This is a genomic window from Rhodococcus sp. NyZ502 (assembly GCF_041464245.1).
In the GTDB taxonomy this organism is placed as follows: Bacteria; Actinomycetota; Actinomycetes; order Mycobacteriales; family Mycobacteriaceae; genus Rhodococcus_F; species Rhodococcus_F qingshengii.
In genome coordinates, this window is sequence record NZ_CP167155.1 from 1,675,187 (window position 1) to 1,787,220 (window position 112,034).

The window sequence follows — 112,034 nt, forward strand, 5'->3', positions numbered from 1 at the left end:
TGGAAAGGGAGGACGCAATGCCAGCGAAGTCGACGAACTCCGATGACGGAGATCGTGAATCATCCGGTGCCGCAGCCGGAGCAAGCGACTTGGCAGCTCGCGTCGTCAGCTCTGCGGCACACGACATCGGGGGGTTCATTCGTGCACAGCGGGAAGCCGCCCAAGTTTCGATGCGCCAACTCGCTCAACTCGCCGGCGTCAGCAATCCGTATCTGAGTCAGATCGAACGCGGATTGCGCAAACCGTCGGCGGACGTACTGGCGCAAATCGCCAAGGGCCTTCGAGTCTCATCAGAAGTGCTGTACGTCCAAGCGGGATATCTCGAGCAACGCCCGCACAGTCCCATCAGGGACGCGGTGTTGGCCGAGACGGCCATCAACGAACGGCAGAAGCAAGTACTGCTCGAAATCTACGACTCGTTCTGTCGCGAGAACGAGTCGTCAAGACCAGCCGCAGCGCCCGATTTCGCTGAATCGGCCGCAATTCCAGACACCGAGACTTCACTAGGAGAACAAGATGACTGACAAGAACGCCATCGACAGCGTCAAGACCTCGCTCTACGCCGCCGTCGGCGCAGGCGACCTGGTTGTCCAGGCCGTGGCCGATGTAGTTGCTCAGGTTCGTGAGCGCGCCGAGAACACCCAGGGCGATGTCAACGGCCGTGTCGACGGTGCTCGCGAGAAGCTCGCTTCCGTCCAGGGTGACGTTGCCGAGAGCGTCGATGCGCTGCGCGAGCGTCTCGCCGGCCTGCCGTCCGAGCTGCCCGAAGAGCTTGCCGAGCTGCGCGAGAAGTTCTCACCCGAGGAACTCCGCAAGGTCGCCGAGGCATACCTCAAGGTTGCCGGAGATCTGTACAACTCCCTCGCAGAACGTGGCGAAGACGCAGTCGAGCGCATCCGCAAGCAGCCCGCAGTCGAAGAAGGCATCGCTGCTGCAGAGTCGGCACTCGGCGACGCCGTCGAGCTGACCGAAGACGCACTCGGAACCGTTGCTCGTCAGACGCGCGCCGTGGGCGAGCAGGCTGCCAAGCTGGCCGGCCGCGCTGCCGGACGCATCTCCGACACCGCAGAAGAGGTCGGCGAGAAGATCTCTGACGCCGGTGAGAAGATCGCCGACGCAGGCGACGAGGCTGCACTGAAGGTCCTCGACCTCGGTGACCAGGCTGACGAGGCTTCCAAGGAAGCTGCCGCTCGCGTGACCGCTGCTGCTTCCGACGTCCAGGAGCGCGCGACCACCGCCGCGAAGAAGGCCGCTCCGGCCAAGGCTGCACCCGCCAAGGCTGCTCCGGCCAAGGCCACCGCACCGGCTCCGGCCAAGAAGGCTGCTCCGGCCAAGAAGGCCTGATTTGCCCAGCTCCACCTGACGAAGGCTCCCGCGCTCAGCCGAGTGTGGGAGCCTTCGTGTTCGTCGGGAACCGGATGAGAACTTAGGATGTAGTTGTGACTCAAGTCGATGGGCTAGTCGGTCTGATCTTTCTCGCACTCAAAGTGCTCGCATTGGTGGGTGCTGTCTACGCGATCGTTCATGCCGTCAGGCAGCGTCCTGACGCTTTCACCGCGGTCAACAAATTGACCAAGCCGATCTGGCTGGGAATTCTGATCGTCGCGGCGTTGATCCTCTTGGCGACGTCCCCTGTCGGGCTCCTGGGCATCATCGCGGTCGTTGCAGTGTGCGTGTATCTCGTCGACGTTCGCCCGCGGGTGGACGACATTCAGCACGGCGGTTCTCGCTGGTAGTTTGCCGCACTCCCGCTCATTCCGAGCCGTGGTTCCCGGCTCATGGTGTGCTGCCCCACTCTTCTCTCCAACGCTGACAACGGGCGTTGTTCGAGTGATAGTGTCGGTTAACGGCAGTCACACATAGATTGCATCCGTCTGTCGTCAGCAGCAGTCAGGGGTAAATGCATGTCCAGTCGTTCGCGCACCACAGAGCTTCGAGTACTGGCAGGCGCCGTCGGAGTGGGAGCACTCGTCGCGGCCGTCGCTGGGATCCGTCATCGGCGATCCACGCGAGGGTTGACTCTGTCGAGCGACGTCGAGCCCAATGCACTCCTGAAGACTCCGACGCTCAAAGCTGACATCAGCGAACTGACCACCGACGACGGTGCGATCATCAATGTCCGGGCTTACGGTCCCGTCGACGGCGATCCGATCGTTCTCAGTCACGGCTGGACGTGCTCCACCGAATTCTGGTACCCGCAGGTCAATGCGCTTGCCGGCGAATATCGCGTCATCACCTACGATCAGCGCGGTCATGGCCGCAGCACCGTCGGCAATCTTCCGCTCGGCCCGGACGTCCTTGCCGACGATCTCTCTGCAGTGCTGGCGGCCACGGTTCGCGAGGACAAGAAGGCCGTCATCGTCGGTCACAGCATGGGCGGGATGAGTATCATCGCCTGGGCGGGTCGTCACCCCGACGAGGTCAAGAAGTACGCGTCGGCGGTCATGCTCGCGAGCACCGCGAGCGAAAGGTTGATCGCCGAGACCACGGTCATCCCACTGCCTAATCGATTCCCTCGCGTGCCGGTCCCCGTGGGCCGCGCCATCCTCAGTTCGCCCGTTCCGTTCGTCTCCTCGGGCGCCATGACGAAGGCGATCCAGTACGTCTCGATGTCACCGAACGCGACCAAGGCCGAGATTCAGTTCTGCGAGAACATCGTTCGTGAGTGCAAGCCCCGCATCCGTGGAGGTTGGGGAGCAGCGCTGAGCACCCTCGACATTCACGAGGGACTCGACAATCTCGAAGTGCCGACCACCGTGCTCGTCGGTTCGCTCGATCGGCTCACTCCGCCGGTCCATGCGCGCAAGCTTGCGCAAGTCCTCGACGACGCCGGCAACCTCGAACGGTTGATCGTGTTGCCGGGCGTCGGTCACATGTCGTCGATCGAGAACATCGACGAGTTCGACAAGGAAATCGTGCGACTGCGCAATCTCTAGCGCAACGCAGCTCTAGCTGAAGACGACCGTCTTGCGCCCGTGGACCAGCACACGATCCTCGAGGTGCCAGCGCAGTCCGCGGGAGAGCACGAGCTTTTCGATGTCTCGACCCTGGCGGACCATGTCGGCGACATCGTCGGCGTGGTCCACACGGATCACGTCCTGCTCGATGATCGGACCGGCATCGAGTTCGGCGGTCACGTAGTGGCAGGTGGCGCCGATCAACTTCACGCCGCGGGCGAACGCCTGGTGATAGGGGCGGGCACCGATGAACGACGGCAAGAAGCTGTGGTGGATGTTGATCGCGCGCCCGGCCCAGTGCTCGCACAGTGATTCGGGCAGCACCTGCATGAATCGGGCAAGAACCACGGCGTCGGGATTGTGAGCGTCGACCAGGGCGCGGACCTTCTCGAAGGACGGTCCCCGTTCTGCCGGGTCCTTGGCGAACGGAACATGGTGGAAGTCGATCCCGTGGCGCTCGGTGACACTGCGCAGATCTTCGTGGTTTCCGATGACGGCGCTGATTTCTGCGGGGAGTTCCCCGCCCGCGGCGCGGCCAAGGAGGTCATGCAAGCAGTGACCTTCCTTGCTCACGAGCAACACGATCTTCTTGGGTGCGCCGGAGTCGTGAAGAGTCCACTCGGTTTCCGGACCGATCTCGGCCGCAACAGCTTTGAACCGTTCACGAAGCTCGTCGATGCTCATGCTCACCGACGATGCACGGACCGCCTGACGCGTGAAGAACCATCCGGTGTCGGCATCGGCGTGGTATGCAGCCTCCACGATCCATCCACCGACGTCGGTGAGAAAGGTCGAGATGCGTGCGACGATGCCCGTGGTGTCGGGGCAGCCGAGGGACAGAACATAGCGACGATCATCGATCGATGGTGCAGCGGTCATGCGGCCTAGTCTCTCAGGTGCGGCTGCAGCGACGGTCGCGTGGTGGTGTGCCAAGCTTTCCAACATGTCTGAAGCTGCACTCACTCGTTCCCAGGTTGCCGCGATGGTGGACCACACTCTCCTCAAACCCGAAGCCACCGCGGCCGATGTGACCGCCCTGATCGACGAAGCACGCAGCCTCGGTGTGCTGGCTGTCTGTGTCTCGCCGTCGATGTTGCCGATTCGCGCCGAGGGACTTGTGACGGCGGCCGTCGTCGGATTCCCGTCGGGGAAGCATCATTCGCTGGTCAAGGGTGCTGAAGCGCGACTGGCCGTCGATCAAGGCGCAGCCGAGATCGACATGGTCATCGACGTAGGAGCGGCGGTCGCCGGCGACTACAGCGCGGTGTTGGCCGATATCCTCACCGTCCGCGAGGCGATGGGGGAGAGTGCGATCCTCAAAGTGATACTCGAAACCGCAGCGCTGTCCGACGAGGCCATCGTCGAATGTTGCCGCGCAGCTGTGCGTGCCGGGGCGAACTTCGTCAAGACCTCCACCGGCTTCCACCCCGCGGGTGGAGCGACGGTCGAGGCCGTCGCACTGATGGCGCAGACGGTTGGCCCGGGCGTGGGAGTCAAGGCCAGTGGCGGAATACGTACGACGCAGGCAGCGCTCGACATGATCGCGGCCGGCGCCACCCGCCTCGGACTATCCGGAAGTCGAGCAGTATTGGACGGTCTGGCCGACTAGGTCAGCAGGCCGCAGCTGTCCGGAACCGCCGAGGTGTTCTGGTTGTTCGCGTCGGCGACGGGCATGGCGTAAGCGCCGCCCTCCAACGAGATCTGGATAGCGTCGTCGGTGACGGTCAGCTTCGTGGGCTTCATGTCCAGCGGGTAGGTCTGCAGGCTGTCGGTGAGTGTCTGGACGATGCCGTCGACCAGATCGGTCGGCAGACCCAATCCGAGAATCTCGGCGCCGACGGTCTGGACGTCGACCACACCGTTGGTGACGGTGGGCTTGACCGTGAGCTTCGCGAGCCCGACCGGACCGACGTCGAACGCGAGTGTTCCGGCGCTCGAGTCGGCGGTGACGCCGGAGACGAGCCCGCCGAAGGTCTGCTCCTGCAAGGTGGCGAGAATGCCTGCGGTAGACCAGGTGACGTCGGCGCTGGAGCTGCCGATGGTGCCGCTGTTGCCCGCCGAGGGCTGCAAGTTGATGTCGTTCACCTTCGCGTGAACCTGCATTCCCGTTGCGGGGCCGAACGAAGAGTCGTCACTGTCGATGCTGATGTACGGCACCTTCTTGTCGACTGCCTGCAGGAGTACGGGCTTCCAGCTCAACCCGACGTCGACCTGGGATCCCAGTTCGCTCTGGAACTGATCGGCCATGCAAGTCTTCACCTGGTTGCGTACGTACAGTTCTCCACCGACGAGCGCCGCGACGAGTACGGCGATCACCACGAGAAGGATGATGAGCACTCGGTTGCGCGGACGAGGGTTGTTCGCTGCGACAGTCATTCGCCAGATTCTTCCCGACGAGTCTGAACGAACTCTGTGAATACGCACTTCCTCATTCCTGTGATGCGCGACACACTCGCCCGTAGTCTGTTCGAAACGGCGTTTTCGACGGTCACCGGAGGTGGTCATGGCTTCGGACTACGAATCACTCGAGCTGCTGGCGCTGCGACAGTGCGGATTTGTCACGGCTCTCCAGGCATCCGAACTGGGTTTCGGTCTGGCGTTGATGGAAGAAATGACGGAATCCGGAACATGGACATGTGAGTGTCGCGGACTTTTTCGCCTCGAACGCGTCAGACATACCGCCTTGGACGAGTTCGCGAAGTGGTGCACGTGGTTCGCCGGTAGCGCCACCGTCTCGCACTACAGTGCCGCAGATCTGCATGGCCTCGGGCACCTGCAACCTCGCTTCATTCACCTCTCCGTTGCGCACCCTCTCGCGGCGCCGACCCGCCAGGTAGCACTGCACCGACTGCCGCTCGCGGACGACGAGTGTGAACAGATCGGGCCCATCCGCATCACCACGCCTTTGCGTACCGTGCACGACCTCGCTTCCGGTGGAATTTCTCAAGTCCTGCTCAACGAAGTAGTCGCCGATGCGGTCGCGATAGGTCGACTGGACGCGCACGAGCTGTATCTCTCGTGTGAGAACGCAAGCGTCGACGTTGCTGTTCGGGTCGAGTTGGCTCTGGCCGCAAGCCTGTAGCCGAGAGAGATCTTCGAGGCTCCTGCGACCTTCTGGCATCACGCCCGAAATCGAATATGACGCCGATATCAGAGATTTGTAAATCGCTATTTTCGGGCGACTGTTTTGTCTTTAGCGCAGGTAAGAACGCATCCAGATGTGCGGTTCGGGACGTTCAGCCCACTGTTACTGCAGTTCGGCGATGTCGCCGATGAACTAAATCTGCGAAAAGCGTAGTTACTTTACAGTCAATGGGATAACGTCACGGCATCGAAAGCAGACGGACGCTTGTCCTGGACGCCTGTCTGCCCCGTTGTCGAGAGGGATCTGGATGTCCGTGAGTGGTGTTCGTCGTGTTGTCGGTGGGTTGAGTGTTTTTGCTGTTTCTGCGGGCTTCGCGGTGGTTGCGGGCGTCGGGGTTGCTGGTGCGGCTCCGGTGACGGCGGAGTTCAATTCCGACGGGTACAAGGTGACTCGGACGATCAGTAACGGGACGCCGTCGGAAGGTGATGTGATCACCTCTACGACAGTGTTCAAGCGGACCGACTTTGTGGTCAATTACCTCTACGCGGTTCGGGATTTTCATCCGTCGTGCATGACGTATGTCGAGGGCTCGGCGAAGGTGAACGGGAAGGCCTATTCCCCGGAAACGCCGGTGAGCGCTGATTCTGTGCGTGTGAGCGCGAGCATCACGGATTGGCCGTTGTATCAGAACAATACGAAGTCGTTCGAGTTTCAGTATCGGGTCGGCGCAGGATGTGAGCGCGGGACCGATCTGGCAAGCACAGTGCATTTCGACGGTTCGGCTTGGGTGAATGACACGACAAATGGTCGTGGTCCTTCGGTCAAGGTTCAGAAGAACGTGTCGACGACGGCACTTGCGCCCGTCGGTAGCGCTCAGGTGGGGCAACCGGTGACGTTGAGTGCGACGGTGACCGGTGGTGCCGACGGTGATTCGGTGGAGTTCTTCGACGCCGGTTCCAAGATCGGTGCGGGCGCGCTCGCCAATGGTGTTGCAACACTTGACTGGACACCGACCACCCGTGGAGACCACTCGATCACAGCGAAGTTCGCCGACACGGCGCGTGCCGTCGGTTCCGCTTCGGCAGCGCTGATCGTGAACGTTTCGCAGGCCGATGCTCAGTCCAGTACGACGCTGGCGCCGATCTCGGGCGCGCAGGTCGGCAAGTCGACCAATCTCAAAGCGACTGTGTCCGCGTCGGGCACCGGTGGAACGGTCACGTTCAAGGTCGGCGGAACGGTGCTCGCTTCGGTGCCGGTGGCAGGCAACGGTGAAGCGACCTATGCCTGGGTTCCGACGGTCGCCGGTGCACAGACGGTGGAAGCCGTATTCGCCGGTCGATCCGGTGTCACCGGGTCGAGTACCACCGCGAATGTGACAGTCGCCGAACAGCCCGCCGGAACAACAAGCTCCACAACAGATCTCAGCGTAGTAGCGGGCCAGGTCGGCGTTGCCCAGACGATCTCCGCTCAAATCAGCCCCGCCAATGCGGGTGGCACAGTCACCTTCAAGGACGGCGAGACCGTCATCGGCACGGCTACGGTCGATTCATCCGGAAAGGCCAGCCTTTCGTGGAAGCCCGCAACTCAAGGGCAGCGAGTTGTCGCGGCGGAGTACTCGGGCGCCGGCACGGTGACGGCATCGTCCGATCAGGTCTCCGTCCAGATCGCCGCACCCGTCGACGGTGAAGAACCAGGCAACGGCACCGGTTCGCTCGGCAGCCTCGGCAACATCTTCGGCTCCTAGCCGCCGACACCTGGTGATGCCCCGCCCGCGTTCGGCGGTGGGGCATCACCCATTTCGCTCACTTCTCGAGAAGGAAAAGCTATGTCTGTAGGTTCTGCACGCCGTGCAGTTGCAGGTTTGAGTGTGTTTGCTGTTGCTGCGGGTTTCGCGGTGGTTGCGGGTGTCGGGGTTGCTGGTGCGGCTCCGGTGACGGCGGAGTTCAATTCCGACGGGTACAAGGTGACTCGGACGATCAGTAACGGGACGCCGTCCGAGGGTGATGTGATCACGTCGAAGACGGTGTTCAAGCGAACTGCCGCGGTTCACAATCTGTATGCGGTGCGCGATTTTCATCCGGCGTGTATGACGTATGTCGATGGTTCGGCGACGGTGAACGGTAGTGCGTTCCGTGTCAACGAGGTGGCTACTGATTCTGTTCGTTTGAGTGCGGGTGCTACGGAATGGCCGATGTGGGGTGGTGACGTCAAGACGTTCGAATTCCAGTATCGCGTCGGTGCGGATTGTGCTCGTGGTACTGATTTGTCGACGACGGTGCATTTCGACGGCACGGTGTTCGTTGACGACACGACAAATGGTCGTGGTCCGTCGATCAACGTTCAGAAGAACGTCTCGACGACGACGCTGTCACCGACCAGTGGCGTGAAGTTGGGACAACTTGTTCCGCTGAGCGCGACGGTGACCGGTGGTGCCGACGGTGATTCGGTGGAGTTCTTCGACGGTGCCACCAAGATCGGTGCGGGCGCGCTCGCCAATGGTGTTGCAACGCTTGCCTGGACACCGGCTGACGTCCGAACCCACAGCGTGACGGCCAAGTATCTCGGTAATGCAAAGGTGGCGACCTCCACGTCGTCGGCTGTCGACGTCGTAGTGTCCGAAGCGGACAAGAGCACTGCAACCGCGATCACCGGTCCCGCAAGTGCAGTTGCAGGTGAGTCCGTGACCGTCGAGGCTACGGTGTCGCCCACTCCGGCGGGTGGCACGGTGCAGTTCAAGGACGGTGCAACCGACCTCGGCGGCGCCGTTCCCGTCGATGCCAACGGCAAGGCTTCGCTGACGAATTCCTATGCAGTCGGAGCGCATTCGATCGTGGCGGTGTACTCCGGTTCCGGTGTCTACCAGACTTCGACGTCGGCGCCACATGCGTTGACAGTCGCTCCGGTGGTGGTCGAGGAGAACACAACGACCACCCTCGTCGGCCCGTCGACCGCTTCGACCGGAGAGACATTGTCGTTCACTGCCTCGGTCTCGACCGGTGTTGCAGGTGGCACCGTGCAGTTCAAGGAAAGTGGCAGGGATCTGGGCTCCCCGATTCCCGTGGACGCAACCGGAAAAGCGACAACCACGCCGATCTTCAACGTGGCGGGTGAGTACAGCATCACCGCAGTGTTCTCGGGTTCGGGTAACTACCTGGGCTCGACATCGAACGCCCAGACCGTGAACGTCAAGGCGCCGGCTCCCACCGACCAGCAGACCCAGACGGTCTTGACCGTTCCGGCGGATGCAAAAACCGGTACGGCAGTTGGTCTGTCCGTAACCGTTACGCCGACGCCGGTGGGCGGCACAGTGCAGTTCAAGGACGGCTCGGGCAATCTCGGCTCGCCGGTGCCGGTCGTCGAGGGCAAGGCGTCGATCATGCACGAGTTCGCGAGCGTCGGTACGCACGACATCACGGCCGTCTACTCGGGTGCAACAGGATTCCTCACCTCTACCTCGGCCGCTCAGTCGGTTTCGGTCACGGCTCCGGCCGCGGAGGATCAGGAAACGTCCATCACCGTGAGCGCTCCGGCGTCAGCGGTCAAGGGCGCGAAGGTTGATCTCGTTGCGGCAGTGGTACCTACGCTCAGCGCAGGAACGGTCCAGTTCATGGACGGAACCACCCCGATCGGTGGACCGGTTGCCGTGGTGAACGGTAAGGCCACGCTCTCGCACACCTTCACCGAACTCGGAGATCGCCGAATCACCGCGGTGTTCAGTGGAACTGACGGCTATCTCGGTTCCGAGACCCAGGCCGCAGTCACTGTCAGGGTAACGGCAGCGTCCGACGGCGGGGATCCCGGCAACGGCGGCAGTTCGACCGGTTCACTGGGAAGCCTGGAAAACATCTTCGGGTCCTAGCCCGACGCCTGCACACAGACGCCTCGCCGCGGAGAACACCTCCGCGGCGGGGCGTTTCCCGTCTGTGAGTTCAGGGATTCGGCGCTACGACGTGCCAGGGCACGGTCAGGATGCAGTCACGAAGACGTCGCCGCGCGGGCTGCACGGGAATTCCTTGCGCCCGAAGAATTTCCAATGCGGCAGCCCAACGATGGCGAGGTCCGAACGAGGCGTGCGGCGCGGCGGTGGCCCAGGCTCGATCGGCCGCGCTGAGCAACGCGTGGATCGGCTCACCGGGAACGTTGCGGTGGATGAGAGCCTTCGGGAGACGTTCCGCGATGTCGGAAGGGCGCTCGATGTCGAAGGGATCCCAGGCCAGTGTCAGGGTCAATGGACGATCAGCGTCGAGAAGCACCCAGGCGCAACGTCTCCCGAGTTCGTCGCAGGTTCCGTCGAGTAGCAGCCCGCCCGGTGCGAGACCGGACTGAATGTGTGCCCACGCAGAGTCCACAGCCTCCTCCGGATACTGCCGGAGCACGTTGAAGGCGCGTACGAAGACGGGTGTGAGACCGGCAAGTTCGAATCCACCACGGGCGAAGCTGACACCGTCACGACTCTCGACCACGCGGGCGGGGTCGATCTCGAGCCCGATGACGCGTCGATCCCGCCGGACAGCGGTGAGGCGGCTTGCCATCTCGAAGGTGGTGTCCGGCCTCGCCCCGTACCCGAGGTCGACGATCAACGGATCGGTCGCGTTGTTCAGGGCGTGCGCGATAGTGCGGTTGTGCACGATCCACCGGTCACTACGTCGCAGTCTGTTGATTCCCGTCGTGCCACGGGTGATGACCCCCTCGATCTTCGGGGGTGGAGCTTTCTTCACGCCGGGTTCAGCGTGCGGCGAGCCAGGTCGCGGTGACCTGGGCTTCGGTGCGGAACAGATCTACGAGGTTGATGAGCATCAGTTGCTCCAACTTCGCGCCGATGAACGGTATGAAGACCTTGGCCTCGGACGTGGTTCGCAGCGTGGACCCGGTATCGGTCGCGAACAACTCCATGGTGCCGGACAAACTCCCCGGCCCGGCCGGGATGGACGCTTCGTACGTTCCGGTCACGGTGTCACCGAAGGCGCCGTACGACTCCTTACGAGTGATGACAAGATCCTTCTTCATCACTGTCTGAGCGATGTCGGGCAAATCCGTGCGCGGAAGAATGTGGTTGAGCACGAGATCGATTCCGGAATCGGTGACCTCGAAATGTTCCACATGGTTCTCGGAATGCTTGCGCATCTCCTCGACACGGGCCTCCCAGTACGAGCGGTCCGCCAGCGCCGCATAGACCTGCTCGGGGGAGTGCTGATAGCGGGCGGAGTAGTCGATGCGGCGAGCCATGATCGAAAAGAATACCGGTTACACGCTGTGACAAGCCAAATCGGCTGTATCCACAACTGCCGCCGCCCGCAGGGTTTTACTTCGCGATCCACTCCCGGGTGAAGTCCTGTTCGGCCTGGATGAGCCGGACAACCTCGTCGACAATCGCACTTTCGATCTTTCCGCCGAGGAACGGGATCTTGACCTCGACCTCACCGTCGATCTCGAGAGTGGCGGAGTTCTCGTCACCTGTCAGCACCTGCGTGCCCTCGACACGGGCGGGAACGCCGTCGACGTGGGCGGAAAAGGTGCCGGTGGCCTTGCCGTCCTTGAAAGGCGCCATCGTTTCACTGCGCTTGATGACGATGTCGCCGTTGACGACTTTCGACACCATGCTGGGGAGATGCTCTGCGGCAATGATCTGCGACATCGTGACCGCGACGGTCTCGTCGCGAACGGTCAGCTCTTCGATCGTTGCGCCGGGACCACCGACAGCGACGATTCGGTCGCGCCAGTACTGCTCGGAGGTCACCGCCTCATGGACCTTCTCGGCGGGGACTGTGTACTTCGACGAATGCTCGATGCGACGGCTCACGATTGTGGAGGCTACCGTTTATCGATGTGTGGGACGTAACCATTGGCAGACGCGTCGTGGAATCAGGCGCTTTCGTGTCCGAGAACGTTGACTTGTCGGGATTGACGACGCTCCGAATCGGGGGACCGGCGCGGCTGCTCGCCGAATGTCCGACGACGCAGTCGTTGATCGACGTCGTGACGCTGCTCGATCGCGAGCAGATCCCGACGCTGATTCTCGCCGGCGGATCCAATCTCGTGATCTCCGACTCGGGATTCGACGGAGTTGTCGTTCGTGTGGCCAACACCACCGTGAGCCTCGACACGGACCGCGTCGTCGCCGAAGCGGGCGCGGTGTGGGACGAAGTAGTCGGTCAATCGGTCGCCGCGGAACTGGGTGGCCTCGAGTGCCTGTCCGGGATTCCGGGCTCGACCGGTGCGACGCCGGTGCAGAACGTCGGCGCGTACGGCGTCGAGGTGGGCTCGCGACTCCGGCGAGTTCAACTGCTCGACCGACGCAATGGCGAAGTGTCGTGGGTCGAACCGTCGAAACTCGAATTGGGTTACCGGTCGAGCGTCCTCAAGCATTCGGACGCAGCACTGGTTCTCGCCGTCGAATTCGACGCGTCGACCGACGGATTGAGCGCCCCGCTCGCGTACCGCGAACTGTTCACCGCACTGGGGGCAGAAGAAGGCGAGCGGTTACCTGCGTCGCAGGTCCGCGAGGCAGTTCTGGGACTTCGGACGGGTAAGGCGATGGTGCTCGATCCGTACGACCACGACACCTGGAGCGCGGGTTCCTTCTTCACCAACCCCGTGGTGCCCGACGACAAGCTGCCTGCCGTGCTCGCAGCCATCGCCGAACAGCTCGGCGACGTCACCGTGCCGCAGTTCCCCGGCAGTGGTGGAACCAAGCTCTCGGCCGGATGGTTGATCGAACGGGCCGGATTCTCGAAGGGTTATCCCGGTGAAGATGCACCGGCCAGGCTGTCGACGAAACACACCTTGGCGTTGACCAACAGAGGGTCGGCAACGAGCGCGGATGTGGTCTCGCTCGCGCGGACAGTGCGCGACGGCGTCGAAGCCGCGTTCGGTGTCCACCTGGAACCGGAACCGGTAACTGTGGGCTGCACCATCTGATTCCTGACGGAGCCCGCAGGTAGCCTGTTGAAGTGCATGAGCTGGGTGGTAGGAGAAGTCGTTCGCGTCTTGTTGCGTTGGTAGCTGTATTGCTCGCTGTGATGGTGGCCGTCGTCGGCTGCACGATCGGTGGCAAGGACGGACAGGGCGGCGCGGCGGCCGCCGAGCCAGCACCGGTGGCGACCGTGGTGTCGACGCCGGCGCCCGGCACCAAAGATGTCAGCCCGGTCGCCCCCGTCTCGGTAGCCGTGACCCAGGGAACGCTGTCCGACGTCAGCCTCAGCAATGCGGCCGGTAAAGCCGTTGCAGGACAATTGTCGCCTGACAAGACATCGTTCACCGTCAGTGAGGCACTCGGCTACGGCACCACGTATTCGTGGTCGGGCTCGGCAACCGGGACCGACGGTAAATCCGTGCCAGTCCAAGGGAGCTTTACGACGGTTGCCCCGGAGTCGACCACCGGCGCCACCCTCAACATCGCCGACGGCCAAGAAGTTGGTATCGCGGCACCGATCACGTTGCAGTTCGACAACTCCGTCGTCGACAAGGCGGCCGTCGAGAAGGCGCTTGTCGTGACCACCGTGCCGCCCACCGCCGGATCGTGGGCTTGGCTGGCCGACGACAACGGCGGATCGCGGGCCCATTGGCGTCCGGCCGATTACTGGGTGCCGGGCACGACTGTCCATCTGGACGCCAAGCTATACGGCTTGAACTACGGCGGTGGCGCCTTCGGCGACCAGGATCTCACGCTCGACTTCACGATCGGTCGTAGCCAGATCGTGAAGGCGAATGCGCCCAGCCACCGCATGCAGGTGGTGCGCGACGGTCAGACGATCATGGACATTCCCGTCAGCTACGGCGAGGGAAACGAACCTCGCAACGTCACGCGCAGCGGCATTCACATGGTGACGGAGAAGTACGAAGACTTCATGATGTCCAATCCGCCGTTCTACGAGAACGTGCGTGAGCGTTGGGCCGTGCGCATCTCCAACAACGGCGAATTCATCCACGCCAATCCTGAGACCACCGGGGTGCAGGGCTCGTCGAACGTCACGAACGGTTGCATCAACCTGTCGACATCCGACGCGCAGGAATACTTCGGAACGGCCCTCTACGGTGACCCCGTCGAGGTGACCGGCACGTCGATCGACCTGTCTCCTGCGGACGGCGACATCTACGACTGGGCAATCGATCTGCCGACCTGGAAGTCGATGTCGGCACTGCCGTAACTCTGTACTGCGGTAAATCCGTGGATGAGGGAACCGTCCGGGCTCTGCTTGCGTCTGTACAGGTATGTGCTGTCGGCTCGGGGGAGTCCGACGGGGGTTTTCGACTTCAGGGGGACAGCGGTGGGCATTCCATTTCTGGAAGACGTGCTGGGAAGAATCTCCGATGCGACGCAGGCCGTGCCTCCCGGCGTGGCGGCATTGCCAGTTGTCGGCACTCCCATCGCGAGCGCAATCGCTACATCTGCTCTGGTGCAATCCATAACCGACGACCGCGGCGCGTTCGACGACGAGATGGCTGCTGCGACCGTTGACGCCGATGTGGAGCGCGCACGAGCCTGGGGTGAGCGCGATGCCCTCACCGCTCAGACGTCGTCGCTCGAGTACAGCGAACACGCAATCGTGGACGACGATCCGTTCGATGCGATGTCGCACTCCGAAATCTTCGACCACGTCAACGAGATGAATCCGGCAACCCTGAGTGCGATCGGTGAGGCTTGGAAGGCCATTGCAGGCCGGGTAGAAGCCGGCATCGGGAAGTTCCAGAACGACGTGAACGGTGCGATCACCGAAGGCTGGCAGGGGCGCGGCGGCTCGGCTGCGCTGGAAGCAGTGCTGGCCTACTCGGCTGATGCGGGTGAGCTGAAGGTGCGGGTCGATCTGATCTCGAACAAGATCGAGGAGGCGAAGATCGCACTCGACGAGGCCAAACGCTCGATTCCGGCCCCCGACGGCGCCTCGACGGTCGAGAGGTTTCTCAGCATGGTTCCCGGGGCTACATGGAAGCAGGCCCAATACGAAGCGGAAGAAGCCGAACGTCAAGCGCGCCAGGTGATGAAGGACGTGTATCTGCCGTCCATGAAGCGTGCGGACGATCAGGTGCCGATCCTCCCGGCCGCATTCAATCCGGTCACCGGCGGTGGAGGGGCTGGAAGTGGCGGCGCATTCGGTGGTGGTGGTGCCGGCGGCGGGAACACTTCGGGTTCGGAGAACGGGCTCGGCACGCCGTCTACATCGGGTGGCGGAGTCGGTGGAGGAGCGGACGGTGGACACCTCGGCGGTGCAAACCCGGCCGGAGACGGTTCCGGTCAGAACCCATCCGGCACCAATTCCGGAAATGGTGACAACCGTGGCGGCGTTGATGCCCAAGGGAATTCGGGTGCCGATGCTGCCCGGTTCGCAAACGATTCCGCCCCGGCCGGGACTGCCGCGGCACATGCCGGCCCACTGCCGGCCGGTGCAGCGCCAGGTGGCCTGGCAGGTGCAACTCCGAATGGTGCTCAGCTCGGTTCCGGAGTGCCTTCAGGCCTCATGGGTAGCGGTTCGGGTGGTGGTTCCGCAGGTGGAATCGGTACCGGCGGCTTCGGGCCAGGTGGAACCGGAGGTGGCGCTCTCGGCCCTGGCGGCGTGGGCGGCCTCGCCAATGGCGGGCGTGGGGGCGTCAACGGAACTGGCGGTACCTCGGCGACGGGCGCGCAGAGCGGTCGGGGCGCGATGGGTGGCGTCGGCGGCATGGCACCGGGACGAGGGCAAGGGCAAGACGAAGACAACGTTCACGACACCCCCGGCTACCTCGTCACCGTCGAGAACGGCAATGCCCTGGTCGGCGACCTACCCATGGTCTCCCCGGCGGTGCTGGGCGAATGACCACCATGCAGTGGCAGTTCACCGGCCTCGAATTCCAGATTCTCTGGGAAGCGGTCGGACGTGACCGACTCCCGTACCCGCTGCGGTTTCGTCCGACGGCCGAAACCATGAACGAGCTGACAGAAGAGCGACGTCGAGCGGGAGCACACCTGGCTTGGTTGCTCGACGATCGGCTGCATCACGTTCTCGGTGCTCTTGCGAATCCTGATGCTCGCGTTGAGGTTTCCGGTTTTCACGGGCAGAACATGAGTACGGTGACGCGATTGCACGGCGTTGTTGCCGGCGACCTGGGGGTGCTCCTGACTCAACTGCCCGGCAGGACTGTCGACTGTGGCTCCGACGTGGTTTTCACTGTGGTACGCCCATCGGCAATTCCACGGATGCTCGTCGATCACCTGCCGACCTGCCCCGCTGGATCGGAGCGTGGTGTGAGCATCGAAAGGCCGAAAACTTCCGGTAGAGCGAGCTTCCTGAGCAGTGCCGCCGGTGCGCGCGGGAGCGAGGAAGTGAGCAGATTCTTCGGCCGAGAGCGGACCTCGATCGGTGAAGTCACCACATACCCGGGAGGAGCGCTGGACAGCAGACCGACAGACGACGGCATAACGTTCCACTGGTACGACTATGCCGGAGATGGTCGGTACATCGTCACCGCTGATGAAATCGTAAGTGCCCGTAGCGCTTCCACGGAAATGACGGAGGCCGAGATTGCACGCAATCTCGGCCTCGTCCTGCACCGGGTGATTCGCACTGGTTAGTCAGAACGATTCGAACTAGCTGGTGGTGCGGTGGAACCGACCGGGGCTTGCCTGATCCCTCGGCTTGACGATGATCTGATCGAGGTTCACATGTGACGGCCGCGACGCGACAAAACCGATGATCTCGGCGATGTCCTGCGCCACCAACGGTGTGATTCCCTCGTACACCTTGTCGGCCTTGTCCTGATCGCCCTCGAACCGGACGAGTGAGAACTCCGTCTCGACGGCTCCCGGCGCGATTTCGGTCAGTCGAACGGGCTTGCCCAACAGTTCACCACGCAATGTCCGATGAAGGACGGCTTGAGCGTGCTTGGCGGTGGTGTAGCCCGAGCCGTTGTCGTATGCCTCCAGCGCGGCCACCGAGGTGATGGTCACGACCAGACCGTCACCCGAATCGATCAGCTTGGGCAGCAGTGCCTTCGTCGCACGCAACGTGCCCAGAACATTGGTCTCCCACATCCACCGCCAGTCGTCCAGATCGGCGTCCAGGACTGTTGCCAGACCCTTTGCACCACCCGCGTTGTTGACCAACACGTCGACACGTGGGACCACGGCCGCGAACGCGTCGACGGAATCCTCGTCGGTGACGTCGAGTTCGAGAGCGGTACCACCGATTTCCTCGGCGATCTTCTCGAGACGATCGACGCGGCGAGCACCGATCACGACGTGGAATCCCTGAGCTGCCAGGGTGCGGGCGGTGGCCTCACCGATTCCGGAGCTGGCTCCGGTGACTACGGCGATGCGGGCATCGGAAGAAATGGTCATGATGCAATCGTAGGGCTAGTCGGCGGCATACTCTGCTTCCCGTTCGATGGATTCGATGTGACGACGCGGTACTTGTATCCGACCGGGTGTGTAGGTGACGGCGCGCAGCGCGCCGCTGTACCGGAAGGGACCATGGCGTCGTCGTACCTCCCACGACACAGGTCCCCTGGCGTCGACACCGACCGAGATACCGGTCCACGGCGCCATTCCCACCAGTTGTACTTGCCCGAGCAGCTGGCCCGCGTGAATGCCGTCGACGCTGACGTGGAGATCCCAACGCAACCGCGGTACCACCGTCACCGACAGGTCGATGCGTTCGGTGCCGAGCGCCAGCGGTCCGGCGTCGACAACGGAGTAGGAACCGAACGCGTTGTACCCGAGATGCAGGTGCCCGTCCTCGACGTAGAGAAGGTACCCACCCTGCGGATCGCCATGGGCGACAAGGACACCGGCGTCACCTTCGCGGTAACCGTCGAGTTCGACCGTGATGTCGAAGTCGCGGAACCCGATCAGCTTGGATGAGCGGTAGCGCTCCAGCGGGGGCGTTCCGGCAAGTAGTCGCACCGGGCGTGAGAGTGCTCCTTCCTCCGGACGGCGAACCGCGCCGACGGTATTGCCGAGTAGAGGAAACACGGTGTTCGCCCACGCCGAGTGGTCCCAGGCCTCGGCGAGTTCGCGAACCTTGTCGGGAAACCGTGATGCCAGGTCGTCGAGCTCGGTCGGGTCGGTGCGGACGTCGAACAACTGCCAGTGCGGTTTGTCGATGTCCGCCGGGGTGAGAGCCAGCAGTTTCCAGCCGTCCTTGTAGTAGCCACGGTTGCCGGTCATCTCGGTGTACTGCTCGGTGTGAGTGCTCGGAGCGGCAGACGAACGCAGAACGGACGCGGAAGACACCCCGTCGAACTCTTTCACCGGGAGCCCGTTTCGCACACTGGGTGCGTCGATTCCGGCCAGTTCGAGCAGCGTAGGGGTCAGGTCGGTGACGTACGCGAACTGGTCGCGAATCCCGTTGTCGTCTGCTCCGGGTTTCAATCCAGCGGGCCAGGACAGGAGAAAAGGAACACGGATCCCGCCGGCAAAGGATTGCCCTTTGTAGAACCGGAACGGGGTGTTGGACGTCTGTCCCCATCCACGTGGATAGTGGACGCCCAATTCAGGTCCGCCGATGAGGGATTCGTCGTGGGGGACATCGCCCACCCAGTCCGGATCCTGAATATGCGCGAACTGTGCGAAGTAGCTTCGGGTCCCGTCCGAACCGCCCTCGGCGGTGCCGCCGTTGTCGGAGGTGAAGACGATGATCGTGTTGTCGAGCTCGCCGAGTTCGTCCAGGGTGTCGACGATGCGTCCGACGCTCTGATCGATCGAGTCGACCATCGCCGCGTACACCTCCATGTAGCGGGCGAACCTGGACTGCACTTCCGGCGTGAGTGATTCCCATTCGGGGACGTCGAAGCCGGGTTCGGAGTTTCGCGGTGCTTGTTGCGTACCTTCCGGAAAGAGGCCTTGCACGAGCTGAGAGGCGAACCGCGACTCGCGGATTCGATCCCACCCTTCGTCGTAGCGGCCGCGGTACTTTTCCTGGTCGGCAGGCTTGGCCTGCAACGGTCCGTGCATGGCGACGTGTGCGAAGTAGAGGAAGAACGGCTTGTCCTGATCGTGGGCGCGGAGGTCCTTGATGTACCCGACCGCTTTGTCGGTCAGATCGTCGGTGAGGTAGTACCCCTCGGGGTACTCGTCCACGTCGACCACAGAATTGTCGGAGATCAGTTGATTGGGATAGTAGAAGGAGTTGAGGCCTTCGAGTGAGCCGTAGTAGCGATCGAAACCGCGCTGCGTCGGCCAGGAGTCACGACTTCGTCCCGGGGCCAGGTTGGCGTCGCGTACGAGGTGCCACTTGCCGACGGCATAGGTCGCATAGCCCGCGCCGCGGAGGATTTCGGGGAGTGTCTGGACGTCGTCGGCCAATTCCAGACGCAGTCCGGGGTAGCCCGGATCGGCGTTGGCGACAAAACCGTACCCGGCGCGGTGCGGATTCAGGCCGGTGAGAAGAGCTGCGCGCGACGGCGAGCAGAGGGGCGTCGTGTGGTAGTTGGTCATCCGAATGCCCTGCGCGGCAAGGCGGTCGAGGGTGGGAGTCTCGATCTCGGAGCCGAACGGCCCGATGTCGCTGTACCCCATGTCGTCGATCAGAACCACGACGATGTTGGGTGATCCGGGAATCGGGGTCGTGGAGGTGGGCCACGACGGGGTCGAATCGGCTGCGGTGCGGCCGATTCGACCCTCGAAGCCTTCGTATCCGCGGGCGTGCGGAGGAGGGGCGGAATCCGGTGAAGTCATGGGAGAGTCGAGGCGCCTTCGATGATCGAGTATTCGGAAGCGTCGCCGGCGATGCTGCGGCTTCGTTCCCCGTGGATGTTGACCGGGATGTCGCCGGCAAGGGTGATGCGCTCCAGACGCCGGTACTGATCGTCGTAGTCGGCGATCGCGTAGTGCTGGGTGGCGCGGTTGTCCCAGATCGCGACGTCACCCGCTTCCCAGTTCCACCGCGTCGTGTACTCGAGCTTGATGGCGTGATCCTGCAAGAGCTTGAATACACCGTTCGACTGTTCGGTGCTCAACCCGACGAAGTTCTTGACAAAATGTCCGAGGACGAGCGTGCGTTCTCCGGTTTCGGGGTGGACCCGCACCACCGGGTGTTCCGTCTCGAAGTACGTGGACTGGAACTCCTCGCGGTAGGCGGCCGTGCGATCTTCGGTGAGCCGCTCGGCGCTGGTTGCCGCATAGTCGTAGACGTTCGTGTGGCGAGCCCAGAGGTTCTCCGCGAGCGCCTTGAGCGGATCCGGCAGTCCGTTGTAGGCGGCTACCCCCGACGCCCACGTCGTGGAACCGCCGTATTCGGGTAGCTGCACCGCGCGCAGGATCGAAGCCTTGGGGATGCGGTCGACGAAGGTGACGTCGGTGTGCCAGCTGTTGGCCTTGCCCAGGTCCGAGTCGATGGGCAGAACTTTTGCGCCGTGCGACTTCACGGTGGGGTGGGCAGTGGTCGGGGTACCCAGCAGCTGGGCGAACTCGTACTGCGAATCGTTGTCGAGGTGGTCTTGCCCGCGAAAGAAGATCACCTTGTGTTCGAGAAGTGCTTGCCGGATGAGGGAAATCGTCGCCGGGTCGAGATGCCCGCCGAGAGTGATTCCGTCGATTCGGGCGCCGATATGCGCGCCGAGGGTGGTGACAGTGCCGCGAGCGGCGTCAACGGCCGCTCCGTTCGTTGATGCCGAATTCGTGAGGGTCGGCTTGGCGAAAGCTGTAGACATGGTGCACCTTTCGTGGGGAGTGTGCCCACCCAAACACGCGAGATTTCGCCCCGACAGGGTTGCGTTCAGTGTGATCGTTACCGCACCTGATTTGTGAATCTCGGTGAAGCTGCTACTTTTGGAGCCATGTCGACCGACCAGCCTGCCGCTTTGCGGGTCACCTATGTGACCGCTGCGCTTGGTTCGCGTCTGCCTCTGGCGCGAGAGCTGTGTTGTCGCCGCCGTTCTTTCTGCAGCTAATTTCTGCGCCTTTTCTGTCTATTTCTTCGTGTGACCAGTGGAAACGCTGATTTCTCGGTCGACAGAGATATGCGCCTTCTCCTCCTTCTGCAAGGGACAGCCATGTCGACACCCACAATCTCCGCCATTCCGAACATCCGATCGCGAACCGCGCTCTCGGGAACCCGGACCCGTACCCAGATAGTTGCGCCCGAACTACGCATCGCCGACGGTCCGTCCGCGACTGTGTTGCGCATTGCTCGATCCCGTGGGCCGCTCTCACGTGACACTGCGGCAAAGGCATCAGGGCTGAGCATCGCCACCGTGAACCGGCAGGTCACGAGCCTGCTGGACCTCGGGATCCTGCGCGAACGCGCGGACCTGACGGCCTCCGGAGCAATCGGGCGTCCGCGAGTTCCGTTCGAGGTCAACCACGAGCCTTATCTGACAGTCGGCATCCACATCGGTGCCGTCGTCACCAGCATCATCGCCAGCGACATTCGTGGAAAGGTGCTCGGCGCCGTCGAGATTCCGACGCCTGCCACCAATTCTGCTGTCGCGCTTGCCACCATTGCGCGCTCGGCCAAATCCTTTGCCTCGCGGTGGCACAAGCGTCGTCCGCTCGCCGTCGGCGTGGCCATCGGCGGTCGCGTCGATTCAGCGACCGGAGTCGTCGATCACCCGCGTCTGGGATGGAAGGGCGCCAAGGTCGGGTCCATCATCGGAGCCGGCTTGGATCTCCCTGTATCGGTAGCCGCCCACGTCGAGGCGATGGCCGCGTCGGAACTACTGCTCAGCACCGACCGTGCCGAAGCCCCGACGCCGGGCACTACCGGCCTGTACTTCTACGCTCGTGAAACTGCCGGCATCGCAATCACTTTCGAAGGGCGAGTGCACACGCCGTCCAGCGGACCCGGTTCGATCGCGCACCTCCCCACCGGTTCGTCCGCACGGTGCACCTGCGGAGCCGTGGGTTGCCTTGAAGCGACGATCAGTGACCGCGCCGTAGTCGCGCAGGCTTTGTCTTCGGGCGCCGTGATCCAGGGCAGCGAGCGTGTCACGATCGCGGACGTCTACCGGGCCGCGTCGTCGGGTTCCATTCCGGCACACGAGCTTCTGGTTGATCGAGCACGCGTCCTCGGCCGGACAGTGGCGATGCTGCGTGACCTGTTCAACCCGGATCGTGTGATTCTGGGTGGTCAGGCATTCACCGACTATCCGGCCGGGGTGCCCCATGTCGCCGAGGCTTTCTCGACGGCATCCTCCTTGGAGCGTAAGGACATTCGAATTACCGGTTTCGGCAATCGGGTTCAGGAATACGCTTCCACGGTCGTGTCACTGAGCTCACTGTTTGCTGATCCCGCTGCGGCTATGCGCCGCGCGTCGGCCGTCTGACTGCGAAGAGGGCAGTCAGAGTTCCGGTCGATCCAAGACTCGCAACCATGATCCGTCGGGCTGGCGGCGCGCGACCTGCGTGCGCCCGCCGGTTCCGTCGGAAGGTTTGGTCGAGGTCATGGCCAGGTCGCCGCTGATCACCGTCGGTAGAGATTCCTCGACGGTGAATCTCGGTGCTGCGGCGAGCATCTGAGAGATCACCTCGCGGATGGCTTGGCGGCCCACGGTGAGGGATCCGGGCGGGAAGGCCATCACCGCATCCTCCTCGTAGAGTGCGGCGACGGCGTCTGCGTCACCAGCGTTGGCGAACTGCACAAAAAGCTTCGCGATGTCTTCCGGGGTTCCGGCCTTCTGAACGTCATCTGTTGTTGTCATGCTTCCATCGTTCTACCGCACCGGCGATAAGTCCAAGATCTAGTTTGTCTCGCAGCTAGAATCAACAGTTATGGAACTTCGGCAGCTCGAATACTTTGTCACGGTAGTGGAGGAAGCCAACTTCACTCGCGCCGCCGAGCGGCTTCACGTAGCCCAACCGGGTGTGAGTGCGCAGGTCAAACGGCTGGAACGTGAGTTGGGGCAGGAATTGCTCGATCGTAGTGGTCGAACCGTTTGTCTGACCGACGCCGGGCGAGCTGTCCTCCCGCACGCCTACGCTGCACTCGCTTCCGTTCAGAGCACCCGCGACGCTGTCGATGCCTTGAACGGACTGGTTCGGGGTTCCGTTTCGGTCGGGATGGTTACCGCCTGCGCTTCCGCCGACCTCACAGATCTGCTCAGTCGGTTGCACAACAAACACCCCGGACTGGACATTTCGCTGGCCGAGGACGATTCGCGCAGTTTGCTTGCCGGAGTGTTGGACGGAACCTTCGACATAGCCGTCATCGGGGTGGCGGGCAAGCTGCCGGAAGGGCTCGAATCGAGGGTGATCACCGACGAACGACTGGTGGCCGGAGTGGCGGCGGATCATCCGCTGGCCGAGGTGTCGTCTCTGCCGTTTGCCGAACTCGCGACGCAATCGGTCATCTGTCTGCCGGAGGGAACCGGCATCAGAACGTGTCTGGACTTCGCGTGCGCCGCAGCCGGCACCAAGCCGACGGTTGCGCTCGAGGCAAGCAACCTCGGCATCATCGTTTCATTGGCAGCGCAGGGGCTGGGAATGGCCGTGCTTCCGGAGTCGACAGTGGGGGAGTTGCATCGGATCGATCTCGAACCGGAAGCACGATCTCGGCTGGAATTGGTCTGGCGTTCGTCGGGCGGCAAGAATCCGGCGGCCTCTGCTCTCATCGATCTTGCGAGAGCTGTTCCCGCCGAGTGAGTTCGGCCTGCGCCCGATCCAATCCGCCGTGCTCGAGAGCGGCCAACCGTGACCTGTCCTTCCAGACGATGGTGCCGCGCCGGCGGACGATGACCGACATGGTTCCACCGAGATGCTCGAGCGCTCCTGGCACGTTTCGACGCTCGGCAGGTATCGGAACAGGAAGGATGTGTGCGTCGGCGATGGGCGCGGTCCCGTCGATGTCGACGCTCCACTTCCGGCTGTAGCCGCGAAGAGTCCAGCGATCGTCGGACACCGTCGTCTCCACCTGTGACGTCAGAGGATTACCCAGCCGCAATACCGTTCCGTCCGGTAGCGCGGCAACGACGGCGGTGACTTCGGTGCGCAGAGGTCCGGCGCTGACCTGTCCGCCGGCAAACGCCACGCAGGCTCGAGGATCGGTGAACCCCTGTGCCTGTCCCCACCACCAGGATTCCGGGAATCCTCCCTTTCCCCAGTTCTTCTCGCCGTACACCTGCGCTCCGGTGAGATCCCAGCTCTGCCCGTCGATGACGGCGCTTCCCTCGACCCGGCCGCCGAGCAGCCACGGATGCCAGTACTGATTGAGTGCGGGAATTGATTGGAAGTAACTCGATCCCCCGAAGCGGCGGTGCGGCCAGAATCGCTGACTACTGATCCGCACGTCGAGATGACTGTCGCCGAAATCGACCTGGAGTCGATCGGCATTGCCGCGGAAAGCGTTGTCGGCGTAGGCCCCCAGGATACGGGGATCGGCCGATCCGCTCGGGTGCTCAGCAGTACGGAGGAATCCGCCTGGATGTGCCGCGAGACCGAGCGTCGACCAGTTGCCGCCGTCGGACTTGTTGATTCCGGCGAGCGCAATCACCACCCGCCCGCTCTCTGGCATCGTGAATCGCCAGAAGTAACCCTCCATCGCAACGTCATGGGAGGCAAGCAGATTGCCGTACGGCAGGGTGCCACCCGAGGCGCGGTACGCGGGACGCTTCACGGTCCCAATACTGCCTGTGATGCGGTGACCTGAGCGACGAGGCGGCCCTCGTCGTCACGAATCTCGGTCACGACCGCGATGGTGCTGCGTCCCGCGTGCAATGGACGGGCAGTTGCGGTGACCGTGCCTTTACGAACCCCGCGGGTGAACACGGTCGACGAACTGGTGGTGGACGTACTTGCGCCGGGCGGCAGATTGAGGAATGCACAGACGGCGCCGACGCTGTCTGCCAGCGTCATCAAGGCGCCGCCGTGCATTCCGTTGCCGGCGGTGGTGCGGTGGCTGTCCCAATCCAGATGGCCGACAACCTGTTCGGGTGCCGCGCTGTCCAACTGAATTCCGGTGTGAACTGCAAAAGGCATGCTCGCGACAAGTTGTTCGAGGTCCATGCCTACCGATGTTAACGAGCCGCCGAAACCTCCGTCGGGACTTCGGTTTATCGAGGGCGGTGACTCACAGGGGCAGGGCGGTTTCCGACAGCCCTTCCGGCGCGTTGCGACGACGGAACCACTCGGTGCCGAATGCCGCGGCGAGCTGCTCCGTCGGCATTTCGAGGAACGGGCCGAAATCGCCGACCTGCGTTGCGTGCGCGTACATGGCCGCGCGCTTGGACGAGATCACCGAACTGACATCGACCGCGGTGGTGAGTTGGTCAGCCGGAAGCCCGAACGATTCGATGTCCGGCGGCTGCGCCTCCTCGGTCCACTCGGGGTTGGCCTGCATCAGCATCTTCATGTGATCGCGGTTGGTGGACGCCTCGTAGACGAACGGCGTGCCCGCGAGTTCTGCAGCACGAACGCCGACGTGGTGGACCTGGATGTGATCCGGGTGGCCGTATCCGCCGTTGGGGTCGTAGATGGTCAGGACATCGGCGTTCTCTTCACGAAGAACCTCGGCCAGACGCTCGGCGGCCTTCTCGACGTCGACGTTGCAGAACGCTTCCGGATTCTCGTTCTCGGGCGTACCCACCATCCCCGAATCCGGGTAGTGCAGGGACACGACGCGACTGGCACCCAACGCGTCGGTGGACGCCTCGAGCTCACGGCTGCGGCGCTGAGCCAACGTCTCGTATTCGTCCAACAGTCCGTCGGGGAATTCACCGAGAGCACCGTCGGTAGCGGTGACGACTACGACGCGGTGACCTGCGTCGGCGGCCATTCTCATCACGCCGCCCGTAGTGAAAACTTCGTCATCGGGATGGGCGTGGAAACACACCAGGACACTCATTCGCGCAATCGTAAGGCAAGTTACCGACAGGTCAACCCGAGCGCACAGTGAAAACGATTTGTCGAGTCGGCCTCGGCTCTGTGAACCTTGTTCAGTGCACGAGAAGCTGACATGAGCGAATCCACCAACAAAGGCCTGCTGAGCGCCTACCGCGAGATCTTTGCCGCCCCCGGATCGGTCGCCTTCTCGGCCGCCGGATTTGTCGCAAGGCTGCCGATCGCCATGATCGGTATCGGAATCGTGACGATGATCTCGCAACTTCGTGGTGACTACGCGCTCGCCGGCGCGCTCGCCGCGGTTTTTGCGCTCTCGTCGGCGATCATCGCGCCCGCGGTCTCGCGTGCGGTCGACCGCTTCGGACAGCGAGCGGTCCTGCCGATTGCCGCAGCCGTGAGCGTCACCGCGATCGGGGCGCTCCTGCTCGCAGTCCGGATGGAAGCTCCCGACTGGCTGCTGTTCGTTCTGGTCGTCCCCGGCGGCGCCACTCCGACGATCGGCGCGATGATTCGCGCCAGGTGGGTGGCGATCTATGTCGGAAAACCTCAGCTGCGCACCGCCTTCGCCTTCGAATCGGTGGTGGACGAGCTCTGCTTCGTGGCGGGCCCGGTCATATCGGTAGGTCTGAGCATCGGGCTCTTCCCCGAGGCTGGACCACTGGCAGGGTTGATCCTGCTGGTCACCGGAACCCTGCTGCTGGTCATACAGCGCGGAACCGAACCGAAGGTGCATCCGCGTCGACCCGGCCGCGGACGATCGGTTCTCGGTAACCACGTGATGTGGATCGTCATCGTCATCATGGTGATGCTCGGAACGATCTTCGGCGTCATCGACGTCGGCGCCATCGCGTTCACCAAGGAACAGAATTCGCCGGGGTCGGCGACGCTGGTCCTCGCGCTGTTCGCCGGCGGTTCGGGAATCGCGGGACTGATCTTCGGGTCGATGCACCCGGCGCGATCGCTGCGCGGGCAGTTGATGATCGCGTCCTCGGCGGTCGCCGTTCTCAGCGTCCCGCTTCTGTTGGTCGGAAACGTGGCCGCACTTGCGGGTGCCTACGTGCTGGCGGGCGCGACCATCGCACCGACGCTCATCATCGCGACAGCCCTGGTCGAACAGATCGTCCCGCCGGAAAAGCTCACCGAGGGAATGACCCTGACGGTTACCGGCCTCGGCGTCGGCGTGGCGCTCGGGTCTGCACTGGCCGGACAGCTGATCGATCGCTACGGCGTCCCGTCGGCCTACATGCTCGCCGTCGGCGCCGCAGTCGCAGCCTCTATCGTGACGGCATGTCTATTCGTGAAGCCGTCAGCGTCGACGGCACGTCCATCGTCTATCGAGTAACCGGAAATTCGGCGGGGACCCCGCTGGTGTTGCTGCACGGCTGGGCTCAGTCCTCGCAGTGCTGGGGCGAGCAGGTCCTCGCGGACCTGGCCGCGGACTATCGGCTGATCGCCGTCGATCTGCGCGGCCACGGTTACTCCGATGCGCCCGAATCCGGATACGACGACTCCGCGAACTGGGCCGGCGACGTCGCGGCTGTTCTTGCGGCCGAAGGCGTCACCGAGAACGCGATCCTGCTCGGCTGGTCGTACGGCGGTCTGGTGATCTGCGATTACCTGGCAGCGCACGGAACCGGCGCGGTGGCGGGTGCGGTTCTGGTCGGGGCGATCACCAGCATCGGGCGCGGCGAAAAAGGTGGCAAGGTCGGCTCGGCGATGCGTAGCGCGGTTCCCGGCGCGATGTCCGAAGATCCCCGCGAGGCGATCCGTGCACTCGGCGCTTTCGGCAATGCTCTCACCGGCCCACCCGAAGGCAAGGGTGCAGCGTCGCAGGCCTTGTTCGGGTACAGCCTCTCGACGCGTCCGCGGGTGCGCGCAGCACTGTTCAACCGTGCTGTCGGTCACGACGAGTTGCTTCGCAACCTGGATATCCCCGTTCTCGTTCTGCACGGAACCGAGGACTCCGTCGTCGACGTGAGTGCAGGTAAGCACGCCGAGGAACTGATTCCCAAGTCCCAGGCGTCGTACTGGGAAGGCTGCAATCACGGCCCGTTCGTGGAGGATCCGACACGATTCGTGTCCGAAGTGCGAATGTTCATCTCGAGCCTCGGTTAGAGTTCGCGCCCGGTGAGGGGGCAGTATGGAGTCGTGACGCCCATGCACATTTCGCGCCCTCGCCGGGTGGCCGTTCTCTCGGTCCACACCTCGCCATTGGCGCAACCCGGCACCGGTGACGCGGGTGGGATGAACGTCTACGTTCTGCAATCCGCCATTCAGCTCGCCAAACGTGGCGTCGAGGTGGAGATATTCACCCGCGCGACGTCCTCGGCCGACGCACCCGTGGTGGACGCCGCTCCCGGAGTGCGGGTTCGGAACATTGCTGCTGGTCCCTTCGAAGGGCTGGACAAGGCGGATCTGCCGACTCAACTGTGTGCCTTCGTCGCAGGAGTTCTGCGGGAGGAAGCGCGCCACGAGCCCGGGTACTACAGCCTGATTCACTCGCACTACTGGTTGTCCGGTCAGGTCGGCTGGCTGGCCCGCGACCGCTGGGGCGTGCCCCTCGTACACACCGCCCACACCCTCGCGGCGGTGAAGAATCTTTCGCTTGCCGAGGGAGACACCCCGGAGCCGGCAGCACGTCAGATCGGCGAGCAGCAAGTAGTCGCCGAGTCCGATCGCCTGGTCGCCAACACCACCGACGAAGCCAAGGCGCTGCACGAGTTGTACGGCGCAGATCCCACGCGTATCGACGTCGTGGCTCCCGGCGCCGATCTCACCCGCTACCGACCGGGCGATCGCGATTCCGCCCGCGCGTCGTTGGGGTTGGACCCGGGCGAGGTCGTCGTGACTTTCGTCGGCCGGATCCAACCTCTGAAAGCGCCGGACGTTCTGCTGCGTGCTGCCGCCGAAGTGATCAGCCGTCGCCCCGAGTTGCCGTTGCGCATCCTCGTCGTCGGCGGGCCGTCCGGAACTGGCCTCGCGCGGCCGGACGTGCTGATCGAACTGGCACGCTCACTCGGCATCACAGCGCAGGTGACGTTCTTGCCGCCGCAGGCTCCTGAGCGTCTCGCCGATGTCTACCGTGCCTCGGATCTGGTTGCGGTGCCGAGCTATTCGGAGTCCTTCGGATTGGTCGCCATCGAAGCTCAAGCCTGCGGAACTCCCGTGATCGCCGCCGACGTCGGCGGACTGGGAGTAGCCGTACGCAACGGGGAGACAGGCCTGCTGGTTCAAGGACACCGCACCGAAGACTGGGCCGGCGCCCTCGAATCTTTGGTGACAGCACCGACGCGCTTGGCCGAACTCGCCGCGCAGGCACCGCGTCACGCCGAAAATTTCTCGTGGGAACACACCGCGGACGGTTTGCTCGAGAGCTATCGCAAAGCCGCAGTCAACTACAACAACGGAACCGGTCCCAGCGACTTCTCGCCCCGCCGTGCACGGGGTCTGTGGCGTCTGCGCCGGACCGGGGGAGTGCGTACATGAGCAGCATTTCGGACACCATCGAGCAGGCCCTCACCGAGCGTGAACTCGACTTCACCAGAAAAGACGACGCGCATTTCATCGTCGAACTTCCCGGTGAACACAAACTCAAGACGTCGACTCTGCTCACCGTTGGCAATCACGGTGTGCGGGTCGAGGCCTTCGTGTGCCGCAAGGTGGACGAGAACTTCGAAGGCGTCTACAAGTTCCTGCTCAAGCGCAACCGCCGTCTGTACGGGGTGGCGTACACACTCGACAAGGTCGGGGACATCTACCTGGTCGGCAAGATCGCGGAGCATGCCGTGACCGGCGATGAACTCGACCGAGTGCTCGGTCAGGTTCTCGAAGCCGCCGACGGCGATTTCAACGTCATCCTCGAACTCGGCTTCTCCTCGTCCATCAAGCGTGAGTGGGCGTGGCGGGTGTCGCGAGGCGAGTCGCTGGCGAATCTCGAACCGTTCAAGCACCTCATCGAGGAGGAGCCCGCGCAGAGCTGATCGAGCGGGGTGAGACACATCGCGGATGTGTCACGTAAAGTGACCTTTACTTGTGACTGTCGTCACGGAATAATACTGTTCCCGTGAGTCACAGTAAGTTGGTCACACCACCCCGCCGCGCAACTTTTCGAGGAGCACAGTGAGCTTCAAGAGTCCGTTCCCCGACGTTGAAATCCCCAACCTCAGCGTCTACGACTTCCTGTTCGGAAACACCGACCCCGCAGACCTCGACAAGACGGCATTCGTCGAGGGCAGTTCGGGCGCAGTCACCACATACGCTTCGCTGATCGCACAGATCAACGGCGTTGCAGGCGCTCTCGCAGCGCGCGGACTCGCCGTCGGCGACGTGGTCGGGCTGCATTCGCCCAACGTCCCGGCCTTCGGTTCCGTCTTCCACGGCATCCTTCGTGCCGGTGGCGTCGCGACCACGATCAACGCGCTCTACACCGCCGAGGACATCGCCAAGCAACTCACCGATTCCAAGGCAAAGTTCCTCTTCACCGTCTCGCCGCTCCTGCCGCAGGCAAAGGCCGCTGCTGACCTGGTCGGTATCCCGGCTGAGAACGTCTTCGTGCTCGACGGGGCCGAAGGCCATCTGTCGCTGCGTGATCTGCTCGGCGAGGGTGCAGCGGCGCCGGAGGTCTCCTTCGATCCGGCCACCCAGCTCGCGGTGCTGCCGTACTCGTCTGGCACCACCGGCCGACCCAAGGGGGTCATGCTCACTCATCGCAACCTCGTGGCCAACGTCTGCCAGATCATTCCGCGGATGGGCATCGAGACCGACGACAAGATTCTCGCGGTCCTGCCGTTCTTCCACATCTACGGCATGACGGTCCTGCTCAACGCTGCGCTCTATCGCCGCGCGAGCCTCATCACGATGCCGAAGTTCGATCTCGTCGAGTTCCTGCGGATCGTCGCCGAGCAGAAGTCGACGTACATCTTCGTCGCACCGCCCGTTGCCGTCGCGCTGGCCAAGCACCCGCTCGTCGATCAGTACGACCTCTCGAGCGTGCACACCATCTTCTCCGGTGCGGCCCCGCTCGACGCGGCGCTCGGCAAGGCCGTCGCCGACCGGTTGAACTGCCACGTCCGCCAGGGCTACGGCATGTCCGAGATGAGCCCGGTCTCGCACGCGATCCCGTTCGATCGTGACGACATCGCGCTCGACACCTGCGGTCCGACCATCGCCAACATGGAATGCAAGCTCGTCGACCCCGGAACGGGCGAAGAGGTCGCGTACCCGGCTCTCGGCTCGGACGGCGTCAGCGAGCCCGGCGAACTGTGGTGCAAGGGCCCGAACATCATGCTCGGCTACCTCGGCAACGACCAGGCCACCAAGGACACCCTCGACGACGACGGTTACCTGCACACCGGTGACATCGCGACCGTCGACGGCGACGGCGTCGTCAAGATCGTCGACCGCCTCAAGGAACTGATCAAGTACAAGGGCTACCAGGTTCCCCCGGCGGAACTCGAGGCCTTGCTGCTGACCCACCCGCAGATCGCCGACGCCGCAGTGATCGGCGTGCTCGACGCCGAGGGCGAAGAGGTTCCGAAGGCATTCGTGGTGCTCCAGGACGGCGCCGAGTTGACCGAAGCCGACGTGATCTCGTTCGTCGCCGAGCGCGTCTCGCCGCACAAGAAGGTTCGCCAGGTTTCGTTCATCAGCACCGTGCCGAAATCCGCGGCCGGAAAGATCCTCCGCAAGGATCTGCGAACTGCGGAAGTAGCCCCGAGCTGATTTCCGGACAGGGTTGATCAAGAAGGGTTCCGGTACTCGTGCCAGGATGAACGCCATGAGTATCGGAACCCTGGTCCTGCTCCGCCACGGCGAGAGCGAATGGAATGCACTCAATCTGTTCACCGGCTGGGTGGACGTACACCTGACAGACAAGGGCATGGCCGAGGGCAAGCGCGCCGGCGAACTGCTCGCCGAGCACAACTTGTTGCCCGACGTTCTCTACACGTCTCTGCTGCGCCGCGCGATCAGCACAGCCAACCTCGCGCTCGACGCCGCCGATCGCCACTGGATCCCGGTAGTGCGCGACTGGCGTCTCAACGAGCGCCACTACGGCGCTCTGCAGGGCAAGAACAAGGCGCAGACCAAGGAAGAGTACGGAAACGAGCAGTTCATGCTCTGGCGTCGTAGCTACGACACCCCGCCGCCCGCCATCGAAGCCGGCAGCGAGTACAGCCAGGACACCGATCCCCGGTACGCGAACCTCGACGAGGTTCCCTTGACCGAGTGCCTGCTCGACGTCGTCAAGCGTCTGATCCCGTACTGGGAGGACACCATCTCCCAGGAGCTGCTCGCCGGTCGGAACGTGCTGGTCACCGCGCACGGCAACTCGCTGCGTGCGTTGGTCAAGCACCTCGACGGCATCTCGGACGAGGACATCGCGGGCCTGAACATCCCGACCGGAATCCCGCTGCGTTACGACCTCGACGAGAACCTGAAGCCGCTCAATCCCGGCGGCACCTACCTGGATCCGGAGGCCGCAGCTGCCGGCGCCGCCGCGGTGGCGAATCAGGGCGGAAAGTAGCAACCCGATGATGTGCGTCGAGGCCCCCCGAACAGTGATTTCGGGGGGCCTCGGCCAACAGCAGATGAACGACGAACCAACGCCGTCCACCTGGCGGATTACACGGGTGGGAACGTCCGAACCCGCCGTAACCGACTCTTCGCGCGAACGTACGATTGCGCCGTGAGTGTCGTGATTGCAGTGCTGCTGGTCGTGGTCGCCGGCTTGGTCGGCTACCTCGTCGGCGGGGTGCTGGTACCCAGGCTGTCGTCGCGCCAGAGTCAGCGCTCGGACGAACAGACCGGGCTCACGATGTCCCAGGTTCTCGACCTCATCGTGTTGGCTTCGGAAAGCGGTATCGCCGTCGTCGACGGTTTTCACGACGTCGTGCTCTTCAATCCTCGCGCCGAGGAACTCGGTCTCGTCAAGAATCGTCTGGTCGACGAGCGAGCTTGGCGGGCTGCTCAGGAAGTTCTGCGGACGGGTCAACCCGTCGAGGTCGATCTGACGGCGCAGACCGCTCAGCGGGGCCGCGACAAGATCGCGGTACGTGGCACGGCCCGGTTGCTCAGCAAGGACGATCGCAACTTCGTGGTCCTGTTCGCCGACGACGATTCCGAGCAGGTCCGCATGGAGGCGACCCGACGCGATTTCGTCGCGAACGTCAGCCACGAACTCAAGACGCCGGTCGGTGCGATGAGCCTGCTCGCGGAGGCACTGCTCGAGTCCGCTGACGACCCGGAATCGGTGCGCCACTTCGGCGAACGGGTGCTCGGTGAGTCGATCCGTCTGGGCAAGATGGTCACCGAGTTGATCGCACTCTCGCGTCTGCAAGGTGCCGAGAAGCTGCCGGATCTCGACGTGGTCGACGTCGACACCGTGGTGTCCGAAGCACTGTCGAGGTCGAATCTGTCGGCCGAGGCCGCCGGGATCACGGTCACCACCGACCATCCGAGTGGGCTGGAAGTGCTCGGGGATCAGACTCTCCTCGTCACGGCATTGTCCAACCTCATCGAGAACGCTATTGCGTACTCGCCCAAGGGTTCTCCGGTGTCCGTCAGTCGTTCGGTACGCGGCGACAATGTCGCGATCGCAGTCACCGACCGAGGAGAAGGCATCGCGAAAGCGGACCAGGAGCGAGTGTTCGAGAGATTCTTCCGCGTGGACAAGGCGCGGTCACGGCAGACCGGTGGAACCGGTCTGGGGCTGGCGATCGTCAAACACGTCGCGGCCAATCACAACGGCTCCATCGAACTGTGGAGCAAACCGGGTACAGGGTCTACCTTCACGTTGCAGATACCGGCACACGTGGAGTCGGACGACGACATCGACTCTGACGACGCGGGAACCGCCGGTTCCACGCGGATCGGCAGACGAGAACAAGGCAGTAGAGAAAACGGCATGGAGGCCAAACGATGACGAGTGTGCTGATCGTGGAGGACGAGGAGTCCTTGGCGGACCCGCTGGCGTTCCTGCTCCGCAAGGAAGGCTTCGAGACCACCATCGTCAACGACGGACCGTCGGCGTTGGCGGAATTCGATCGCTCCGGAGCGGACATCGTCCTGCTCGACCTCATGCTGCCCGGCATGAGTGGCACGGACGTCTGCAAGGCGCTGCGGTCGCGCTCCGGCGTCCCCGTCATCATGGTGACGGCGCGTGACAGTGAGATCGACAAGGTCGTCGGACTGGAACTCGGTGCGGACGACTATGTGACCAAACCGTATTCGGCGCGTGAGCTGATCGCTCGCATCCGTGCGGTGCTGCGCCGCGGGGTGGAGAACGAGGCGGACCTCGCCTCCGACAACGGGGTGCTCGAGGCCGGACCGGTACGGATGGACGTCGAGCGCCACGTCGTGCAGGTCGCGGGTAACCCGGTGACGTTGCCGCTCAAGGAGTTCGATCTCCTCGAGTACCTGCTCCGCAACTCCGGTCGGGTGCTGACCCGCGGACAGTTGATCGACCGCGTCTGGGGCGCCGACTACGTCGGTGACACCAAAACCCTTGACGTACACGTGAAGCGGTTGCGTTCGAAGATCGAATCGGATCCGGCCAAGCCGGAACATCTGGTCACGGTCCGTGGATTGGGTTACAAGCTCGAAGCGTGATCGAACCTCGTCGAGAAGAAATGTCGAGAAGAATTCAGCCGCTCACACGATCGTGTGAGCGGCTGAATTCTTTTTGTTCAGGCGGAGTCAGCCCTGAGCTTTGTTCTGAGCGATCGTGGTCGCCGGATGGACTGCGATGAGGCCGAGGCCCGCGCGACGCCTGCAGAGGCGAGCCAGCTCGTCGTACGCGCGCTTTCCGAGAAGTTCCGTCAACTCGGGCCCGTAGGACTGCCAGACCTGCCGCTCCCCGACATGAGCGTCGGGGGAGCCGGAGCAGTACCAGGCGAGGTCGTCGCCGCCCTCACCCCAGCCGCGGCGGTCGTACTCGGTGATCGTGGTCTTGAGGATCTGGACGCCGTCCGGCCGGTCGACCCAGTCCTGGGTGCGGCGGATCGGTAGCTGCCAGCACACGTCCGGTTTCACCTCGAGCGGCTCGATGCCCTTCTTGAGCGCCATGGAATGCAGAGCGCAGCCCTCGCCTCCGGCAAAACCCGGCCGGTTGAGGAAGATGCACGCTCCTTTGTAGCGGCGGGTGCGCAGCGCGGGCTCGTCCTCGAGGTCGTCTTCTTCGACGTAGCCCTTCTTGCCGAGACCCTTTTCCATGAACTGCCAGTCTTCGGCTGTGAGCATTTTCACTGACGCATCGAGCTTGTCCTGATCTTCCTGATCGGAGAGGAAAGCGCCGTGCGAGCAGCAACCGTCGTCCGGGCGGTCTCCGATGATGCCCTGACACGCCGGCGTGCCGAACACGCAGGTCCAATGCGAGAGCAACCACGTCATATCAGCGGAAATGAGGTGTTCGGAGTTATCCGGATCGACAAATTCGACCCATTCGCGCGGGAAATCGAGATCGACCTCGGGGCTCGGAGTCATCTTGTGGGACCGGTCTGGGTTACCTGCTGTCACAAGGGCCGACCGTAGACCCAGTAACGTGGCGATGTGCGACTAGGGGTACTCGACGTCGGAAGCAATACCGTCCATCTATTGGTTGTGGACGCCCATCGGGGCGGCCACCCAACACCCATGAGCTCGACCAAGTCCACGTTGAGGCTGGCAGAAAACACTGACGACCGCGGCGATATCACCACGTCAGGAGCCGATCGGTTGGTGTCGACGGTTTCCGAATTCGCCGGTATCGCCAAGACGTCCGGGTGCGAGGAAATGATGGCTTTTGCCACTTCCGCGGTCCGTGACGCCAACAATTCCGAAGCCGTACTCGCCCGCGTCCGCGCCGAGACCGGAGTCAACCTCGAGGTTCTGTCCGGGGTCGACGAAGCCCGCTTGACCTTTCTGGCCGTGCGCCGCTGGTACGGCTGGAGCGCCGGACGCATCCTGAACCTGGACATCGGCGGCGGCTCGCTCGAACTCACAGCAGGTGGTGACGAGGATCCGGACGTCGCCTTCTCACTGCAACTCGGTGCCGGACGGTTGACGCGCGACTGGCTACAGGCCGATCCGCCGGGCAAGCGCCGGGTCGCTGTATTGCGCGACTGGCTGGACGCGGAGTTGGTCGGACCAGCCAAGGAACTGCGCGCCGCCGGCGACTGGGACCGCACGGTCGGGACTTCGAAGACCTTCCGATCGTTGGCTCGGCTCACCGGCGCGGCCCCTTCTGCCGCAGGCCCCCGGGCAAAACGGACCCTGACTTCCAGCGGACTCAGGCAACTCATAGCCTTCATATCCAGGATGACGGCGGCGGACCGTGCAGAATTGGAAGGAGTGAGCTCGGATCGGTCACAGCAGATTGTGGCCGGCGCGCTCATCGCAGAGGCAACCATGCGGGCGCTCGGAGTGGACGAACTGGAAATTTGTCCCTGGGCACTGCGTGAGGGTCTGATTCTGCGAAAGCTCGACACAGAAATGGGCGGTGAATTGGTGGTGAGTGCTTGATGACCGAGGACAGTCAGCAGATTTCCGTAGCGGAACTGCTCAAGCGGAACGGTCAGAGCGTCGAATCCCGAGGTGGACGACGCCGGCGCGGCGTAGCCGGTGGCATCTCCGTCGCCGAACTGACGGGTGAGATCCCGATCGTTCGCCAGTCGGGATCGCGCGCGGCCGCCGAGCCCGAGTCCGACGAACCAGCAGCCCGGCCCGAAGCCGCTGCGCCGGAAAACTCTGCACCTTCAGCGCCGGCCGAGGCCGTCGCGGAAACCGCCAAGTCAGTCGAACCGGCACCGAAGGTTCCCGCCGATCGCACCGCAGCCTTCGCCGTCTCGTTCGACGACGACGATGACGATGACGAGCCGCAGGCACCCAAGGGTGAGTCGAAGCCGGTTGCTGCGCCGCCGGTCACCACTCCGAAGCCGACTTCCACACCTCCGCCGGGACAGACCTCGAAGTCCTCGCCCGGGCAGTGGGTGAGCCGGGCACCGCTCAACTCCTCGTCACCGACGCAGGTAACGCAGGAACCAGCCCTGCTGTCGGGTCAGACCCTGGCGGGCGACCTGATGCGTCAGGAGCGCGCCGCAACGCAGTCGCCGTCGTTGCGTCCGCCGATCCTGCCGCCGCGTGTCCCCACTCCCGTCGCCAAGGCACCTGCACAGACCGCTCCCGCTCCGGCCGCGCCGGAAGAGAGCACCGAACTGATCGACAAGATCGCAGACGCGGATGTCGGCGAGGCCGAATCCACCGCTGTTGTCGATCTGGTCAAGGCACCGGCAGTCGATGACGGTGCAAAAAAGACCAGTGCCGCCGCGGAGTCCGATGTCGAAGCCGAATCGGCAGCGGAAGAGACAGGCGAGCGTAACTCGATCCGTGAATGGGCAGTGCTTGCCGGTCAGGTGGTTGTTGCACTGATCGTCGGCGGCGCGATGTTCAAGGGCTTCGAGAAGCTGTGGGACATGCTGCCGTGGGTGGCGTTGGTGCTCGCGCTGATCGTGATCGTCGGCCTGGTTGCTGTCGTGCGGGTTCTGCGGAAGACGGACGACATCACGAGTTTCGTGATCGCGGTGGTCGTCGGCATGATCGTGACGCTCGGTCCACTGGCGTTCTTGTTGACCTCGGGTTGATCGGACGATGATCGGGGGATCGCAGCGCATGGTTCGTCGGCCGATAGCCGTCGGCCTGTCGACGGCTTCGGTATATCCGGAGAACACGGAAGCAGCATTTCGCTACGCCGCTGATCTCGGATACGACGGTGTCGAACTGATGGTGTGGGCCGAATCCGTGAGTCAGGACATCGGTGCTGTTGCCGCCCTCGTTCGCAAGTACGCCATTCCGGTGCAGGCGGTGCATGCGCCGTGTCTGCTGATTTCGCAGCGCGTGTGGGGTTCCGATCCGGTCGAGAAGCTCGAGCGTTCGGTGCGCACCGCCGAAACCTTGGGAGCGACGACGGTGGTCGTCCACCCGCCGTTCCGGTGGCAGCGCAAGTACGCCGAAGGCTTCGCGGAACAGGTTGTCGAACTCGAATCGAAGAGCAGCGTCGTGGTGGCGGTGGAGAACATGTTCCCCATGCGCGCCGACAGCTTCTTCGGCGGCAAGGACAAGTCCGCGGAGCGTCTGCGTAAACGTGGCGGTCCAGGGGCAGCGTTGTCCGCGTTCAGTCCGTCGTACGACCCGACCGATTCCGATCATGCTCACTACACACTCGACCTGTCGCACACCGCGACGGCGGGCATGGATGCCCTGGAGTTGGCCTCCCGTATGGGCAAGGGGCTCGAGCACCTGCACCTGGCCGACGGTCGCGGGGCGTCGATGGACGAGCACCTGATTCCGGGGCATGGCTCACAGCCGTGCGCGGAGTTGTGTCAGCAATTGGCTGCGAGCGAATTCAGCGGCCAGGCAGTCATCGAGATCAACACGCAGAACGCGCGCACCCGGCGGGAGCGGTCGTCGATGCTGGCGCAGGCGCTCGCGTTTGCACGCGAGCACCTGGCACGCTCAGCGGTGGCCGGCAAGTAGCGCAGCTTCGAACTGCGCGCGCACCTTCTCGACGTGTGCGTCGAGGTCTTTGGTCTCCCAGCCTTCGGTCGAGATGGGATCGAGCACCGAGACATAGACCGGGCCTGGATGGGCGACAAGCGAATTGCGCCACATCCGTTCACCCGCGTTGTGAATCACCACGGGCACGATCGGCACACCGGCTTGGATCGCCAAGTGGAATCCACCCTTCTTGAAAGGGCCCAGACGTGGCGTCGGAGAACGGGTGCCCTCCGGAGCTATGACTATCGAGACACCATTCTTCAGCTTGTCGACTGCCGGTTGCAGTGCAGCCTTCGCCTTCGTGGTGTCGGTGCGGTCGATGTAGGCGACGTCGAGCAGTGCACCGACGGGCATGAACCGCGGATCGCTTGCCGCTTCCTTCTTCGCGACGCCGGTCACGTCACGCTTGATCACGGTGCCCAGGACCAACATGTCCAGGGAACTCTGATGGTTGAACATGAACACCGCCGGGCGGTGATCCCACACGTTGTGCTCGCCGTCGATCTCGACGTCGATGCCCAGCAGTGAGAGCGAGATGTCGGGGCCGTACGTGCCGACCAGGTTCGCACCCAGTTGACGGTTCCCGGTGACAATGCCTGCCGACGCACCGAGGGCGGCGGTGGCAGCAAGCGCGCCCATGGCAGTCGCCGTTCGGATCGTGGAGATCGGTGTTGCGCCTCGTTGCGGTTTACGCAGGCTGACCGAAGGCCAGTGATTGCGCAACGCGATCTTGGCCAGACCACGATCGGGATTCAACGCGACAGGTCGCCCGACGGCCTCGAGCATGAAGACGTCTTCGACACCGTTGGAGTATGCAAACGCGTTCTTCAGATCGGCGCCCATCTTCTCGGCATAGCCTGCAAGGGCATTGGCCTTGGCCGGCCCCCACAGTGCGGGCGAAGACAGTTCGCCGGTGAGCATGCCGTCCACGACTTCGGGCTCGGTGCACAGCACGTCTTCGATGTCGAGATCTTCGGCGACGTACTTGGCCTGGAACGGAGTCGCCGACGTAGCCATCACGATCGTGTGGCCGGCTCGCCGGTGTGCCGCCAGTAGCCCGCGGGCTTCCGGGTAGATCATCGCGGCGATTTCCTGCTTGAACAGCCGTCGGCCCCAGTCGTTCAGTTCCTCGACGGTACGGCCGCCCAAGGCTCGAACGCCGATGTCCATCAGTGCTCCGACGTCAGCGCCGCGGAATTGGGTGTCGATCGCGGCACCGGTGGTGCGCAAGAGTTCGCCGACGCTGATATCCAAGCGTCGCAGGCGGTCTCGGTACACAACGCTGGCCGAGTACCCGCTGATCAAGGTGCCGTCGAGGTCGAAGGCGGCGATCGTTCCGGGCCCGGGCGGGGCGGCTTCGATGGCGGAGTGCAGACGCTCGAGTCCGGTCACAGTCCTACTTCCTCGTTCGCGGCGGGCGCTCGGTTTGCTTCTGGAATGGTCACTACCGCAGCGGCGTCCGGTACCGGCATCGCCACCTGATCGAGTCGTGCATGCGCGAGTGCGCGAAGGTGACGCAGGCGCTCGACCTGAACCTTGATCTCGGCAGCGAATGCCAGGCGCCGGGCCCGGACTCCGTCGTCGTCGACTTCGATCAAGTTACGGTTGCGCGCCAAATTCAGTGCGGTGGCGAACAACTCACCGGAGACGGATTCGTTGCTGGCGATCTGCTGCCGCAGTCGACGCTGATGTGCGACGTCGATGCAGTTGCTGATGAACGACTTTTCGTCGAACGATGTCGAAATCGGCGCGAGCACAAGCTGATCGGCGACAACCTGGTACGCCTCGAGGAACGGTTGGAGCACGCGGTGCGCGAGGTACGGGCGAACCGTCTCGATCATGTGCTCGGTTCGTTTGTCGTCGGCCATGACGGTTTCCCACTCGGGGTCGATCAGCGTCAGCTCGGTCCGCATCTCCTGCTCGAACGTGTCCCGGTCACTGAAGAAGAACTCGAATTTCAACAAATCTCGGATGCGCTTGGCCTCTGCCCACCCGTCCCCGATGGGGTCCTCGAACCGCTCTTCGACGGCTGCCTGAAGTACGAGTTCGGTGATGGCACGCACGACAAGAAAGTGAATCGTGTTGTTGCGGTAGAAGGCAGCGACGAGATGCTGGTCCTTGCCGAGGTAGAAGACCTGCTCGCCGCCCCGATCGAAGCGCTCGAGCACCCCGGAATCGACGTGTGTCTGCAATGCCTTCTCGATGACACGCGGATCGGACAGTTCGACGTCGCCGGCGATCGGAAGATTTCGCGCGGTGATGTAGCCGAACAGCGGCGTGAGAATCGCGGTGAGTTCACGAACTGTCAACGCCCGGTCTTCGATTCCGAGGAACGCCAACATCGCCAGTGAAGACACGGTCACCGGGGTGACCTCGTTGATGCGGTGACACACCTCGATGCCGGCCTTCTGAATGGCGAGGCGCTGATCGGTTTCCTGGCTGAGTGCGTCCGCGAGTGAGAGCGGCCGGCCGATGGTCACGTGCGCGACACCGTTGCGCTTTCCCTGGGCGCGTACGTAACCCACCATCCAGCGCAGGCCTTCCGGTGTCTTCTCGGCGCCGAGCGCCTCGGCAGCCATGGCCCCGACCTCGTAGAGTTGGTCGTAGCTCAGCGCAACCGGGACGAGGTACACGTCGGACGCTCCGCTGACCTGAAATGCCTTGGTCAGGTAGGTCAGGAGACCGAAGCGCGGCGGGCGTAGTTTCCCGGTACGTCCGCGTCCACCTTCGATGTACCACTCCAGATTGAAGCGCTTGGTCAGCAGATAGCGCATGTACTCGTGCATCGACCACTTGTAGACCTCGTCGTTGCCGATGCTTCGACGAATGAAGACGGTGCCGCTGCGCTTGAGGATCGAGCCCATGGGCCAGAAACTGATGTTGAGGCCGCCCATGACGTGATTGAGCGGCAAGCCGTTCGCGATCAACGCCGGACGCAGGACGAGGGGATCGAGGTACGAACGGTGACTGGGGAGGAAGACCAGTGAGTGTTCCTTGTTCAGCTCACGGAGTTCCTCGAAGCGGCTCGTGTCCACGTCCAGCTTGTAGGCGCGAGCGAAGTAGCGGCCCAGGCGATCCCACACCGCGATGGCTTGGCGACTCTGGGTGGCAACCATTTCTTCGAGAGCTTCACGTGCGCGGCGATCGACTTCGGCGACAGCGATGTTCAACCGGTCGGCCAAAGCCATGACCTCGGTGGCGAATCGGCGGGTGTCGGTGATCTCGTCGACGACGAACCGTGACACCTTGTACTGGCCACCCAGTAGGCCCAATTCGGCGCGTTCGAGTGCCAGAGCGGCCTGCCGTCGGATGAACTCCGGTAGCGAACCGCCACCGCTCTTTTCGAGGCGACGCTCGAGATCGCTCAGTGGTGCGGGTTCACCTTCGATGACCTGGCACCGTGAGGGGTCGGTGCGCAGGGTTCTGCGTTGTGCACCGCGTCCGGGGTGGAGAGGATCGCGTGGTGCCAGCGCATCACGTAGTCGCACCGCGACGTTGTGCTTGGTATGGGTGTCCGGAATCCACACCACGCGAAGCGGTGCGAGCATCGGGTCGTCGGTCCGTGCCGCCAGTTCTGCCAGGGTCTTGTCGGTGATGTTGACGGTGACCGGCCGAGTTTCGGATGAGCTTGCCTTGTCGGCAAGCCACTTTCGCAGCACGCCGGCTTCGGCCTCTGTCATGGTTTCGGTGAGGTACACGCGCGGGTTGGTCGTGTTCTCGCTCATGACTCACGCACCTTCCGTTGTGACTCCGAGAGCGACGATCTCGTCCAGGCTCTCCTGCAAGCACTGCATCAGCAGCGCGGGTTTTGTGATCGCAGCGGTGTCGAGATTGATTCCGATACAGCACACCCCGACGTGGGAGACCAGTGTCGCCATTGCCGCGCAACCGGGCGCCGGGCCGAACGGGAACATCCGCTCGATCTTCGCTCCGGCGAGATAGACCGGTACCGGTACGCCGGCGACGTTGCTGGCCTGCAGGTCCAGACCCGTCGACTGTGACAGATACCAGTTCGCGAGTAGATAATTCGGCAGGCGGGCGAGGATCGGGGCGGCGACGTCGATAGCGTCCAACGCCGGTTCCTCACGCAGACTCAGAACGATCTCTCGCACCTGCCTGATGCGTTTGGCCGGATCGGTTTCGGAGACCGGGCCGTTGAAGCGAACGGCTGCAAACCTGTTGCCGCCGTTGGCGTCTGCGCCCGTACGCATGCTGATCGGCATACCCATCGGAATGCTGTCGACGGACTGTCCGAAGGCTTCGTGGTAGCGACGGAAGCCGCCGAGCAAGGCAGCGACGTACGCATCGTTGAGTGAGCCACCGGCAGCTTTCGCCCCGGCCTTGAGCTCGGGGACACCCACCTCGAGAGTTCCGAACCATCGTCCGAGACCACGATCGTGGAGCAGAGGGGAACCGGAACGAGCTGGGGGAGTGACGATCTTGCGGAGTGAATTGGCGTAACCGAGGACCTCGGAAGCAGTCGTGATCGGACTCGAGATCGCCGTGGTCGCAACATTGGTGGCACCACGGACCAGCTTGGCGATACGCGAGGGCGCACGCCGGATCTCGCTGACGACCTCCTCGCCGAAGGCGCCCACCGACGACAGATGCTCAGGAGCAGGCGGTGTGCGGTCGGGCTTGTTCGGAGTGGGGTCCGGGCGTCTGCTGTGCAGGAGCGTCATCATCTGGATGCCGCCCATGCCGTCGGTGATGGAGTGGTGAGTCTTGACCACGAACACGGCGCGACCGTCGTCGAGACCTTCGATGAGCAGCGCGCTCCACGGCGGTCGAGCCTTGTCGAAAGGTTCCGTCGCAAGGTGACGACACATGCGCAGTGCGTGATCGAAGTCCGCCGGTGCAGGTAAGCGGACGCGTCGTAGGTGGTAGCCGATGTCGAACTCGGGATCGACGGACCACACCGGGTTGCCCAGCTGCATTGCCGGTTCCACTGCTCGCATACGAATACGCGGAACCACGTGCGATGCCCACTCCACTGCGTCGAGAAGTCGATCCCAGTCCGGGGCACGATCGAGAACCTCCACCGCAACGATCGGTGAGCGCAGTTGCGGCTGCGCCTCTTCCATCCGCCACATTCCAGTCTCGAAGTCGGACATCGTGCGGTTCGCCCCCCAGGCGACCGCGGAAAGGTCGACGTCGACCGCGCTAGGAGGAACAAATGGATTGCTGTTGGCCATACGTCAAGAACTCCCTCGGTCTGCGGATCCACCCCGCGCATCTCTGCTTCTAAGTGTGGACCCGCGACCGTGGGCGCGTCCCGGTTTCGGTGTCAGCCGACAGGTGTGACGTTCGTCAGTTAAGGGCTAATCGGACATGCCTCGAAATTCGACCAGCGTTCACGAAGTGACGCCGACGGCTTTCAGGGCTATCTCGCGGTAGAGAACACTGACTTCGCGCGGAGTCTGCGGTCCGTCGAGTCGATACCAGAGGACGACGGACTGACACATTCCCAGTAGTGCACGGCCCGTTCCGGTGATGTCCGGGACCGTGAACTCACCGCTCTCGACGCCTGCCGTCAGTACGTCGACGAGTAGGTTCTCGAGCTTCTTTCGCTTGGCGGCGTAGCTCTTTCGTTCCGCGTCCTCGAGGTACCGCAGTTCGGAATCGAGGAAGGCTATGTCGGAGCGACTGGTCATGTGCAGAACACACGCCTCGACGAGATTGCCGAACTGTGCCGTCGGCGACGGTCCGGCAGCGTCGACCGCAGCGCTCGCGCGTGCGGTGACGTTCTCGATGCCCGGTTCCATCAGCGCGACGAGGATGCCCTGTTTGTTGCCGTGGTGGTAATACAGCGTCGGCACGGTGACACCGGCACGTTTTGCGATGTCACGAACCGACGCTCCGTGGTAACCGAGTTCGTGGAACACCTCGAGTGCGGCGGTGAGCAGGGGAGTCAGCGTCAGTGGTTCCACGATGCGCCACTGTTCGTCGGGCTGAGCCTCCGACTGCAAATCCGTCATTCCGCCTGTTCGCTCCGTTCGGAAATTTCTGGTGATGTGCGCAAAGAAGGTTCAACCCTAGCGCAAGGCGTGTCCTCCTTACCGATGCTCGACCATCATTGGATAGCATCACTATCCAGTAATGGGTCGAGCGAGTTGGACGGAGGAGCGGTGAAGGTTTCCGAACTGGCCGCACGGTCCGGCGTTGCACTGGCCACTATCAAGTACTACCTCCGTGAAGGTCTGCTGATGCCTGGTGAGCCGACCAGCGCAACGGGAGCGAGGTACGGCGAACAGCACGTCCGGCGACTCGCGTTGATCAGGGCCCTGGCCGGGGCGGGACTCGCGATTCCACGGATTCGCGCGGTGCTCGAACTGGTGGACAGTGACGCGCGATCCGAATTCGAGACTTTCGGCCGCGCAATCGCGCAACTACCCCCGTACGTGGAACCTGAACCGGATCCAGAGTTCCCCAGAGCTCGCAAGGTTCTGGAGTTTCTCGGTCAGGTCTTCGAGCCGAGGTACGTGGCGGTCGCGCACCTCGAGCGGGCACTGATCGGCCTCGAGGATGCAGGACTGAGTCTCTCGGACGAGCGCCTGCGCGCCTACGGCGACCACATCCGAGGGATTGCCGAAGTGGAAATCGAGCTGATGCCTACCAGTTCGACCGAGGACGGCATTCGCTATGCGGTCCTCGGAACCGCCATGTACGAACCCGTCCTGACAGCTTTGCGACGCCTGGCGCACCAAGATTTGGCCGCACGACATTTCCCGCAACACCGAGAAAGCACCGAACAGGAAAATCGATGAGCACCAGTCCCTTTCAAGATCTCAATCGCCTCACCTCGCTCGGCGACGGGCGATACACCGCAACGATCGATTCGATCTGGACCATCGGGCCGAAAGTGCACGGCGGCTCCATGATGGCTGTGTGCGCCGCTGCAGCGCGTCAATGTCTGCGAGACGGCGCAGGTGAGAACGACTCGCTTCTGAAGATGCAGCCACTCGCGGTGAGCGCCAACTATCTGTCGGCCCCAGATCCGGGTGAAGTCGAACTGGAGGTGATCGTCCGAAAGCAGGGACGCCAGGTCGCGTTATTAGACGTCGAGTTGAGCCAGGCGGGCCGCAGCGCTGTTCGCGCGGCGGTCACGCTCGGATTCCCCGATGACGGCGACCCCACCTTCGTCACGGCCTCGTCGATCGACGACATGTCACCGGAACCGCCGGAGAGTGCGGTGGCAGTCATCGGCGATCACCCGATGGCGCAGGTCGTGCATGTCGGTCAGGGTTGCGACATGCGAATCGACACCACCTCGGCGCACTTCCTGACCGGCAGCCAAGGCGAGGCCGAGGTCAGGATGTGGGTCCGTCCTCGACCCGAGGACGAAAACGACCTCGACACCGCTGTGCTGTTCGCGATCATGGCGGGTGACATCAGCGCGCCGGTGACGATGAACCGCGGCCTGTTCGGGTGGGCGCCGACCGTGCAGTTGACGACGTACCTGCGCCGACTGCCGACGCCGGGATGGCTTCGCGTGCGGGCGAGCTCGGATGTTCTGGGCAGCACGTGGTTCGAAGAGGATCATGCTGTTCTCGATTCGACGGGCGCAGTCGTCGTCCAGAGTCGTCAATTGGCGATGATGCCCCGCTAGGGTCGATCGCTGCGGTCGTGGCAGGCTGTTCGCCATGACAAGAATTGCGATTATCGGTGGCGGCAAGATCGGCGAGGCGCTGATCTCCGGGCTGTTGCAGGCCGGCCACGCCATCAAGGATCTGGTCGTCGCCGAGCAATATCAGCCTCGCGCAGACGAATTGATCGCCGAATACTCCATCCGCGTCAGCACGGTCGCCGATGCCGCCGAGGGTGCGGACGTCATCGTCATCGCGGTGAAGCCGAACGACGTCGAGTCAGCGCTCACGGCGTTGACGAAGGTCGATCTGGACGGCGACCTCGAACAATTGATCGTTTCCCTTGCGGCGGGAATCCCCACGGGATTCTTCGAAACGCGTCTGCCCGCAGGGTTCCCGGTCATCCGCGTCATGCCGAACACTCCCATGTTGGTCGGGGAGGGCGTGAGCGTGCTCTCGCCCGGACGGCACGTCAAGGCCGAGCATCTCGAGCTCGTACGCGGCATCCTCGGCAGCGTCGGCAAGGTGGTCACGGTTCCCGAATCGCAGATCGACGCGGTCACTGCTGTCTCCGGTTCCGGCCCGGCCTACTTCTTTCTGGTCGCCGAAGCGATGATCGACGCGGGAGTCGGTCTCGGCCTGACGCGCCCGGTCGCTACCGAATTGGTGGTGCAGACGATGGTCGGTTCCGCAGCGATGCTCGATCGCACCGGCGACAGCGCGACGGATCTTCGCGCCGCGGTGACGTCACCGGGCGGAACGACGGCTGCGGCACTGCGTCAGCTCGAAGCGGGCGGCCTGCGGACGGCGTTCTTCGATGCCTTGGATGCCGCCAAGTCGCGCTCGGCCGCGATGGGTGCAGCTGCGGATTAGTCGTCCGTTTAGCCACACCCGTCGCTTTAACCCCACCAGTACAGCTAAGCTCGACTTAGTACGTACGTGTCTGTTCCGCCGGAGGGGAAGCCGGCGGCGCGAGTCGTGCTGGAGGTATGTGGATTAATGGTGTCTGCAAACAAGCCGTCCATGGGTTCGTCCCACGACGGAAAGCCGGCAGTGGCCGGCACGCAATTCCTCACTGTTGCTGAGGTAGCAACTTTGATGAGGGTGTCGAAAATGACTGTGTACCGGTTGGTACACAGTGGCGAATTGCCTGCTGTACGAGTGGGCCGTTCGTTCCGTGTACATGCGAAGGCAGTACACGATTACCTCGAAACCTCGTACTTCGATGCCGGCTGACCAGCCGGTTCGAAGAGGATGACCTCGGCGTGAGCCGAGTCGCGGGCACAGTGGTTGCTGTGCCGGAGGCTCGGTTTATGCCGAGTGACTCCACACCGGTACGATGAGTCACTGTCGTACCAGCAAGCTGGTGTCGTAAGGCGCTGAGCTAGTTAAAACGAGGGCCAGGCGCCAATTGCTTGGCGCAGGCGTACGTGACCGGCGTGCGCAGGAACGCTAGAGAAGAACGTGAGGGACACCCGCTATGGGTTCAGTGATCAAGAAGCGTCGCAAGCGCATGTCGAAGAAGAAGCACCGCAAGCTGCTTCGTCGTACCCGAGTACAGCGCAGGAAACTCGGTAAATAAGCAGTACCGGTTGATGCCCGCCACCCCTTCCGGGGTGGCGGGCATCAGCATATTCGGGGGGAAGCGATGTGTGCCACGTCTCATTGGCTGGGCGGTTTGTCTTGAATGGCCGAAATTTGGGTAGTCAGCGCGGGACCCCCTCTGCCCGTAAAGTGGGGGAAAATCGCGGGAGGGACGCTTCGGCAGAGCGCGTTTCTACTGGATATGGGGGTACTTGGTGGTTGAAGGTGACAACACTTCAGGGGGCACGACGCCTCGCGTCGTACTGGTGACCGGGGCGAGCAGATTTCTCGGCGGCTACCTGGTGACCAGGCTTGCGCAGAATCCGTCGATCGAGCGTGTCATCGCCGTCGACGCCGTCAGTCCGAGCAAGGACATGATGCGCAGAATGGGCCGCGCGGAATTCGTGCGAGCAGACATCCGCAATCCGCTGATCGGCAAAGTGATCCGAAACGCCGAGGTCGACACCGTCGTGCACGCGTCGACGCTTCAGAAAGCCCCCAAAGCCGGCAGCCGCGCCGCGATGAAGGACATGAACGTCATCGGCGCCATGCAACTGTTCGCGGTCTGCCAGAAAGCGCCGACGGTTCGCAAGGTGATCCTGCGCTCGGCTTCGGTCGTCTACGGGTGCAGTGCCAAGGATCCCGCTCAGTTCACCGAAGAAATGAGTGCGCGCCGCCGGCCGCCGGGCGGATATGCCCGCGACAGCCTCGAGATCGAGGGATACCTCCGCGGAATGGGGCGTCGGCGCCCGGACATCTCGGTCGGGATTCTGCGGTTGGCGCCGTTGATCGGACCTCAGCTGACTGCAACCGTCGGGCACTACGTCACCGCCCCACTCGTGCCCACCATCGTCGGGCGCAACGCGCGCCTGCAATTGCTCCACGTCGAGGATGCCCTCGCGGCGCTGGAGAAGGCGACCATCGGACACGCTTCGGGTACGTACAACATCGCCGGCGACGGAGTGGTCATGATGTCGCAGGCGATCCGCCGGGCAGGCAGGGTGGAAGTTCCCATGCCGCTCGCTCTGTTCCGCAGCGTCGGGAGCGCGTTGGTGGGGTCGTCCATGAGGCTGTACACCGACGAGCAACTCGAGTACTTCCGGTTCGGCTGCGGACTCGACACCACTCGCATGCGCAGCGAGCTGGGGTTCGAGCCGCGATGGACCACCATGCAAGCACTCGACGATTTCATGCGTGCGATGCAGACGCGCCGGATCATCAAGTCCGAGTGGATCGATCGGGCGGAGAATGCGTTGACCACCATCCTCGGCGGTGACACCGCCGCGGCGGCAACAAGTGCAGACGTGATGCACATGCCGCTGTCGGGACGAAGTGCGGTGAAGGGGTGACTGACGTGGCGAAGGTAATTCCCCTGCGGCCCAGCGCAACTCACACCGGAAAGTCGGCAACTTCCCGTTCGCGTGAGTCCGTCACCGGTGCGGAGCGTGACATCCGTGAACAAAGTGAGCGCCGGCATCCGTCCGGAGTGTCCTCGGCGGCCGACCACGGCGGTGAGAGCACGTTCGTCGATTCGGCCAGGTCGGCGATCGTCGACCAGATCGCCTCGGCAGCAGAATTCCTCCGACGTCGGGTGTCCGGCGACTACGAGGTCGACGAGTTCGGGTTCGACCCGCATTTCGCGGACAACGTCGTCATGCCGATGTTGCGCCCGTTGTTCGAGAAGTGGTTTCGCGTCGAGGTCAGTGGGATCGAGAACATTCCCCTCACCGGGGGAGCGCTTGTGGTCGCCAACCACGCCGGTGTGATCCCGATCGACGGACTGATGACGTCGGTTGCCGTGCACGATCACCATCCAGCGCATCGTCCACTGCGAATGTTGGCTGCGGACATGGCATTCGAGATGCCGGTGGTGGGTGGACTGGCGCGCAAAGCCGGCCATACGTTGGCCTGCAACCCCGACGCCGAGCGTCTGCTCAACGACGGTGAAGTCGCGGCCGTGTTCCCGGAAGGATTCAAGGGCATCGGGAAACCGTTCAGTGAGCGGTACAAGTTGCAGCGGTTCGGGCGCGGTGGCTTCGTGTCGGCCGCAATGCGAACCGGTGTTCCGATCATTCCGTGCTCGATCGTGGGTTCGGAGGAGATCTATCCCAAAATCGGTGATCTCACCACACTCGCACGCGTTCTCGGTCTTCCGTATTTCCCGGTGACACCGCTGTTTCCACACTTCGGGCCGCTCGGCCTGGTTCCGTTGCCGTCGAAGTGGTACATCGAGTTCGGAAAGCCCATCGTCACCGACACCTTCGAGAGCGGTGCCGCCGACGATCCGATGGTCCTGTTCGAGGTCACGGACCACGTCCGGGAAACCATTCAGCAGACGCTGTATCGACTGTTGGCCAAGCGTCGCAACGTCTTTCTCGGCTGAGTTCGGTCCGGATCGCTGCTCGATCCGGACCGAACCCGCTCAGACGTTCTGTTCTTTGCGCCTGGCGAGAATTGCCGCGAGCGCCCCGCCGACCGCTCCGAGCACCAGCGCCGTCGGTACGCCGATCTTGGCGGCCTTTCGCCCGGTGCGGAAATCGCGAACTTCCCACCCGCGGTTCTTCGCGAGTTCACGAAGATCTGCGTCGGGATTGATCGCCACCGGTGTCCCCACCAACGAGAGCATCGGAACGTCGTTGTGGCTGTCGGAGTAGGCGGAACAGCGCTTGAGATTGAGTCCTTCACGCACCGCCAACGTCCGTACGGCGTGCGCCTTGCCCATGCCGTGCAGGATGTCGCCGACGAGTCGGCCGGTGAAGACGCCGTCCTCACTCTCGGCGACAGTGCCCAAGGCGCCGGTCAATCCCAGTTTCTCGGCGATGACCTGAGCCAGTTCGACCGGAGTTGCCGTCACCAACCACACCTGTTGTCCGGCGTCGAGGTGCATCTGGGCCAACGCCCTCGTGCCTGGCCAGATCTTGTCGGCGATGACCTCGTCGTAGATCTCCTCGCCGAGGCGGGCGAGTTCGGCGGTGGATCGACCGGCCACGAAGGACAGTGCTTTCTCGCGGCCTTCGGCGACGTCGTCGCTACTTTCTCGGCCGGTGACTCGGAACTTGATCTGCTTCCACGCGAAATCCACCAGATCCGAGGTCTTGAGATACTTTCGTGCAGCGAGACCACGGGCGAAGTGGATGATCGACGCACCCTGCACCATGGTGTTGTCGACGTCGAAGAATGCGGCGGCCGTGAGGTCGCGCGGAACGGCCGGGGGCTCTTCGCCGGTTTCCGGTTCTGTGGGGTTGGCAGCTTCGTGCAATGCCAGAGCTGCGTCAGCGCTCGCCTCGCCGGCGAGATTGGCTCGAACTTCCGACTCACTCGGGCCCAGCGGATTCTTCACATGGCGACGTCCGGGGAGAATGACCCCGGCAAGCCCTGATCCGAATCCGGAGCCGTTCGGTAGTGATCGCGCAGGCACCCGCACCTCCCGTGTTGCATTCTCGAGCAGAGAACTCTTCGAGTCAGCCTATCCTCCGCGATGAGGCCCGATGGGTTGGATGGTGACCTTCCCTGTGGTGTGTGACGTTCCTCTCCGCCGATTTGGCACCGAGTGGGGCTCCGGAGGCACACTCGACCGATCAAGTAGATGGCGTCCCCGTAGAAGAAAGGTATGCGTCGATGACTGCAGCTACGCATGAAGTGACCCTGTTGACACGCGCAGGATGCGCGTCCTGCGTCGGCGCGGCGGAGGTCCTGCGACGGGTCTGTTCCGAGTTCGAGCTGGAATTGACGTGCATCGACGTGGACGAAGCTGCCGCGACAGATCCAGAGCTGAGAGCGGAGTACGGAGACAGATTGCCCGTCATTCTTCTCGACGGACGCGAGCACGGTTACTGGGAAGTCGACGAGGAGCGCCTTCGTGACGATTTACGCAAGTAAGGCAACCCTCAAAGTTATCCGCGGAGCCGCTTTGCAGGTGAACGGCACATCGAACCCGTCTCGAGCAACTTTGTGCATGGGTTCACAAGCGGTTACCGTGGTGTGAACATTCCCCCGGAGCATCGTGGAGGTCGACAGTCGTGTCGACCGGACGAGGAGCCAGCGACGTGACCGAACCGCACCAGACGCATGAGCCTGTGGCTCAGCGCGTCACCGGCGCTGCGGGCTCTTCCGTCACCGACGCTTCCAGCGCCTCGGTTACCGACCCGATCGCTCAGGATCGCGTCATCCCCCAGGCTACGGTGACGCGCTTGGCCGCATACCTGCGGGTCCTCGGAGTGATGTCCGACCGGGGTACCTCCATCGTCTCGAGCGAGGAACTCGCGCAGGCGTCCGGTGTCGGATCAGCGAAATTGCGTAAGGATCTGTCGTTCCTCGGACCCAACGGTGTCCGCGGCGTCGGGTACGACGTCAACAGGCTCCGCATCCGCATCGAGCGTGCACTCGGACTCGATCGTGGGCACAAGGTCGTTCTCGTCGGAGTCGGAAACCTCGGCAAGGCGCTGGTCGGCTACGGCGGATTCAGCCGCCGCGGTTTCGAGATGGTCGGACTCTTCGACAGTGATGCAGATCGAATCGGAAGCAGAGTCGGGGATCTCGTCGTGCGCAGCACCGAGGAACTGACCGTCGCCTGCCGTGAACTGAATGCGACCATCGGCGTCATCTCCACACCGGACGAGGCAGCTCAGGGCGTGTGCGACCAGTTCGTCAGCGCCGGGCTGCGCTGCATCATGAGTTTTTCGCCGATCGCCCTCGACGTTCCCGATCACGTGGAACTGCGACGTGTAGATCTAGCCGTCGAGATGCAGGTTCTCTCCTTCAACAGTGCGCGCAATGCCGATCAGGCATCCAGCGCGCCGCGAGTACGAGTGGCTCACGCCGCATCCGCTTCGTCAGTCCCATCCACCAGTTCACCCGCTCCGGTCGGAGCAGGTTCGACAAGAAACGGATCAGTGATCGCGCCGTGAGTGTTCTGCTTGTCGGGGTCTCGCATCGAACCGCGCCCGTCCCGGTGCTCGAGCGAGTAGCTGTCACCGACACCGATCGTCCGAAGCTGATCGACAAGCTTCTGGCGTCTTCGCACATCTCCGAAGCGATGATCGTCTCCACCTGTAACCGGGTGGAGGTCTACGCGGTGGTGGACGCGTTCCACGGTGCACTCACCGAGGTCGGTGAAATCCTGGCCGACCATTCGGGTCTCGACCTGACAGCGCTGCACGCTCACGCGTACGTCCGCTACAGCGAAGCAGCCGTCGAGCACCTCTTCGCGGTGGCCAGCGGCCTCGATTCCATGGTGATCGGCGAACAGCAGATCCTCGGCCAGATCCGTTCGGCCTACGCATCTTCGGATGCGCAGCAGGCCGCCGGACGCGTCGTCCACGAACTGGCTCAGCAGGCACTGCGCGTCGGCAAGCGAGTGCATTCCGAAACCGGAATCGACTCCGCCGGAGCATCAGTCGTGTCGGTGGCTCTCGATCGTGCAGCGGGCATCATCGGTGAGGGCGGCCTGGTCGGCCGCACTGCCGTGGTTGTCGGTGCAGGCTCGATGGGCGGTCTGTCGGTTGCGCATCTCACCCGCGCCGGAATCGCACGCATCGTCGTCGTCAACCGGACACAGGAACGCGCCGAGCACCTGGCAGAGACGGCACGCTCCAACGGCGTCGACGCCGACGGTGTTGCCTTCGATCAGCTTTCGGCCGCGATGGCGCAGGCAGATGTCATGGTGACCTGTACCGGCGCGGTCGGGGCAGTGGTCACCCTGGCGGATGTGCACCGCGCACTCGCCGAGCCCGATCGCGACAACACCAAGCACCTCGTCATCTGCGACCTCGGGCTGCCGCGCGACATCGATCCCGCCGTCGCCGGCCTGCCGGGTGTGACCGTTCTCGACATGGAGACGCTGCAGCGTGATCCAGCGGCGGGCGCAGCCGCTTCCGACGCAGATGCCGCACGCACCATCGTCGCCGGTGAGCTTGCGACCTACCTTGCCGGACAGCGCCTCGCCGAGGTCACTCCGACCGTGACGGCTTTGCGTCAGCGCGCCGCCGACGTCGTCGAAGCCGAACTGATGCGGCTCGATTCGCGTCTGCCCGGCCTGGATGATCCGCAGCGCGACGAGGTTGCGCGCACCGTGCGCCGCGTCGTGGACAAGCTTCTCCACGCCCCGACCGTGCGCGTCAAGCAACTGGCGTCGGCCCCCGGCGGCGACTCCTACGCGGCAGCGCTGCGCGAACTCTTCGAACTCAGCCCCGGATCTCCCGCGGCCGTGGCCACACCCACCGATCTGGTGGACGGCGACCGCACTGGAAGGGACCTGCAGGCATGAGCGTCACCACCCCTCGATCGGGGAGCCCGCTGCGGATCGGCACTCGCGGAAGTCTTCTCGCGACCACGCAAGCCGGTACCGTGCGCGATGCCCTCGTTGCGGCCGGACATCCCGCCGAGTTGGTCATCATCAAGACCAAGGGCGACCAGTCCACCGATCCCGTCCAGAAGATCGGCGTCGGAGTGTTCACGGCAGAGCTTCGAGAAGCCTTGCTGGACAACCGCGTCGACGTTGCGGTGCATTCCTACAAGGACTTACCGACCGCGCAGGACCCGCGTTTCGTCATCGCGGCGATTCCGCCACGCGAAGATCCGCGTGACGCGCTCGTCGCCCGTGACGGTCTGGTCCTCGGGGAGCTTCCGGCCGGTTCCAAGGTGGGAACCTCCGCGCCGCGCCGTGTTTCGCAGCTGAAGGCACTCGGTCTCGGCCTCGACATCGTGCCGTTGCGGGGCAACCTGCAGCGCCGTCTCGGCAAGGTCGAATCCGGTGAACTCGACGCCGTGATCCTCGCTCGCGCCGGCCTGTCCCGTATCGGGCTGCTCGATCTCATCACCGAGAATATCGAGCCCGTGCAGATGCTCCCCGCTCCGGCGCAGGGTGCCCTGGCCGTCGAATGCCTTTCTGCCAATGCGGAATTGGCGGCGATCCTCGCCGAGCACGACGACGCGGGTACCCGGGCGGCAGTTACTGCCGAGCGCGCCCTGCTCGCCGAGTTGGAAGCCGGCTGCACCGCTCCGGTGGGAGCGATCGCGGAGATCGTCGAATCCCTCGACGACGACGGCAGAATCTTCGACGAACTGTCGGTACGCGGCTGCGCAGCCGCCATCGACGGTTCGGACGTCATCCGTACCGGCGCAGTGGGTGCGCCGGACAAGGCCGAGGAACTCGGCCGAGCGGTAGCGCGCGAGTTACTCGAACTCGGCGCCCGCGAGTTGATGAACGTGACTACAGGCGAGGCAGCCGATGTTTGACGCCCCACTTTGCACTTGCACCAAGTTCCCATTTCGATACAGCGCACTGGAGAATCACCGATGACCCGAGTCCGAAAGAACACTCCCGGACGGATCCTGTTCGTGGGATCGGGACCGGGCGACCCCGCCCTGCTCACCGTTCGCGCACGTGACGTCCTCACCGGCGCCGCAATGGCATTCACCGATCCGGATGTAGACAAGGGCGTCGTCGCACTCGTCGGCATCGACATGGGCCGCGACGAGGAGACCGGCGAGCTGATCGCGGACGTGCGTCCGGCACTCGGCGAGCCTGCCGAGGTTGCAAAGACATTGGTGCACGAGGCCAAGAACGGCCACGACGTCGTGCGTCTGGTCTCCGGCGACCCGCTGACCACGGATTCCGTGATCGCAGAGGTCACCGCAGTCGCCCGTACGCAGGTTCAGTTCGAGGTTCTCCCGGGTCTGCCTTCGGGTTCGGCTGTGCCGAGCTACGCCGGCATGGCGCTCGGCTCGGGTCACACCGAGGCCGACGTTCGCGGTGAAGTCGACTGGGCTGCTCTGGCCGCTGCACCGGGACCGCTTGTCCTGCACGCGACGTCCGGACATCTCGCCGAGACCGCCAGCGCGCTGGTCGAGAACGGCTTGGCCCCGCAGACGCCTGCTGCGATCACCGTCCGCGGTACCACTCGTCAGCAGCGAACCGTCGAGGCAACTCTCGCGACGCTCAACGAAGCCGGATCCGAACTGGTGGGCTCGCTCATCGTCACCGTCGGCAAGGTTGTCGCGCAGCGCAACAAGATGTCGTGGTGGGAATCGCGCGCTCTGTACGGCTGGACCGTCCTCGTGCCGCGCACCAAGGATCAGGCCGGCGAGATGAGCGACCGTCTGGTCACTCACGGAGCGATCCCGATCGAGGTTCCGACCATCGCCGTCGAGCCGCCTCGCAGCCCGGCTCAGATGGAGCGTTCGGTCAAGGGACTCGTCGACGGTCGCTACCAGTGGGTCGTCTTCACTTCCACGAATGCTGTTCGCGCAGTGTGGGAGAAGTTCGAAGAGTTCGGCCTCGACGCTCGCGCCTTCTCCGGTGTGAAGATCGCCTGCATCGGTGAAGCAACCGCAGCCAAGGTGCGCTCGTTCGGCATCAACCCCGAGCTGATCCCGACCGGTGAGCAGTCCAGCGAAGGCCTGTTGGCCGAATTCGCCCCGTACGACGACGTTTTCGATCCGGTCAACCGGGTTCTGTTGCCGCGGGCGGACATTGCGACCGAAACCCTCGCAGAGGGCCTGCGCGAACGCGGTTGGGAGATCGACGACGTCACCGCCTACCGCACCGTCCGGGCAGCGCCGCCGCCGGCCGAGACCCGCGAGATGATCAAGACCGGTGGATTCGACGCCGTCTGCTTCACCTCGTCCTCGACCGTGCGCAACCTCGTCGGCATCGCCGGCAAGCCGCACGCCCGCACGTTGGTCGCGTGCATCGGCCCGAAGACGGCCGAAACCGCTATCGAGTTCGGTCTGCGCGTCGACGTGCAGCCCGAGACCTCGCAGGTGGGACCGCTGGTGGAGGCTCTCGCCGAGCATGCTGCTCGTCTGCGCGCCGAAGGTGCTTTGCCGCCCCCGCGCAAGAAGTCTCGAAGGCGCTAGCGCACCCGTGAGTGGTTGTGGTGTCTGTGGACTCCACAACCACTCACGGGTTCCGACGAAGGAGGGCTACTTCTCGTGTTTCCCACTCATCGCCCTCGCCGGCTCCGGCGCACTCCTGCGCTCCGGCGACTCGTGGCAGAGACCTCGCTCGAACCCCGGCACCTCGTTTTGCCGATGTTCGTCGCCGACGGCATCGACGCACCGCGTGAGATCAGTTCCATGCCAGGCGTTTTCCAGCACACTCTCGATTCGCTGCGGTCCGCAGCGGTGGAAGCGGTGGAAGCCGGCGTCGGTGGCCTGATGCTGTTCGGTGTCCCGAAGGCGGAGGACAAGGATCCCCAGGGGTCCGGTGCCTCCGATCCCGACGGAATCCTCAACGTCGGATTGCGCGCTCTGGCAGACGAACTCGGCGATTCGACGGTCATCATGGCCGATACCTGCCTCGACGAGTTCACCGATCACGGCCATTGCGGCGTGTTGACTGCCGGCGGCGCTGTCGACAACGACGCGACCTTGATCCGATACGTCGAAATGGCTCTCGCACAAGCTGAATCGGGTGCGCACCTGCTCGGTCCCAGCGGCATGATGGACGGTCAGGTGGCTGCGATCCGCGGTGCACTCGATGCTTCGGGGTATGTCGATGTCGGTCAGCTCGCCTATGCCGCGAAATATGCGTCAGCGTTCTACGGGCCGTTCCGTGAAGCCGTCGGATCCTCACTGCAAGGCGACCGTCGTACGTATCAGCAGGACGGCGCCAATCGCCGCGAGTCGATGCGCGAGGTAGACCTCGACGTCGCCGAGGGCGCCGACATGGTGATGGTCAAGCCTGCAATGTCCTACCTGGACATTCTGCGTGAGACCGCCGACCGGTCCCCGGTTCCGGTCGCTGCGTACCAGATCTCGGGGGAGTACTCGATGATCACCGCGGCCGCGCAGAACGGGTGGATCGATCGGGACGCGGCGATTCTCGAATCGCTCATCAGCATTCGCCGCGCCGGTGCCGACGTGGTCCTCACCTACTGGGCGTCGGAAGTTGCCGGATGGCTGTGACGGAGTCACGCATGGTGGCTGCGCCGGTATCGACCGATACGCTGGTGTCATGACCGAGCAGTGGCCGCCGTCGCGCCAGGAACCGCCCCGCCGGGAACCTCCCTACGAGAACCAGCCGTTCGAGAATCAGCCGTACCGCGAACTCGGACCGATGCCGACGGGTCAGATCCCGGGATACGGCCCCGGTTACAACGGATACCCGGGACCTGCGCCGAAACCCGAGCCGCCGACGGACGTCGTGACTGCGATTCAGTTGTGGTGGGCTGTGACGGCGCTGGGGTTGGTCCAGGGCGGCGCGATGATCTGGATGCTGCTCGGGCAGAAGTCGATGTTCGTCGACGAGATGCTCAGAAATCAGGCAGCTGTCGACGCCGGTCTGACGCGTTCCGACGTGGAGGGCATGTTCCCACTGGTCATCGTATTCTCTGCGGTTTTGGTCGTGATCGTCACCGCCGTGTTCCTTCTGTTCGTGCGCGCGATGAGTCGCGGCAAGAACTGGGCTCGAATGTTGCTGACGTTCTGTGGCGTCTTCATGCTGGTCTCCGCGATCCCGGTGATCTTCGGGCTCGGCGGAGACGGCGGCGCGGCCACTCTGCTGTTCGGCGGAGCGGAAATCCTGCAGGCAGTTGCTGCTGTCGGGGCGATCGTGATGATGCACCGAAAAGAGTCCAATCCGTACTTTCTTCGTTTCCCCCCGGCGGGGAACCGGTAGGTAGCTCGGGGTACTGTGAAACGGGTCACTGAAGTAGTAGGGGAGAGGTCGGACGCGATGAGTTCTCAGGAAGCCCTGCGTACGGAAAGCGCCCACGACGCGCCACTGCGCCAACGTGGTTCACGCACCGAAGTGATCTTGTTCGCGATCCTCGGAGCCTCTGTTCTGGTGACACTCCTGATGCTCATGATTCCGGGCATCGTCAGCGGATAGCGCACACTTGAACCCGTGAGTATCTCTACGAAGGTCAGGCGCCCGACGGCTGTCGAGGCAGCATTCTGGCTGTGGATCGCCAGCGCGTTCCTGCTCATACTCTTCGGCCTGATCAATGTCACCAGCGCTTCGTATTCGTTGCGTGAGCAGTTCACCGATCAAGGCGTTTCGGCCGGAAACATCGACATCTACGTCACCTTCGTGCGGGTGTCAGGGCTGGTTCTGCTGTTGACCGGCCTCGCGATCGGCGGCCTCGCCGGTCCCACTCGCGCCGGAAGGGCGTTGTGCCGACGGATCCTGGTGATCGTGTCCGGAGTGTTCGCGGTGCTGCAGATCGCGCTGGTCGTCGCCGGGATCAGTACCGTGCTCGCGCTGGTTGTTCCCGTCATGCTGATCTGTGCCTGCGTCGCGATCTACCGCGACACCACCCGAAGTTGGTTTGCCCGTGGCTGATCGCGCGCCGGAAATCGGCCCGGACGTTCTGTACTACGAACCGGGTTCTCGGTGGTGGGCCATCGCGTTCGGTCCGATCTTCTGCCTGATCGCCTTGGTCATCGAACTGTTCACCGGCCCGGTGGTGCATTGGTTCGGTCTGGCGATGTTCGCCGTGATCCTCACCGGATTGGTCTACGTGCAGGTGATCGCAGCACGGCGGCACGCGAGCGTACTTCTGACCGCGACCACGTTGCGTCAGGGAACCGAAGAGGTGCCGATCACCGAGATCGCCGAGGTGTTCCCGGAGTCCGACGACGCTGCCTACGAGGACGAAATGGAACCGTGGGAAACGGCACGCGCGCTCGGTGAGCTGTCCGGAGTGCCCAGGCGTCGGCACGGTATCGGCTTACGTTTGACCACCGGGGGATTGGTGCGGGCGTGGGCAAAGGACGATCAGGCACTGCGCGAGGCGTTGAGTCAGGTCGTTGTGGTTGGTGTCGAACCGGACGGGTCTGCCGATGACTGAGCCACAGCCATCCCCGCGTGTCGACGTGAAGACGTGGATCGGTGTACTCGGTATCGTCGCCGCAACGATTCTGGCGGTCGTGTGCTGGCGAGCGGGTACGACGACGTCCGACTTCGGACCGATACTGGAGGGCGCTCCACCGTTCGAGAGCACGCACTACGACGGTCTCTGGATCTCGGGCGCCGGGTTGTCGATTCTGGTTGCGGGGCTGATGGCCATCGATGTCGTGCGCCGCGTCCGGGTGGGCTTCGTCGCATCGCAGTAGCCCTCATACGGGTAGGGGGTATAGTTGCGGTATGAGTAGTTACAGCCCCGAGCAGGACGATCTGCTCAAGCGCCTTCGTCGTATCGAAGGTCAGGTAGCCGGAATTTCACGCATGGTCGCAGACGACCGGTACTGCATCGACGTGCTCACCCAGGTATCCGCCGCGACGAGCGCGTTGCAGTCCGTGTCCCTGAAGCTTCTCGACGCCCACCTTGCGGGTTGCGTCGTCGAAGCTGCCAAGCAGGGTGGTCCGGAAGCGGACGTCAAGATCAAGGAAGCTCAGGCGGCCATCGCTCGCCTCGTTCGTTCGTAAGGTGTCGGTCCGTCACTCCGTGATGGACCGCGCGAGCGCCCGGGCGGAGAAGCTCACGAAGTACTCGGGTGTGACTTCTTTGGCGATGTTGATGACGATGGTGTCCGACAGGCCTTTGAGTCCGGAGAGCACGAGATGGATCAACGCGGGGTCGTCGATCAACCGGCTCCCTTCGGCTGCAGCAGATTCGGTGAGCGCTCGAATCAATGCCGAGTTGTAGACCGCTACGGATGCGTGAAGTTCCCGCATGCTTTCTCGGTCGGACCCGGCCATGCCTTCGATGTCGCGCCAAGTCGTGGTGAGTCGACCCACCCGTGCCCAGTGCCGAGCAAACTCGGAAATCATGGACTCGAGTAAGGCGCTCAGTCCCTGCTCGCGGGGGAGCGAGTTCACGAAGTCCGCCATTTCCAGCTGACTTTCGCTGAGGAGGGCGGCGAAGATGTCCTGCTTGTCGACGAAGTACTGGTAGATCAGGCCAGTGCTGGTGCCGGCTCGTTTGGCGACAGCGCGGATCGTGAGCGCGGAGTAGCCTCCTTCGTCCAGAAGCGAGATCGCCGCGTCGAGAGTTCGGCGTCGACGCACTTCGGCGTCGCCGTAGATCGACTTGCTGCTGGTACTGCTCATTTGATCACCGTAGTCGCGGTGGTCGGCATCCTCAATTCACATCGAACACTGTTCGTTGTCGAGCGCCGTCCAGAATTCGATGTGACCCAGATCATAGAATGAACATTGTTCGAAATAGAATGAACATCGTTCATTCTGGTGTTACGGTATGGCGCAGACCACATCGAGGCCAGTGCAAAGTGCTGGACACTCTGCGGTCGGCCTGACCTTTCTTCCCGTATCGATCGGGAGGTCTACACAGTTGTGGAGTACCTATGACACGCACTAACGATGAACGCGCGGCGATCGACATCGCCGCTGCGGCTGGAGAACTTCTGCTCGACCATCGGAAATCCCTCGGCGAAAACGACGGTGATGTCGCGACTTTCAAGAACGCGGCCGATCGGCTCAGTCACGAATTCATCGTCGCCGAACTTGCCCGACGCTTTCCTGCGGATGCAGTGCTGTCGGAGGAAGGGGCTGACGACCTCGCGAGGCTGGCTGCGGATCGGGTGTGGATCGTCGACCCTCTCGACGGCACCCGTGAGTACGGCGAGGCCGGACGACCGGACTGGGCCGTTCATGTTGCACTGACCGAAAACGGTGTCCTCACAACCGGTGCGGTCGCAATGCCTGCCCTTGGCGTCACCTATTCGAGCAGCGATGATCGAACCGAACGGGATGCCGCGACGCCGGTTCGAGTCGTCGTATCGCGGACGCGTCGTCCGGAACCGGTCATGCGCATGGCCGACTCGATGGGCGCGGAGTTGATCGAAATGGGATCCGCCGGAGCCAAAGCAATGGCGGTCGTCTCGGGTGAGGCAGACATCTATGCACATGCGGGCGGACAGTACGAGTGGGATTCGGCGGCGCCCGTTGCTGTCGCACGTGCTGCGGGACTGCATGTTTCGCGTATCGATGGCAGCGAACTGCGCTACAACCAGGAAAACCCGTGGTTGCCGGATCTGCTGATCTGCCGACCAGAACTCGCCCCGAAAGCACTGGAGGAACTGGGCCGATGACCGCGACACTGACGCACCTCGAACGACTCGAAGCCGAGAGCATTCACATCATGCGTGAAGCTGTTGCCCAGAGCGAGAACCCGGTGATGTTGTACTCGGTGGGCAAGGACTCCGCCGTGATGCTGCATCTGGCGCGCAAGGCCTTCTATCCGTCGAAGCTGCCGTTTCCGCTTCTGCACGTCGATACCACGTGGAAGTTCCGTGAAATGTACAAACTTCGTGACAGTACCGCTGCTGCAGGCGATCTCGATCTGATCGTCCACACCAACCCGGACTGCGTGAGGCAGGGGATCAACCCGTTCACTCACGGCAGCGCTGTCCATACCGACATGTGGAAGACCGAAGGCCTCAAACAAGCCCTCGATCACTACAAGTTCGACGCTGCATTCGGCGGCGCCCGCCGTGACGAAGAAAAATCCCGCGCCAAGGAACGCATCTTCTCGATCCGATCAGCTGCGCACCGTTGGGATCCCAAGCAGCAGCGACCGGAACTGTGGCGGATGTACAACGTCCGCAAAGCGCCGGGCGAGAGCCTGCGCGTCTTCCCTCTCTCGAACTGGACCGAGCTGGATGTGTGGGAATACATACGCCAGGAAGAGATTTCGATCGTTCCGCTGTATTTTGCCGACAAGCGGCCCGTCGTAGAGCGGGACGGTGCGCTGATCATGGTCGACGACGACCGGATGCCGTTACTGCCGGGAGAGACCCCGGAACTCAAGAGCGTTCGTTTCCGCACCCTCGGCTGCTACCCGCTGACCGGAGCCGTCGAATCGACCGCCACGAGCCTGACCGAGATCATCTCGGAAATGTTGCTCACCACCACTTCCGAACGCCAGGGACGGGTCATCGACCACGACTCCAGTGCGTCGATGGAAAAGAAGAAGCAAGAGGGGTACTTCTGATGACTGTTTCCTCGGATCTGATCGCTGACGACATCGAGGCGTACCTCGAACGTCATGCAAACAAGAGCATGCTGCGATTCATCACGTGCGGCAGCGTCGACGACGGCAAGAGCACCTTGATCGGCCGTCTGCTCTACGAATCGAAACTCGTCTTCGACGACCAGTTGACGGCGCTCGAAGCCGATTCGCGCAAGAGCGGAACCCAGGGGGAGGGGCTCGATTTCGCGCTCCTGGTCGACGGTCTCGCCGCCGAACGTGAGCAGGGCATCACGATCGACGTCGCCTACCGCTACTTCACGACCGAGCGACGCAAGTTCGTCGTCGCCGATACTCCGGGGCACGAGCAGTACACCCGAAACATGGTGACGGGCGCGTCGACCGCCGATCTTGCTGTGATCCTTGTCGATTCCCGCAAGGGGATACTGACTCAGACCCGCCGGCACTCGTATCTGGTGTCGTTGCTGGGGATCAAGCACGTGGTGCTTGCCGTGAACAAGCTCGACCTCGTCGACTACTCGCAAGAGGTCTTCGATGCCATTACCGCGGATTATGCAGAGTTCGCTCACGAGATCGGTCTGGACGGGTTCGTCGCCATCCCGATGTCGGCATACATGGGTGATAATCTCACCGAGCGCAGTGCGAATACCCCGTGGTACTCCGGACCAAGCCTGATCGAGCATCTCGAAAGCGTGGACATCGACGATGCTGCCGCCGCGGCTCCGTTCCGGATGCCGGTGCAGTGGGTCAACCGGCCGGACCTCGACTTCCGCGGATTCTCCGGCCAGATCGTTTCCGGCACCGTATCTCCCGGAGATCCCATCCGCGTGCTCCCCAGTGGAAAGACGTCCACAGTCGAGCGCATCGTGACCATGGGTGGCGACCTCGACGTTGCCGGTGCGGGCCGCTCGGTCACCATCACGCTCGCCGACGAGATCGACATCAGTCGCGGTGATGTGCTGTCCATCGGCGACAATCCGCCGGCCGTAGCCGATCAGTTCGAGGCCTGCATCGTCTGGATGGGTGAGGCTCCCATGCTGCCCGAACGGCCGTTCCTGTGCCAGATCGGTACCGTCACAGTCACTGCGCGCATCACCAAACCGAAACACAAGATCAACGTCAACACTCTCGAGAAGACCGCAACGACTACTCTCGCGCTCAACGAAATCGGTGTCTGCAACCTCAGTTTCGATCGACCGGTCCCGTTCGACCCGTACGTCGGCAACCGTGACACCGGTAGCTTCATCCTCATCGACCGCCTTACCAACGGCACTGTCGGTGCGGGCATGATCACGCACTCGCTGCGTCGATCGGACAACATTCACTGGCAATCCGTCGACGTCGACGAGGCCGCGCACACCAGGCTCAAGGGACACCAACCCGCAGTTCTGTGGTTCACCGGTCTCTCCGGTTCGGGAAAGTCGACCATCGCGAACGATGTCGAGCGTCAACTGCACGCACTCGGCGCGCACACCTACCTCCTCGACGGAGACAACGTCCGTCACGGGCTGAATCGAGACCTCGGATTCACCGAAGCCGACCGCGTCGAGAACATCCGTCGCGTCACCGAGGTCACCCGACTGATGGCGGACGCCGGTCTGATCGTGCTCGCGTCCTTCATTTCACCGTTCGAGGCCGAGCGTCATGCCGCCCGTGAATTGATCGGCGACGAACAGTTCGTCGAAATCTTCATCGACACCGCTCTTGCCGTCGCAGAGGAGCGAGATCCCAAGGGTCTGTACAAGAAGGCTCGACGGGGCGAGTTGGTGAACTTCACCGGAATCGATTCGCCGTACGAACCGCCGCAGAACCCTGACATTCACATCGACACCAGTGTCACGACGACCGAGGACGCTGCGATCGCGATCGTCGACCATCTCCGCGCCCGCGGAACCATTTCTTGATCCGCCTGAACACGAGGAGCATCCATGCCTGACAGGGCTGAAATAGTTTCTGCTGTAGAAGATTACGTCAAGTGTCTCGGAAGTCACGACGTCGACGGACTGGTTGCGCTGTTTGCGCCCGACGCAGTTCAACACGAACCGCTGGGGGTCCAGACCTACCGCGGAATCGAGGAGATTCGCGAATTCGATACCGCGAACGCGCAGGTCGATTTCACAGTCAGCCTGCTCGGTCCGATTTCGGTGACGGGAAAGTACGCAGCCATGCAGCTTCGGGTGCAGCGCGCCGGTATCCCTGATTTCGCTGCCACCGATGTGTTCGAGTTCGACGAGAACGGCAAGATCATCTCCCTGAGTGTTGTTCTCGATCCGCAGGCGCTGTGCTGACCCATCAGGGCCTGCTGGCAGGCAAGGTTGTCGTCGTCTCGGGAGTGGGCCCGGCACTGGGTCGTTCGATTGCGCTGCAGAGCGCGGCGGCCGGAGCGAAGGTTGTTCTGGCTGCCCGCACACCCGAGCGCTTGGAATCGGTGGCAAGGGAGATTCGAGACCGCGGCGGAATCGCGTTGGCCGTACCGACGAACCTCACCGACGTCGATTCGATCGCTTCGTTGGCGGAGACAACTGTCGCTGAGTTCGGTGCGGCGCATTGCTTGGTGAACAACGCATTTGTTCAACCCGCGCAGGTCCCGCTCCTGGACGCCGACGTGGCGTCCATCCAGTCGGGCATCGACATCAACTTGCTCGCGGCGTTGAACGTCACCAGAGAATTTGCTCCGGCATTGATCGAGTCGCACGGGTCCGTCGTGATGGTCACGTCCATGGTGTTGCGCAACCAGCTTCCCGGGTTCGGGGCCTACCGCATCATGAAATCCGGGCTCCTGGCAATGGCACGCAGTTTGTCGATCGATCTCGGTCCCAAGGGCGTTCGAGTCAATTCGGTTGCTCCCGGCTATATCTGGGCGGACTCGGTCAAGAACATGTTCGAGAAGAAGGCGGCGGAGGCAGGAGTCGACCCCAAGGTGATCTACGACGAGATCGCAGCGGGCGCCGATCTGCGCCGATTGCCGGAGCCAGATGACATCGCAAACGCTGTCGTCTTCCTCCTGTCCGATTCAGCCAGGGCCATCACAGGGCAATGTCTCGACGTCAACTGCGGTCACACGCACCACTGATCAACTCATACAAGGACTAGCCATGACACAGGATTACGACGGCATCGGTTCCATCGATGACCTGCACCAGGCTGCGCGCGAGGCGGCCGGGTACGAAAACTTCGGCAGCGAAAGCTATCTCGAAGGACTTCGAGTTCTCCTCGAGTCGTTCCAGAACGAGGCCGACCTCACTCCTCACGGCAAGGTGATCGCTCGCAAGATGATCGTCGGAGCGCTCGCGGGTCGCCTGACCAGTGAGGCCGGATTCGCGAAATATCCAGAGCACGTAGATGTTCCGATCGAACGCCCGATCTTCGTGGTCGGGTTGACCCGCACCGGCAGCACCGCGCTGCACCGCTTGCTCGGTGCCGACCCAGCGCATCAGGGCGCCGAGATGTGGCTCGCCGAGACGCCGCAGCCGCGCCCCGAGCGCGACAAGTGGTCGGAGAACGAAGATTACGTTCGCTCCGACGCCTTCTACCGTGCTCGCCAGCGTAACGAGGCAGACCTGATGAAGGTTCATTTCATGGGGGCGGAGGAGGTCGAGGAATGCTGGCGGCTGCTGCAGCAGACGATGCTCTCGACCGCGTTCGAGACGGTGGCGTACGTGCCGAGTTACACCCGGTGGCTGGCGGAGCAGGACTGGACCGAAACATATGCGCGGCACAAGAAGAACCTGCAGTTGATCGGGCTGCACGACCAGGACAGACGGTGGGTGCTCAAAAGCCCGAGCCATGTCTTCGCGATCGACGAGATCATGTCGGTCTATCCGGATGCACTGTTCGTTCGGACCTTCCGAGACCCGTTGACATCGATGGCGTCCACCTTCAGCCTCGTCGAGCAGGGCGGACACGACATGTCGAGGGCCTTCGATCGTCCGGCCATCGGGCGCACGCAACTGGAGTTGTGGGCGCGAGGGAATGCGAACTTCAACAATGCCCGTAGCCGTTACAACCCCGATCAGTTCATCGACGTCGACTACAAGGACTTCATCGCCGATGCGGTCGGCACCGTCGAGAAGATCTATGCACAGTTCGCCCTGCCCTTCACAGACGACGCCCGCGCCGCGGTGGAGGCGTCGCATCAGGCCAGCCTTGCCGAGCACCGTCGTCCGTCGCATCGCTATTCGCTCGAGGATTTCGGCGTGAGCGCTGCCGAAGTCGAAGCGAAGTTCGCCACCACATCCTGAAGGCCTCCGGCCCTGTGCGCCTTTTTGGTAGTGCCGACTACCAAAAAGGCGCACAGGGGCGAAGCCCCAACCGAAACAAGGAGATTCACATGAATGCTGTTTGGGAAAAGTTCTGCGCAGATCTGCTCGAGGTCGGAAAGGTCCTGGAAGACGAGATCGTCCCTCAGGATCCGCTGACTCAAGCCGAGGGCGTCCGCTACCTGAGTCGGTTGCTTCGGTACGGCACGATCAACTGTGTCGAGTACACCGATCCGCGGTGGCCGCAGTTCTCGTCGGCTCCGAACCCGAACATGATGACGAAGATCGGTGCCGACAACCCGGACAACGTCTACATGCGCGCCAACATCTCCGGTAAGTACAACTACCGGATCATCGGCACCCGAGGCACCGTCCCGCTGATCACCTTCGGCTCGCGCGTAAATCGGTACCACATCGACGGCACCATGCTGCAGACCGGCGATCTGCATATCCACGACCTCGAGGTCGACGAGAACGGCCGTTTCGAGTTCATCGCGAGCGTCGACAAGCCCGATGAGGGCGCTTGGCTGCCTTTGGCGCCCGACAGCAACCTCATCTCCGTTCGGCAAACTCACCAGGATCGGCGCAACGAGGTCATCGGTGATCTGACCATCGAATGCCTGAACCCGGACGGGGAGTTCGTCCCGTTGACTCCGGAAGAGATCGGCGAGCGCCTCACCAAGTCCGTCGGGATCGTGAAGGGGATGGCGGAGACCTTCCTGGAATGGTCGCGCAAATTCCAGCCGCACACCAACGAGATCTTCGACTGGGGACAGGACTACTTCCAGGACGCCGGCGGCGATCCGACGATCTTCTACTTCCACGGTTACTGGAAGCTCGCCGAAGACGAGGCGTGGGTCATCGAGACCGAGGTTCCGAACTGCGAGTACTTCAACTTCGTGCTGCAGAACTTCTGGGTCGAGTCCCTCGACTACAACCGCACGAACATCTACATCAACAATCACACCGCGAAGCTCAACGACGACGGCACCATGACAATCGTCGTGGCGGCGAAGGATCCGGGTTATGGCAACTGGATCGACACCGATTCGCATGCCGAGGGGACATGGGCGCTGCGCTGGATCAAGGCGGACTCGCACCCGATCCCGACGTCGAAGGTAGTCAAGATCTGACACGCTGACGGAGATTGGGAACGTATGTACACCAGGAAGATTAGGTTCGGCCCTCGCTTTGTCGCGCTCGGGCTTGCCGGTGCATTGATGTTGGCCGGCTGCGCGTCGAGCAGTGGGGACAACTCGGGATCGGCTTCACCGAGCAGTAGTGGCGCAGCTGGTTTTGTGGGCGCCCCAGATGTGGGGGAGCGGATCGACGGCGGTGTTCTCACCTTCGGGTCCTATTCGTTCCCTTCCTCGTTGGACCCCACGAGAACGCAAGCCGCCGGTTCGACCGGCGGAACCGAAATGGCCGCGATTTACGACACGCTGGTACGGAGCGACTCCACAAACGGGAGCTTCGTGCCACAACTCGCGAAGACACTGTCGAACAACAGCGACTTCACCTCGTACACCGTCACTTTGGCTGACGGCCTCACCTTCAGCGACGGAAGTCCGCTCGACGCGGAAGCGGTGAAGTGGAGTATCGATCGATTCGTGGCAGGCAAGGGTGATGTATCGCAGACCTGGCTCAACATCGTGGATCGGATCGAGACGCCCGACGCCACCACAGTCGAATTCGTGCTCGAGCGGCCCTGGCGTCAATTCCCGGCGCTGTTGTCGCTCGGGCCCGGAATGATCGTTGCGCGAAGTTCAGGGGGAGAGGCAGGGTCGGTTTCAGGAACCGGGGAGAGAGCGTTCACACCGATCGGGGCGGGTCCGTTCACCTTGGCCAAGTTCGCCCCGCACGAAGAACTGGTACTCGCCGCACGCACGGATTATCAGGGCGGTAAACCTCCACTGGACACAGTGCGGTTTGTTCCCACGTCGGGTGCGCAGTCTCAGTACGAATCGTTGAAGAGCGGCCAGATCGACATGACGTACATCCTCCGCGACGAGGCCGTGATCGAACAAGCTCTCGACGACGGATACTCGGGTTACCTCAGTCCGACCGGACAGAACGGGATCGGCACGATCAACAACCGTGAGGGCAAGCCCGGGGCCGATGTTCGCGTCCGTCAGGCGATCGCCTACGGGGTGGATCCGGCGGCGGTCAATACCCGGGCGAACAACGGATTGGGCACCGCCAGTTCCGAACTGGTCCCGCAGACGTCACGTTGGTACAACAACACAGCAGGCATTCCGTTCGATCAGGTGAAGGCAAAGGCGCTGCTCGATCAAGCGAAGTCCGACGGGTTTGACGGGAAACTCCGCTACCTCACCACCTCGGAGCCGAGCCAACAGGCGACGGCACTGACGGTTCAGGCGTCGCTGAACGCGATCGGTTTCGACGTCACCATCGACTACGCGACCGATGTGACCGATCTGGTTCGACGGGTATACAAGGACCACGATTTCGACATGACCAGAGGTGGCGCTCCGGTCGGAGAAGAAGCGCCGTACCTCAATTTGTACAACAGTATGGCCAGTGATTCGAAGAACAACCCGTCCGGCTTCGCGGACCCGGAGATGGACGCGATGATCACAGCTGTGCAGACGGCATCGACGGACGATGCTGTTCGTGAGGCGATCAGCAAGGTGCAGGAGTACGCCAACGTGACTGTGCCTTACGTGATCTGGGGGCCGGCGTCGGTGTTGACCGCATGGGACGGCAATGTTCACGGCGTCGTACGCAACATCACCGACATCATGTTCTTGGGCGGCGCTTGGATCTCGCCCAACGGCGAAACGGTGGAACGATGAAGTGGTCCTTGGCGGGTGCGATGATCGACGCCCTGGAACTGTGCGAGTTGGCGCAGGTCGCCGAAGAGGTGGGGTTCGACGGAATCGCGATGCCGGATTCCGTGTTCTATCCGGAGCAGGTGTCGGCGCCGTACCCGTACACTGCTGACGGGAAGCGGATGTGGGCGCCCGAGACGCCGATGCCTGATCCGTTCATTGCCATGGCGGCGATGGCGGCCGTCACATCGCGAATTCAGTTCTACACCAACGTGTTCAAACTTCCACTGCGCGATCCGCTGTTGACTGCCAAGCAGGTCGCGACAATGGCCGTGATGTCGAGGAACCGCGTCGCTCTCGGCGTCGGTTTGTCCTGGATTCCCGAGGAATTCACCTTCACCGGTACCGAGATGCGCACCCGCGGCGCGCGTACCGACGAAGCCATCGAGATCATCAAGGCGGTGTGTGCGGGACGTGGGCCGGAATGGGTCGAATACCACGGCAAGCACTACGATTTCGACGCTCTGATGATCAGTCCTGCTCCGGAGATTCCGGTTCCGATCTACATCGGTGGGCACAGCGAACCGGGGTTGCGTCGTGCAGCCAGGCTGGCCGACGGTTGGATGTCGGTGAACACGACCAAAGCCGAATTAGCCTGCGCCATCGATCGTCTCACGGAATTGCGGGTCGAGTACGGTCGTGCCGATGTTCCTTTCGGCGTCAACGTCTCGCCGACGGATGTTCGTGATCTGGACGGATATCGCGAACTCGAGACTCTCGGAGTCACGGAAATCAGAGTTTTGCCCTGGTATCACTACGGAGTTGACTCCGGTGATCGTCAGGGACGACTCGACTCCGTTCGGCGGTTTGCCGAGGAGGTCATCGCTCAGTACTGATCGATCAGCGTCTGCATCGCCCGGCCGTAGAGTTTTGCCAACTCGTCGCGATCTGCGGACTGGGGGATACTCTCGTCGCTGAGGACGCTCAACAGCCCGGACACCTGGGCGGAGACCAGGAGTGCGCGGGTGTACGCGTCTTCGCCGTCTAGACGAGCGGCGAGATTGGTGGCGAATACTCCGGTCATGTCTCGGAGTCGCTCCCGGATGCGTGGACTGTCCGACGCTCGCATGAGCGCTGTGTACACCGACAGCATCCGGGCGTCGGCCTTGCCCAGGACGAAGGCGGCGATTCGCTCACCGAGGGTGTCGAGTGGGCCGTCGAACTGGCCTTCGAAGTAGTCCGCAACCGGCGTGGTTTCCAGGAACAGTGCTTCTTTGGACCCGAAATGCCGGATGACCAGGGCCGGATCGATTCCGGCAACTTTGGCGATGGCGCGAACTGACGTGCCGCCGAACCCGTGCTCGCCGAACAGTTGGAACGCCGCCGCGCGAATCGCCTCGGATGTCGAGGGGTGCTCCTGCTCTGGCGTGTGCCTCGTGGGTGTCACGACATCGACCTCTGTGCTCGCTCGCCGACCGCGTTGTCAACGGCGTTGACTATAACGTGTCAACGGTGTTGACTGTTGAGTCTGTCAACGGTGTTGACAGCTAGATGCGGTTAGTGAAGAGAGCGTGGAATATGACAGATACCGACGTCCGAGTACCCAGCGAAGAAGTTGTCGATCCGCCGACCAATTGGAAGATGGTGGGCAGTGGACTCGCATTTCCGTTGTTCTTCGTCATCATGTTCTGCCTGTGCTACGTCAGCGCCTTCCATTCGCCGACGCCGAATCAGGCACCGATCGTGGTGGTCGGGTCGCCGTCCGTCACGGCCCCGCTGATCGACGGAATCCAGGCTTCGTCGGGTGACAAGTTCGACATCGTTGCCACAGCCAACGCCGCCGACGCACTCTCTCGGATCGACAACCGCGATGCGATCGGCGCCATCGAGATCGGTGACACCGTGACCGCACATATCGCCACCGGCGCGGGCGCCTCGACGGTTTCCGTGGTGAGCAGCTTGGCGCATTCGGTTGCGGAGCAGACGGGGCAGCAGGTCACGGTGATCGACTCGGCGCCTGTCACGGCGCGAGACTCCTCGACCGTCGGACTCTTCTACTTCCTGATCGTCTGCACCCTCGGTGGCTACCTGACCATCACGGTGCTCAGTCAGGTTGCGCCGAGAATGCGGTTGCGAGAGCAGTATTCGATCCTGGCCGGTGCGGCGATACTCACCCCGCTCATAGCCTTCGGCATCACCAGCATCTTCATGCACGCCTTCGGGGCGTCGTTCGGCCAGATCCTGCAACTGCTGGGAATCTCGATGGTTTACACGTTCACCGTCGGTGCGGTGAGCATTCTGCTCAATCGACTGCTCGGCCAAGCCGCGATCTTCGCGGTGCTGACGGTGCTCGTTTTCATCAACTTCCCGAGTTCGGGTGGTGCCATTCCGGTGTCGTTCCTGCCCGGATTCTGGCAGCACATCCATTCGTTCTGGCTCGGATCGGCAGCCATGGAGCCCATCCGCTCCGTCATCTACTTCAGTGGCAACGGCGCCGGACCGCACCTGCTCGTTCTGGGGATCTGGCTGGTCGCGGCACTCGGCCTGACCGGACTGCTCGCCTCTCGCCAGTCGAAAAAGGCAGCAGCGCACTGAGTGCGGTGGGGCCGGCGATTGCCGACCCCACCCGAACCCTTTACTTCAGCCGTACCGCGTCGGTGCCCGGTCCGTCGAGCATCGCGGACCCCAGCAGGATGTCCGGAATGCCGAACCCGTCGATCAGTGTCTCGACGTGGGGGCGCAGGGTGCGGCAACGCTCGTTGATTCCGCGCGTCACGGCCTTCGAACGCTCCACCGACAGATGCCGGTGCTCCATGAACCAGGCCTTGTCCTCTTCGATCACGGACAGTGCGTAGAGATCGCACACCTCGCCGAAGAGTTCCTTTGCGGTCTCGTCCTCACACGAGTCGATGCCGGCGACGAATGCTTCCAGGATGACGCGCTCGATGTGCGCCTGAGCGGCTTTGAGTACGTGGTCCTGCACGAAGTTGAACGCGTCGAACGGGTTCTCCTCGCGCTTCTGCGCTGCCTGCAATCGCCTTGCCGCAGTGGCGAGTAGGTACTCTTCGCGGTCTTCGAACATCTTCATCTGGGTGCCGCGATTGAAGAGGCTGCCGTCCTCTTCGTTGTCCTGGCGAGTGTCGACGATCGTCTGCAGGATCTGCTGCGCTGCCGTGCGTTTCTTGACCACGTCGGAGACCGTCGTAGCGGCGAAGCGCATCCAGTCGACCGGGCTCATGCCGCGGACTTCGTCGGCGTAGGAGGTGAGGAGTTCTTTTGCGACCAACTGCGTCAGAACGTGGTTGTCACCCTCGAACGTGGTGAAGACGTCGGTGTCCGCCTTGAGTGCGGTGAGGCGGTTCTCGGCGAGATAGCCTGCGCCGCCGCAGGCTTCGCGTGCCTCCTGGATGGCCCGAGTGGCATGCCAGGTGTTGGCGGCCTTGAGTCCGGCGGCGCGACCTTCGAGTTCGCGCTGCTCCTGCGGATCCGGGTCGTCGCTGCTCTGGATGTCGTGCATCGCGGCTACGAGTTCGTTCTGTGCGAACTGCAGAGCGTACGAGCGGGCGATCAACGGCAGCAGACGCTTCTGGTGGACGAGGTAGTCCATGATCAGGACTTCGTCGTCACTCTTCGGAGCACTGAACTGCCTGCGCTGCAGGGCGTATCGACCGGCGATGGCCAATCCGACGCGGGCGGCCGCTGCCGCGGAACCACCGACGGTGACACGTCCACGAACCAGTGTGCCGACCATCGTGAAGAAACGACGGTTCGGGTTCTCGATCGCCGAGCTGTACGTGCCGTCCTCGGCGACGTCGGCGTAACGGTTGAGTAGATTCTCACGCGGGATGCGGACCTGGTCGAAGACGATGCGGCCGTTGTCGACTCCGGGCAGTCCACCCTTGAGCCCGCAGTCGGACGTCGTGACGCCGGGGAGGTCGTTGCCGGCGTCGTCACGAATCGGCACGACAAAGCAGTGGACGCCCTGACTTTCGCCTCCGGTGATCAGCTGTGCGAACACCGCTGCGACGGTGGCGTGCTGGGCAGCGCCGCCGATGTAGTCCTTGCGAGAGGACGGAGTGGGGGAGTTGACGACGAACTCGCCCGTCTCGACGTCGTAGGTCGCCGTGGTTTCGAGTTCCTGGACGTCGCTGCCGTGACCGGTCTCGGTCATCGCAAAGCAACCGAGCAGGTCCAGATCGATCAGCGGCTTGACGTACGCCTGGTGGTGACGCTCGGTGCCGAGGTTTTCGATGGCGCCGCCGAACAGACCCCACTGGACGCCGGCCTTGACCATCAGTGAGAGGTCGGACATCGCGAGCATCTCGATGCTGGTGACGGCGCCACCCGCGTCGCCCGTTCCGCCGTGAGAGACCGCGAAACCGTTTGCGGCGTACCCGAGATCGGCGAGGACCCGCATCTGTTCGAGAGCCTTGGAGCGCGCAATGGCGGTGTTGGGTGTGTAGTGCGGAGCAAAACGTTCGTCGTTCAATTCGCCGCGAACGCGCTCACGCACCTCCCGCCAGCGTCCGTCGAGTGTTGTCCTGAGGTGGTCCGCTGTGGTGGCCATGGAACCGACGATAGCGCGTAGCGCACCGCGGGCAACCCGGTTCGATCCCAACCTCACATTCAGCAGGAGCCCGCGGCACCCGCTTCGATTCCTTGGCGGAAGAGTTCCTTCTCGCTCTCGGACATAGCCTGGTACGAAGGGTCGTTCTCGACGATCTTCAGGAAGTCGGCGCCCGCCGTCTGGGTCGACGTGTCGCCGCTCTGAACACGCTGCTGAACGTAGACGGACACCGCCGAACACCCGCCGAGAAACGCGGGGTCGGTGCTCGTCGCCGCGGTGGTTCGAGCCGAGTCGGTGGCACTCGGCGGCGACGAAACTGTCGCCTTGTCGTCGTTCGAAGCGTCCGAACCACACGATGTGAGAAGAATCGCAGCCGAGACCATCAGCGTCGTCAACAGTCGCTTCATGCCCGGAATCGTCTCACGCGGGGCCCGGTTCGACCGGAAAACTCGCCTCGAGCACCGAAGTCCTACACCCTGTCGTTGTCAGATTCGACAGAACTGGGACACTGGAAGCCGTGACTGTGTCTTCCGGTGATCCCGACGTGCATGCAACGAACTCCGCTCGGCTCTTCGAACGTGCCGGCAACGTGATTCCGGGTGGCGTCAACTCGCCCGTCCGCGCGTTCGGTTCGGTCGGCGGAACACCGCGATTCATTCGCGAAGCATCCGGCTACACCCTCACCGACGTCGACGGAAACAACTACGTCGACCTGGTGTCGTCCTGGGGTCCGATGATTCTCGGGCACGCTCACCCGGCAGTCGTCGAAGCCGTTCGCGAAGCAGCCCTCGGAGGTCTCTCCTTCGGTGCGCCGACCGAAGGCGAAGTTGCCCTCGCCGAGGAAATCGTCGCCCGCGTCGCGCCCGTGGAAAAGGTTCGCCTGGTCAACTCCGGAACCGAAGCCACGATGAGCGCAGTCCGCCTCGCCCGCGGATTCACCGGGCGGACCAAGATCGTCAAGTTCTCCGGTTGCTACCACGGCCACGTCGACGCCCTTCTCGCCGACGCCGGATCCGGCCTCGCGACGTTCGGGCTGCCGACCTCTCCCGGCGTGACCGGCGCTCAAGCAGAAGACACCATCGTCGTGCGCTACAACGATCTCGACGCGGTGGCCGCGGCGTTCGAGGCCAATCCCGGGGCCATCGCGTGTGTCATCACCGAAGCTGCCGCCGGAAACATGGGCGCCGTCGCACCGCTTCCCGGTTTCAACGAGGGTCTGCGTCGTCTCACCCGTGAGCACGGCGCACTCCTGATCATGGACGAGGTGATGACCGGATTCCGCGTCAGTGCCTCGGGTTGGTACGGCATCGACAACGTCGCAGGCGACCTCTACACCTTCGGCAAGGTCATGAGCGGCGGCCTGCCCGCCGCAGCATTCGGCGGCCGCGCCGACATCATGGGCCACCTCGCACCGGACGGTCCCGTCTACCAGGCAGGCACCCTCTCGGGTAACCCCGTAGCCGTCGCCGCCGGACTCGCGAGCCTGCGCGCCGCCGACGCCGAGGTGTACGCCAAGCTCGGCCGGAACGCGACCGCCCTCGGCGACCTCATGACCCAAGCACTCACCGCCGAAGGCGTCGAACACCGAGTGCAGTACGCAGGCACCTTGGTGAGCGTGTTCTTCACCGAGAACACGGTGACCAACTACGACGAAGCCAAAGCCGCGCAGACCTGGCGATTCCCCGCCTTCTTCCACGCACTGCTCTCCCGCGGCGTGTACCCGCCGCCGAGCGCGTTCGAAGCGTGGTTCGTCTCCGCAGCACTCGACGATCGAGCCTTCTCGATCATCGCCGACGCCATGCCGCACGCAGCCAAGGCCGCAGCTGCTGCCGTCAAGCCCTGACCAGTTCCCATTCCAGAACACCCGCACGCTTCCGACATCCATCATCTTCAGCGAGGACCCTCGACTGTGACCGACGCCGATCACCCCGACCACACGTCCACCCGCACCATCGTCCACGTCCTGCGCCACGGCGAAGTACACAACCCGCGCGGGATCCTCTACGGACGGCTCCCGGGCTTCCGGTTGTCGGTGGCGGGCGAAGCTCAGGCTCGTGCGGTCGCGTCGGTGCTCGCCGATCACGACATCACCCACGTGGTCGCGTCGCCGCTGCAGCGGGCGCAAGAGACCGCGACTCCGATCGCCGAGGCACACAAGCTCGACATCGTCACGGACGAAAACCTGATCGAGGCAGGCAACGAGTTCGAGGGTCTCAAGGTTGCCGTCGGGGACGGTGCGCTCTCGCGTCCGCGTCACTGGTGGAAACTGCGTGACCCGTTCACCCCGTCCTGGGGCGAGCCCTACCTGCAGATCGCGCATCGCATGCTCGCAGCCGTCAATGCCGCACGCGTCGCGGCAGTCGGACACGAAGCCGTCGTCGTCAGCCATCAGCTTCCGGTCTGGACTCTGCGTCGATTCCTGCAGGGTGAGCGTCTGTGGCACGATCCCCGTCACCGTCAGTGTGGACTGGCGTCGTTGACGTCACTGGTCTACGAAGGCGACACCCTGGTCGACATCGTCTACTCCGAACCTGCCGGCGCCTCCGACCCGAGAGTGACAGGAGCATGATTTCGCGCCGCATCGCCGCAGCATTCGCAGCCGCTGCGTCGGCGATGCTTCTTCTCTCGTCCTGCGCGACCGGCGACGACGCCGTCGCACAGGGCGGAACTTTCGACTTCGTCTCACCGGGCGGACAAACCAAGATCTTCTACGATCCGCCGTCCGACCGAGGCACCATCGGCAAGCTCTCCGGGCCCGATCTGATGAACGAAGGTCAGAAGGTCGGTGTCGACGACTTCGAGGGCAAGGTCGTCGTCCTCAACGTCTGGGGTCAGTGGTGCGGACCGTGCCGTGCCGAAGCCGACGATCTGGAACAGGTCTACGAGCAGACCAAGGATTCGGGCGTGCAGTTCCTCGGCATCAACGTCCGCGACGACACCAAGAACAAAGCGCAGGACTTCGTGGTCGACAACAAGGTCTCGTACCCGTCGATCTACGACCCGTCGATGCGTTCGCTGATCGCCCTCGGTGACGGCTACCCCACGTCGGTCATTCCGACGACGATCGTGCTGGACCGCCAGCATCGCGTCGCCGCGGTGTTCCTCCAAGAACTTCTCGCCGAGGATTTACTGCCCGTCGTCCAGCGAGTAGCTCAGGAAGACGCGCAGTAAAGATGACAACCACGACCACTACGCTGCTGGCCGGCAGCGACACATTGAGTGCCGGTGTGGGCGAAGCGTTTCAGAACGCGGCGTCGTCCGGTCCGCTTCTGCTCGCCCTCGGCGCCTGTGTGCTCGCCGGTCTGGTGTCGTTCGCTTCACCGTGCGTCGTGCCGCTCGTTCCCGGCTACCTGTCCTACCTGGCCGGCGTCGTCGGTGCCGACGCTCCCGCGATCACCGCCGAAGAGGCGAAGACGCGGACGATCACCCGGAGCAGTCGACTGAGGGTGGCCGGTGCGGCCGGACTGTTCGTCGCGGGCTTCACCGTTGTGTTCGTCCTCGCGACCGCGTCGGTATTCGGCGTGATCTCCACGCTGCTCGTCAACCGCGAGGTCCTGATGCGAGTGGGCGGTGTCGTCACCATCGCAATGGGTCTCGTCTTCATCGGGCTGATTCCGGCGCTGCAGAAGGACGTTCGTTTCGAACCGCGTCGCGTGTCGTCACTGGTGGGTGCGCCGCTGCTCGGGGGAGTGTTCGCTCTGGGCTGGACGCCGTGCCTCGGTCCGACATTGGCAGGCGTGATGTCCGTAGCGGCGGGAACCGACGGGATGACCGCCGCGCGTGGTGTCACGTTGATCGTCGCGTACTGCATCGGACTCGGCCTGCCGTTCATCATCTTGGCGCTGGGATCGGCGCGCGCGCTGACCGGCGTCGGCTGGTTGCGTCGTAATGCACGCACCATTCAAATTTTCGGCGGAATCATGTTGGTGGCAGTGGGAATCGCCCTCGTCACCGGCGCGTGGGACCAGTTCGTCGGCTGGGTTCGCGACGCATTTATCTCGGAGGTGACGCTGCCGATATGACAGCTGACGACAATAACGACCACCCGAAACCCGTGCTGCCGAAGCAGTCGGTGATCGGTCGAGTCGTTGCACTCGGGCGCAACACCTGGCGCGGGCTCACCTCGATGCGGACCGCGCTGGTACTGCTGTTCCTCCTCGCGCTCGCTGCGATCCCCGGCGCCCTGCTGCCACAGCGAACCCTCAACGAGGGCAAGGTCACCGACTACATCGCCGCGCGTCCGACGCTCGGTCCGTGGATGGACCGCCTCGAATTGTTCGACGTGTTCAGCAGTTTCTGGTTCACCGCGATCTACGCATTGCTCTTCATCTCGCTGGTCGGCTGCATCCTGCCGCGTTGCGTGGAGCACGCGAAGGCGCTGCGCACCCGTCCGGTGAATGCGCCGCGCAATCTTGCTCGCCTGCCGCACCACACCAAGAGCGTCGTGGACGGCGAGACTCCCGACGAACTTGCTGCCCGGGTGTCGAAAGAACTGCGCGGGTGGCGCGTCGAAACGCGTCGCGGCGATTCGAAATCACGACGCGAAGGCGAGATCACCATCTCGGCGGAGAAGGGATACCTCCGCGAGTTCGGCAACCTCGTGTTCCACCTCTCGCTGGTCGGATTGTTGATCGCGATCGCCGCGGGCAAATTGTTCGGCTACGAGGGCAATCGCATCGTCATCGCCAACGACGGCCCCGGGTTCTGCACGACCTCGCCGGCAGTGTTCGACTCCTTCGTCGCCGGTCTGAGCCTCGACGGCACCGGCATGACCCCGCTGTGTGTACGTGTGAAGAATTTCCAGGCCGACTACCTCGAGACCGGTCAGGCCGAGATGTTCACCTCGGACATCTCGTACCAGGCAGGCGACGACCTCGAGTCCGATACCTGGCGGGACACGACCATCCAGGTGAACCACCCACTGCGGATCGCCGGCGATCGTGTGTACCTGCAGGGACACGGATACGCGCCGACGTTCACCGTCACGTTCCCGAACGGTGAGACCCGCACCGAGACGCTCCAGTGGCGTCCGGACGACGCCACGACGTTCCTGAGCAGTGGCGCGATGCGCTTCGACCCGCCGGGCGGCATGTATCCCGATGCGGACGAGCGTCGGAAGAATCAGATTGCCATCGAAGGATTGTTCGCGCCCACCGCGCTGTTCCACGGCAACCTGCTGTCGTCGAGTTACCCGGCGATGAACGATCCGGCAGTCGCCATCGACATCTACAAGGGCGACACCGGACTCGATACCGGTAACCCGCAATCGCTGTTCGAACTCAACACCGAACTGATCAATCAGGGCCGACTGGTCAAGCAGGATCGAGTCAATCTGTTTCCGGGGGAGAGCGCGACGCTTGCCGACGGAACCCAGGTGCGATTCGATGGTGCCGTCGACTTCGTGAACCTGCAGGTCTCCCACGATCCCGCTCAGGTGTGGGTGTTGGTTTCGGCGTTGACCATGATGGCGGGCCTACTCGTCTCGCTCGTGATCAAGCGTCGCCGCGTCTGGGCACGTATCTATCCAGATGACGAACGACGTACTGTAGTAGAACTTGGTGGGCTTGCCCGCACCGACCACGCAGGCTGGGGCGACGAGTTCGACCGCCTCGCCGACCGCTTGCTGAAAAGCAATCCGACCACCGCGGTGAACCAACCGCACGCGCAGGAGAACGCCCGATGACAACGAACGAGACACTCGCGCAGTACAGCGACTGGGCCTTCAAGTCCGCCTTCACCGTGCTCGTGCTGGCGTTTGTGCTGCTCATCGTGCAGTACGCGTCGGCCAGAGCAAAGGCGGTTCAGGACAAGGAACTGGTCTCCGCCGGCGGTGTCGGCGCATCCGTGCCTGGCAGGGTCGCGGAGACTCCGAGCAAGTCGCTCTCGGAACGATTCGGCGGAATGGGCCGAGCTGTCCTGGTCGTCGGAACGGTGCTGATCATCGCGTCGATCGTGCTCCGCGGATTTGCGACGGAACGATTCCCGCTCGGCAACATGTACGAATTCGTGGCGATGGCGTGTGCGGCGTCGTTGCTGGTCGGGCACGTCCTGTTGATCAAGCCGGCGTACCGTCCGATGTGGGTCTTCTTGCTGGTGCCGGTTCTGATCTTGATGTTCCTCGCCGGCACGGTCCTTTACGCCGACGCGGCTCCCGTGGTTCCGGCGCTGCGCTCGTACTGGCTTCCGATTCACGTGACGATCGTCAGCGTCGGTTCCGGAATCTTCATGATCGGCGGTATCGCGAGCCTTCTGTTCCTGCTGCGACTGAAGTTCCCGCCCGGTGACGAAGGCACGAGTATCGGTGGCCGGATCGCAGAGCGACTGCCGGATGCCCAGACTCTCGACCGCTTGGCGTACAAGAGCACGATCATCGCGTTTCCGCTGTTCGGCGCCGGCGTCATCCTCGGTGCCATCTGGGCGGAAGCTGCGTGGGGACGCTTCTGGGGTTGGGATCCGAAGGAGACGATGTCCTTCATCGCCTGGGTGATCTACGCGGCCTACCTGCATGCGAGGGCAACGTCCGGGTGGCGGGAGACGAAGGCCGCCTGGATCAACATCGCCGGTTTTGTTGCGATGCTGTTCAATCTCTTCATCATCAACATGGTCGTCTCCGGCTTGCACTCCTACGCGGGACTCACCTGATCCTCTCGAGGTACCGTGGGTGGCTGCCGACCGGTCTGTAGGTATTACCGGTAGGTACGTCAGGGGCGGGCAACAGTTACGATGCAGCTTGGCGAATTACTAGCTGTCTGGTAGCTGTGGGATCGACGAGGGGGAGCGGCGAGATGGCCGACAAGATTGAAGACGCCGGAGCAGGATTGTGGGAGCCGGTGCGCCCTGCCGAGCCGACGCGGCGCGAGCCGCGCGCATCCGCGCCCGAGCCGTCATCGGACTCGGTTCCCAGCGACGTTCGTAGTCTCTTCGTGGCCCCGGTCGACTCCGGGCCGCTCCAGCAAGTCGCCGGCCAGGCGCCCAGTGCACCCGCCGCTCCGCCGCCGACGACGACCCCAGCGGCTCCGGTGCCAGGTCCCAAGACTCCGGTCATCCAGTATCCGGCAGCGCAGCCAGGCCCGATCAACGGCCAGTTCTCGACCTCGCCTGCGATGCCGATGCAGACCTACGAACCTACGAATCGTGGAGGGTCGCTTCCGGATTCACGAACTGGCGTTCCGCAGCCTGTTCAGAATTCGCAGCCTGTTCGGAACTCGCAGCCTGTTCAGAACCTGCAGCCTGTTCAGAACCTGCAGCCCGGCCCGACGGCGCATTCATCCGCGAGACCGCTCCAGCAACCGCAGGCACCTTTTTCGCCCGGCGTCCATCCGCCCAATCCCGCGATTCGGCAGTTCGGTCATCCCGGCGCTGCGCCGGTGCAGAACGGCCACGCCCTCCAGAATGGTCAGGCCGTGCCGATGGCCCCGCCGACGGCGCCACCTACTCGCGCTCCGATGCCGCAGACCGGACTCACCTCGGCTCCGGACAGTCGCTTCGAGTCCGCTCTCCCGATGACTGCGCAAGATCTCTCGGCTGCGCTCCTCGTCAAGCGGCCTGTCCGGCCTGCCCCGGTGGGCGGCTGGCGCAAGGCGCTGTACACGTTGTCCGGCCGATCGGTGAACCTCGGAAACGGTGCAAAAGAGCAGCACCTCGTCGAGTTGACGCGCCAGATCAACCAGCCGCTGCAGGGCTGCTACAAGGTTGCGGTGCTCAGTCTCAAAGGCGGCGTCGGAAAGACCACGACCACAGCGACACTGGGGTCGATGTTCGGCTCGATCCGCGGCGATCGCGTCGTCGCTGTCGATGCAAACCCCGACCGGGGAACGCTGAGCCAGAAGATCCCGCTCGAAACTCCGGCAACAGTGCGAAACCTGCTGCGCGACGAGAACAGTATCGAGAAGTACAGCGACGTCCGTGGCTACACATCGCAAAATCGACACCGGCTCGAAGTGCTTGCCTCCGACAGCGATCCAGCAGTTTCAGAGGCCTTCAGCGGTGGGGACTACACGCGCACGGTCGACATGCTCGAGAAGTTCTACAGCATAGTTCTACCGACTGCGGCACCGGATTGATGCACTCGGCGATGCAGGCCATTCTCGAAGGTGCAGATTCGTTGATCGTCGTCAGTTCCGGTTCCGTCGACGGTGCACGTAGCGCCTCCGCAACACTTGACTGGCTCGACGCTCACGGTTACAGCAGGCTGGTAGCCACGTCCGTAGCTGTCATCAACGCGGTACGGCCTCGCTCGGGCAAGGTTGATCTGCCGCGGGTCGTCGAGCACTTCGAGCAGCGCTGTCGAGCGGTGAAACTGATTCCGTTCGATCCGCATTTGGAAGAGGGCGCCGAAATCGATCTGGACCGGCTGCGTCCAGGTACTCGGGAAGCGGTGCTGGAGTTGGCTGCGGTGGTTGCGCAGGACTTTCCGGCCTCCCCGTTCGCGTTGACGGGGCGGTAATCGGATAGCCGGGCGAGCCCGGCCCTACGTCGACGCGTCAGTCGGCGGTACGTCCGGACCTTCCGTGCGCTTGCGTCGTGTTTGCTGGTTCACATTCCACAGGAATTCGGGATCGTCATCCGGCCCGCGTACACCGCTCACCGGGGTGCGCGTCGACGGATCGGGCCCGAATGCCTTCCACATCAGAACGATCAATGTCACCAAACCCACCAACGCCAACAGATACAACACGGCGCACCTCCTCAGGGAACTGAAGTCGAGCCTACTCAGTCTCCGCCCCGCTTCACCAGAAGTGGTGCGGACAAGCGTTTCGGCTCAGTGCGCTAGTGCTGTATCTGTCGGGTACTGCAAGATCTGTCGGGTACCGCAAAGTGCTTCGAAGTGAGCTGAAGTTGCTCAGTTGTTGTCTGCTTCGGTGGTCAGCGAGCGCAGAAGCTGCATGACCTCGGTCTCACGGAATCGACGATGTCCTCCTGGCGTGCGAAGCGAGCCCAGTCGTCCTGCGTGTGCCCAGCGGGTCACGGTCTTGGGATCGACATGAAACAATGCCGCTACCTGTCCGGGCGTCATGAGTGCGTCTGCGGCGGTATTGAAGGTTGGTGCGCTCATTGTGAGGTCCTCCATGTTGATGTCGAACGTTTGACGAACAGTGATTCCGAACCGAGCAGTGATTCCGAACTTTGGTTCCGAACCGGTGTGTCGACCAGTTGCCAAAAACCTGCGTCGAGTTTGTTTCGAAGTCCTTCGCTCACATTCGACCGTTTTCTGAGTGGTAGCGCAATGTTTGCACAGATATAGCCGGGTAGTCGATCTTTCAAGAAAAAGTAATGTTTAAGTAAAGGACAAAATGGATATAGCGGGCTCGGTCCCACCCGTATTCGGAATGGGTAACCTGAGAGGGTGAGTCAGTTGTCTGAAAACCCCGAAAATGTTCCTTCTGAGCCGGTCAAGGCCAGTAAACCTTCCGCAAACTCTGGGCAAGCAAAGTCGGCTTCCGGGCCGGTGACCAAGGGTCAACTAGCCCGCGACGTGGTGCTGTACTCGGTCGCTCGGCTGCTGCTTGTCGTCGTGATCGGTGCCGTCATCATCGGTGGCGGAAAGCTCGCCGGCACGGACGTTCCCTTGATCGTCGCGGCGCTGTTCGCAGTTCTGATCGCGCTGCCGCTGTCGTTGCTGCTCTTCGCGAAACTGCGCAAGCGTGTCAATGCGGGCATTGCGGCGGTCGACGCCCAGCGTCGGTCCGATCGTGACGATCTTCGCTCCAAGCTGCGCGGAGACGGGCGGTGACCACGGGGTCGCTCGACGTCGACCGTCGGACCTCACGCCAGTGGGTCGACAACGCGGTGCGGTTGATCGAAGCCGACGCGCAACGCAGCGCGGACACTCACCTGCTGCGCTATCCGCTGCCGAGTAACTGGACCGTCCAGCTTTATCTGAAGGACGAGTCGACCCACATCACGGGGAGTCTCAAGCATCGACTCGCACGGTCGCTTTTCCTCTACGCGATCTGCAACGGCTGGGTTACCGAAGAGACCACTGTCATCGAAGCGTCGTCCGGATCGACGGCTGTCAGCGAGGCGTATTTCGCGAAGTTGCTGGGCCTGGATTTTGTCGCGGTGATGCCCGCGAGCACGAGTCCCGCCAAGATCGCGTTGATCGAGGCGCAGGGGGGACGTTGTCATTTCGTGAGCGATCCGTCGTCGATCTACTCGGAATCGCATCGGCTCGCGAGTGAGTTGAACGGTCACTACATGGACCAGTTCACCCACGCCGAGCGCGCGACGGATTGGCGCGGAAACAACAACATCGCCGAATCGATCTTCACTCAGCTCGAACACGAGGAACATCCGATTCCCGACTGGGTGGTCGTCGGAGCCGGGACGGGCGGAACCGGTGCCACGATCGGCCGCTTTCTTCGTTACCGGAAATTCGACACGGGGCTGTGCGTGGTGGACCCGGAGCACTCCGTGTTTTTCGACGCGTGGCGAGCGAGCGATCCGTCGATCGTCGGTACTCGAGGTTCCCGGATCGAGGGCATCGGCCGTCCGCGCGTCGAACCGTCGTTTGTCGGTCAGGTGGTCGACCGAATGATCAAGGTGCCGGACGCAGGCTCGATCGCGGCCGCACGGCACGCCAGCACAGCCCTGGGGCGCAAAGTGGGCGGCTCGACGGGGACGAACCTGTGGGGAGCTTTTGCGTTGATTGCCGAAATGATGGCGGCCGGGCGCAGCGGCAGCGTCGTCACCCTCCTGTGCGACGGCGGAGAGCGTTACTCGGGGACGTACTACAACGACGAATGGGTGGCGTCGGAAGGGATCGACCTGCTCGGTCCGACGGCAGTGCTGGACGAGTTCGTCCGTTCGGGTGCGTGGACGGCCAGTTCCTGAATCGCCGGCGCCGGACCGTGTGACGGGCGGCTCATCGTCACGCGAGGCCAGGCGTCCAACCCGGACGACTGCTCGTCCGTTCTGATGCGTATCAGGCCGGGGGAGAGCGTGTTCTCGGCCAGGCGCACGAACCCGAGTCGCTCGTAGTACGGCGCGTTCCACGGAACGTCGACGAACGTCGTCAGAGTCACGAGATCGTGGTGATGGTCCGCCGCCCATTCGGTGACGGCGTCGATCAGCTGAGCTCCGAGGCCTTTGCGGGCATGATCGGGGTGAACGGAGACCTGTTCGATATGCGCACCGCCGTCCACGATCTCGACGAGCGCGTACGCAACGGGTACGTCGTTTGCGTCGGTCTGAACCCAGATGTGCTCGGCTGCGAGAAAATCGTTCAACTCGTCGAGCGTCGGCGGTGGATCGTCTGCGATGGCGTCCATCCCGATGTCTCGGAACGGTTCGCCCGCGGCGATCTCGATCTGTTGCAGTGCGGGTAGGTCGGTGGATATGGCCGAGCGGATCACAGAAACCGTTTTACCTCGAGAGTGGAGTTTCTCCCAGCGCTACGCCTTCTGTAACGCAAACCTACGCAACCGTAGGTTGTGTATCGTTTGGTCAAGGGGCACTTCTCCAGCGAGGGCGGACCATGGGCAATCCTGAAGTTTCACTCGACAATTACGAGGCTGTGTACGAGTACTACCGCAGTCATCAGCAGAACCGATTCGTGGCGAAGCTCGCTTATGCCGCATTGGCGCTGAAGTACCGCCCGCGAGTGAGGTACGCGCCGGGTGCGGAAGCTGCGCTGAAGACTCTGCTGGAACGTAAGACGCAGTTGGTCGTGGCGGTCAATCATCTGACCGAGAGCGACCAGTTCACGCTCGCCGCGACCGCGTGGCGTACTCCGTTGCGTCGAGTGATCGGACGGACCCGGGTCCTCGCCAAAGACGAACTCTTCGTTGATCCTTCACAGCGCAAGAAGGTCGACATGATGGGCAGCATCCCGGTTTTTCGCAGCAAGAACTACGGCCTCCGGGCTGTTTCGGATGCCGGCCGAGTGATGATGGACGTCGCGGCCGAGCGTCTGGGCAACGGGGATTGTCTGGCGATTTTCCCGGAAGGGACGTGCAACACCGAAGATCCGACGCGGTTGCAGCACGTCAACAGTGGAATCGGCCACATCATCGCGCGCGCCGAGAAATTGGGATGCTCACCGGCTCTGGTGTCGATCGGCATCAACTACGGTCCGGTGGCCGGCGACGTCAAGGCTGCGAGTGTCTTTGTCGGAATGCCGGTGACCGAACTTCCGGACAAGCCGATGGATATCGCCCGAACTGTGCAGGCGGATTTGCAGGTGGCAGTGAACGGGGCCGTCGCCGGATACTAGGCGCGCCTGTCAATTTTGGTTGACAGATTCCGGTTGTCAACCTAAATTGACATCATGACCGAAGCAACCTCTCTCGCTGCTGCCGCCGGTAGCCCGGATCCCACCGAGGGATTGCGTGCTGTTCGAGCGCTGCGTCGTCTTCTCGAAAAACTCGAGGCCATTCAGGTCGCCAATGCGCGCCGTCACGGATGGTCCTGGCAGGCGATCGCGGAAGCTCTCGAGGTCAGCCGTCAAGCCGTCCACAAGAAATACGCGTCCGCGCAGTCGGAATCGATGCTGCGTTCACTGCGCGAGAAGGGCAGGTAATTGCCATGTTCGAAAGGTTCTCCGCACAGGCTCGAGGCGTCGTTGTCGATGCTGTCGCCGGCTCCGGTCCTGTCACGCCGATGGAACTTCTGACCGCGCTGCTCACCTCTGATCGGGGCATCGCCACCGAGGTGCTCACCGAGTCTGGTGTCACGCTCGACGTGATCCGCCACGCCGGCGCCGGATCGAACGAAGGTAGCTCCAACAATTTCGACGACGACGCCGAGATACTCAAGTCGATCGGCATCGATCTCGATGCGGTTCGGGAGAGTCTCGAGCAGTCCTTCGGCGAAGGTGTGCTGGACGAGACTCCTGTGCCGGACGGCGTCGACACTTCTCGCAAGAGCCGATTCGGGTTCCCTCGTTCACGATTCGAGAAGGACTCCAAGAAGGTGTTGGAACTCTCGCTCCGTGAAGCGCTCGCGCACAAGGACAATCGAATCGGTGCCGAACACATCCTGCTCGGCATCCTGCGTGTCGCCGACGGGCCTACCCGTCAGGCCCTCGAAACGCAGGTCACGATGTCGGTGATCCGTGAGCGCTTGGAAGCGAAGATGAATCGCGCCGCCTAGATTCGGCACGGCTCCGCATGCACGGGGCGGGATGTGCCAGCATTCAGACATGACATTTCTGGCACGTCTCATCATCAACGGCATAGCCATCTGGCTGGCGTCGGCGTGGGTCACCGGCATCACGATCGCCAACCACGACAACGGCACCTGGGGCACGGTTCTCGTGATCGCGGTGATCGCTTTGATCTTCACGGTGGTCAACGCGTTCATCAAGCCGGTAGTGCAGCTTCTCTCGCTACCGCTGCTCATCCTGACTCTCGGATTGTTCACGCTCGTGATCAACGCCCTCATGCTGATGCTGACGGCGTGGATCTCGTCCGGAACGTCCTACGGCTTGACGGTCGACGGCTTCTGGACGGCAGTCTGGGGCGCGCTGATCATCTCGATCGTGAACTTCCTGCTCAGCGCGTTCGTCCCGGACAACCGTTGAGTCCGTCGACTTTCAGGCGAGACTGAGCGCAACTGCGGTCGCGGCACCCCAGACGAGCATGGCGAGTCCGGTGTCGCGCAACGCGGGGATCAGGGCCATACCCTGCCCGCCCGAACGCAGTGGGGCGTTGGCTCGGATTGCCAGTGGCAACGCCAGCAATCCGAGCAATGCCCACGGAGTACGCAGGATCAGCAGCAGGGTCGCGACGAACGGGACGGCCAGCAGGATCACGTGCAGCGTGCGGGTCCTGGCGTCGCCGAGCCGGACTGCGAGAGTGATCTTTCCGGACTCGGTGTCGGTCGGGATGTCTCGAAGATTGTTGGCAACGAGCACCGCGCTCGAGAACGAACCGATGGCAATCGCGCCGGCCAGCCCGGCCAGATCCACCCGCTCGGCCTGTACGAACTGAGTTCCCAGCACTGCAATCAGTCCGAAGAAGATGAACACGGCGATCTCGCCGAACCCGCTGTATCCGTAAGGCTTCTTGCCGCCGGTGTAGAACCAGGCACCGATGATGCAGAACACGCCGACCGCAACCAGCCACCAGGCTGTGGTCGCCGCCAGAACGAACCCGGCTACCGCGGCAACGGTGAAGCAGCTGATCGCCGCGGCCTTCACAGCTCCGGGACTGACCAACTTCGATCCGACCAAGCGCAGTGGCCCGACGCGGTCGTCGTCCGTTCCGCGGATTCCGTCGGAGTAGTCGTTCGCGAAATTCACCCCGACGATCAAGGCCAAGGAGACGATCAGTGCCAGGAGCGCCTTCCACCACACTGCGAGGTCCAGGGACGCCGCGGCTCCGGTGCCGACCAGCACGGGCGCAATCGCGTTCGGGAGTGTGCGCGGCCTCGCGCCTTCGATCCATTGAGCAGCTGTTGCCATACAACGATCTTTGCACTGTGCAATACGATCGAACGCGGTGGATCAGCACATGACTCGAGACGTGAGTGAGCGCGCCAGGTACGCGCAGTCGGGCGAAGACCTGGCAGACATTGCCTTGCTCGGACCCGTTTCGACCAAAGTGGGCGATCGTCTGGTTCCGTTGCCGGGTCCGCGAGCTCGAACTCTGCTGGTTGCGCTGGCTCGCAATCCGGGTGAGCCACGTACCGCGCAGAGCCTGATCGACGACGTCTGGGGGCTGGAGCCGCCGCGCTCACCGATGAACGCCCTCCACACTCAGGTCTCGCGCCTGCGATCTGCACTCCCGGACGGGGCCCTCGAAGTCACGGCGGCCGGATACCGGCTCACTCTCGCTCGGGAGCGTGTCGACCTGGCCAGGGCAGCGGACGCCGCCCGTGGTCTGCGCACCGTCGGCGCCGACGCGTCCGAAGCGCTCGCAGTCACGACCGCGTCATTGCGCCTGTGGCGCGGTACCCCCGGGAGTGACGTCGTCGGCGACGTTGCAGATCGTCTGGCGCTCGACGCAGGCCGGGTGTACGACGAACTGGAGACGGCGCAGATCGACGCGTTGCTCACATTGGGGGAGTACGCGGCAGCCATTCCCCTGGTGCGCGGACGCCATCTGGCGAGCCCATTCGACGACACAGCGGCCGAGGCGTTGATGCGTGCGCTCGCCGGAGCAGGCCGAGTCAACGAGGCACTCGAAGTGTTCGCGGAGTTCCGCAACCACCTCGCCAATCGCCTGGGCGCTGATCCGTCACCCGCACTGGTGACTCTCAACGCGGAACTTCTCGGGGCACCTGCGGCTACACCGCGGGCCGCCCGTGCGATCGGTCTGCGCGCTGCCCCCAACACCTTGCTCGGTCGCGACAACGACATCGACCAGATCGAATCCTTGCTCGCCCGCTCGCGCGTCGTCACCATTCTCGGACCTGGTGGCGCCGGAAAGACCCGTCTCGCACACGAATTGGGCCTGCGCGGATCCGTGAACCAGCCGGGCGTCTCGGTGGTCCTCGTGGAGTTGGCGTCGTTGCGCAGCAGCGAAGATGTCATCGCGGCCATCGGAGGCACCCTCGGAATCAGCGAATCCGATCTGGCGCCAGGCAAATTGACCGTCGGCCGAACGCATTCGGCGAGAGAGCGACTCAAAGAGGCGCTGTCCGCCGGTCCGATGTTGCTCATCCTCGACAATTGTGAGCACGTGATCGGCGCGTGTTCGGAGATCGTGGCCGAGATGATCGCGGCCGGTCGTCAGCTGACGGTTCTGACCACCAGTCGTTCTCCGCTCATGATCAGTGCCGAGGCGGTGTACCCGTTGCCGCCGTTGGCGATCGACGACGGAAGCGGCTCGGCAGTCGAACTCTTCTCGGCGAGAGCCCGTGCGGTGCGGCCCTCTGTTCATCTGGACGTCGACGCGGTCGTCAAGCTGTGTACGACGCTCGACGGACTCCCGTTGGCGATCGAGCTCGCTGCCGCTCGGGTCCGTACCATGAGCGTCGACGAAATCGGTTCGAGACTGCGAGACAGGTTCGCGTTGTTGCGCTCCGATGATCCGACGTCTCCGGATCGGCATCGCACCCTGCACGCGGTGATCGACTGGAGCTGGAATCTGTTGGGCAGCGGGGATCAGATTGCGTTGCGTCGATTGTGCCGATTCCCGGCCGGCTTCACCCTTTCTTCGGCGCAGGCCGTTGCCGGGTGGGGCGAGTTGACCGATGTGGCAAGTGCCGTCGAAGCGCTGGTGAATCAGTCACTTCTTTCCGTCAGCGACGGGCAGGGAGATCTTCGGTACTACATGCTCGAGACTGTCCGTGAATACGGCGAGGAGCAACTCGCCGCGTCCGGGGAGGGACCGGAAGTGATTCGGCGCCTCGACGACTGGGCGATTGCGATCGCCGAGGATGCCGTCGTGCGTGCACGGACGGATCAGCTCCGTCTGATTGCCGACCTCGACGCCGAGCACGACAACCTTCTGGCTGTACTTCGCTGGGCCGTGGAACGCGGCGACGCGGTGACCGTAGCCAACGTCTTCCCCGTCCTTGCGATTCTGTGGGCCGTACGAGGATCGAACTCGGAAATTTCGAACTGGGCGTCGAAGATCGTCGGGGCGACCGCGGACAACGATCTGCGCGACGTGAATGCAGAACTGGTGGGCGCTACGTTCATCCTGGTGGCGATGCATCTCTTCTTCGGAGAGGCCGATCGAGACCATGCCCGTGCGCGGATCCGACTTCGAAAGCTGTTGCGTGAGCGCGATGATCTCGGTCCGTTGTTCGCATTTCTGATCAAGCTGACCACGAGTGGGATCGCCAACCACAAACTTGCGCGGTTGGTGGCCGAAGGCGTTCGCAGTTCCGATCCCGAGACCCGCATGGCGGCGCTGTCCGCGCGTTCGAACATGCGGGAGAACATCGGAGATCTGCGCGGTGCGTTGCTGGACGGGGAGACTCTGTTCGACTACGCCACCAGCATCGGTGACGAGTGGGGTCTGGCGATGGCGGCCCAACATGTCGGGTCGGTTCACAGCCAATCCGCCCGCTATGGCGAGGCCATCGAGTTCTACGCGATCGCGGCGGCGTCGATGGAACGCCTCGGTGCGCGTGACGAGGCGATGCAGCTCATCTGCTTTCAAGCCGGAGCAATGATCGCGGCCGGTGACACCGCTGGTGGTCGGGTGCTTCTCGATCGTGCACGTCCGGCATTGGCGCATTCGGGTGGGACCGGGGCCATCGAAACCGATCAACGGCGCGCGGCGCTCATAGCGAGTATCGCCGAGGCGGATCTCGCGGACGGCCGTATCGACGAGGGCTTGGCTCGGTATCGAGAAGCGCTGGAGCTGTTGGGTTCTGCGATCGAGAACATCTTCGGTGATCCCTTCGTCGTTCTGCTCGGTGCCGCGGCTGTGTGCGCTCACGCAGTTCACGGCCGGCACGAACTGGTGGCGGGCCGCGTTCTGCAGATGAAGGAGTCGAGTGCTCTCAAGCTCGATCCCAACGGTTACGCGGACCTGCCGCTCGCGGGTTCGTTGGCGTCGGCGATCGGGTAGTTCGATCTTGTCACGGGCAACATCGAACGCGGAGTCGAACTGATGGCTTTGTCGTTGAAAATGCCGGGGAGACAAGACTTCGTCTCGCTCCATCACGCGCGCCTCTCCGACTTCGCGGTTGGTCTGGTCGGAGCCGACAGGTGGTCTGTGGAAACCGAGAAGGTATCGGGTTACTCACGCAGAGCGGTCCGCGAAGCAGTGTTGGCTGCGCTTCGCGGACCGGTGCTGGACTAGGTCTGGACGATGGTGCGGGACTTATGTCTTGCGCATGTACATCCGCACGGTCAAAGGTGCCATGACGGCAACGATCACCGCGGCGCCCACCAGCGACCACACGACGTGGATACCGAAGTGGCCGTCGTTGGCCAGCTCGCGAACCGCGGTCACCAGGTGTGAGACCGGATTGACGTTCACGAACTTCTGAAGCCAACTCGGCATGGTGGCAGGATCGACGAACGCATTCGACAGGAACGTAAGCGGGAACAGCACGAGCATCGAAACACCCTGCACCGTGGACGCTTTGTTCATCAGCACGCCCATGAGAGCGAAGATCCAGCTGATGGAGAACGCGCACACCATGACCAGGATCGCGGCAGACAGAATGCCGACCACGCCGCCTGCGGGGCGGTAACCCATCGCGAAACCGACGATGAACGTGATGGTCGTGGCGATGCCGTAGCGCACGACGTCGGCGAGCAATGCACCGGACAGCGGGGCGATACGAGCGATGGGAAGGGACTTGAAGCGGTCGAACACGCCCTTGTCCATGTCCTCACGAAGCTGCGTGCCCGTGACGATGGAACCGGTGATGACGGTCTGGACGAGGATGCCGGGGATGATCGTCGGCAGATATGCCGTCACGTCACCGGCGATCGCGCCGCCGAAGATGTAGGTGAACATCAACGTGAAGATGATCGGCTGGATGACGACGTCGAACAGTTGCTCGGGATTGTGCTTGATCTTGAGAATTCCGCGGTACGCCATCGTGAACGTGTTCGCGAAGCTCTGCTGCAGGCTGATGCGGCGGGGTGCGGCATCCGGCTGGGCTATCGGCGACCGGGGTTTGGTGAGGGTGGTTGTCATGCGACGCTCCGATCGGAGTCGTTGTCGGACTGGGCGTCGTTGCGGCCACCGTCTTCGGGCTGGTGCCCGGTGATGGTCAGGAACACTTCGTCCAGGCTGGGTTTCTGTACGTTGATTTCGTCGACGGCGATACCTTGCTCACGCAGACGGATCAAAAGGTCCGCCGTGATCGACGGGTCGCTCAGCGGGGCGGTGATCCGCCCGACCTCGGGAGTGACACCCACCTCGACGCTCAGCGCAGCGGCGATGAGCGAGCGAGCCTCCTCGGTGCGATCACGATCGACCAGCTTGAGTTGGAGCGAGGAGATCCCGACCGAAGCCTTGAGTTCGTCGGCGGTGCCGTTGGCGATCACGCGGCCGCGGTCGATCACCGCGATGCGATCGGCCAGTTGATCGGCTTCGTCGAGGTACTGCGTGGTGAGCAACACCGTCGAACCCTCGGCGACGAGTCGCCGGATGGTCACCCACATCTGGGCGCGGGTGCGCGGATCGAGGCCGGTGGTGGGCTCGTCGAGAAACAGCAGCGGCGGGCGCGCGATCAGGCTTGCCGCCAGATCCAGGCGTCGACGCATGCCACCGGAGAAGTTCTTCAGCGGTTTGGTCGCGGCCTCGACCAGATCGAACTCCTCGAGGAGTTCCAGGGACTTGGTGCGCGCATCGCGGCGGCTCAGGCCGAGCAGCCGCGAGAAGATCACGAGGTTCTCGGTCGCCGTCAGATCCTCGTCGACGGAGGCGTACTGACCGGTGACGCCGATCAGGGATCGGACCGCGGTGGGTTCACGGCTGACGTCGTGGCCGAAGATGCGCGCCTCACCGCCGTCGGGGCGAAGGAGAGTGGCGAGCATGCGGACGGTGGTGGTCTTGCCGGCGCCGTTCGGCCCGAGGACGCCGAACACCGAGCCGGTGGGGACGGTGAGGCTGACGCCGTCGACCGCGCGGTGCTCGCCGAACTTCTTGACGAGTCCGTCGGCCTCGATGGCAAGAGGCGAAGCTGTGTGGTTCATGGGATGAAGCTTGGCAGACCGATCTTGCATGGACCTTGCGTGGAACTTGCGGTTACTTGCACAGTGCGCGAGGTCGGTGCTCCACAACCGGCAAACAATCCCCAGACGGATCTTGCTTGTCGGTGTGCGGGCGCGGCGGCATCACGCTCGCTGCATGGAGATTCTTACGCGGGCACAGGCTCACCGGGACGGCACCAGCGACGCGCAGTTGCAGCGAGCGGTCAGGCGCGGCGAGCTGCACCGAATCGCAGCGGGGATCTACATGCGCGCCGATCACTTCCGCGAACTCGATGCGAGAGCACGCCACCGCTGCGCTGTCATGGTAGCCACCGAAAGCTGTGGACCAGGCGCAATCGTGAGCCACGCTTCGGCAGCGGTCATGCACGGATTGGATTGCGGCGGATTGCGATTGGACACCGTGCACATGACGCGTAACCGGTGCTCGGGTGGGCGGAAGAGTCAAACCTTGCATCTTCATCCGGCAGTGGTCCCGGCCGAGGAGGTCGTGCTGATCGACGGCGTCGCAACCACGTCGCTTGCGCGAACGTTCGTCGACCTCGCACGGACGACGCCGTTCGAGACCGCCGTGGTGATCGGTGATTGCGCCCTGCGACGTGGGATGAGGCGTGAGAACGTCGACGCTTCGCTCGATCATGCGCGCGGACGGCTGGGAATGAGTCGCGCTCGAGTGGCGGCGACGTTCATCGAACCAGGTGCCGAGAGTCCGGGGGAGTCCATCAGCCGGGTACGCATGCGCGACGACGGTTGGCCGATGCCGACCCTGCAGCACGAGATCCGTCACGGTGGCCGGTTCATCGGGAGAGTCGATTTCTTCTGGAAAGAGCACGGTGTGGTGGGCGAGTTCGACGGGATGGTCAAGTATCGCGGCGACAATCCGGGGAGGGCGGTAGAGCGCGAGAAACTGCGGGAGGACGCGATCCGGGACGCGGGGTTCGAGGTGTTCCGGTGGGTATGGGCGGATCTTCGCGACTTCGAACGTGTCCGCGAAAGGTTCGAGCGGGCTTGCCTCCGCGGAGCCGCGCGCTGATTGTGCAGCCGCGGCGCTGATCAGGCCTGCGGCTGAACAATCGGGCTGCGGCTGCTAGCTGAACCGAGCCACCAGGGCGGCGCGGTCGAGCTTGCCCGGTCCGCGCAGGGGGAGCGCGTCCAGGACGAAGAGTTCCCGCGGCGCTGCGGTGACGTCGAGTGTCCGCTGAGCATGTGCGCGTAGTTCGTCGAGCGTCGGAGCTTCGCCCTCGGGTACGACGACGGCCACCACCCGCTGCCCCAGCCGCGGGTCCTCGATGCCGATCACCGCGCACTCGCGAACGGCGGGGTGATCGGCCAGCGCGGCCTCGACCACCTGCGGTACGACGGTCAGCCCACCGGTGGAGATTGCCTCGTCCAACCGGCCGCTGATGCGCAGGACTCCGTCGACCACAGATCCGGCGTCGTCGGTCCGGAACCATCCGGGTTCGGCGAAAGCGGGGTGGTCGGGAAGCCCGCGGTACCCGGACGCGAGCATCGGTCCGCCCAGCAGAACTCGGCCGTCGTCGATACGAATCTGTGCTCCGGACAACGGGATTCCGTCGTAGACGCAACCGCCGGAAGTTTCGCTCATCCCGTAGGTGCGGACGACGGTGATGCCCGCTTCGGTGGCCTGCGCGAGTACCGGTGCGGGAGTAGCAGCGCCGCCGAGCAGAACCGCGTCGAGCGAAGCCAGAGCCTCGACCGCGGAGCGATCACCGAGTGCCTTGACCAACTGCGTCGGCACCAACGAGGTGTAGCGGCGCGGTCCGCTCATCGCGGCGACAGCGCCCGGCAATGCGGCAGGGTCGAAACCCGCACTGACGTCGACGATCACCGGTCGTGTTTCGGCGAGGACACTGCGCAACAGAACTTGCATCCCGGCGATGTGGTGCGGGGGGAGAACCAGCAACCAGGATCCGGTGCCGCCGAGGCGTTCATGGGTCGCGTCGCCGCTGGCTCGCAGTGCGCTCGCGGTGAGCATCGCGCCCTTCGGGGTTCCGGTGGTCCCCGACGTGGCGACCACCAGCGAGATGCCGTCGTCGATGGGCTGATCGGGGTGCAGAGCGTCGCTCAGTCGGGCCGTCTCGCGTGCGTCGGCCGCAGGGACGGGAAGCACGGCGTCGTGCACGCCGTCCAGGATCTGCGCGATGGCAGGCAGTACCTCGAAGACCGCCTCACCCTGTGGAACAGCCAGTGTGCGAAGAACGTTCACCGGACGTCCGGTCCAGCCAGCGGCCAACCACCGGCAGCCAGATGGCTTCGTACGCGGTCGACGTCGGTTTCGAGTGGCATCTCGTTGGTGATCTTCGTGATGAGGACCTGGATGTCGGTCTTCTCGATGGGTAGATCGCCGTCCTCGATCAACGCGTCGGCGACGGCGTCGACCTCGGTTTCGGAGAGTCTGCGAGTGAGGAGCGCGAAAAGTGGGATGTAGTCCTGCTCGGGGACGCCATTGGGATAGCCGGCCCGCAACCAGCCGACTATCGACGTGAGGAAGGGCGGAAGGGCCATGACGTCAGCTCACGTCTCGAACTTCGTTGTCGGTGTCCACGTCTTCGATGACCGGCCACCCACCTGCGCGCAGCCTTTCGGTGACACGATCGACGTCGTCCTCGGACGGCTCCTCGTTGAGGATTCCCTCGATGATGGCGCGGATGGTGTCGTAGTCGACGTGGCGGTCCGGCACTTCGTGTGCCGACTCGATGGACATCGAAACGACCTGCTCGATCTCCTCGTCGGTCAGACGACGACGGAGAACGGCGAGCAGCGCAAAATGATCCTTGTCCGGGATGCCCTCGGGATACCCGGCACGCAGCCAGTCGAGCACGCTGCGCAATGAATACTTGCTCAAATCCTCGGCCTCATTTTCGTTTCGGTGGTTTCAGTGGTGCGCCGCGACGACCACTCAGAAGACGTGGATTCCGAACGTGCTGGCCAAGAAGTTCTTCATCAACAACAGAATTCCGGCGAAGATCGTGACGAGCACGACCGCAAAACAGAGGTACGCACCCATTTTACCCAGGGTGGACCGTCCTTCGGTGCCGTCGGCGTTCGGCAGACTCAGCGACTTGAGGCCGAAGGCGAAGATCGCCGGCAGTCCGGCTCCGAAGAGCAGTCCGACTGCCACTACCTGCCAGAGCGAATCGAGGGTATCGGTGAGTAGATGCATTCTCTTGCGCCCCTTTCAGGAGTTGCGAGTGGGTTCGGTGGACGGAGTGGGATCAGCAGTCGGAATCTCGCGAGCCGTCGCATCCGGATTCTCGTCCCATTCGGCGGTCACGTTGGCGGCGTCTACGGGTTCCTTACGCGAACGCAGGTACATGAAGATCGCGAACGCGATGAGGGCAGCGAAGACGACGAGCACGCCGGCCAGGCCGCCGATCAGATGCGCGAGTGCCCAGCAGATGGCGCCGACCACTGCGGCCGACGGCAAGGTGATCAACCAGGCGGCGGCCATCCGGCCTGCGACGCCCCAGCGGACCTCGGCGCCCTTGCGCCCGATGCCGGTACCGAGGATCGATCCGGTGGCGACGTGGGTGGTCGAGAGGGGGAGTCCGAGGTGGCTCGACGTGAGAATGATGGCTGCGGACGACGCTTCGGCTGCCAGACCCTGCGGCGCGGCGATCTCGACAAGGCCCTTGCCCAGGGTGCGGATGATGCGCCAACCGCCCAGGTATGTGCCGAGAGCGATCGCGACGGCACAGGTGAACTTCACCCAGAACGGCATCTCGGTCTCGGCGGTGATGGTGCCGTGAGCGACCAGGGCCAAAAAGATGACGCCCATAGTCTTCTGGGCGTCATTGGTGCCGTGCGCAAGTGAGATCAATGAGGCGGTGCCGATCTGGCCGAAACGGAAACCGCGCTCACGCTCGTCTTCCTTGACGGATGCGGTGATTCGGTACACGAGCTTGGTACCGACGCCTGCGACCAGGGCCGCGACGACCGGCGCGAGGATCGCGGGGACGACGACCTTGGTCAGAACTCCACCCCACTCGACGCCGCCCATACCGATGGAGGCGATTGCGGCGCCGATCAATCCGCCGAACAGTGCGTGTGAGGAGCTCGACGGCAATCCGAGCAGCCAGGTCGCCAGATTCCAGATGATTCCGCCGACGAGACCGGCGAAGACGATCAGCAGCAGATCCTGCCCACTGACCGCACCGAGGTTGACGACGCCTTTGGCTACCGTCGCGGCGACCTCGACGGACAGGAACGCACCGACCAGGTTCAGGATCGCGGAAAGTGTGACCGCAACTTTGGGCTTGAGTGCTCCGGTCGCGATGGAGGTGGCCATTGCGTTACCGGTGTCGTGAAAACCATTCGTGAAATCGAACGCGAGGGCGGTGACAACTACCACCAGGAGGATTACGAGCTCTGCGGTCACAACGTGAATTGTGCGTATCGAACGCGTAAAAGTACAGCGAACGGGATGCGAACAGGGGCTCCGCGGAGTACGTCCCCGCGCGTGGGCTGCGGCGCTGCCGTTCTCGATGTGTTCAGCGCCACGAAATCGGAACCCTGTGTGGGACCTCACTTTTTGGTCTCACTCACCGGGAAGGCACATTCGGACCGTTTTAAACGCTGATTACCTACGGGCACCGAGCGCACCGGAACAGGGGTTTCACCCCTGTTTCTCGGTGTCTGTCAGTGAGAAGGAGAGCTCCGACCGTGAAGCCCAACAAGTCCACGAAGCTGATCGTGGCACTCGCCGCGACCGCCGTTCTGGCGTCAGCCTGCGCATCGAATCGTGGTGACGATCCCTACGCCGTCGCTGTCGGCGGACCCGGCGTCAGCGCAGACCTTGCGTCGAGCGCATCCGACGCGAAGTTCGGCACCCTCGATTCGCCCTGTGGTGAAGGCGACGCCACCGGCGCAACCGATCAAGGCGTCAGCGACACCGAGATCAAAATCGGGTTCGGTGACGACCGCGGTTATGTGAAGTCTCCTGGGCTGAACAAGGAAATGAGCGATGCGGTGAACGCGCTCATCTCTTGGTGCAACGATCAGGGCGGCATCAACGGCCGCAAGGTTGTCGGTACCGACTACGACGCCGCGATGACGCAGGCCAACTCGGTCATGCAGGAAGCGTGCGCGAGCCAGTTCATGATGGTCGGCTACGGCTTCGCGATGGATCAGACCGCCGAGCAGACGCGTGTCGCGTGCAACCTGGTGTCCGTGCCAGGCTTCACCGTGTCACCCGACGCAGCCAACGGACCGATGACATTCCAGGGTGTCCCGTTCCCGGTCGACTACGCGAACGGTTCGCAGTGGTTCCAGATGGCCGAGATGCACCCCGATCTGGTGAACGACTTCGACGTCGTCAACAGCACGATGCCCACGATCATCAGCTCCACCACGAAGATTCGCTCGATCGCCGAGGCTGCGGGTTTCAAGCTCAAGGATTGCGGCGTCACACTCAACTACGAGGGCGAATCGAGCTACGTGCCGTTTGCCGAGAAGTACAAGGAGTGCGGTGCGAAGGGTATCTGGACGTCACGATCGGCAAGCCCGTCGGAGCTGAACTTCGTGAAGGCGCTCGATCAGGTCGGGATCGATCCCATCTTCTTCGGTGAAGCCACCTGGTACGGCGCGACCGTCTCCGATTGGAACAAGGACACCGGATTGCTCGACAACCTCAACGCGGGCATGACCTTCCAGATGCTCGAGAACGCGGACAAGGTGCCCGCAGTGAAGAAGTACGTGGATCTGGTCTCCGAGCAGGGTGGCAAGACCGCGCTCCTCGGTATGCAGGCGGCGTCGTCGTTCCTGCTGTGGGCGGCCGCCGCGGACGAGTGCGGTAGCGATCTGACGCGTCAGTGCATGGTGAACGAACTCTCGAACATTCACGAGTGGGACGGCGGCGGATTGCACGCCGTCACCGATCCCGGCAAGAACATGCCGGCCACCTGCGGACTCATGACCTCTCTGAAGGGCAGTACCTACGCGCAGGCGTTCCCGTCCACCGCGGGCGAATTCAAGTGTGACCCCAAGTACCTCGTCGCGACCGACAAGAGCACCTGGGGAACCGAACTCGGCGCTGACCGCGTGTCGACGAAGTACCAGAACGCCAACATCATCAAGCCGCAGTCCTGATTCTTCCGACTCGGGCGGCGAGCGCCAACCGCCGCCCGAGTCCCTAACGAGGGTTCAGCCATGAACACTTTTGTCACTTTCACGATCCTGGGCCTGGTCCTGGGGTCCGTGTACGCGATCGCCGCCTCCGGGCTGGTACTCACGTACAACACGTCAGGCATCTTCAACTTCGCGCACGGTGCACAGGCAATGCTCGGTGCGTTCATCTACTGGCAGTTGCGCTACGGCTGGGAACTTCCCACCGTCGTCGCTTTGCTGATTTCACTCGTCCTGGTCGGGCCACTGATGGGCCTCGGCCTCTACGTCCTGATCATGAAGGGTCTGCGCGATACCGCCGAGGTCACCAAAATCGTTGTGACGGTCTCGATCCTGCTCGGAATGCTCTCGATCTCGCACTGGTTCTGGCACCCCGAGACCGCTCGGACGATGCAGATGTTCTTCGGCGACCAGTCCAAGATCACGGTGTTCGGCGCGAGCATCCGCTACCACGAGTTGATCTGCATCCTCGTTGCGATCGCCATCGCCGTCGGCCTGCGCATCCTGTTCACGCGCACCCGCGCCGGTGTCGCGATGCGCGGCGTCGTCGACGATCCGGAACTGTTGCGCCTCAACGGCCACAATCCGGAGCGTCTTGCGGCCCTGTCCTGGGCGATGGGTTCGACGCTCGCAGTCCTGGCCGGCATCCTGATCACCCCGATCAGTGGCGGCACACTCGAGGCGAACATGTTGACACTCTTGGTGATCGACGCGTTTGCCGCGGCCATGTTCGGCCGGTTGCGCAGCATCCCACGCACGTTTGTCGGCGCCGTGGTTCTCGGGCTTGCCGGTACGTACGTATTGGCGTACTTCCCGACAAGTTGGAGTTGGACGTCGAATTTCCGTGTCTCCCTACCGATGATCGCGCTGTTCGTCGTACTCATCGTCCTACCTCAGGACCGCCTGCGTGGTGCGGTCACTCGCACCCGTGAGCGGTACCACGTTCCGAGCGTGCGCAAGGCCGTCGTCTGGGGCGTGGCACTGATCGTCATCGTGTACCTGATCCGTCTGCTGATGGTGACCTCCGCCGTCACCACACTGACCATCGGAATGACGTTCGCGATCATCGCGCTCTCGCTCACACTCCTCACCGGTTACGCGGGTGAATTGAACTTGGCGCCGGTGTCTTTCGGCGCTATCGCTACCATCGTGGCCTTCCACTTCGGGATCTCCGGTTCCGGTTTGGCTGCGCACCTCAACCTGTGGGGCATCGTCGTCGGAGTCCTCGTCACCGCCGTGATCGGGGGCCTCGTCGCCCTACCGGCGCTGCGGCTGAGAGGGCTGTATCTCGCGCTGGCAACCATGGCCTTCGGAGTGTTCCTCTCCAACATGGTTCTTCGTGACACCACCGAACACGAGATGTTCGGCATGAAGTACTCGCTGTTCAAGGACGGGAACATCGCCCTCCCTCCGCTGAAGATCGGTCCGCTCGATCTGAGCAACGAGACGGTGTTCCTGATGACCGTGACCGCGCTGTTCTCGATACTCGGCGTCGGCGTCATCGCGTTGCGTAACAGCGGCTACGGGCGCCGACTCGCGGCGATGAAGGACAGCCCGGCCGGTTCGGCCATGCTCGGACAGAGCCTGGTTCGGCTCAAGCTGAGCGTCTTCATGATCTCTTCGGGGATCGCCGGTCTCGGCGGCATTCTGATGTCGAGCGCCATGGGGTCCGTCTCGGGCGAGAGCTTTGCCATCATGGTCAGCCTCTCGCTGCTCATGCTGACCGTCGTCGCGGGTATCGGATACGTCACCGGCGCCCTGTTCGGTGGACTGATGGCCGGAATCGGGTTTGCGGTCATCATGGTCTCGTTCACCAATCTGGCTTCGGCGCAACCGGAGTTGGAGGGAATGTGGCTGCTCTTCGGCAACATCGCGGCAGTCAGCCCGGCACTGATCGGCATCGGCGTCGGCGCGAACCCCAGCGGAACGGTCCACAGCGTGATCGAGGGCTACCGACGGCTCGCCGGTGCCAAGCCTGTTCTGATCGGCGGCGCCGCAGTCGTTCTGCTGACCTACGTCCTTGCTCTGACCGGTGTACTCGGCAACTGGTGGTTCGCGTCCATCACGATCGCGGTGGTGTTCATGCTGCCGGTGATCGGTGAGATGGTCATGCCCAGCGCGGTTCTCACTCCGGAGGAACTGGCCGCCAAAGCGACAGTCGTTCCCGAGGACATCGGGATCGATGTCCCTTACAGCCCCGAGATCCGTGACGAGATCGACCGCGAACTGGGGATTCCTCAGTACCAGGGTGGCTCGCCGAAGGAGTTGACCGTCCATGTCTGATACACCACTTCTCGAAACGCGCGGTGTGAGCGTTCGTTTCGGTGGACACGTCGCGGTCAAGGACGTTTCGCTCACCGTGCAACCCGGCACCGTGACAGGACTCATCGGACCGAACGGTGCCGGCAAGACGACGCTCTTCAACACCATCACCGGGCTACAGAAACCCACGTCCGGTCAGGTGTTCCTCGGCGGCGTCGACGTGACGAAGCTACCGCCGCACAAGCGGGCAGGTCGCGGGCTTGCACGTACCTTCCAGCGGCTCGAACTGTTCGTCTCGCTGTCGGTGCGTGACAATCTGCGCGTCGCCGGAGACATCCACAAGGCGAACGGCCGCAACAAGATCGACGTGGACAGCGAGACGGATCGTCTGCTGGAGCTGACCGGGCTGACGGATGTCGCGGACAAGGACGTCGCGGACATCCCCACCGGACGCGCCCGCGTCGTCGAAGTTGCACGGGCGCTCATGACCGACCCGCGAGTGCTGCTGCTCGACGAACCGGCCTCGGGTCAGACCGAGCAGGAAACCGAGGTCTTTGCCGAGATGCTCACCGAACTTGCTGCGGGTGGACTCGGAATCTGTCTGGTGGAGCACGACATTCCGCTGGTGATGAAAGTGTGCTCGACCATCCACGTGCTCGACTACGGCGCAGTCCTCGCCTCGGGTGATCCGGAGAAGATCCGGACGGATCCGGAAGTGATCGCGGCCTACATCGGGACCGAGGAGGAGGCGGTATGACGTCAGCGAAAATTGGCGAGGCGAAAATCGACGAGGGTATACGCAGCCCCGACCGCGCCGAACCGTTGCTCGAACTGTCCGGTGTCCGCGCCGGTTACGGATCCATCGAAGTTCTGCACGGGGTGGACCTGATTCTGGAACCGGGCGCCGTGGTGGCGCTGCTCGGACCCAACGGTGGCGGCAAGACGTCGACGCTCAAGATCTGCTCGGGCGTCCTTCCGGTCACCCGCGGCGAGTTCCGGCTCGCGGGCCAGGTCGTGAACGGAGTCGAGCCTTCGGAGTTGGCTCGGCTGGGGGTCTGCTCCATCCCCGAAGGACGCGGGATCTTCGCCAACCTCACTGTGCGGGAAAACCTGTGGATCGCCACCGGAACGGGCGTCGGGCTGGCCGAACTCGAAGAGGTTGCGTACGGCAGGTTCCCGATCCTGGGGGAGCGGCGCGGACAGTTGGCCGGATCGATGTCCGGTGGTGAGCAGCAGATGCTGGCGCTGTCACGGGCACTCGGCACTCACCCGACGGTGCTCCTGCTCGACGAGCTGTCGATGGGTCTCGCACCTCGAATCGTCTCGCAGATGTACGACGTCGTCGGCTCGCTTGCAGCCGAAGGCATTTCCATTCTCGTCGCCGAGCAGTTCGCGCGAGCGGTGCTGCCCATCGCGACCTCGGCCGCACTGATGTTGCAGGGACGCGTCGTCAAGACCGGCGATCCACACGACATCGAAAACGAACTTTCTACCAGTTATCTAGGAGGATGACGATGACTACTCTCGCCGAAGATCGCCGTGAGGAATTCAAGAAGAACATCGCAGAGTTGAAGCTGGACAAGAAGCAGGCAGGCGGCGACGCGGCGACGCGCATCGCGGGCCTGGTGCTCATGGTCGTCGGAGTGGTCGGCGCCTTCGTCGTCTACATCTCTTCGCTGACGCTCTCGGACCTGCGGGATCTGGTGTCGTACCAGATCCTCACCGTGGTTTTCCTCGCCCTGACAGTGGTCGGTGCCGCACTCTTCCTGGCCGCATCGGTGGCAAAGGTGCTGCGGCTGTGGTTGGTTCGCCAACTGCTCGAGGGTCAGGCCCAGACAGATCAGATCTCTCAGGCGCTGAGCACGCGCAACTGATCTCTGCGAAGAACCGACAGATGCCCGCCACGAAAGTCGTGGCGGGCATCTGTCACTGCTCGGCTACAGCTGTGTCTCGGCTACAGCGGTGTCTCGGCTACAGCGGTGTCTCGACTACGCGGACGGTGGCCGGGAATCGCGTCGGATGGGATGATCCTCCGGGATCTGCACCATCACGATCGGTGTCCCGTCCGGGTCGGCGATCCACATCTCGTGTAGACCCCACGGTTCCTGTCTTGCCTCGCGCGCGATCTTGACCCCGGCGAGAACCAGTTCGGTCTGAACGGCAGTGAGGTCCCTGACCTGCAGCCAGATCGCGCCGCGAAAGCCGCCCTCGCCGGTGCCGCCGTGCGCAGCGACTTCGATCAGCCCTTGGCCAGCGAAGAAGACTGTGCCGCCGGGATATTCACGAGCGATCGCCAGACCGAGGGTGTCTCGGTAGAAGCTCAGCGTTCGTTCGTACTCGCTCGGGCGCAATATCGTCCGACTGCTCAGAATCTCCACGTCCGACCTCCCTCTCGCACCTACTGTGTCAGAAATACCAGGGATATGGTGACCAGTCGGGATCACGCTTTTCGAGGAACGAGTCACGACCCTCGACGGCCTCGTCGGTCATGTACGCCAAACGTGTTGCCTCACCGGCGAACAGCTGCTGGCCGACCAACCCGTCGTCCTGCAGGTTGAACGCGTACTTGAGCATCCGCTGTGCCTGCGGCGATTTGCCGTTGATCTTGCCGGCCCAGTCGATCGCGACGTTTTCGAGTTCCGCGTGGTCGACAACCTTGTTGACCGCGCCCATCTGATGCATTTCCTCGGCGGTGTACGTCTCACCCAGGAAGAAGATCTCGCGAGCGAACTTCTGGCCCACCATTTTTGCCAGGTAGGCGCTGCCGTAGCCGCCGTCGAAGCTTCCGACGTCGGCGTCGGTCTGCTTGAACCGTGCGTGCTCGCGGCTGGCGAGCGTCAGGTCGCACACCACGTGCAGGCTGTGACCGCCGCCCGCCGCCCAGCCGTTGACCAGGCAGATCACGACTTTCGGCATGAAGCGGATCAGGCGCTGGACCTCGAGGATGTGCAGGCGCCCGGCGCGTGCTTTGTCGACGGTGTCCGCCGTTTCACCTTCGGCGTACTGGTAACCGCTGCGACCACGGATGCGCTGGTCTCCGCCGGAGCAGAACGCCCAACCGCCGTCCTTCTCGCTGGGTCCGTTGCCGGTCAGGAGCACCGCTCCCACGTCGGAGGTCATCCGGGCGTGATCGAGCGCGCGGTACAACTCGTCGACGGTGTGCGGGCGGAACGCATTACGTACTTCCGGTCGGTCGAAGGCGACGCGAACGGTGCCTTGACTGACGTGCCGGTGGTAGGTGATGTCGGTGAGGTTCTCGAATCCGGGGACAGGGCGCCAGAGCTGCGGGTTGAAGGTCACCTGAGCCACGATAGAGGCACGGCTCGCGCGTCTAACGGATACCTGAGGTAGAACACGTTCCCGGGCGCGCTAACGTGCAGGTCATGAGCGAACAAACCGCAGACGGCACGGAGATCGTCACAGACGGTGAGAAGCGGGGCGGATTTCCACGGTTCCGGCACACTCCCGCAGGTCCGGACTTCGGCCGCTTCGTCGAAGCGATGCGCAGGTTGCAGGACCTTGCCGTCTCGACCAATGTTCCCGACGACGTACTCGCAGACATCGCTACGCAAGCCGAGGAGCTTGCCGATCGGTTGACTCCGTACGAGGTCCCGGAAGGCAAGTCGCCCGCGGGCTCGAACATCCAACTGCCCGGACGCGGCAGCCTCCTCATGCTCCCGTGGATGGTCGAGAAGTTCGACACCGAAGGAGTCCGCAGTACCGGCGTCTTCCGTCGCTACCACCTGGGCGGCAACGGCGCCGCTCACGGCGGTGTCCTGCCCTTGCTGTTCGACGACGTCTTCGGGATGACGGTCCACGCGGGTGGCCGTCCGATCTCCCGCACCGGCTACCTCCACATCAATTACCGCGCGATCACTCCGCTCAATCAACAACTGGTGATCGAGGGGCAGGTGGATCGGGTCGAGGGTCGCAAGACTTTTGTCAGCGCGCGCCTGACCGATCTCGACGGCAAGCTCCTCGCCGACGGTGAGGCGCTCATGATCGAACTGCTTCCGGGACAGCCCTGACATGTTCCCCTCGTTCGACGATCTGATCGCGGACGCCGTGGTGCTCGCGCTGCCGATGCGAGTTCGCTTTCGCGGCATCACGACTCGTGAGGCCCTGCTCGTTCGCGGCCCGGCCGGGTGGGGAGAATTCGCCCCGTTCGTCGAGTACGACGACGACGAGGCGTCGCAGTGGCTGCTCGCGGGTATCGAAGCGGCGTGGCTGGGTCCGCCGCCTGCGCTTCGTGACGCAGTTCCCGTCAACGCGACCGTGCCGGCGATCGACGCGTCTGCCGTTCCGGAATTGCTGGAGCGCTTCCCCGGGGCCCGGACAGCCAAGGTCAAGGTCGCCGAGAAGGGACAGTCGCTGGCGCAGGACGTCGCCCGGGTGAACGAGGTGCGTCGGCACATCCCGAACGTGCGCGTCGACGCCAACGGCGGGTGGAGCGTGGACGAGGCGATCACGGCCTTGCGAGCGATCACCGATGACGGTGAACTCGAATACGCCGAGCAGCCGTGTGGAAGCGTCGAGGAACTGGTCAGGGTCCGCGCCGCGGGGACCGGTGTGCGGATCGCTGCCGACGAGAGCATTCGCCGTGCCGAGGACCCGCTGCGCGTCGTACGAGCGGGGGGAGCGGACGTCGCCGTCGTGAAGGTGCCGCCGCTGGGCGGAATGCGTGCTGTGGTGGCGCTGTCGGCGCAGCTGGCGGACTACGGGGTGCCGGTGGTGGTCTCGAGCGCTCTGGACACGGCTGTGGGGATGTCCGCGGGACTGGCGGCCGCGGCAGCCTTGCCCACCCTTCCGTTTGCCTGCGGACTCGGTACCGGCGGCCTGTTCGTCCGGGATGTCGCGGTCACCGGGGCAGCTGTCGACGGTGCTTTGTCGGTGGGTGCCGTCGAGCCTGATCCGGTTCTGCTCGAGACGCTGGCCGCGCCCGCGGACCGGCGCGACTGGTGGTTGGAGAGGGCCAGGCGCTGCCATCGGATACTCGGCAGTAGGGACCAGCCGAATTTCGTATAGTCTCGGGCGCGACCTGATGAACATCAGTGAAGAATGAAGGGATCGAAAGTGGTTGCAGCTCTGAACGAAACCCTGCTCGAGGAATCACGGGTTCCCGCGGTCGTCGCGGACGTGCAGACCTTGATCGACGCAGAGGTTTCGGATAAGTCGGGGGCCTCAGGGCTGGCTCTCAAGGGTGGCTACGGCGCGGTCAAGAAGGTGAGCCCGTCCATCGTGCCGGACGCCGTCACCGCGCTTCTGCCGGCTTTCGTGGCAAAGCTCGAGCCGTACTGGCAGGAATTCTCGGCTTCCGGTGAAGGCAGCTTCGCCGATTTCATCAGCGCCCGCGGTGACGCGGTTGCCGATTCCCTCCTCGAGGTGACGGACGAGCGTATCGAGGGCAGCGACAAGGCCGTCGTCAAGTCGATGTACTCGAAGCTGCGCGGTTCGGCGAAGAAGCATGTGACTGCAGCTCTGCCGCGTCTGGGCGATGTGATCCAGAAGCACGCTGCATAAGCGAACGTAAAACGACGAGTGGCCCGGGAGTTTCTCTCGGGCCACTCGTCGTTTTCGGTGCGTTTGTCAGTGAGCCGAATGTCCGTGGCGCCAGAAGCCGGTGAAGGTGATGTCGGTTTTGGCGAACTTCCGGTCGTTCACGAGGTGCCGACGCAGCCCGGTGGTGAGTGCCTGTTCGCCGGCGACAAAGGTGTACGACGGCCCCTCGGGCAGTTCGGCGGCGCGGACGGTCTCGAGGGTCAGAACACCCGGCGTCGCGTGTTCGTCCTCGCGAACGAGCCAATGCACGTTGACGTTCGCCAACTCCGGAATGTCTTGCTTGTCTTCGATGTTCGGAATCTCGACGAAGACCTCGGCACGCAGGTCTGCGGGCGCGGATTCCAGAATGCCGATGATCGCGGGAAGTGCACTCTCGTCGCCGACGAGCAGTTGCCACTTGGCCTCGGGTGTGGGGTTATAGATGCAGCCTTCGTCCAAGAGGGCGACCTCGTCGCCGGCCGACGCGGTGTCCGCCCACGCGGATGCCGGGCCGATGTCGCCGTGATAAGCGAAGTCGATGTCGATCTCCGTGGTCTCGCCGAAGAGACCGGATCCGGCAGCACGGTAGGCGCGAATCGTGTAGTTGCGCACGACGGGTCGCGTGTCCTTGGACATCAACAGGTACTGCGCATACCAGAGATTGCTGGCCGCGCTCGGCAACCGGAGTTCACTCTGGCCGACCTGCGGGATGAACATGCGGAACCACTGATCGGCACCCATCGGAGCGATGGTGGACAGCTCTTCGCCGGCAATGGTCACCCGGATGAAGCTGGGGCTGATTCGTTTGTTCGCCACGACCTGCGCCGACACGATGCTGCGTGAGGCCGGTTTCACGAACTTGGCGCGCTTGGCCATGACTGGTTGCTCCCTGATTATCTGTTACTCGTACCTAATCAGGTAACCCTAACCTGATTTATGGTCGCTGTGGAGTGGTGGGTCTGTCCTTTTCGACGACTTCGGGAGGAAGACCCCACTGCGCTCGGCCAAGTCGGCTCATCGGTGCGATTGCCGCGAAGTCCGGTAGGCCGTCGTCGGCGACAGCCTCGGGACGTACTGCGACCGCGACCACATTTCCCATCACGACAAATGAATTACCGACCTCGACGACCTGGTGGAGCGTGCATTCGATGGCGATCGGGGAGTCGGCGACCCGGACGGGGCGAACCCGCTCGCTCGGCTCGCTACGGATGTTCAACTCGAGAAACTCGTCGGCCTCGGCGTCGTAGAAGGCGGAACTCTGGTTCACCACGTCGGCAAGCCTGGCAGTCGCCAGGTTGATCACGAATTCGCCGGTCGCTTCGATGTTGCGCAGACTGTCCTTGCGTCCGACCGACGTGAACTGCACGATCGGCGGCGCCGAACTTGCCACGGTGAAAAAGCTGTACGGAGCCAGATTGCCGACGCCGTCCGCCGACAGGGTGGACACCCAGGCAATCGGCCGGGGGACCACCGAAGCGGTGAGTAACTGATAGAACCGACGGGGTTCGAGCTCGGCTGGATCGAAGAGTGTGCGCACCCACACATAATGCCGCTGTCCCCGCCCCTGGGCATGCTTGCGCCCGAACATCTGACACTCTTGAAGGCGTGAATCCGTCCACTGCACAAGCCACAGCCGTCGTCGACGAACTGGTTCGTGGTGGCGTGCGTGAAGTCGTGCTGTGTCCAGGCTCTCGCAACGCGCCCCTCGCATTTGCCCTCCAGGCTGCCGATCTCGACGGCCGGTTGCGTCTGCACATGCGGATCGACGAGCGGACAGCAGGCTTTCTGGCACTCGGACTGGCAATCGCCGGGAAACGACCGGTCCCCATCGTGATGACTTCCGGGACCGCCGTCGCGAATCTCGGACCCGCTGTCCTCGAGGCCAACTACGCGCGAGTGCCGCTGGTGGTCCTGAGCGCCAACCGGCCGTACGAGATGCTCGGCACCGGCGCCAACCAGACCGTCGAGCAGCTCGGGCTCTTCGGCAGTCAAGTCCGCGCAACCATCAGCCTGGGCCTGGCGGAGGACGATTCGACGCAGAACAGCCAGTGGCGCTCGGCGGTCTGCCGGGTCCTCGCCGCTGCCCGCGGAACCCGATCCGGAAACGCGGGTCCGGTGCACTTCGACATTCCACTTCGTGAGCCGCTGGTGCCGGACGTGCACGTGCAGGGACCGGTCCCGGAGGGCCGTCCCGGCGGTGCGGCCTGGACCACCACCCAGAATGCGACGCTCGACGTTCCCGTCGATCTGGATCTCACCGCAGATACGGTGGTCATTTCCGGACACGGTAGTGCGCTTCGGCCTGAGCTGGCCGGCCTGCCGACCGTGGCCGAGCCGACGGCTCCGATGCACGGGATCGCACTGCATCCACTCGCGCTCTCGCAACTCAAGCCCAAGCAGGCGATCATCACCGGCCGCCCGACGTTGCATCGTCAGGTCTCGAAGGTGCTGGCCGACCCGGGCGTCGACGTCTACGCGCTGACTACCGGGCCGCGCTGGCCGGACGTATCCGGCAACGTACTCGCCACCGGAACCAGGGCAGTGGTCACCGGGACTCCCGATCCCGCCTGGATCGCTCGATGCGCCGCGCTGACCGAACACGCCGAAACTGCCGTCCGCAAGCAACTCGACGCCCACCCCAAGGCCACCGGCCTGCACGTGGCCGCTGCTGTGATGGATGCTCTCGCGGACGGCGACCAGCTTCTGCTCGGCGCATCCAACCCTGTTCGCGACGCGGCACTCGTGAGCTACCCCAAGCCCGCCGTACGGGTGCTGTCGAATCGCGGCGTCGCAGGTATCGACGGCACCGTCTCGGCGGCGGTGGGCGCCGCGTTGGCGTACGAGGGCGGCCGGACCGTCGCTCTCATGGGCGACCTGACATTCCTGCACGACGCTTCCGGGCTGCTGATCGGGACCGGTGAGCCGAGGCCGAGCGACCTCACCATCGTCGTCGCCAACGACGACGGCGGCGGTATCTTCGAGCTCCTCGAACAAGGCGACCCGCAGTACGCCGGCGTCTTCGAGCGAGTGTTCGGAACACCACACGGCATGGACCTCGCTGCGCTGTGCGCGGCCTACCGCGTGCCCCACGCAGCGGTCACCGTCGACGCCCTGGCAACGACGCTGGCGCAACCGGCCAACGGCATTCGTGTGCTCGAGGTCGCGACGGATCGCAGTGGGCTGCGCGAACTCCACGCTTCCGTGCGGGCACAGCTGTGACGCAAACGGTTCTGCGTCGTCTCCGCATCGGCGTACTGGTGGTTGCGGTCGGCATTTCCGTGCTCGCGGTGATCCTGGTTCTCGGTGCCTGGCGCAACGATCGGACCATCGAATCGAACATGGGGACCGCAACTGCCGAGGTGCTCTCGGCGGGCTCGCTACGTTCGGCGATCAGCTTCGTGACACCGGACGGCGCGAATCACAACCCTGAACTCGGCGTGCTCTACCCCACCAATCTGACTGTGGGACAGCGCATCGAGGTGGAGTACTACAGGACCGAGCCCGATTTGGTTCGGGTAGCAGGACGTAACGCGACGGTGGCACTGATCCCGGCCGGATCGGTGATCGTCGTGACGTGGCTCCTGGCCGGACCGTCGATCTGGTACCTGCGCAAGCGGGAAGCGCAGGCGGCAAGTTCGGCGCCGGTCGCCTCGAGTTAGTTCGCGCTTCGCCCGAACTTCACACGAACATGACGTGGACTTTTCCTGGCCCTGTCACCGTTCTCGGTGTGAGAGTAGCCATCGTTGCGGAGTCATTCCTGCCCAACATGAACGGCGTCACCAACTCGGTACTACGCGTGCTCGAACACCTCGATCGCACTGGCCACGACGCCATGGTCATTGCGCCGGACACTGTCGGATCCGACACCTCTGCCGCCACCGAACACGAAGGCGTTCAGGTGGTTCGGGTGCCAGCCGTCATGGTGCCCAAAGTCAGTTCACTTCCCGTCGGCCTGCCGCAACCACGATTGACCACGGCCGTGCGGACCTTCGCGCCCGACGTCGTCCATCTGGCGTCACCGTTCCTGCTCGGCGCCGGAGGAGTGGCCGTCGCCAAACGCCTCGGAATCCCCACCGTCGCGGTCTACCAAACCGACGTCGCCGGATTTGCCGAAAGCTACGGGCTCGGCGTCACCAGCCGCGCCGCATGGGCGTGGACCCGTCGAATCCACAAGAGCTGCAACAGGACCCTCGCGCCCTCCACGTCGGCAGTCGACGCCCTCGAAGAGCACGGCATTCCGCGCGTGCACCGATGGGCCCGCGGCGTCGACGCACAACGATTCGCGCCTTCGCGTCGTAGCTCGGTGTTGCGGCAGTCCTGGATCGGCGACAGCGACCGGTTGGTGGTCGGCTTCGTCGGTCGCCTCGCGCCCGAAAAGCACGTCGAACGATTGGCGGCCCTGGCCGGCGATCCCAGTGTGCAGATCGTCGTCGTCGGAGACGGCCCGGACCGCGAGAACCTACGACGACTGATGCCGGACGCGATCTTCACCGGACAACTGGGCGGTACCGCGCTGGCCGA

The 112,034-nt window shown here is 63.4% G+C and carries 115 protein-coding genes and 2 pseudogenes (1 of these 117 cut by a window edge); 80 read left to right on the plus strand and 37 right to left on the minus strand.

What is annotated here, in order from left to right; all coding sequences use genetic code 11:
* The first annotated feature begins 17 nt into the window (after positions 1-17).
* The 4 genes from ACBG85_RS07925 (at position 18) to ACBG85_RS07940 (ending at position 2,936) form a co-directional block, all read left to right on the plus strand.
* The gene (locus tag ACBG85_RS07925) at positions 18-524 is read left to right on the plus strand and encodes a helix-turn-helix domain-containing protein (protein ID WP_003941483.1); all 507 of its coding nucleotides are present in this window, start codon (positions 18-20) and stop codon (positions 522-524) included.
* Positions 517-1,344 carry a heparin-binding hemagglutinin gene (locus ACBG85_RS07930; RefSeq protein WP_003941552.1) on the plus strand — a complete coding sequence of 276 codons (828 nt, stop codon included), beginning with the start codon at positions 517-519 and terminating at the stop codon, positions 1,342-1,344. Before ACBG85_RS07925 ends, ACBG85_RS07930 begins: the two co-directional genes overlap by 8 nt.
* Positions 1,345-1,439: 95 nt before the next feature.
* Positions 1,440-1,736 carry a DUF2516 family protein gene (locus ACBG85_RS07935; RefSeq protein ID WP_003941505.1) on the plus strand — a complete coding sequence of 99 codons (297 nt, stop codon included), beginning with the start codon at positions 1,440-1,442 and terminating at the stop codon, positions 1,734-1,736.
* Positions 1,737-1,904: 168 nt separating this feature from the next.
* Entirely contained in the window at positions 1,905-2,936 is a 1,032-nt protein-coding gene (locus ACBG85_RS07940; RefSeq protein ID WP_021333908.1) for an alpha/beta fold hydrolase, read from the plus strand.
* Between the two features lie 12 nt (positions 2,937-2,948).
* Here the strand turns inward: ACBG85_RS07940 and purU are convergent, their stop codons facing one another.
* Complete coding sequence (purU, locus tag ACBG85_RS07945) at positions 2,949-3,836, minus strand: formyltetrahydrofolate deformylase (RefSeq protein ID WP_003941509.1); 888 nt, start codon at positions 3,834-3,836, stop codon at positions 2,949-2,951.
* Between the two features lie 64 nt (positions 3,837-3,900).
* On the opposite strand from purU, the gene deoC reads away from it, so the two are divergent.
* Entirely contained in the window at positions 3,901-4,566 is a 666-nt protein-coding gene (gene deoC / locus ACBG85_RS07950) for a deoxyribose-phosphate aldolase (RefSeq protein WP_047268935.1), read from the plus strand.
* On the opposite strand, the gene ACBG85_RS07955 is transcribed toward deoC, so the two are convergent.
* A complete protein-coding gene (locus ACBG85_RS07955) occupies positions 4,563-5,333 on the minus strand; it encodes a DUF2993 domain-containing protein (protein ID WP_007735358.1) in 771 nt (256 codons plus the stop codon). The two genes, deoC and ACBG85_RS07955, sit on opposite strands and share 4 nt — an antisense overlap.
* A 127-nt stretch (positions 5,334-5,460) precedes the next feature.
* Between ACBG85_RS07955 and ACBG85_RS07960 the strand changes: the two genes are divergently transcribed.
* The 3 genes from ACBG85_RS07960 (at position 5,461) to ACBG85_RS07970 (ending at position 9,901) form a co-directional block, all read left to right on the plus strand.
* The gene (locus ACBG85_RS07960; RefSeq protein ID WP_003941523.1) at positions 5,461-6,039 is read left to right on the plus strand and encodes a hypothetical protein; all 579 of its coding nucleotides are present in this window, start codon (positions 5,461-5,463) and stop codon (positions 6,037-6,039) included.
* A 310-nt stretch (positions 6,040-6,349) separates the two neighbouring features.
* Positions 6,350-7,786, plus strand: coding sequence for an Ig-like domain-containing protein (locus ACBG85_RS07965; protein ID WP_372026830.1), 1,437 nt, complete (start codon positions 6,350-6,352; stop codon positions 7,784-7,786).
* Between the two features lie 81 nt (positions 7,787-7,867).
* A complete protein-coding gene (locus ACBG85_RS07970) occupies positions 7,868-9,901 on the plus strand; it encodes an Ig-like domain-containing protein (protein WP_372026832.1) in 2,034 nt (677 codons plus the stop codon).
* A 70-nt stretch (positions 9,902-9,971) separates the two neighbouring features.
* Here ACBG85_RS07970 and ACBG85_RS07975 read toward each other — a convergent pair whose 3' ends face one another.
* The 3 genes from ACBG85_RS07975 to ACBG85_RS07985 form a co-directional block, all read right to left on the minus strand.
* On the minus strand, positions 9,972-10,760 hold the full coding sequence (locus ACBG85_RS07975; protein WP_007735354.1) for a hypothetical protein: 789 nt from the start codon (positions 10,758-10,760) through the stop codon (positions 9,972-9,974).
* A gap of 7 nt (positions 10,761-10,767) precedes the next feature.
* Positions 10,768-11,268, minus strand: a complete 501-nt coding sequence (locus tag ACBG85_RS07980; RefSeq protein WP_372026835.1) for a DUF2505 domain-containing protein — start codon at positions 11,266-11,268, stop codon at positions 10,768-10,770.
* 76 nt (positions 11,269-11,344) lie between these two features.
* Positions 11,345-11,842, minus strand: a complete 498-nt coding sequence (locus ACBG85_RS07985; protein ID WP_003942023.1) for a DUF2505 domain-containing protein — start codon at positions 11,840-11,842, stop codon at positions 11,345-11,347.
* A 74-nt stretch (positions 11,843-11,916) separates the two neighbouring features.
* Between ACBG85_RS07985 and ACBG85_RS07990 the strand changes: the two genes are divergently transcribed.
* From ACBG85_RS07990 to ACBG85_RS08005, 4 genes are all read left to right on the plus strand, one after another.
* Positions 11,917-12,960 (plus strand): UDP-N-acetylmuramate dehydrogenase, encoded by a 1,044-nt coding sequence (locus tag ACBG85_RS07990; RefSeq protein ID WP_158170618.1) that lies wholly within the window; start codon positions 11,917-11,919, stop codon positions 12,958-12,960.
* Positions 12,961-12,992: 32 nt separating this feature from the next.
* Positions 12,993-14,189: an Ig-like domain-containing protein gene (locus ACBG85_RS07995; RefSeq protein ID WP_042452959.1), complete on the plus strand. Its 1,197-nt coding sequence runs from the start codon at positions 12,993-12,995 to the stop codon at positions 14,187-14,189.
* A 120-nt stretch (positions 14,190-14,309) separates the two neighbouring features.
* Positions 14,310-15,833 (plus strand): hypothetical protein, encoded by a 1,524-nt coding sequence (locus ACBG85_RS08000; RefSeq protein WP_372026840.1) that lies wholly within the window; start codon positions 14,310-14,312, stop codon positions 15,831-15,833.
* A complete protein-coding gene (locus ACBG85_RS08005) occupies positions 15,830-16,588 on the plus strand; it encodes an ESX secretion-associated protein EspG (protein WP_372026842.1) in 759 nt (252 codons plus the stop codon). The genes ACBG85_RS08000 and ACBG85_RS08005 overlap by 4 nt, the downstream gene beginning before the upstream one ends.
* Positions 16,589-16,603: 15 nt before the next feature.
* Here the strand turns inward: ACBG85_RS08005 and ACBG85_RS08010 are convergent, their stop codons facing one another.
* The 3 genes from ACBG85_RS08010 to ACBG85_RS08020 are packed head-to-tail and all read right to left on the minus strand — an operon-like array spanning position 16,604 to position 20,664.
* On the minus strand, positions 16,604-17,353 hold the full coding sequence (locus tag ACBG85_RS08010; protein WP_372026844.1) for an SDR family NAD(P)-dependent oxidoreductase: 750 nt from the start codon (positions 17,351-17,353) through the stop codon (positions 16,604-16,606).
* Between the two features lie 15 nt (positions 17,354-17,368).
* On the minus strand, positions 17,369-19,690 hold the full coding sequence (locus ACBG85_RS08015; protein WP_372026847.1) for an arylsulfatase: 2,322 nt from the start codon (positions 19,688-19,690) through the stop codon (positions 17,369-17,371).
* Positions 19,687-20,664, minus strand: coding sequence for a TauD/TfdA family dioxygenase (locus ACBG85_RS08020; protein ID WP_042452972.1), 978 nt, complete (start codon positions 20,662-20,664; stop codon positions 19,687-19,689). The genes ACBG85_RS08015 and ACBG85_RS08020 overlap by 4 nt, the downstream gene beginning before the upstream one ends.
* A 342-nt stretch (positions 20,665-21,006) precedes the next feature.
* Here ACBG85_RS08020 and ACBG85_RS08025 point away from each other — a divergent pair, with 342 nt between their 5' ends.
* Entirely contained in the window at positions 21,007-22,278 is a 1,272-nt protein-coding gene (locus ACBG85_RS08025; protein WP_074447122.1) for an ROK family transcriptional regulator, read from the plus strand.
* Between the two features lie 15 nt (positions 22,279-22,293).
* Here the strand turns inward: ACBG85_RS08025 and ACBG85_RS08030 are convergent, their stop codons facing one another.
* Positions 22,294-22,653, minus strand: coding sequence for a nuclear transport factor 2 family protein (locus tag ACBG85_RS08030; protein WP_054187841.1), 360 nt, complete (start codon positions 22,651-22,653; stop codon positions 22,294-22,296).
* 70 nt (positions 22,654-22,723) lie between these two features.
* Here ACBG85_RS08030 and ACBG85_RS08035 point away from each other — a divergent pair, with 70 nt between their 5' ends.
* Positions 22,724-23,593 (plus strand): LysR family transcriptional regulator, encoded by an 870-nt coding sequence (locus ACBG85_RS08035; RefSeq protein WP_029254832.1) that lies wholly within the window; start codon positions 22,724-22,726, stop codon positions 23,591-23,593.
* On the opposite strand, the gene ACBG85_RS08040 is transcribed toward ACBG85_RS08035, so the two are convergent.
* From ACBG85_RS08040 to ACBG85_RS08050, 3 genes are all read right to left on the minus strand, one after another.
* Complete coding sequence (locus tag ACBG85_RS08040) at positions 23,559-24,563, minus strand: tocopherol cyclase family protein (RefSeq protein WP_165639691.1); 1,005 nt, start codon at positions 24,561-24,563, stop codon at positions 23,559-23,561. The genes ACBG85_RS08035 and ACBG85_RS08040 overlap by 35 nt on opposite strands.
* A complete protein-coding gene (locus ACBG85_RS08045; protein ID WP_042452984.1) occupies positions 24,560-24,952 on the minus strand; it encodes a PaaI family thioesterase in 393 nt (130 codons plus the stop codon). Before ACBG85_RS08045 ends, ACBG85_RS08040 begins: the two co-directional genes overlap by 4 nt.
* 64 nt (positions 24,953-25,016) lie before the next feature.
* Positions 25,017-25,790 carry a PIG-L family deacetylase gene (locus ACBG85_RS08050; RefSeq protein WP_003942001.1) on the minus strand — a complete coding sequence of 258 codons (774 nt, stop codon included), beginning with the start codon at positions 25,788-25,790 and terminating at the stop codon, positions 25,017-25,019.
* A gap of 111 nt (positions 25,791-25,901) precedes the next feature.
* Between ACBG85_RS08050 and ACBG85_RS08055 the strand changes: the two genes are divergently transcribed.
* The 8 genes from ACBG85_RS08055 to ACBG85_RS08090 all read left to right on the plus strand — a co-directional run bounded on the left by ACBG85_RS08055 (position 25,902) and on the right by ACBG85_RS08090 (position 34,393).
* On the plus strand, positions 25,902-27,128 hold the full coding sequence (locus ACBG85_RS08055; protein WP_003942019.1) for an MFS transporter: 1,227 nt from the start codon (positions 25,902-25,904) through the stop codon (positions 27,126-27,128).
* Entirely contained in the window at positions 27,074-27,901 is an 828-nt protein-coding gene (locus ACBG85_RS08060) for an alpha/beta fold hydrolase (protein ID WP_165639690.1), read from the plus strand. Before ACBG85_RS08055 ends, ACBG85_RS08060 begins: the two co-directional genes overlap by 55 nt.
* A gap of 42 nt (positions 27,902-27,943) precedes the next feature.
* Entirely contained in the window at positions 27,944-29,272 is a 1,329-nt protein-coding gene (gene mshA / locus ACBG85_RS08065; RefSeq protein WP_003941843.1) for a D-inositol-3-phosphate glycosyltransferase, read from the plus strand.
* Positions 29,269-29,766 (plus strand): YbjN domain-containing protein, encoded by a 498-nt coding sequence (locus tag ACBG85_RS08070; protein ID WP_047268888.1) that lies wholly within the window; start codon positions 29,269-29,271, stop codon positions 29,764-29,766. The genes mshA and ACBG85_RS08070 overlap by 4 nt, the downstream gene beginning before the upstream one ends.
* A gap of 139 nt (positions 29,767-29,905) precedes the next feature.
* Positions 29,906-31,507, plus strand: a complete 1,602-nt coding sequence (locus tag ACBG85_RS08075; RefSeq protein WP_029254834.1) for an AMP-binding protein — start codon at positions 29,906-29,908, stop codon at positions 31,505-31,507.
* 46 nt (positions 31,508-31,553) lie between these two features.
* A complete protein-coding gene (locus tag ACBG85_RS08080) occupies positions 31,554-32,309 on the plus strand; it encodes a phosphoglyceromutase (protein WP_003941992.1) in 756 nt (251 codons plus the stop codon).
* 162 nt (positions 32,310-32,471) lie between these two features.
* Complete coding sequence (locus ACBG85_RS08085) at positions 32,472-33,707, plus strand: cell wall metabolism sensor histidine kinase WalK (protein ID WP_003941938.1); 1,236 nt, start codon at positions 32,472-32,474, stop codon at positions 33,705-33,707.
* Positions 33,704-34,393, plus strand: a complete 690-nt coding sequence (locus tag ACBG85_RS08090; protein WP_003942020.1) for a response regulator transcription factor — start codon at positions 33,704-33,706, stop codon at positions 34,391-34,393. Before ACBG85_RS08085 ends, ACBG85_RS08090 begins: the two co-directional genes overlap by 4 nt.
* Positions 34,394-34,480: 87 nt before the next feature.
* On the opposite strand, the gene ACBG85_RS08095 is transcribed toward ACBG85_RS08090, so the two are convergent.
* Positions 34,481-35,266, minus strand: coding sequence for a hypothetical protein (locus ACBG85_RS08095; RefSeq protein WP_003941928.1), 786 nt, complete (start codon positions 35,264-35,266; stop codon positions 34,481-34,483).
* 66 nt (positions 35,267-35,332) lie between these two features.
* Between ACBG85_RS08095 and ACBG85_RS08100 the strand changes: the two genes are divergently transcribed.
* Genes ACBG85_RS08100 through ACBG85_RS08110 form a run of 3 tightly spaced genes read left to right on the plus strand, consistent with a single transcriptional unit; the run spans position 35,333 to position 38,293 of the window.
* Complete coding sequence (locus ACBG85_RS08100; RefSeq protein ID WP_003941975.1) at positions 35,333-36,283, plus strand: Ppx/GppA phosphatase family protein; 951 nt, start codon at positions 35,333-35,335, stop codon at positions 36,281-36,283.
* Positions 36,283-37,401, plus strand: coding sequence for a cytochrome d ubiquinol oxidase subunit II (locus tag ACBG85_RS08105; RefSeq protein WP_165639689.1), 1,119 nt, complete (start codon positions 36,283-36,285; stop codon positions 37,399-37,401). The genes ACBG85_RS08100 and ACBG85_RS08105 overlap by 1 nt, the downstream gene beginning before the upstream one ends.
* Positions 37,402-37,408: 7 nt before the next feature.
* Positions 37,409-38,293, plus strand: a complete 885-nt coding sequence (locus ACBG85_RS08110; RefSeq protein WP_042923251.1) for a sugar phosphate isomerase/epimerase — start codon at positions 37,409-37,411, stop codon at positions 38,291-38,293.
* Here ACBG85_RS08110 and ACBG85_RS08115 read toward each other — a convergent pair.
* From ACBG85_RS08115 to ACBG85_RS08130, 4 genes are all read right to left on the minus strand, one after another.
* On the minus strand, positions 38,273-39,706 hold the full coding sequence (locus ACBG85_RS08115; protein WP_003941905.1) for an HAD-IB family hydrolase: 1,434 nt from the start codon (positions 39,704-39,706) through the stop codon (positions 38,273-38,275). The genes ACBG85_RS08110 and ACBG85_RS08115 overlap by 21 nt on opposite strands.
* Complete coding sequence (locus ACBG85_RS08120; protein WP_007735324.1) at positions 39,703-42,039, minus strand: glycerol-3-phosphate 1-O-acyltransferase; 2,337 nt, start codon at positions 42,037-42,039, stop codon at positions 39,703-39,705. The genes ACBG85_RS08115 and ACBG85_RS08120 overlap by 4 nt, the downstream gene beginning before the upstream one ends.
* A 3-nt stretch (positions 42,040-42,042) precedes the next feature.
* Complete coding sequence (locus tag ACBG85_RS08125) at positions 42,043-43,509, minus strand: wax ester/triacylglycerol synthase domain-containing protein (RefSeq protein WP_058038153.1); 1,467 nt, start codon at positions 43,507-43,509, stop codon at positions 42,043-42,045.
* 159 nt (positions 43,510-43,668) lie between these two features.
* On the minus strand, positions 43,669-44,292 hold the full coding sequence (locus ACBG85_RS08130; RefSeq protein WP_003942051.1) for a TetR/AcrR family transcriptional regulator: 624 nt from the start codon (positions 44,290-44,292) through the stop codon (positions 43,669-43,671).
* Between the two features lie 150 nt (positions 44,293-44,442).
* Between ACBG85_RS08130 and ACBG85_RS08135 the strand changes: the two genes are divergently transcribed.
* The 7 genes from ACBG85_RS08135 (at position 44,443) to ACBG85_RS08165 (ending at position 49,867) form a co-directional block, all read left to right on the plus strand.
* Positions 44,443-45,081, plus strand: a complete 639-nt coding sequence (locus ACBG85_RS08135) for a MerR family transcriptional regulator (RefSeq protein WP_372026862.1) — start codon at positions 44,443-44,445, stop codon at positions 45,079-45,081.
* Positions 45,078-45,923, plus strand: a complete 846-nt coding sequence (locus ACBG85_RS08140) for a thioesterase family protein (RefSeq protein WP_007735317.1) — start codon at positions 45,078-45,080, stop codon at positions 45,921-45,923. The genes ACBG85_RS08135 and ACBG85_RS08140 overlap by 4 nt, the downstream gene beginning before the upstream one ends.
* Before the next feature lie 34 nt (positions 45,924-45,957).
* Positions 45,958-46,773, plus strand: a complete 816-nt coding sequence (proC, locus tag ACBG85_RS08145; protein WP_003941923.1) for a pyrroline-5-carboxylate reductase — start codon at positions 45,958-45,960, stop codon at positions 46,771-46,773.
* 126 nt (positions 46,774-46,899) lie between these two features.
* On the plus strand, positions 46,900-47,136 hold the full coding sequence (locus tag ACBG85_RS08150; RefSeq protein WP_003941845.1) for a helix-turn-helix domain-containing protein: 237 nt from the start codon (positions 46,900-46,902) through the stop codon (positions 47,134-47,136).
* Positions 47,137-47,380: 244 nt separating this feature from the next.
* Complete coding sequence (locus tag ACBG85_RS08155) at positions 47,381-47,482, plus strand: 30S ribosomal protein bS22 (protein WP_003402602.1); 102 nt, start codon at positions 47,381-47,383, stop codon at positions 47,480-47,482.
* Between the two features lie 217 nt (positions 47,483-47,699).
* A complete protein-coding gene (locus tag ACBG85_RS08160; protein WP_007735316.1) occupies positions 47,700-48,833 on the plus strand; it encodes an NAD-dependent epimerase/dehydratase family protein in 1,134 nt (377 codons plus the stop codon).
* Positions 48,830-49,867 (plus strand): lysophospholipid acyltransferase family protein, encoded by a 1,038-nt coding sequence (locus ACBG85_RS08165; protein WP_007735315.1) that lies wholly within the window; start codon positions 48,830-48,832, stop codon positions 49,865-49,867. The genes ACBG85_RS08160 and ACBG85_RS08165 overlap by 4 nt, the downstream gene beginning before the upstream one ends.
* A 39-nt stretch (positions 49,868-49,906) precedes the next feature.
* On the opposite strand, the gene ACBG85_RS08170 is transcribed toward ACBG85_RS08165, so the two are convergent.
* A complete protein-coding gene (locus ACBG85_RS08170; RefSeq protein WP_003941873.1) occupies positions 49,907-50,902 on the minus strand; it encodes an HAD family phosphatase in 996 nt (331 codons plus the stop codon).
* 200 nt (positions 50,903-51,102) lie between these two features.
* On the opposite strand from ACBG85_RS08170, the gene ACBG85_RS08175 reads away from it, so the two are divergent.
* The 12 genes from ACBG85_RS08175 to ACBG85_RS08230 all read left to right on the plus strand — a co-directional run bounded on the left by ACBG85_RS08175 (position 51,103) and on the right by ACBG85_RS08230 (position 59,857).
* Positions 51,103-51,363 (plus strand): glutaredoxin family protein, encoded by a 261-nt coding sequence (locus ACBG85_RS08175; RefSeq protein ID WP_003941953.1) that lies wholly within the window; start codon positions 51,103-51,105, stop codon positions 51,361-51,363.
* 140 nt (positions 51,364-51,503) lie between these two features.
* Positions 51,504-52,391 carry a redox-sensing transcriptional repressor Rex gene (locus ACBG85_RS08180; RefSeq protein WP_007735314.1) on the plus strand — a complete coding sequence of 296 codons (888 nt, stop codon included), beginning with the start codon at positions 51,504-51,506 and terminating at the stop codon, positions 52,389-52,391.
* The gene (locus ACBG85_RS08185; RefSeq protein ID WP_003941867.1) at positions 52,388-53,749 is read left to right on the plus strand and encodes a glutamyl-tRNA reductase; all 1,362 of its coding nucleotides are present in this window, start codon (positions 52,388-52,390) and stop codon (positions 53,747-53,749) included. Before ACBG85_RS08180 ends, ACBG85_RS08185 begins: the two co-directional genes overlap by 4 nt.
* Positions 53,746-54,720, plus strand: coding sequence for a hydroxymethylbilane synthase (hemC, locus tag ACBG85_RS08190; RefSeq protein WP_065455925.1), 975 nt, complete (start codon positions 53,746-53,748; stop codon positions 54,718-54,720). The genes ACBG85_RS08185 and hemC overlap by 4 nt, the downstream gene beginning before the upstream one ends.
* Before the next feature lie 60 nt (positions 54,721-54,780).
* Positions 54,781-56,343, plus strand: a complete 1,563-nt coding sequence (locus ACBG85_RS08195) for a bifunctional uroporphyrinogen-III C-methyltransferase/uroporphyrinogen-III synthase (protein WP_003941969.1) — start codon at positions 54,781-54,783, stop codon at positions 56,341-56,343.
* Positions 56,344-56,418: 75 nt separating this feature from the next.
* The gene (gene hemB, locus ACBG85_RS08200; protein WP_007735309.1) at positions 56,419-57,393 is read left to right on the plus strand and encodes a porphobilinogen synthase; all 975 of its coding nucleotides are present in this window, start codon (positions 56,419-56,421) and stop codon (positions 57,391-57,393) included.
* A gap of 49 nt (positions 57,394-57,442) precedes the next feature.
* On the plus strand, positions 57,443-58,105 hold the full coding sequence (locus ACBG85_RS08205; protein WP_003942024.1) for a hypothetical protein: 663 nt from the start codon (positions 57,443-57,445) through the stop codon (positions 58,103-58,105).
* A gap of 57 nt (positions 58,106-58,162) precedes the next feature.
* Positions 58,163-58,318, plus strand: a complete 156-nt coding sequence (locus tag ACBG85_RS08210; protein WP_372027045.1) for a hypothetical protein — start codon at positions 58,163-58,165, stop codon at positions 58,316-58,318.
* A gap of 15 nt (positions 58,319-58,333) precedes the next feature.
* Positions 58,334-58,771 carry a hypothetical protein gene (locus tag ACBG85_RS08215; protein ID WP_003942066.1) on the plus strand — a complete coding sequence of 146 codons (438 nt, stop codon included), beginning with the start codon at positions 58,334-58,336 and terminating at the stop codon, positions 58,769-58,771.
* Complete coding sequence (locus tag ACBG85_RS08220) at positions 58,764-59,279, plus strand: hypothetical protein (RefSeq protein WP_003941872.1); 516 nt, start codon at positions 58,764-58,766, stop codon at positions 59,277-59,279. Before ACBG85_RS08215 ends, ACBG85_RS08220 begins: the two co-directional genes overlap by 8 nt.
* Positions 59,272-59,544: a hypothetical protein gene (locus tag ACBG85_RS08225; RefSeq protein ID WP_007735305.1), complete on the plus strand. Its 273-nt coding sequence runs from the start codon at positions 59,272-59,274 to the stop codon at positions 59,542-59,544. Before ACBG85_RS08220 ends, ACBG85_RS08225 begins: the two co-directional genes overlap by 8 nt.
* 31 nt (positions 59,545-59,575) lie before the next feature.
* Positions 59,576-59,857: a metal-sensitive transcriptional regulator gene (locus ACBG85_RS08230; protein WP_003942012.1), complete on the plus strand. Its 282-nt coding sequence runs from the start codon at positions 59,576-59,578 to the stop codon at positions 59,855-59,857.
* A gap of 12 nt (positions 59,858-59,869) precedes the next feature.
* Here ACBG85_RS08230 and ACBG85_RS08235 read toward each other — a convergent pair whose 3' ends face one another.
* On the minus strand, positions 59,870-60,481 hold the full coding sequence (locus tag ACBG85_RS08235; RefSeq protein ID WP_003942004.1) for a TetR/AcrR family transcriptional regulator: 612 nt from the start codon (positions 60,479-60,481) through the stop codon (positions 59,870-59,872).
* 254 nt (positions 60,482-60,735) lie between these two features.
* Between ACBG85_RS08235 and ACBG85_RS08240 the strand changes: the two genes are divergently transcribed.
* From ACBG85_RS08240 to ACBG85_RS08280, 9 genes are all read left to right on the plus strand, one after another.
* Positions 60,736-61,482 (plus strand): 3'(2'),5'-bisphosphate nucleotidase CysQ, encoded by a 747-nt coding sequence (locus ACBG85_RS08240; RefSeq protein ID WP_064074197.1) that lies wholly within the window; start codon positions 60,736-60,738, stop codon positions 61,480-61,482.
* Entirely contained in the window at positions 61,479-62,384 is a 906-nt protein-coding gene (gene cysD / locus ACBG85_RS08245) for a sulfate adenylyltransferase subunit CysD (RefSeq protein WP_073512136.1), read from the plus strand. Before ACBG85_RS08240 ends, cysD begins: the two co-directional genes overlap by 4 nt.
* Positions 62,384-64,285, plus strand: coding sequence for a sulfate adenylyltransferase subunit CysN (cysN, locus tag ACBG85_RS08250; protein ID WP_083059027.1), 1,902 nt, complete (start codon positions 62,384-62,386; stop codon positions 64,283-64,285). Before cysD ends, cysN begins: the two co-directional genes overlap by 1 nt.
* A 24-nt stretch (positions 64,286-64,309) precedes the next feature.
* Positions 64,310-64,669, plus strand: coding sequence for a nuclear transport factor 2 family protein (locus ACBG85_RS08255; protein ID WP_064113991.1), 360 nt, complete (start codon positions 64,310-64,312; stop codon positions 64,667-64,669).
* Complete coding sequence (locus ACBG85_RS08260; RefSeq protein WP_064113990.1) at positions 64,663-65,454, plus strand: SDR family oxidoreductase; 792 nt, start codon at positions 64,663-64,665, stop codon at positions 65,452-65,454. Before ACBG85_RS08255 ends, ACBG85_RS08260 begins: the two co-directional genes overlap by 7 nt.
* Before the next feature lie 22 nt (positions 65,455-65,476).
* Entirely contained in the window at positions 65,477-66,622 is a 1,146-nt protein-coding gene (locus tag ACBG85_RS08265; protein WP_372027049.1) for a sulfotransferase, read from the plus strand.
* An 89-nt stretch (positions 66,623-66,711) separates the two neighbouring features.
* Complete coding sequence (locus tag ACBG85_RS08270; protein ID WP_003941882.1) at positions 66,712-67,773, plus strand: DUF1214 domain-containing protein; 1,062 nt, start codon at positions 66,712-66,714, stop codon at positions 67,771-67,773.
* A gap of 24 nt (positions 67,774-67,797) precedes the next feature.
* A complete protein-coding gene (locus ACBG85_RS08275; RefSeq protein WP_372027051.1) occupies positions 67,798-69,456 on the plus strand; it encodes an ABC transporter substrate-binding protein in 1,659 nt (552 codons plus the stop codon).
* Positions 69,453-70,328 carry a TIGR03619 family F420-dependent LLM class oxidoreductase gene (locus ACBG85_RS08280; RefSeq protein ID WP_081557560.1) on the plus strand — a complete coding sequence of 292 codons (876 nt, stop codon included), beginning with the start codon at positions 69,453-69,455 and terminating at the stop codon, positions 70,326-70,328. Before ACBG85_RS08275 ends, ACBG85_RS08280 begins: the two co-directional genes overlap by 4 nt.
* On the opposite strand, the gene ACBG85_RS08285 is transcribed toward ACBG85_RS08280, so the two are convergent.
* Positions 70,319-70,879 (minus strand): TetR family transcriptional regulator, encoded by a 561-nt coding sequence (locus tag ACBG85_RS08285; protein WP_007735287.1) that lies wholly within the window; start codon positions 70,877-70,879, stop codon positions 70,319-70,321. The genes ACBG85_RS08280 and ACBG85_RS08285 overlap by 10 nt on opposite strands.
* A gap of 131 nt (positions 70,880-71,010) precedes the next feature.
* On the opposite strand from ACBG85_RS08285, the gene ACBG85_RS08290 reads away from it, so the two are divergent.
* The gene (locus ACBG85_RS08290; protein ID WP_003941940.1) at positions 71,011-72,027 is read left to right on the plus strand and encodes an ABC transporter permease; all 1,017 of its coding nucleotides are present in this window, start codon (positions 71,011-71,013) and stop codon (positions 72,025-72,027) included.
* A 40-nt stretch (positions 72,028-72,067) separates the two neighbouring features.
* Here the strand turns inward: ACBG85_RS08290 and ACBG85_RS08295 are convergent, their stop codons facing one another.
* Together ACBG85_RS08295 and ACBG85_RS08300 are read right to left on the minus strand one after the other, a co-directional pair.
* Positions 72,068-73,999, minus strand: a complete 1,932-nt coding sequence (locus ACBG85_RS08295; RefSeq protein WP_024487810.1) for an acyl-CoA dehydrogenase — start codon at positions 73,997-73,999, stop codon at positions 72,068-72,070.
* Positions 74,000-74,058: 59 nt separating this feature from the next.
* Positions 74,059-74,406 carry a hypothetical protein gene (locus tag ACBG85_RS08300; protein ID WP_007735283.1) on the minus strand — a complete coding sequence of 116 codons (348 nt, stop codon included), beginning with the start codon at positions 74,404-74,406 and terminating at the stop codon, positions 74,059-74,061.
* Positions 74,407-74,516: 110 nt separating this feature from the next.
* Between ACBG85_RS08300 and hemL the strand changes: the two genes are divergently transcribed.
* The 7 genes and pseudogenes from hemL to ACBG85_RS08335 all read left to right on the plus strand — a co-directional run bounded on the left by hemL (position 74,517) and on the right by ACBG85_RS08335 (position 82,445).
* On the plus strand, positions 74,517-75,842 hold the full coding sequence (hemL, locus tag ACBG85_RS08305; RefSeq protein WP_064074192.1) for a glutamate-1-semialdehyde 2,1-aminomutase: 1,326 nt from the start codon (positions 74,517-74,519) through the stop codon (positions 75,840-75,842).
* A 66-nt stretch (positions 75,843-75,908) separates the two neighbouring features.
* A complete protein-coding gene (locus ACBG85_RS08310; RefSeq protein ID WP_003941868.1) occupies positions 75,909-76,568 on the plus strand; it encodes a histidine phosphatase family protein in 660 nt (219 codons plus the stop codon).
* Positions 76,565-77,170 carry a TlpA disulfide reductase family protein gene (locus ACBG85_RS08315; RefSeq protein WP_003942071.1) on the plus strand — a complete coding sequence of 202 codons (606 nt, stop codon included), beginning with the start codon at positions 76,565-76,567 and terminating at the stop codon, positions 77,168-77,170. The genes ACBG85_RS08310 and ACBG85_RS08315 overlap by 4 nt, the downstream gene beginning before the upstream one ends.
* Positions 77,171-77,172: 2 nt before the next feature.
* Entirely contained in the window at positions 77,173-78,021 is an 849-nt protein-coding gene (locus tag ACBG85_RS08320) for a cytochrome c biogenesis CcdA family protein (protein WP_007735278.1), read from the plus strand.
* Complete coding sequence (locus ACBG85_RS08325; RefSeq protein WP_003942064.1) at positions 78,018-79,682, plus strand: cytochrome c biogenesis protein ResB; 1,665 nt, start codon at positions 78,018-78,020, stop codon at positions 79,680-79,682. Before ACBG85_RS08320 ends, ACBG85_RS08325 begins: the two co-directional genes overlap by 4 nt.
* The gene (gene ccsB / locus ACBG85_RS08330) at positions 79,679-80,641 is read left to right on the plus strand and encodes a c-type cytochrome biogenesis protein CcsB (protein ID WP_372027055.1); all 963 of its coding nucleotides are present in this window, start codon (positions 79,679-79,681) and stop codon (positions 80,639-80,641) included. The genes ACBG85_RS08325 and ccsB overlap by 4 nt, the downstream gene beginning before the upstream one ends.
* A 467-nt stretch (positions 80,642-81,108) precedes the next feature.
* A pseudogene (locus ACBG85_RS08335) lies at positions 81,109-82,445 on the plus strand (AAA family ATPase).
* Between the two features lie 24 nt (positions 82,446-82,469).
* Here ACBG85_RS08335 and ACBG85_RS08340 read toward each other — a convergent pair.
* Together ACBG85_RS08340 and ACBG85_RS08345 are read right to left on the minus strand one after the other, a co-directional pair.
* Positions 82,470-82,676 (minus strand): hypothetical protein, encoded by a 207-nt coding sequence (locus tag ACBG85_RS08340; protein WP_003941996.1) that lies wholly within the window; start codon positions 82,674-82,676, stop codon positions 82,470-82,472.
* Between the two features lie 165 nt (positions 82,677-82,841).
* Positions 82,842-83,054, minus strand: coding sequence for a BldC family transcriptional regulator (locus ACBG85_RS08345; RefSeq protein WP_003942029.1), 213 nt, complete (start codon positions 83,052-83,054; stop codon positions 82,842-82,844).
* 291 nt (positions 83,055-83,345) lie between these two features.
* Here ACBG85_RS08345 and ACBG85_RS08350 point away from each other — a divergent pair, with 291 nt between their 5' ends.
* Together ACBG85_RS08350 and ACBG85_RS08355 are read left to right on the plus strand one after the other, a co-directional pair.
* Entirely contained in the window at positions 83,346-83,732 is a 387-nt protein-coding gene (locus ACBG85_RS08350; protein WP_030535490.1) for a DUF4229 domain-containing protein, read from the plus strand.
* Positions 83,729-84,832: a PLP-dependent cysteine synthase family protein gene (locus tag ACBG85_RS08355; RefSeq protein ID WP_212633901.1), complete on the plus strand. Its 1,104-nt coding sequence runs from the start codon at positions 83,729-83,731 to the stop codon at positions 84,830-84,832. The genes ACBG85_RS08350 and ACBG85_RS08355 overlap by 4 nt, the downstream gene beginning before the upstream one ends.
* Here ACBG85_RS08355 and ACBG85_RS08360 read toward each other — a convergent pair.
* On the minus strand, positions 84,730-85,353 hold the full coding sequence (locus ACBG85_RS08360; RefSeq protein ID WP_063314764.1) for a GNAT family N-acetyltransferase: 624 nt from the start codon (positions 85,351-85,353) through the stop codon (positions 84,730-84,732). The genes ACBG85_RS08355 and ACBG85_RS08360 overlap by 103 nt on opposite strands.
* Before the next feature lie 122 nt (positions 85,354-85,475).
* Between ACBG85_RS08360 and ACBG85_RS08365 the strand changes: the two genes are divergently transcribed.
* Genes ACBG85_RS08365 through ACBG85_RS08380 form a run of 4 tightly spaced genes read left to right on the plus strand, consistent with a single transcriptional unit; the run spans position 85,476 to position 87,521 of the window.
* Positions 85,476-86,213: a 1-acyl-sn-glycerol-3-phosphate acyltransferase gene (locus ACBG85_RS08365; RefSeq protein WP_054828445.1), complete on the plus strand. Its 738-nt coding sequence runs from the start codon at positions 85,476-85,478 to the stop codon at positions 86,211-86,213.
* Positions 86,214-86,267: 54 nt separating this feature from the next.
* Positions 86,268-86,519: an HTH domain-containing protein gene (locus tag ACBG85_RS08370; RefSeq protein WP_003941869.1), complete on the plus strand. Its 252-nt coding sequence runs from the start codon at positions 86,268-86,270 to the stop codon at positions 86,517-86,519.
* 5 nt (positions 86,520-86,524) lie between these two features.
* Positions 86,525-87,091, plus strand: a complete 567-nt coding sequence (locus tag ACBG85_RS08375; RefSeq protein WP_003941949.1) for a Clp protease N-terminal domain-containing protein — start codon at positions 86,525-86,527, stop codon at positions 87,089-87,091.
* A 49-nt stretch (positions 87,092-87,140) separates the two neighbouring features.
* A complete protein-coding gene (locus tag ACBG85_RS08380; RefSeq protein WP_003941998.1) occupies positions 87,141-87,521 on the plus strand; it encodes a phage holin family protein in 381 nt (126 codons plus the stop codon).
* A gap of 12 nt (positions 87,522-87,533) precedes the next feature.
* Here the strand turns inward: ACBG85_RS08380 and ACBG85_RS08385 are convergent, their stop codons facing one another.
* Positions 87,534-88,403 carry a 1,4-dihydroxy-2-naphthoate polyprenyltransferase gene (locus ACBG85_RS08385; RefSeq protein WP_007728497.1) on the minus strand — a complete coding sequence of 290 codons (870 nt, stop codon included), beginning with the start codon at positions 88,401-88,403 and terminating at the stop codon, positions 87,534-87,536.
* A gap of 49 nt (positions 88,404-88,452) precedes the next feature.
* Between ACBG85_RS08385 and ACBG85_RS08390 the strand changes: the two are divergent.
* Positions 88,453-91,701 (plus strand): annotated as a pseudogene (locus ACBG85_RS08390) (BTAD domain-containing putative transcriptional regulator).
* Positions 91,702-91,722: 21 nt separating this feature from the next.
* On the opposite strand, the gene ACBG85_RS08395 reads toward ACBG85_RS08390, so the two are convergent.
* On the minus strand, positions 91,723-92,550 hold the full coding sequence (locus ACBG85_RS08395; protein ID WP_003941848.1) for an ABC transporter permease: 828 nt from the start codon (positions 92,548-92,550) through the stop codon (positions 91,723-91,725).
* Positions 92,547-93,554: a daunorubicin resistance protein DrrA family ABC transporter ATP-binding protein gene (locus ACBG85_RS08400; RefSeq protein ID WP_003941960.1), complete on the minus strand. Its 1,008-nt coding sequence runs from the start codon at positions 93,552-93,554 to the stop codon at positions 92,547-92,549. The genes ACBG85_RS08395 and ACBG85_RS08400 overlap by 4 nt, the downstream gene beginning before the upstream one ends.
* 154 nt (positions 93,555-93,708) lie before the next feature.
* On the opposite strand from ACBG85_RS08400, the gene ACBG85_RS08405 reads away from it, so the two are divergent.
* Entirely contained in the window at positions 93,709-94,602 is an 894-nt protein-coding gene (locus ACBG85_RS08405) for a type IV toxin-antitoxin system AbiEi family antitoxin domain-containing protein (protein ID WP_050768582.1), read from the plus strand.
* 54 nt (positions 94,603-94,656) lie between these two features.
* Here ACBG85_RS08405 and menE read toward each other — a convergent pair whose 3' ends face one another.
* From menE to ACBG85_RS08430, 5 genes are read right to left on the minus strand one after another with little or no spacing between them, the layout of a single operon-like run.
* On the minus strand, positions 94,657-95,796 hold the full coding sequence (gene menE, locus ACBG85_RS08410) for an o-succinylbenzoate--CoA ligase (protein WP_209908014.1): 1,140 nt from the start codon (positions 95,794-95,796) through the stop codon (positions 94,657-94,659).
* Positions 95,793-96,095, minus strand: coding sequence for a DUF3349 domain-containing protein (locus tag ACBG85_RS08415; protein ID WP_003941976.1), 303 nt, complete (start codon positions 96,093-96,095; stop codon positions 95,793-95,795). The genes menE and ACBG85_RS08415 overlap by 4 nt, the downstream gene beginning before the upstream one ends.
* 4 nt (positions 96,096-96,099) lie before the next feature.
* Positions 96,100-96,435, minus strand: a complete 336-nt coding sequence (locus ACBG85_RS08420; RefSeq protein ID WP_003941853.1) for a DUF3349 domain-containing protein — start codon at positions 96,433-96,435, stop codon at positions 96,100-96,102.
* A 54-nt stretch (positions 96,436-96,489) separates the two neighbouring features.
* Positions 96,490-96,753 (minus strand): hypothetical protein, encoded by a 264-nt coding sequence (locus ACBG85_RS08425; RefSeq protein WP_372027060.1) that lies wholly within the window; start codon positions 96,751-96,753, stop codon positions 96,490-96,492.
* A 15-nt stretch (positions 96,754-96,768) separates the two neighbouring features.
* Complete coding sequence (locus tag ACBG85_RS08430) at positions 96,769-97,968, minus strand: inorganic phosphate transporter (protein ID WP_007728486.1); 1,200 nt, start codon at positions 97,966-97,968, stop codon at positions 96,769-96,771.
* 284 nt (positions 97,969-98,252) lie between these two features.
* On the opposite strand from ACBG85_RS08430, the gene ACBG85_RS08435 reads away from it, so the two are divergent.
* Genes ACBG85_RS08435 through ACBG85_RS08455 form a run of 5 tightly spaced genes read left to right on the plus strand, consistent with a single transcriptional unit; the run spans position 98,253 to position 103,849 of the window.
* On the plus strand, positions 98,253-99,677 hold the full coding sequence (locus ACBG85_RS08435) for an ABC transporter substrate-binding protein (protein ID WP_372027062.1): 1,425 nt from the start codon (positions 98,253-98,255) through the stop codon (positions 99,675-99,677).
* Positions 99,678-99,737: 60 nt separating this feature from the next.
* Positions 99,738-101,996, plus strand: coding sequence for an ABC transporter permease (locus ACBG85_RS08440; protein ID WP_063314759.1), 2,259 nt, complete (start codon positions 99,738-99,740; stop codon positions 101,994-101,996).
* Positions 101,989-102,732, plus strand: coding sequence for an ABC transporter ATP-binding protein (locus ACBG85_RS08445; protein ID WP_007728482.1), 744 nt, complete (start codon positions 101,989-101,991; stop codon positions 102,730-102,732). The genes ACBG85_RS08440 and ACBG85_RS08445 overlap by 8 nt, the downstream gene beginning before the upstream one ends.
* Complete coding sequence (locus ACBG85_RS08450) at positions 102,729-103,487, plus strand: ABC transporter ATP-binding protein (protein WP_003941866.1); 759 nt, start codon at positions 102,729-102,731, stop codon at positions 103,485-103,487. The genes ACBG85_RS08445 and ACBG85_RS08450 overlap by 4 nt, the downstream gene beginning before the upstream one ends.
* A 2-nt stretch (positions 103,488-103,489) precedes the next feature.
* On the plus strand, positions 103,490-103,849 hold the full coding sequence (locus ACBG85_RS08455) for a hypothetical protein (protein ID WP_003942018.1): 360 nt from the start codon (positions 103,490-103,492) through the stop codon (positions 103,847-103,849).
* A gap of 114 nt (positions 103,850-103,963) precedes the next feature.
* Here ACBG85_RS08455 and ACBG85_RS08460 read toward each other — a convergent pair whose 3' ends face one another.
* Together ACBG85_RS08460 and ACBG85_RS08465 are read right to left on the minus strand one after the other, a co-directional pair.
* Positions 103,964-104,353, minus strand: coding sequence for a VOC family protein (locus tag ACBG85_RS08460; RefSeq protein WP_003941917.1), 390 nt, complete (start codon positions 104,351-104,353; stop codon positions 103,964-103,966).
* A 28-nt stretch (positions 104,354-104,381) separates the two neighbouring features.
* Positions 104,382-105,275, minus strand: a complete 894-nt coding sequence (locus tag ACBG85_RS08465) for a 1,4-dihydroxy-2-naphthoyl-CoA synthase (RefSeq protein WP_024487301.1) — start codon at positions 105,273-105,275, stop codon at positions 104,382-104,384.
* A gap of 83 nt (positions 105,276-105,358) precedes the next feature.
* On the opposite strand from ACBG85_RS08465, the gene ACBG85_RS08470 reads away from it, so the two are divergent.
* From ACBG85_RS08470 to ACBG85_RS08480, 3 genes are read left to right on the plus strand one after another with little or no spacing between them, the layout of a single operon-like run.
* Entirely contained in the window at positions 105,359-106,003 is a 645-nt protein-coding gene (locus ACBG85_RS08470; protein ID WP_037129937.1) for a PaaI family thioesterase, read from the plus strand.
* A gap of 1 nt (position 106,004) precedes the next feature.
* Positions 106,005-107,000 carry an o-succinylbenzoate synthase gene (locus tag ACBG85_RS08475; protein ID WP_219468046.1) on the plus strand — a complete coding sequence of 332 codons (996 nt, stop codon included), beginning with the start codon at positions 106,005-106,007 and terminating at the stop codon, positions 106,998-107,000.
* Positions 107,001-107,048: 48 nt separating this feature from the next.
* Positions 107,049-107,495: a hypothetical protein gene (locus ACBG85_RS08480; protein WP_003941973.1), complete on the plus strand. Its 447-nt coding sequence runs from the start codon at positions 107,049-107,051 to the stop codon at positions 107,493-107,495.
* A 66-nt stretch (positions 107,496-107,561) separates the two neighbouring features.
* Here ACBG85_RS08480 and ACBG85_RS08485 read toward each other — a convergent pair whose 3' ends face one another.
* Both ACBG85_RS08485 and ACBG85_RS08490 read right to left on the minus strand, forming a co-directional pair.
* Complete coding sequence (locus tag ACBG85_RS08485) at positions 107,562-108,389, minus strand: siderophore-interacting protein (protein ID WP_042453072.1); 828 nt, start codon at positions 108,387-108,389, stop codon at positions 107,562-107,564.
* Between the two features lie 58 nt (positions 108,390-108,447).
* Entirely contained in the window at positions 108,448-109,050 is a 603-nt protein-coding gene (locus ACBG85_RS08490) for a flavin reductase family protein (protein WP_054187848.1), read from the minus strand.
* A 68-nt stretch (positions 109,051-109,118) separates the two neighbouring features.
* On the opposite strand from ACBG85_RS08490, the gene menD reads away from it, so the two are divergent.
* The 3 genes from menD to ACBG85_RS08505 all read left to right on the plus strand — a co-directional run.
* On the plus strand, positions 109,119-110,732 hold the full coding sequence (menD, locus tag ACBG85_RS08495; protein ID WP_003942063.1) for a 2-succinyl-5-enolpyruvyl-6-hydroxy-3-cyclohexene-1-carboxylic-acid synthase: 1,614 nt from the start codon (positions 109,119-109,121) through the stop codon (positions 110,730-110,732).
* A complete protein-coding gene (locus tag ACBG85_RS08500; RefSeq protein ID WP_003941990.1) occupies positions 110,729-111,172 on the plus strand; it encodes a DUF3592 domain-containing protein in 444 nt (147 codons plus the stop codon). Before menD ends, ACBG85_RS08500 begins: the two co-directional genes overlap by 4 nt.
* Positions 111,173-111,240: 68 nt before the next feature.
* Positions 111,241-112,034, plus strand: partial view of a glycosyltransferase family 1 protein gene (locus tag ACBG85_RS08505; protein WP_197523597.1) — the 5' portion only. It continues 352 nt past the right edge of the window; 794 of the gene's 1,146 nt are visible here — the first part of the coding sequence; its start codon is at positions 111,241-111,243; its stop codon lies beyond the right edge, outside the window.

Excerpts from the sequence above, each read along its gene's own strand:
- ACBG85_RS07925 (WP_003941483.1), top strand. The coding sequence starts at position 18 with ATGCCAGCGAAGTCGACGAACTCCGATGACGGAGATCGTGAATCATCC.
- ACBG85_RS07930 (WP_003941552.1), top strand. The coding sequence starts at position 517 with ATGACTGACAAGAACGCCATCGACAGCGTCAAGACCTCGCTCTACGCC.
- ACBG85_RS07940 (WP_021333908.1), top strand. The coding sequence starts at position 1,905 with ATGTCCAGTCGTTCGCGCACCACAGAGCTTCGAGTACTGGCAGGCGCC.
- purU (WP_003941509.1), bottom strand. The coding sequence starts at position 3,836 with ATGACCGCTGCACCATCGATCGATGATCGTCGCTATGTTCTGTCCCTC.
- deoC (WP_047268935.1), top strand. The coding sequence starts at position 3,901 with ATGTCTGAAGCTGCACTCACTCGTTCCCAGGTTGCCGCGATGGTGGAC.
- ACBG85_RS07955 (WP_007735358.1), bottom strand. The coding sequence starts at position 5,333 with ATGACTGTCGCAGCGAACAACCCTCGTCCGCGCAACCGAGTGCTCATC.
- ACBG85_RS07960 (WP_003941523.1), top strand. The coding sequence starts at position 5,461 with ATGGCTTCGGACTACGAATCACTCGAGCTGCTGGCGCTGCGACAGTGC.
- ACBG85_RS07965 (WP_372026830.1), top strand. The coding sequence starts at position 6,350 with ATGTCCGTGAGTGGTGTTCGTCGTGTTGTCGGTGGGTTGAGTGTTTTT.
- ACBG85_RS07970 (WP_372026832.1), top strand. The coding sequence starts at position 7,868 with ATGTCTGTAGGTTCTGCACGCCGTGCAGTTGCAGGTTTGAGTGTGTTT.
- ACBG85_RS07980 (WP_372026835.1), bottom strand. The coding sequence starts at position 11,268 with ATGGCTCGCCGCATCGACTACTCCGCCCGCTATCAGCACTCCCCCGAG.
- ACBG85_RS08005 (WP_372026842.1), top strand. The coding sequence starts at position 15,830 with ATGACCACCATGCAGTGGCAGTTCACCGGCCTCGAATTCCAGATTCTC.
- ACBG85_RS08010 (WP_372026844.1), bottom strand. The coding sequence starts at position 17,353 with ATGACCATTTCTTCCGATGCCCGCATCGCCGTAGTCACCGGAGCCAGC.
- ACBG85_RS08015 (WP_372026847.1), bottom strand. The coding sequence starts at position 19,690 with ATGACTTCACCGGATTCCGCCCCTCCTCCGCACGCCCGCGGATACGAA.
- ACBG85_RS08020 (WP_042452972.1), bottom strand. The coding sequence starts at position 20,664 with ATGTCTACAGCTTTCGCCAAGCCGACCCTCACGAATTCGGCATCAACG.
- ACBG85_RS08025 (WP_074447122.1), top strand. The coding sequence starts at position 21,007 with ATGTCGACACCCACAATCTCCGCCATTCCGAACATCCGATCGCGAACC.
- ACBG85_RS08030 (WP_054187841.1), bottom strand. The coding sequence starts at position 22,653 with ATGACAACAACAGATGACGTTCAGAAGGCCGGAACCCCGGAAGACATC.
- ACBG85_RS08035 (WP_029254832.1), top strand. The coding sequence starts at position 22,724 with ATGGAACTTCGGCAGCTCGAATACTTTGTCACGGTAGTGGAGGAAGCC.
- ACBG85_RS08045 (WP_042452984.1), bottom strand. The coding sequence starts at position 24,952 with ATGGACCTCGAACAACTTGTCGCGAGCATGCCTTTTGCAGTTCACACC.
- ACBG85_RS08050 (WP_003942001.1), bottom strand. The coding sequence starts at position 25,790 with ATGAGTGTCCTGGTGTGTTTCCACGCCCATCCCGATGACGAAGTTTTC.
- ACBG85_RS08055 (WP_003942019.1), top strand. The coding sequence starts at position 25,902 with ATGAGCGAATCCACCAACAAAGGCCTGCTGAGCGCCTACCGCGAGATC.
- ACBG85_RS08060 (WP_165639690.1), top strand. The coding sequence starts at position 27,074 with ATGTCTATTCGTGAAGCCGTCAGCGTCGACGGCACGTCCATCGTCTAT.
- mshA (WP_003941843.1), top strand. The coding sequence starts at position 27,944 with ATGCACATTTCGCGCCCTCGCCGGGTGGCCGTTCTCTCGGTCCACACC.
- ACBG85_RS08070 (WP_047268888.1), top strand. The coding sequence starts at position 29,269 with ATGAGCAGCATTTCGGACACCATCGAGCAGGCCCTCACCGAGCGTGAA.
- ACBG85_RS08080 (WP_003941992.1), top strand. The coding sequence starts at position 31,554 with ATGAACGCCATGAGTATCGGAACCCTGGTCCTGCTCCGCCACGGCGAG.
- ACBG85_RS08090 (WP_003942020.1), top strand. The coding sequence starts at position 33,704 with ATGACGAGTGTGCTGATCGTGGAGGACGAGGAGTCCTTGGCGGACCCG.
- ACBG85_RS08095 (WP_003941928.1), bottom strand. The coding sequence starts at position 35,266 with ATGACTCCGAGCCCCGAGGTCGATCTCGATTTCCCGCGCGAATGGGTC.
- ACBG85_RS08105 (WP_165639689.1), top strand. The coding sequence starts at position 36,283 with ATGACCGAGGACAGTCAGCAGATTTCCGTAGCGGAACTGCTCAAGCGG.
- ACBG85_RS08110 (WP_042923251.1), top strand. The coding sequence starts at position 37,409 with ATGATCGGGGGATCGCAGCGCATGGTTCGTCGGCCGATAGCCGTCGGC.
- ACBG85_RS08120 (WP_007735324.1), bottom strand. The coding sequence starts at position 42,039 with ATGAGCGAGAACACGACCAACCCGCGCGTGTACCTCACCGAAACCATG.
- ACBG85_RS08125 (WP_058038153.1), bottom strand. The coding sequence starts at position 43,509 with ATGGCCAACAGCAATCCATTTGTTCCTCCTAGCGCGGTCGACGTCGAC.
- ACBG85_RS08130 (WP_003942051.1), bottom strand. The coding sequence starts at position 44,292 with ATGACGGATTTGCAGTCGGAGGCTCAGCCCGACGAACAGTGGCGCATC.
- ACBG85_RS08140 (WP_007735317.1), top strand. The coding sequence starts at position 45,078 with ATGAGCACCAGTCCCTTTCAAGATCTCAATCGCCTCACCTCGCTCGGC.
- proC (WP_003941923.1), top strand. The coding sequence starts at position 45,958 with ATGACAAGAATTGCGATTATCGGTGGCGGCAAGATCGGCGAGGCGCTG.
- ACBG85_RS08150 (WP_003941845.1), top strand. The coding sequence starts at position 46,900 with ATGGTGTCTGCAAACAAGCCGTCCATGGGTTCGTCCCACGACGGAAAG.
- ACBG85_RS08155 (WP_003402602.1), top strand. The coding sequence starts at position 47,381 with ATGGGTTCAGTGATCAAGAAGCGTCGCAAGCGCATGTCGAAGAAGAAG.
- ACBG85_RS08175 (WP_003941953.1), top strand. The coding sequence starts at position 51,103 with ATGACTGCAGCTACGCATGAAGTGACCCTGTTGACACGCGCAGGATGC.
- hemC (WP_065455925.1), top strand. The coding sequence starts at position 53,746 with ATGAGCGTCACCACCCCTCGATCGGGGAGCCCGCTGCGGATCGGCACT.
- ACBG85_RS08195 (WP_003941969.1), top strand. The coding sequence starts at position 54,781 with ATGACCCGAGTCCGAAAGAACACTCCCGGACGGATCCTGTTCGTGGGA.
- ACBG85_RS08205 (WP_003942024.1), top strand. The coding sequence starts at position 57,443 with ATGACCGAGCAGTGGCCGCCGTCGCGCCAGGAACCGCCCCGCCGGGAA.
- ACBG85_RS08210 (WP_372027045.1), top strand. The coding sequence starts at position 58,163 with ATGAGTTCTCAGGAAGCCCTGCGTACGGAAAGCGCCCACGACGCGCCA.
- ACBG85_RS08225 (WP_007735305.1), top strand. The coding sequence starts at position 59,272 with ATGACTGAGCCACAGCCATCCCCGCGTGTCGACGTGAAGACGTGGATC.
- ACBG85_RS08230 (WP_003942012.1), top strand. The coding sequence starts at position 59,576 with ATGAGTAGTTACAGCCCCGAGCAGGACGATCTGCTCAAGCGCCTTCGT.
- ACBG85_RS08235 (WP_003942004.1), bottom strand. The coding sequence starts at position 60,481 with ATGAGCAGTACCAGCAGCAAGTCGATCTACGGCGACGCCGAAGTGCGT.
- ACBG85_RS08240 (WP_064074197.1), top strand. The coding sequence starts at position 60,736 with ATGACACGCACTAACGATGAACGCGCGGCGATCGACATCGCCGCTGCG.
- cysD (WP_073512136.1), top strand. The coding sequence starts at position 61,479 with ATGACCGCGACACTGACGCACCTCGAACGACTCGAAGCCGAGAGCATT.
- cysN (WP_083059027.1), top strand. The coding sequence starts at position 62,384 with ATGACTGTTTCCTCGGATCTGATCGCTGACGACATCGAGGCGTACCTC.
- ACBG85_RS08255 (WP_064113991.1), top strand. The coding sequence starts at position 64,310 with ATGCCTGACAGGGCTGAAATAGTTTCTGCTGTAGAAGATTACGTCAAG.
- ACBG85_RS08265 (WP_372027049.1), top strand. The coding sequence starts at position 65,477 with ATGACACAGGATTACGACGGCATCGGTTCCATCGATGACCTGCACCAG.
- ACBG85_RS08270 (WP_003941882.1), top strand. The coding sequence starts at position 66,712 with ATGAATGCTGTTTGGGAAAAGTTCTGCGCAGATCTGCTCGAGGTCGGA.
- ACBG85_RS08275 (WP_372027051.1), top strand. The coding sequence starts at position 67,798 with ATGTACACCAGGAAGATTAGGTTCGGCCCTCGCTTTGTCGCGCTCGGG.
- ACBG85_RS08280 (WP_081557560.1), top strand. The coding sequence starts at position 69,453 with ATGAAGTGGTCCTTGGCGGGTGCGATGATCGACGCCCTGGAACTGTGC.
- ACBG85_RS08290 (WP_003941940.1), top strand. The coding sequence starts at position 71,011 with ATGACAGATACCGACGTCCGAGTACCCAGCGAAGAAGTTGTCGATCCG.
- ACBG85_RS08295 (WP_024487810.1), bottom strand. The coding sequence starts at position 73,999 with ATGGCCACCACAGCGGACCACCTCAGGACAACACTCGACGGACGCTGG.
- ACBG85_RS08300 (WP_007735283.1), bottom strand. The coding sequence starts at position 74,406 with ATGAAGCGACTGTTGACGACGCTGATGGTCTCGGCTGCGATTCTTCTC.
- ACBG85_RS08315 (WP_003942071.1), top strand. The coding sequence starts at position 76,565 with ATGATTTCGCGCCGCATCGCCGCAGCATTCGCAGCCGCTGCGTCGGCG.
- ACBG85_RS08320 (WP_007735278.1), top strand. The coding sequence starts at position 77,173 with ATGACAACCACGACCACTACGCTGCTGGCCGGCAGCGACACATTGAGT.
- ACBG85_RS08325 (WP_003942064.1), top strand. The coding sequence starts at position 78,018 with ATGACAGCTGACGACAATAACGACCACCCGAAACCCGTGCTGCCGAAG.
- ccsB (WP_372027055.1), top strand. The coding sequence starts at position 79,679 with ATGACAACGAACGAGACACTCGCGCAGTACAGCGACTGGGCCTTCAAG.
- ACBG85_RS08345 (WP_003942029.1), bottom strand. The coding sequence starts at position 83,054 with ATGAGCGCACCAACCTTCAATACCGCCGCAGACGCACTCATGACGCCC.
- ACBG85_RS08365 (WP_054828445.1), top strand. The coding sequence starts at position 85,476 with ATGGGCAATCCTGAAGTTTCACTCGACAATTACGAGGCTGTGTACGAG.
- ACBG85_RS08370 (WP_003941869.1), top strand. The coding sequence starts at position 86,268 with ATGACCGAAGCAACCTCTCTCGCTGCTGCCGCCGGTAGCCCGGATCCC.
- ACBG85_RS08375 (WP_003941949.1), top strand. The coding sequence starts at position 86,525 with ATGTTCGAAAGGTTCTCCGCACAGGCTCGAGGCGTCGTTGTCGATGCT.
- ACBG85_RS08380 (WP_003941998.1), top strand. The coding sequence starts at position 87,141 with ATGACATTTCTGGCACGTCTCATCATCAACGGCATAGCCATCTGGCTG.
- ACBG85_RS08385 (WP_007728497.1), bottom strand. The coding sequence starts at position 88,403 with ATGGCAACAGCTGCTCAATGGATCGAAGGCGCGAGGCCGCGCACACTC.
- ACBG85_RS08395 (WP_003941848.1), bottom strand. The coding sequence starts at position 92,550 with ATGACAACCACCCTCACCAAACCCCGGTCGCCGATAGCCCAGCCGGAT.
- ACBG85_RS08400 (WP_003941960.1), bottom strand. The coding sequence starts at position 93,554 with ATGAACCACACAGCTTCGCCTCTTGCCATCGAGGCCGACGGACTCGTC.
- ACBG85_RS08405 (WP_050768582.1), top strand. The coding sequence starts at position 93,709 with ATGGAGATTCTTACGCGGGCACAGGCTCACCGGGACGGCACCAGCGAC.
- ACBG85_RS08415 (WP_003941976.1), bottom strand. The coding sequence starts at position 96,095 with ATGGCCCTTCCGCCCTTCCTCACGTCGATAGTCGGCTGGTTGCGGGCC.
- ACBG85_RS08425 (WP_372027060.1), bottom strand. The coding sequence starts at position 96,753 with ATGCATCTACTCACCGATACCCTCGATTCGCTCTGGCAGGTAGTGGCA.
- ACBG85_RS08440 (WP_063314759.1), top strand. The coding sequence starts at position 99,738 with ATGAACACTTTTGTCACTTTCACGATCCTGGGCCTGGTCCTGGGGTCC.
- ACBG85_RS08445 (WP_007728482.1), top strand. The coding sequence starts at position 101,989 with ATGTCTGATACACCACTTCTCGAAACGCGCGGTGTGAGCGTTCGTTTC.
- ACBG85_RS08450 (WP_003941866.1), top strand. The coding sequence starts at position 102,729 with ATGACGTCAGCGAAAATTGGCGAGGCGAAAATCGACGAGGGTATACGC.
- ACBG85_RS08455 (WP_003942018.1), top strand. The coding sequence starts at position 103,490 with ATGACTACTCTCGCCGAAGATCGCCGTGAGGAATTCAAGAAGAACATC.
- ACBG85_RS08470 (WP_037129937.1), top strand. The coding sequence starts at position 105,359 with ATGAGCGAACAAACCGCAGACGGCACGGAGATCGTCACAGACGGTGAG.
- ACBG85_RS08475 (WP_219468046.1), top strand. The coding sequence starts at position 106,005 with ATGTTCCCCTCGTTCGACGATCTGATCGCGGACGCCGTGGTGCTCGCG.
- ACBG85_RS08485 (WP_042453072.1), bottom strand. The coding sequence starts at position 108,389 with ATGGCCAAGCGCGCCAAGTTCGTGAAACCGGCCTCACGCAGCATCGTG.